The sequence below is a fragment of the Pseudarthrobacter sp. PH31-O2 genome (genome assembly GCF_030063265.1).
Classification (GTDB): domain Bacteria; phylum Actinomycetota; class Actinomycetes; order Actinomycetales; family Micrococcaceae; genus Arthrobacter.
On sequence record NZ_JASIST010000001.1, the window covers coordinates 1 to 115,343 of the forward strand.

Below are 115,343 nucleotides of genomic sequence, written 5' to 3' on the forward strand. Positions count from 1 at the left end.
CCGCTAGGCTGGAGTGATGAAAGCGGAGTATGTGGAGGCGGTGCTGGATGTGGTGGCGCTGATCCCCGCAGGCGCCGCGGTGGCCTACGGCGACATCGCGGAACTCCTCGGTTCCGGCGGCCCCCGCCAGATTGGCGCCGTGATGAGCCACCACGGCAGCGCGGTTCCCTGGTGGCGGGTCCTGAAGTCCAGCGGCGAGGCGCCTCCCGGACACGAACGCGAGGCCCTTGCCCGGTACCTCCGGGAAGGCACCCCGCTGCTGGGCGAGTACAAAAAGTACCTGCACTCCGGTGAGGGGCGTTTCCGGGTGGACCTGATGGCTGCCCGCTGGGCGCCGACGGGCAGTGATTTCGACGCCATCGACGCCGCCGCAGAGCGGCTGGAACGATCCTTGCGCAAACTGTCGGTCCCTGATGATGAAATGACTGTGTGAGCAACCCCAGCAAGAACGCCGAGTCCCGCCCGCCCGTCACACGGCCCGCAACATCTCCACCGGCTTCCCTGGCTCAGGCACCAGGAGGGTCCGAAGCCGGGACGCGCCGAGCTGCCAGGCCGGGCGGCTCCGGTTCCGCGCTCCGACTGCTGCCGCCAAAAAAACTGCACAACGCTGTGCCTGTGTTGTCGGCAGACCAGCTCGCCGCCGTCGACGTCCCACACGGCTCCGGCCCCGTTCTGATCCCGGGAGCGCCGGGAACCGGCAAGTCCACTGTGCTCGTTGAGGCCGCCGTCCGGCGGGCCCGGCGCGATGGACTCGATCCGGAACGGATCCTCATCCTCGCCCCCGGACGCCTTGCCGCCGATTCGCTCAGGGACCGCTTTACGGCCCGGCTGGACCGCAGTTTAAGTACGACGCCGGCACGCACCTGGGCTTCATACGCCTTCGATCTGATCCGGCGCGCCAAAGCGGAAGGGATCCTGCCGCTACCGCGTCCGCCGAAACTCCTCTCCGGCCCGGAACAGGACCTGATCATCAAGGAACTGCTGGAGGGCCACGCGGAGCCCGGACTTGAGCTGCCCTGGCCCGAGGACCTGGCGGCCGCACTGCTGACGCGGGGCTTCCGCCAGGAAGTCCGCCAGCTCTTTGACCGGATCATCGAATCCGGCCGGACGGCCGAGGACCTTGTGGTCCTGGCGCGACGTTGCCACCGGCCGGACTGGGTTGCCGCAGCCGGACTCTATGCGGAGTACCGCGACGTCCTGGACCTGCGGATGCCGGAATCCTTCGACCCGGCCGGCATCATCACCGCGGCCCGGCAGATCTTCCAGGACGAGCCGGACTTTCTGGCCGCTGAACGCGACCGGCTCCAGCTGATCCTGGTGGACGACATGCAGGAAGCCAACCCCGCCGTATTCGAGCTGCTCGCGGACATCGCCGCCGGCAAGGAAGCGCTCATTACCGCATCGCCGGACACCGTAGTCCAGGGTTTTCGCGGCGCCCGCCCGGACCTTGTCGCGGAGCTCCCCTGGTTGCTGGCCCCCGTCGACGGTGTTGTGATCGAACGGCCGCTCCGGACCGCGCACCGCCACAGCCCGGCGGTTGCTGAGGCCTGGCTTTCGGTTGCCGGACGGATCTCCAGCAGGGCCGGCGGGCAGTCCGCTCGCCAGCTCGAGCAGCCGCCCGCACCGGATCCGGACCCGGGAACCGCCGCCGGAGCCGTTGAAGCGCACCTGCTGCCGTCGCCGGTGCACGAACTGCGCTACGTGGCACAACGGATCCTGGAAGCCCAGCTCACCGACGGCCGCGACCTCGGTGACATCGCCGTGGTCGTGCGCAACGGCGGCCAGCTCAGCCAACTGCAGCGCTACCTCGCGGGTCAGGGGATCCCGGTCCGGATCCCGGTGGCGGAATCCGCTGTCCGCGACGAAGTCGCCGTCCGGCCCCTGCTCAATGCCTATGCCGTTGTGTTGGACCCTGCCGTACTCAGCCCCGAAGCGGCAGTGGCGCTGCTGACCTCGCGGATCGGCGGGGCCACCGCGATCGAGCTGCGGCGCCTCCGCCAGTCCCTGCGCCGGGAGGAGCTCCTGGGCGGCGGCGGCCGCACCAGCGATGTGCTCCTCGTCGAGGCCCTGCTGGAACCGGGCGCGCTCGGGACCCTCGGCATTGAGGGCACCTCTGCACGACGGATTGCACGGATGATCCAGGCTGGCCGGGTTGCCGCCCAGGCTCCGGGCGGCAACGCCGAAACGGTGCTCTGGGCACTCTGGAACTCCACCGGTCTTGCCGCGCGTTGGACCGAGGCGGCGCTGGCCGGCGGATCGGCGGGTGCCCGTGCTGACCGGGACCTCGATGCCATGATGGCCCTTTTCCACACGGCGGAGCGCTTTGTGGACCAGCTGCCCGGGTCCGGACCCGAGCAGTTCCTCGAGTACCTGCTCAGCCAGGAACTCCCGATGGACACCCTCGCGGCACGGGCCCAGCTGGAGGACGCCGTTGAACTTATGACCCCGGCCAGCGCTGCCGGCCGGGAATGGCCCGTCGTCATCGTCCCCGGCCTGCAGGAAGGCGTATGGCCAAACACCAGGCTCCGCGGCGAACTGCTCGGCAGCACACTCTTCGCGGACGCCGTCGAGCACGGCGTGGAATACGCCCTGCAACTGGATCCCCTCAGCAGGCTGCGCGAAATCCGCTACGACGAGCTGCGCAGCTTCTCCACTGCTGTGTCGCGGGCCAAGGAGCAACTGATCTGCACGGCCGTGTCTTCCGAGGATGAACAGCCGTCGTCGTTCCTGGACTACGTGGTGCCGCTCCGCCCCGGCCAGGACCGGCGCGCTTTCACCCAGGTTGAGCGCCCTCTTACCCTGCGCGCCCTCGTCGCCGAGCTGCGCCAGTACGCCCAGCTCGACGCCGGAACTCCGGAAGCCCTGGAAGCCTCCGACGTTCTTGGCACATTGGCCGCGGCTGAGCCCGCCGTACCCGGCGCGCATCCCGCGAGCTGGTGGGGGCTGGCCCCGCTGTCCACGGACGATCCCGTTGTTCCCCCAGGCGGCACTGTCTACGTATCGCCTTCGAAGGTGGAGGCGGTGCAGAAGTCGCCGCTGGACTGGTTCGTCCAGGCTGCCGGCGGCGAAGCCGCTACCGACTTTGCCCGCAGCCTGGGCACCCTGGTCCACGCCATCGCGCAGGACCTGCCCGATGCTTCGGGCGGTGAATACGTGGCTGAGCTCATCCGCCGCTGGCCGGCGTTGGGGATGAAGGACAACTGGGAAGGCAAACTGGACTTCCAGCGCGCCGAAACGATGGTTCGTAAACTTGCCCAGTACGTGCTGGTGATGCGCAGCGAGGGACGGTCCCTGGTCGGCGTCGAGCTGGACTTCGAAGTCAAGCTCCCGGACCTTGGGGCCGGGGACGGAGCGGCCGGCGCTGACCCGGGCGCCGACGGGGGCCCTTGGCCTGCCCGCCCGGCCGTGCTGCGCGGCCAGGTCGACCGGCTGGAGATCGACGCCGAGGGCCGGCTCGTTGTGGTGGACCTCAAGACCGGCAAACGGCAGCCGGGCAAAGCCGAGCTGGCGCGGCATCCGCAGCTGGGAGCGTACCAGGCTGCGGTGCTGGCCGGAGGTTTCGCCGGTTCCGACGACGGCCCGCCCCCGCTGCCCGGCGGTGCCGTCCTGGCCCAGCTGGGAACCGGCACCAAAAGCCCTGGCATCCAGTCCCAGGCAGCGCTGGACCCCGCGGAAAACTGGGCACTGGACATGGTTGGCGACGCTGCCCGGGTGATGTCCGGGAGCGCCTTCGAGGCCCGCCATGATCCGTCCAAAAGTGGCCACGGTGGCCACGGTTGCCGCCTTCCCGAAGTCTGCCCGCTGTGCCTGCGGGGAAAGCAGGTTACCGAATGAGCACCGAAACTGCCCGTCCCGCCGTTGCACCGGCAGCACTTCCAGTCCCCAGGTTCACCCCGGCGGAGCTCTCGGCCCTGCTGGGGGAGACCAACAGCCCTACAGCCGAACAGTCGCAGATCATTTCCTCACCCCTGTCACCGCGGCTCGTTATTGCCGGCGCCGGTTCGGGCAAGACCGCCACGATGGCAGACCGCGTGGTGTGGCTTGTCGCCAACGGCTGGGTCCGTCCGGAGGAAGTCCTCGGCGTAACCTTTACGCGCAAGGCGGCCGGCGAACTGGCCAGCCGGATCCGCGCCAAGCTGGCGGCGCTGCAGCGTATCGCCGCGTCCGACACGCAGAACCAGGTGTTCCCCGCCGGGCTGCTCAGTACCGATGCACTTGAACCCAAGGTCTCCACCTACCACTCCTACGCCAGCGGCATTGTGTCGGACTACGGGCTGCGGCTCGGCGTCGAACGCGACGTTGTGCTCCTCGGCGGCGCCCAGGCCTTCCAGCTCGCCAGCGAAGTCGTGGAAGCCTACGACGGCGACTACGAACACTTCCGATCCGCAAAATCCACCCTGGTCAAGGCAGTCATCCAACTGGCGGGCGAGTGCGCTGAGCATCTCCAGGAACCCGCTGGCGTCCGCCGCTGGCTGCTGGAGCGGGTGGCCGAGTTTGAGCAGCTGCCCTACCTCGCAACCGCCACAAAGAATCCCAGCCAGGCCGTCGCCGAGCTCAGCGGACTGCTGCGCACCCGGGCCAGCGTCGCGGACATGGTGGGGCGCTATACGGACGCCAAGCGTGCCCGCGGTGCCCTCGACTTCGGGGACCTCGTGGCCCTCGCCGCCCGTGTGGCCAACGAGATTCCGCTCGCCGCGGAAACCGAACGCCAGCGCTATAAGGTGGTGCTGCTCGACGAATTCCAAGACACCTCACACGCCCAGCTTGTCCTTTTCTCCCGGTTGTTCAGCGACGGCCATGCGGTCACCGCGGTGGGCGATCCCAATCAGTCGATCTACGGCTTCCGCGGAGCCTCCGCCGGCCAGCTCTTTCATTTCGTCCGCGAATTCCCGGCGCGGCTCGGAGCCGGCGAAAGACCAGCCGGCGTCGGTACCGGTGCCGACGCGGCAGACAGCACGGCGGGCTTTGCCCTCGCGCCGACGTCCTACCTCACCACGGCATGGCGCAACGGCCGGACCATCCTCTCGGCCGCCAACGTCATTTCCGCGCCGCTCAGCGCCGCCGCGGCCCGGACCGGCCCGGCCGGTGAACGGGACAAGGCCGGGGGTGTCGAGGTGCCGCCGCTGCAGCCCAGCCCCGCCGCGGTCCAGGGCCGCGTGGTGATGGGCCGGTTTGGCACCGATGAGGATGAGGCCGCGGCGATCGCGGGCGACGTGTTGAAATTCAGGGTGACAGACTTCAGCGGGACGGCAGGGGAGCCTGAACCGCCCGCCATGGCGGTTCTGTGCCGCCGGCGCGCCCAGATGGAATGCATTCGCCGCGAATTCGAAGTGCGCGGGATCCCCTATGAAATCGTCGGGCTCGGCGGTCTGCTGGACACCCCCGAAATCGTGGACCTGGTTGCGACCCTCCGGGTACTGGCCGACCCCGGACGGTCCGATTCGCTGATGCGCCTGCTGGCCGGGGCACGCTGGCGGATCGGGCCCGCGGACCTGATGGCCCTGCGCGACTGGTCCAGCTTCCTGGCCCGGCGCCGCGGCCGCCCCGGCGCCGCTGACGACGACGTTACCGTTGACGACGGCGCGGAGGCGGTGGTGATCGAGGGCGACCTCACGGACGCCGCGAGCCTGATCGAGGCACTCGACTGGCTCCCGCGTGCGGGCTGGACCTCCGTGCACGGCCGCCAGCTCGGTGCCGAGGCGCTGGAGCGTCTCCTCCGGCTTTCGGCGGAGCTCCGGCAGTTGCGCGGCTATATGGGTGACGACCTGACCACCCTGCTTGGTGAGGTGGAGCGGGCGATGCTCCTGGATATCGAGGTCGCCGCACGGCCGGGGATCAGCATTCACCAGGCCCGCCGCAACCTGGACGCCTTCCAGGACGCTGCTGCCGGCTTCCTGCACACGTCCCAGCGGGTGGATGTGCTGGCGTTCCTGGCCTGGTTGGAGGCCGCGGCCGCCGAAGAGAATGGCCTGGATGCCGCGGCGCCCGAAGTGAACCATGAAGCCGTGCAGCTACTGACGGTACACGCTTCCAAAGGCCTGGAATGGGATGTGGTATTTGTGCCCGGGCTCAATGCCGGGGCCTTCCCGAGCAGCCGGGACTCGCGCTGGAGCAGCGGCAGCGCCGCACTGCCCTGGCCGCTGCGCGGGGACCGCTCGGACCTTCCGCAATGGGACCTCGACCACCCTGACCAAAAAGGCTGGCTCGACGCCGAAAAGGACTTCAAGTCCGCCGTGCAGGTTCACGGCGAGGCCGAGGAACGTCGGCTCGCGTATGTGGCCTACACACGCGCCAAACATGTGCTCTGGGTTTCCAGCGCCGCCTGGGTCGGCTCGCGGGCCGGGATGGCGGACATGTCGCCGTTCCTGGCCGAACTTGAGGTGCTCGCCGCCGGCGGCGCCGCCGTGATCCACCCGTTGTCCGTCAGCGAGGAGTCATTGCCGCAGGAGAGTCCGTTGACCTCGGAACTGGAGGTCGCGGGGTGGCCGTATGATCCGCTGGAGGGGCCCGTTGATCCTCGCAGCGGCGCCCGGCTGCGCCTCATTCCCGGCCGGCGGACGGCCATGGAGTCCGCTGCCGGGCGGGTGTTGGGATCCATGGGTCCGAAAGTGCCGCCGGATGCCGGGCCGGATGCCGACGCCGGTGTCGCCGGAGCAGACACACGCCGGCAGCTGCGTGGCCCCGCGGCCGGGTGGGCGGACGAGGCAGCGACCCTGCTGGAGCGCCGTTCCCGTCGGAGCACGGTGCAGGACGTTCACCTGCCGGGGCACATCTCCGCGTCCACCCTGGTGGATCTCGAGGACGACGCAGGCTCCGTCGTCGCAAGGCTGCGCCGCCCGGTACCGCGGGAGCCGGGTATGTCGGCCCGCAAGGGCACCGCATTCCACGCCTGGGTCGAAGAGTACTTCGGCGCAGCCGGCATGCTGGACCTGGAGGAAGCTGCCGGTTCCGATGGCCACATCGATGCAGCCTACGGGCTGGACAGTATGGTCGAGACGTTCCGCCAGTCCGAGTGGGCCGATCGCGCCCCGGCGTACGTGGAGGTTCCGGTGGAGACCCGGGTCGGTGATGTGGTGGTCCGGGGCCGGATCGATGCGGTCTTCCGGGACTCCGACGGCGGGTGGGATCTGGTGGACTGGAAGACCGGCCGCCGGCCGTCGGCCGTCCAGTTGAAGACCAAATCTGTCCAGCTGGCCGTCTACCGGCTGGCCTGGGCCCGGCTCAAAGAAGTCCCGCTGGACCAGGTTCGGGCGGCGTTCTACTACGTGGCCGACGACGCAGTAGTCAGGCCGCACGATCTGGGTTCGGCCGAACGGCTCGAACAAATCGTCGCCGCTGCCCTCGGAACCGGCTAGCGGGTCTTCGGCTCGACGATCGCGAGCGAGGTCGTGGAGGTGTCGTCGGCCGGGTTCGCCGCCTCCGTCACCGGGGCGGCTTCGTCGGCGGGGGCGGTTTTGTCCCCGCCCACGACGGCGATCGACTGGGTTGAGGAGTCCTCGATTGCGCCCGCGGGGGCCGGTTCGTCGGGGATTGCAGTGACGGAGACGCTGGCTCCTGCGGTGCCAGCGGGCCGGTCGACGTCCGCGGCACTGTCGTTCGCTGCATCGTCCGCACCGGCGGTTCCGAGGGGGATCGGTGTGACCAGGACGGCGGGTGCGGCGCTGCCCGCCGGAACAGCGGCAAGCCTTGAATCCGGTTCCGGGGCCGGTACGGGCTGGGGGAGCGGTTCAACGCTGATCGGCTGCCCGCCGTGTTCCGCGACGTCCTCGGCGAGTGCGGTGAGCATGGATTCCGCCTCGTCGATCATGTCCTGGTTTGCGGCGGCGATGCCCTTAACGAGGTACTGCGCCAGGGCGAATTCGGCGGACAACGCCGCTCGCCGCAGCAGGTGCGCGTCCGGTACGTCGCGCCGGGAAGAGGTGTAGTGGGTTAGTACGGCTTCCACAAATTCATGGTCGTTGGACGCGACCAGCCAGGCCATGTCATCGGCCGGGTCGCCGATCCGCAAGTCTGTCCAACCGGTCACGGCGGTCACACGGTCGCCGTCCACCAGCAGGTTGTCCTCGTGCAGGTCGCCGTGGACAACACACGGATTGAAGCGCCACAGGGACACGTCTTCCAGGGCGTGTTCCCAGCGTCGCAGCAGCAGCGCGGGAATCATGCCGGTGGTCGCGGCCTGGTCCAGTTCGTTGAGGCGGCGCTGACGGAACTCGTTCGGGGTGTAGCTTGGCAGGTCGGCGTTGCTGACCAGTGAGTGGGGCAAGTCGTGGATGGCGGCGAGGGCCGCCCCGATTTCGCGGGCCACGGCCGATGATGCGGCGCCGAGTTCCTCGACTGATCGGGTGGATCCGGCCAAATGGGAATACACGAACGTGCTCAGCGGTCCCTGTCGGACGGTCCCGGCGACGGTTGGCATCAGGAAAGGAAGCTCTGCCCGGACGCCGGGGGTGAAAGCGCGCAGTATCAGGAATTCAGTTTCCAGGCGGGCGCTGGCCTCGGCATGGCGCGGCGAGCGGACGCGCCAGCGCTTGCCCTCGGAATCCAGCAGGAGTGCCGAATCGAAGTCTGCCGGATCGTCGGGCGCAGAGCTGACGGCGGTCGGTGTCAGCCCGGGCACTGCCGCGGTTGCCACAGCTGCCAGTTCGATTGGTTTTCTTCTCACGCTCCCACGGTAGATTGAGCGGCGCCCAAGACGGCGATGCAGCACGGCGAGTCTGAAAGATCGGGAATAATTTGCGGTGTGGTGCCGCGGTGCCGCGTGCGTCTCCGCGTGTGGCTGCCCACATACGGGGCGAACAAATGTCAATTGTCAGCGGGAGTCAGTACGGTAGGTACATGAGTCTTGCGGAGAATTCGGCACCAGAGAACCACCCCCGCGACGCCGCCTCAGCCTCCCCGCCTGCAGCCTTGGCCGCCAACCTGCTTCACGACGCAATTCTTCCGGTCCGCCCGGCGCTGATTGACCGCGGTTCCGCAGCACGGCTGAAGCCGGGAATGCTCGAGGAGCTCATCGCTGGCGGCGGCGCCCGGGCCATGGTGCTCTCCGGCCGGCAGGCCCTCATCGACGGCAGCAGCCTGGTGCTGCTGGACGCGGCAGAACTTGCCCGCCACCTGAAGGACACGGCGTACGCCCCGGAGCAGCTGATTTACCTGGGAATGGCACTGCCCGGATCGGACCTTGCGGCGGGCACCCAGTTGGTCCTCTTTATCCTGCCGCAGCAGTTCGAGGTTCAGGCCGAGGAATTCGAAGCCCACATCGCCGGCATCCCCCGGGGTGCGCAGTGGGCGGGATTCCGCGAAGTGGCCGCCGCCCTGAACCCCGCGGACACCGCCCTCTTCATCGAAGCCAGCGCCATCGCCAACTGGCATGCCACACATACCCACTGCCCGCGCTGCGGCACCGCTACAACGACGGAGAGCGGAGGCTGGGTCCGCCGTTGTCCCGCCGACGGATCGGAACACTATCCGCGCACCGATCCGGCCATCATCGTCACAGTGGTGGGTCCGGACGGCCGGCTGCTGCTCGGCGGCGGCGGCCCGCTCGATGCGAAGAACTATTCCACCCTGGCCGGCTTCGTCGAACCGGGGGAGTCGCTGGAGCAGGCAGTAGTGCGCGAGATCGGTGAGGAAGTGGGCGTGCGGGTCTCCGCCTGCCAGTACCTCGGTTCCCAGTCGTGGCCCTTCCCGGCCTCGCTGATGCTCGGTTTCACGGCCACCACCGCGGACGCAGAAGCCACACCCGACGGCGTCGAAGTGACCCGGGCACGCTGGTTCAGCCGAAGCGAACTGCAAGCGGCAGTACTCAGCGGAGAGATCGTCATCTCCAGCAGATTGTCCATCGCCCGTGCCCTGATCGAACACTGGTACGGCGGGCTCATCCAGGACCGTGCGGACAACGTATGAGGAGCCCCTCCTGACCACCTGCACCGGCATCCCCGCGCTGAGGGTCCCGCCGCGTATCCACCGCACACCCTCAAACGACTGAGCAGCAACAGTGAACAAAGATCTCTTCCAGTCCAGTGACTTCCCGGCAGTTCGGCCAGACGACCGCCCGGATGCCGAGCCTCCGGCGCCGGACAACCGTTCCCTTGAGGAACGCATCCTCGGCGGCCTGGACGCTGAACAGCGGGAAGTTGCCAGTACCCTGCAGGGCCCCATGTGCGTCCTCGCCGGGGCAGGCACCGGCAAGACCCGCGCCATCACCCACCGAATCGCCTACGGGGTGCACTCCGGCGTCTACAACCCGCAGCGGCTGCTGGCTGTCACCTTCACCTCGCGGGCCGCGGCGGAAATGCGCAGCCGACTCCGGGACCTCGGTGTCGGGAACGTTCAGGCCCGCACGTTCCACGCCGCCGCGCTGCGCCAACTCCAGTTCTTCTGGCCCCAGGCCGTTGGCGGCGTCCTGCCAAACCTGCTGGACCACAAGGCCCAGATGATTGCCGAAGCGGCACGGCGGTTGCGGCTCAGCACCGACCGCGCGTCCATCCGCGATTTGGCCTCGGAAATCGAGTGGGCCAAGGTCTCCATGCTGACGCCCGCCAACTACCTGGAGAAAGCCCAAGGCCGCGGCGCCCCGGGCGGCTTTGACCTGACCGCCGTCGCCCGTGTCTTTCAGTCCTACGAGGACGTCAAAACGGACCGGAACGTAATCGACTTTGAGGACGTCCTGTTGATCACTGTGGGCATCCTGCAGGAGGACCCGAAAGTCGCAGCCACCGTCCGGGAGCAGTACCGCCACTTCGTTGTTGACGAGTACCAGGATGTTTCGCCGCTGCAGCAGCGGCTGCTGGAGTTGTGGCTTGGCGGCCGGGACGAGCTCTGCGTCGTCGGGGACGCCAGCCAGACCATCTACTCCTTCACGGGCGCCTCGCCGAAGCAGCTGCTTGGTTTTAAGGCCCAGTACCCTCAGGCCGCAGTGGTCAAGCTGATCCGCGACTACCGCTCCACCCCGCAGGTGGTACGGCTCGCCAATGAGTTGTTGGCCGGCCGGCGAAGCGCCGGGCCAGCCGCCGACGCTGCCTGGGCCACGCCTCTGCAACTCGTGGCGCAGCGCCCGACCGGACCGGTGCCGCAATTCACCGAGTGTTCCGATGACGAAGCCGAAGCCGCAACCGTCGCCGTGAAGGTCCGTGAACTCCTTGACGCCGGCACTCCGGCCAGCCAGGTCGCCGTGCTGTTCCGCACCAACGGGCAGTCCGAGGCCTATGAGCAGGCACTGGCCTCGGCCGGTATCGGCTACCAGTTGCGCGGCGGTGAACGGTTCTTTGCCCGCAAGGAGGTCCGCGACGCCATCCTGCAGCTGCGGGCGGCTACCCGGGCCGTCTCCGAAACGGCCAGCCCCGAGCCACTGGGACAGTTAGTCCGCGACATCGTCGCCTCGCTCGGCTATACGGACTCGGCTCCGCACAGCGGCGGCGCGCTCCGGGAACGCTGGGAATCGCTCGCTGCGCTGGTTGCGCTGGCCGACGAACTCGTGATCAGCCGCGGCGGAGCGTTCACCCTGGCGGATTTCGTCAATGAACTTCAGGAACGCTCCCTGGCCCAGCACGCCCCCACCGTCCAAGGTGTCACGCTTGCCTCGCTGCACGCCGCCAAGGGCCTCGAATGGGACGCGGTGTTCCTCGTGGGGCTCAGCGAGGGTCTGATGCCGATCTCCTTCGCCGACAGCCCCGAATCCGTGGATGAGGAACGGCGCCTGCTGTACGTGGGGATCACCAGGGCCAGGGAACACCTGTTCCTGTCCTGGTCCACCGCGCGCACCCCGGGCGGCCGCGCCAACCGAAAGCCCTCGCGGTTCCTCGACGGCCTGCGGCCCGACTCTGTGGCCAGCTCCTCGGTCCGCGGCAAGGGGGCCGCGCCGCGGCGCAAGGCGGCCGTGCCCGCTACCTGCAGGGTCTGCGGCACCATGCTCTCCTCCGGTGCCGAACGCAAGGTGGGCCGGTGCAACCAGTGCCCGCCCAGCTACGAGGAGCAGACTTTCGACGCGCTCCGGCAGTGGCGCAAGGAAAAAGCGCTCGAAGCCGACGTCCCGGCTTTTGTGGTGTTCACCGACGCCACGCTGACTGCCATTGCCGAAGCACGGCCGGACTCCCTCGAACAGCTCGCCACTCTTCCCGGGGTGGGGCCGTCGAAGCTGGAGAAGTACGGCGAGGCAGTCCTGGCAGTGCTGGTCGAAAGCACCACACTCTAGTGGCCGGGAGCACCACGCGGGCAAGCGGCCCGGCAGCGTCCGCACCCACACCCCTCACCACCACCGACGGCTCGCCGGTGGAAGTGCGGCGCTCCGCGCGTCGACGCCGGACCGTTGCCGCCTTCTGGGAAAACGGCACCGCAGTTGTCGCCATACCGGCCAGCTTCAGCCGGGCCCAGGAACGCGAGTGGGTGCACCGGATGCTTGAGAAGCTGCGGCGCCAGGGGGAGCGCAGCGCCGGGCGACGCCGTCCGCGAAACGATGCCGCCCTCGGGGCGCACGCCGCCGCACTCTCCGCAAAGTACCTGGGCGGCCGGGCCGAACCGTCCTCGGTCCGGTGGGTGGGCAACCAGAACTCCCGTTGGGGGTCCGCGACGCCGTCGGAAGGGACCATCCGGCTCTCTGACAAGCTTCAGCCCATGCCGCAGTGGGTCATCGACTATGTGCTGTTGCACGAATTGGCGCACCTGCTGGTCGCCGGCCACAACGCGGCGTTCTGGCGTTTGCTCGAGGCCTACCCGGAGACTGCCCGGGCCAGGGCCTTCCTTGAGGGGGTTTCTTTCGCGACATCGCGCGGCCTGGCGCCCGGCAGCACAGACAATGGCACGGACGGCACAGCCGCAGGCGTTTCCTGCGGATAGCGCCTTGGCCCACCCCGGCCGGAAACGCAGCCGGGGGCGGGCGACTGGCTGTTTAGGACTTGGGCGTGTCGCCTGCGTCGGTTGCGTCGTCAGGGCCGGCACCGCCGGGTTCTTCCCCGGCCGGCCGGTCGCCGCCGGGTTCGTCGAAGCCGCCGCTCAGCAGCTTCTGGAGGGCGTCGTCAACCTCAGAGTCGCTGGCTTCGGCCAGCTTCCGGCGTTCGCTGAAGCCTTTGGGATCGTCCAGGTCTTCGGCGGTGGGCAACAAATCGGGGTGCTGCCAGATCGCGTCGCGGCCCTCGGTCCCGCGTTCCTCCTTGAGCGAGGCCCACAGTGCTGCGGCTTCCCGCAGCCGGCGCGGACGCAGCTCCAGACCTACCAGGGAGGAGAACGCGTGTTCAGCCGGTCCGCCCGAGGCGCGGCGGCGCCGCACGGTCTCCCGGAGCGCCGCGGCCGCGGGCAACAGCTTCTCTGTGGCCGCCCAGCTCAGTTCATCAACCCATCCCTCCACGAGTGCCAGGGCGGTCTCAAGTTTTTCGAGCGCCTGGTCCTGGGCGGGGGTTCGCTGGGGCATAAAGACGCCTTGGGACAGGGCCTCCTGGATACCCTCCGGATTGGCCGGATCCAGATCGCGGGCGAGTTCGTCGATTTTCGAGGTGTCGATGTGGATGCCGCGTGCATAGGCCTCGATCGCGCCGAGCAGGTGACCTCGCAACCAGGGGACCTGCACAAAGAGCCTGGCATGGGCCGCCTCCCGGACCGCAAGGAACAGCAGGATGTCGTGTTCCGGCAGGCTGAGGCCCTCGCCGAATTTGGCCACGTTGGCCGGCAGCAGTGCCATTTCGAGATCGGCCAGCGGCACACCGATATCCGTCGAGCTGACCACCTCGGCGGACAGTGCACCGATGGCCTGGCCCAGCTGCATGCCGAAGATCGCCCCGCCCATGTTCTGCAGCATGGAGGAGGCACCGCCCATCATGGACTTCATTTCCTCCGGCATCTGCTCCGTCATGGCTGTGGAGAGTGCCTTGGCGACGCTGTCGGCCACCGGTTCGGTCAGCCGTTTCCAGGTTCCGAGAGTTTCCTCGACCCACTCGGCCCGGGACCACGCCCGGCCGATCAGTCCGGTGGCCGGCAGGTCCGTGACCTGGTCAAGCCATAGTTCCGCGAGCCGCAGCGCCTCATCGACCTCGCGGGACTGCTGTGCCGTGATGGACGGGTCGGCGCCGCTGGCGGCCACCCGGCGGGCGTTTTCATGGGCCAGCTCCCAGTTCACGGGGCCCTCGGAGGATGAGCTCATCATGGCCTGAACCTGGGAGAACATCTGGGCCAAAAGCTTGGGATCGTCCGGAAGGCCCGCGGCTTTTGCTAATTCCGCGGGGTCGATGTTCCCCATTCCCTGCCCGCCCATCAGGTTCTTCAGCATTTCGGCCAGCGGATCCTTGGGTTCCTCGTCGCCGTTGGACGGATTAAGTGGGTTGGAGGTCATGATCCCGCCGATCGTCGGTGTGGCTGCTTCTGAGGTTCACGCTACCCCGCAGCCAGCAGGCTGTCTGCTGAAACGACTGCGCGTTCGCTGTCGGCAAAGAGCCAGGCCGGCCGCCGAGCGCGTAGTGTTGGGAACTGGAATATTGGCAGGCGCAAGCCGCGGCGCATTCTGCGGACGCAGTGCGCCAATCGGGGGTCCGCGGGGCTCCCGCGCGGCGGCACGGGGAGGTCCATCAGTGACAACTACGCAGGGTGAGCAGGCCGGCAGCCAGGTCGGGGGCCGACGGGCACTCCTCGCGAGGCCAGGCCGGAGCCAGCGTCGTGACAAGCGGTCCTCGGCGATGTTCGTCTCGGGCCTGCTGGCGCTGGCGCTCGGCGTCACCGCCGTGAGCCTGCCTGTCCCGTACGTCGTGGAATCACCGGGACCGACGTTTAATACTTTGGGCACGGACAACGGCACACCGGTCATCAGCGTCACCGGCCACGAAGCGTTTCCCGCCAAGGGAAACCTGGACCTGACCACTGTTTATGTTGATGGCGGGCCCAACGGACCGGTGTCGGTCTTCGAGGCGTTCTCCGCCTGGCTCAACGGTTCCAAAGCCGTATATCCCGAGGAACTGATCTTCCCTAAAGGGGTAACGAAAGAACAGTCCCAGCAGGAAAGCGCCGTCGCCATGACCACTTCCCAAGAGAACGCTGTGGCTGCGGCGTTGGTTGAGCTGGGAATCGCGTTCGAGCAGAAATTGCAGGTTGCAGGTGTCCCGGAGGGCTCCGCTTCCGCCGGGAAGCTCCAGAACAACGACATACTCGTGTCGGTCAACGGAAAGCCGGCGTCGGCGCTGAGTGCCATCCAGGCTGAACTTGCCGCCGGCGACGGCGCCCCGGTGAATGTCGTCGTCGACCGTGGCGGCAGCAATGTGACGGCCAGCATCACGCCGTCGAAGACCTCATCCGGCCGGTTCATCCTTGGGATCATGCTGCAGTACAAATTCACTTTTCCCTTCGACGTCAAAATCTCCCTGGACCAGGTCGGCGGACCCAGCGCCGGGATGATGTTCGCCCTCGGCATCGTGGACACGGTGACCCCGGGAGACCTGACCGGCGGCAAGCACATCGCTGGCACCGGAACAATCACTCCCGACGGCGCCGTTGGCCCGATCGGCGGCATCAGCCAAAAAATGCACGGTGCACGGTCCGGCGGCGCCACTTTGTTCCTTGCACCGGCGGCGAACTGCGACGAGGTTGTTGGGCATATTCCCGCCGGGCTGCAGGTCGTGCGGGTCGAAACTCTGGCGGATGCACGGCACGCAGTCGACGTTGCCGCGTCCGGAACCGACATGTCGGGCCTGCCGGGTTGCGCCAGCAACTAGACTGGCCGCGGAACTAAGATCAGCTGCCACTCGTGGCACTTGATGACGGCGTCGGCGATCTGTTGGCACGATGCCGGCGGTGGCTAGAATTCAGCAACGCCCGATTCCTGGATCGACGTGCCGCACCGATAACTAAAAACCAGTAACTGTCTACCAGCTATGAGGTACCGAGTTTGTCCCGTCCTGCCAGCACCGTCCCGCCCGGAAGACCCCTGCGACGACGAGGCGCGCTGACGCCGACGTTGATTGTTGTGGCACTGATCGTCGTCGGATTCATCTTCTTCGCCAATGTCTGGACGGACGTCCTCTGGTACCAGCAACTGGGGTACTTCGAAGTGTTCCTGACCGAGAACCTTGCGCGCATCGCCATCTTCGTGGCCGGCTTCGCGCTGATGTTCGCCGCTGTCTTTTTCGCCATCCGGATCGCTTACAACTCCCGTCCGGTCTACGCGCCGGACTCGGAGATCCGGGACAACCTGAACCGCTACCAGGTCCAGCTTGAACCGATCCGCCGCCTCGTTATGATCGGCCTGCCCGTACTCTTCGGCCTGTTCGCCGGGAGCGCCGCGGCCAGCCAGTGGCAGAAGGTGCTGCTGTTCTTCAACCAGGAATCCTTCGGCGAGACCGATCCCCAGTTCGGGCTCGACATCAGCTTCTACCTGATGACCCTGCCCTTCCTGGGCTTCATCACCGGCTTCCTGATCAGTGTCATCATCGTTGCCGGAGTTGCCGGAATTATGACGCATTACCTCTACGGCAGCATCCGCATTATGGAACGCGGCATCTTTACCAGCCGGGCAGCGCAGATCCATCTCGCCGTCTCCGGCGCAGCGTTCCTGCTGCTGCTGGGCGTCAACTTCTGGCTGGACCGGTTCACCTCCGTGCAGAACAGCGGCGGCCGGTGGGCCGGGGCGCTGTACACGGACGTCAACGCCGTGATCCCCACCAAAGCCATTCTGGCCGTCGCCGCTGCCCTGGTTGCGGTGCTGTTTATCGTCGCCGCGGTGATCGGCAAATGGCGCCTGCCGGTGATTGGTACCGCGATGCTCATCATCACCTCTATCCTGGCCGGCGGGGTCTACCCGTGGGTGATCCAGCAGTTCCAGGTCAGGCCCTCGGAGCAGACCCTCGAGAAGAAGTACATTGAGCGCAACATTGCCTTGACCCGCTCGGCATACGGCCTGGACAAGATCCAGGAGACGCGTTACAACGCCACCACCAACGCCACCACAGGGGCCCTGGCGCCGGACGCCCAGACCACAGCCAACATCCGTCTGCTGGACCCCAACCTGATCTCGGACGCATTCTCGCAACTCGAACAGTACCGCCCCTATTACCAGTTCCCGAGCGCGCTTAATGTTGACCGCTACGAGATCGACGGAAAAGTTCAGGACACCGTTATTGCCGTCCGTGAACTGAACCCGGACGGACTGAGCGCCAACCAGCAGTCGTGGCTGAACCGCCACGTCGTCTACACCCACGGCTACGGCGTCGTCGCCGCGAAAGGCAACAAGTTCACGGTTGACGGCAAGCCGGAGTTCCTGCAGTCAGGGATCCCGTCCACGGGCGTGCTAGGTGATGACTCCAGCTATCAGCCGCGGGTCTACTTCGGAGAAAAGTCGCCCGACTACTCCGTAGTGGGGGCACCGGACGGCTCCCAGCACCGCGAGCAGGATCGGCCCGCCAGCAAGGAGGGCGACGGGGAAACGCAGTACACCTTCACCGGCGACGGCGGCCCGAATGTAGGGAGCTTCTTTAATAAGGTCCTGTACGCGATCAAGTTCCAGTCCTCGGACCTTTTGCTCTCCGACGGAGTCAATCCCGAATCGCAGATCCTCTACGACCGCAATCCGCGGGAGCGGGTCCAGAAGGTCGCTCCGTACCTGACCGTGGACGGCAACGCTTACCCCGCAGTTGTGGACGGGCGGGTGAAATGGATTGTGGACGGGTACACCACCAGCCAGTACTACCCGTACTCCCAGCAGGAACAGCTTTCCGCAGCCACCGCCGACTCGCAGACGACCTCCGGGCGGACGGCGTCCTTGCCCAACACCTCGGTCAACTACATCCGGAACTCCGTCAAGGCGACGGTGGATGCGTACGACGGAAAAGTCACACTTTATGCCTGGGACGATCAGGACCCGGTACTGAAGTCCTGGCAGAAAGTCTTCCCGACGTCGTTGAAGCCGTTTTCGGAAATGTCCGGAGCCCTGATGAGCCACGTCCGCTATCCGGAGGACCTCTTTAAGGTCCAGCGGGAGTTGCTGGGCCGCTATCACGTCACCCAGGCCGATAGCTTCTACACCAACAACGATGCCTGGAGCGTCCCGAACGATCCGACAGCCAAGGACGACGTTAATCAGCCGCCCTATTACATGTCGCTGAAGATGCCCAACCAGGACAAGCCAGCCTTCCAGCTGACGTCGTCCTTCATTCCCCAGGTTGTTAACGGGAACGCCCGCAACGTGTTGTATGGGTTCTTGGCGGCCGACTCCGACGCCGGCAGCGAGAAGGGCGTTAAGGCCGAGAGTTATGGCCAGCTCCGCCTCCTGCAGATTCCGCCGGAGGCAAACATCCCTGGTCCGGGGCAGGCGCAGAACAAGTTCAACTCCGACCCCACCGTCTCGCAGGCGCTGAACCTGCTCCGTCAGGGTGCGTCGGCTGTCCTTAATGGCAACCTGCTGACGCTGCCGGCAGGCGGGGGCATGTTGTACGTCCAGCCTGTGTATCTTAAGTCCACTGGCGAAACCTCGTACCCGACGCTGCAGCGCGTCCTGGTGGCGTTTGGTGACAAGATCGGGTTTGCCCCGACGCTCGATGAGGCGTTGAACCAGTTGTTCGGCGGTAAGTCCGGGGCCAGCGCCGGCGATTCGGCCAATAACGGGCAGACGCCCACCGCGCCGACCGCGCCGGACGGCACACCCGCTCCCGGCTCCGTGGATGCGAAAGCAGAGCTGAAAGCGGCTTTGGACGATGCCAACGCAGCCATCAAAGCAGGCCAGGACGCCCTCGCAAAGGGTGACTTCGCTGCTTATGGCGAGCAGCAGAGGATCCTTTCCGCGGCGCTGCAGCGGGCGATCACTGCTGAGGCCAAGATCGCGACGCCGGTTCCGGCTCCGGCAGCCACCCCGGCGCCGACTCCGAGCAGCTGAGCACGGTCAGCTAACAACGGCCGTCCGCATCACGGGCCGAGGCCGGGTTCGCGCTCCTTGTGAGCGCGGACCCGGCCTTTCGCCTTCTCCTGAGGGTTCGCCGCGTCCAGCGCTGCCGCCCGGGAGACGCACATCACGCCGCCTCGATTTGGCCCCACGTTCACCTGCCGGTAGAGTTAACAGTGCGACGCGGGGTGGAGCAGTTCGGTAGCTCGCTGGGCTCATAACCCAGAGGTCACAGGTTCAAATCCTGTCCCCGCAACTGAAGAGAAAGTCCGGAACACTGTTAACAGTGTTCCGGACTTTCTGTTTTGAGCCGTTGACGGCGTCCACGGACAGCTGTCAACGGCGGCGGTCCGGCCGGCCACAAAACTAGGGTAGTGTTGATCTAGCGACGCGGGGTGGAGCAGTTCGGTAGCTCGCTGGGCTCATAACCCAGAGGTCACAGGTTCAAATCCTGTCCCCGCAACTGAAGAAGAAAAGGAAAGGCCCGGATCTGTTGATCCGGGCCTTTTGTTTTGGGTCGGTGGCGAAGCCCTAGCCGTCTTTGAGCCGCTGATAGGTCTCCAGCGCCCGGGCCCGGGACTCCGGCAGCCCAACGACCGGTTCCGGATATCCTGTGGCCGGAGTCCCGGCCCTCCACGGTTCGTGGATTGCCTTATCGTCCAAACCGGACAGTTCCGGGAGGTATTTGCGCAGGTAGCGGGCGCTGGCGTCGAACTTCTTGCTTTGGGTGACCGGGTTGAAGATCCGGAAGTACGGCGAGGCGTCGGCGCCGGAGCCAGCCACCCACTGCCAGTTCGCCGGATTGCTGGCGGCATCGGCGTCCACCAGGGTGTCCCAGAACCAGGCCTCGCCGAGCCGCCAGTCGGCCAGCAGGTTCTTGACCAGGAAACTTGCGGCCGCCATCCGGACGCGGTTGTGCATCCAGCCGGTCTGCCAGAGCTGGCGCATCCCGGCGTCGACCAGGGGATAGCCGGTGTTGCCCTGCTGCCAGGCCGCCAGCTCGGCGTCGGAGGGCTTCTGCCAGTCGAAACGGTCAAACTCGGGCCGGAAGTTCCGGGTGGCCAGTTCCGGGTTCTCGTAGAGCAGCTGCCAGCAGAATTCCCGCCAGCCGAGTTCGGAGCGGAAGACGGCTACATCGCCCGGAGCCGCGGGGCCAAAGCGTTCGCGCAGTGCGTGCCAGACCCGGAAAGGGCTGATTTCGCCGAACCGCAGATGCGCGGAGAGCCGGCTGGTGCCCTCGACACCGGGGACGTTGCGGCCGGTGCCGTAGTCCTCCACAGGACCGTCGAGGAAGTCCTCAAGCCGTTCGTGGGCCCCGGCTTCCCCGGGCTGCCAGCTGCCGGCGAGTCCGACGCTCCAGTCCGGCCTCCGGGGGAGCAGCCCCCAGCTGTCGAGCGTGTCGCTGTCCGGAAGCGTTCCCTCCGCGCCCACTGCCGGGGCAGGGAGGCGCCCCGGAGGGTCCAAGGGCAGCCGGGGCTCCGGTGCCTCCAGGCAGGCCCGCCAGAAGGGCGTGAAGACTTTGTAAGGCCCGCCGGCACCGGTCCGGACCGTCCACGGTTCAAACATCAAGTTCGCCTGGAAGCTGGCGGCTGTGAGACCCTGCTCCTTGGCCCAACCCTTGATGCCGGCGTCCACCTCGCGTTCCGGGCCGCCGTAGCGGCGGTTCCAGAGCAATGTCACGGCTCCGGTTTCGTCCGCGAGCTCCCGGATCACCTCAGCGGCCAGACCGCGGCGCAGCAGCAGTCGGGAGCCTTTGCCCTCAAGCCCGGCAGCAAGATTTGCCAAGGAGTGGTGCAGCCACCACTTCGTGGCGCCGCCGAGGGGCCGCACCCCGGGGGAGGCCTCATCGAGGACATAGACCACGGTCAGCGGCTGACCCAGCGAGGCCGCTTCACTCAAGGCCGGATTGTCGTCCAGCCGGAGGTCGTCGCGGAGCCAGACAATTGTCGAAGAACGGGATCCCAAAGACATGGATCCACGGTACACGCCCTGCCGCGCCGCAGGCACAACAACAAGGGCCGGACCCCTTGGGCCGTCCGGAGACGGTCCAAGGGATCCGGCCCTGGCCGAACGCGCTGCGAAGACCCGGCGGAAACCCGGCCGGGCTTACAGCTTGTCGAAGTCTGCTTCCTCGACGGTGGAGCCTGCGGGGCGGCTCTCACCGGCGGCAAGGGCGGCCGGCGAGCCGCCGGACTTCAGCGCAGCGAGCCTGGCTTCGATCTCGGTCTGCTCGCCAAGGTCCTCAAGTGAGTTGAACTGTGCGTCCAGGCTCGAAGCGGCGAGTTCCTGCTGGCCGCGGACTTTGGCTTCCTCGCGCCGGATCTTCTCTTCGAAACGGCCAACCTCGGAGGTGGGATCCATAAAGTCGATGCTCTTCAACGCATCGTGGACCTGGGTCTGAGCCGCCGCCGTCTTGGAGCGCGCCACGAGTTCGTTGCGCTTGCTGGTGAGCTCGTTGAGCTTTCCCTTCATCTGGTCCAGGCCGTGCTTGAGCTTGTCAACAACCTCGGTTTGAGAGGCGATGCTCGGCTCGGCGGACTTCGCCTCGTTTTCAGCGGACATCTGGCGCTGCAGGGCCACCTTGGCCAGGTTGTCGAACTTCTCTGCGTCGACGGTGTCGCCCCCGGCGCGGTATTCGTCAGCCTTGCGGGAGGCGGCGAGGGCCTTTTTACCCCAGTCCTGGGCGTTTTTGATGTCCTCGTTGTAGTCGTCCTGGAGCATCCGCAGGTTGCCGATGGTCTGGGCGACGGCGGACTCGGCCTCGGCGATGTTGTTGGTGTAATCCCGGACCATCTGGTCGAGCATCTTCTGTGGGTCCTCAGCCTGGTCCAGCAGGGAATTGATGTTGGCCTTCGCCAGCTGCGCCATGCGGCCGAAAATGGACTGCTTCATGGTGTTACCTTTCGTCCTGCTCAGTGGTGCCCACTGAATATCGGTGAACAGTGAAATGTACCGCTTCTACCCGCCAGCCGGAGCGTCCCCGCCGGCGCCTAGTTTCGTGTGGCCAGCGGGCCGGCTAAAAGCTGCCCGAGTCGCCGCCGCCAAAGTCTCCGCCGCCGCCAAAGTCTCCACCGCCGCCCCAGCCGCCGCCGGAGTCTCCGCCGCCGCCCCAACCGCCGCCGCCGCCTCCGCCGTGCAGGATGGAGTTGATGAGGATGCCGCCTAGGATGGCGCCGCCGAGGCCGCCACCGCCGCCGCCGCCGAACATCCCGCCGCGGCCATAGCCCTGGTTGGCGTAGCCGCCGAATTGGTCCACGTCGGACTGTGCCTGCTGCGCTGCCTGGGCAGCGAGATTGTGGGCCTGCTGGGCGTACTGCAGCGCGGTGACGGGGTCCGTGCGGGAAATGGAAAGGGCGTAGTCCAGGTTGCGCTGGGCCTCTGCAAGCCGGGTGCGGGCCTCAGTTCCGACGCCGCCGCGGCGGGCGGTGATGTAGTCCGACGTCGCGCTGATCTGTGCCTGGGCGGACATGATGCTCTGCTGCAGCGAGGCCTGGGCCCGCCGGGCCTGCTCCTGCTGGTCACGAATCCCGGCGAGGGCCGAATCCAACGTCTGGTGCGCCGTTTCGACGCGTTCCAGGGTGGCAATCGGATCAATCTTGCCGCCTTGGATTTCGGCTTTGACCCGGGCCAGTGCCGCTTCGACGGCGGCTACGGGTCCGGCCAGCTCGGGGTGCTCCCCGGACTGGATCATGGCCCTGGCCTGGGCCAGGTCCTGGGAGGTGTCGACGACTGCAGACTCCAGCCCGCTATGTGCCTCCTCGAGGTTGCCGGCGACCTTGGTGATCGCGTCGATGAGCACATTGGTCTGATGAAGGCTTTCTTCAGCTGCCCGGACGGCGACGGCGGCGAGGCTTCCTTCGCCGGCACTGAGCTTCTCCCGGGCCGTTACCGAAGCATTCTGCACAAAGGCGAGCCGCTCCTTGGCTTGGCTGATGTTGTCCGCAACCTGGGCCAGGGCGCTCTCGGCGTACTTGGCGCGCAGCCCGGTGAGGGACTGCTCGGCGCTGGCGATCCTCGCTTCTGCCTCCCCGGCGCCGGAGGCAACGGTGGCCAAGGCCTGCGGGGCGTTCTTTTCAAGCTCACGCAGGGAATCAAAGTCCGCCTTCTGCTCCTGCAGCGAGGAAAGGGCTGACTCGGAGCGGCGGATGATCTCGCCGAGCCAGGTGCGCTGTTGCTCCTCGGTGTCCGGGATGTGGTCGTCGAGCTGTTGCTGCAGCTTGAAGGACTCGGACATGTGGCCCTTGGCGTCCTGCAGGGCCCTTGTGAAGTTGCCGACGGCGGCATCGCCGTACTGCGCCTGGGCAAAGCCAAGCTCCTGCTCGCTGGACTTGATCGCGTCGTCGGCGGCAATCAGCAGCGAGCCGCTCTTGCGGCGCAGTTCCGCTGCGGTGAGCCCGGCAAGCGGGTCCAGATCGGCGCCCTGCTGGTCAGGGTCCGTAGCGGCCCCCCGGGTGGCCCTTTTCCGCCGATTCCGGAAGTACAAGTAGGCGCCGGCCCCGCCAGCTGCTACGACTCCCACACCGACCAGCACGGCGCTGCCGGCGCCGGCGCCCGAGGACACCGAGCCGCTGCCGCCGCCGGCCGCATCGCCGACGGCAACGGCAGTATCAATGGCCGCCTGGGCAAAGTCGCGCTTGCCGCCGTCCAGATTCGCGACGATCGCATTTTGGCTGATGGTGCTGGTCTTGGAGTAGATGGCGCTGGCCGAATTCGGCGAAAAATAGTACTTGCCGTCGTCGGACATGGCTAGGATGACATCGGCCCGCCCCATGCCCTTTTTCGTTGCCACGGCCTGCGCCCATGCCTTGGGTTCAGCGGGGTTCTCGAACGTCTTTACGGTCACGACGTAGAGGTTGTACTTGTGCTCTTTCAGGAGCTTCTGAACTGCGTCCTGGACCTCGCCCTTGCGGCTGCCGAGTACATTTCCGCTGTCAAGGACATTCTGTCCGGAGGGTATCGTTACCGGGTCCTCGGCCAAGACTGGAGCGGCCGGAATCGCCAGCAGTCCGGCAACGCCCACGATGGCGAGGAAACGAGTCAAAGCAGACCGCATGGCAACCCTTCAGCACTTCTGCGTCCAGTTCGGGCCGAACCGGTCGTCAAGATCGCCGCAGTACCTGCCGCACTGATGTATAGCCGCAGGTCGCTGTGGCAATTCCATTTGATTCTATGGTGCCCCCAAGTGGCCGTCCATCGATGGGAATATGCCACCAGCGAAAAGCGCGGAATGGGTAACTGGAAGCTGTGTCACGGCACGCGGAACCATTCAGCAACCTCCCAGCAAACGTGCGCTTTAGTATCAGTGTGATCGTCCATAGTTAATGCAGACGAGGATGAAAGGAAGTCTTATGACTGAGAACCCAGCGCAGGGCGCGTCAGCAGAGAACCGGGAGCCAGCCGCGCCGCACGAGGGCACTTCAGGGCACCCCCAGGGCGACTCCGCGCCGGACTCAGCGCACGAGAACCCGACACTCCGGCTGGAGCCAACGGCGGACAACGCTCCGCAGCCGGTCTATCCCCAGCATCAGCCGGCGTACGGTGGTCCGCCGGCACCGGTGACGCAACAGTTCGGCGAGGCCCCCGCCCCCGTCCAGCAGGGCCACACCCCGGGCCAGCCCGACCCGCAGCACAGCCCTGCCTTTGGACCGGCGGCCGGCAGCTCCGCCTTTGGCCAGTCCCAGCCCCCGCACAGCCAGTACTCCAGCGGCCAGTCCGCTTCCGGCCAGCCGCAATATGGCGGCTACGGCGGTGCCGTTCCCGGGTCGGCCTACGCGTCCAATCCCGCCCACGCCCCTAAGCGCAAGGCGGCGTTCGGTGTCCCCACCCTCATTGCCAGCATCCTCGCGGCCGGCCTTGTCGGCGGCGGTGTGGTAGCCGGGACCACCCAGTTGCTCGGGGGCGGCGGAGGCGTCACCTCCACCGGAACCAGCAACAGCAGCAGCCAGGCCGGTCCTGTCATTGTGAACAACCGGGATGATGTTAATGCCATCACCGCGGCTGCCGTGAAGGCCACGCCAAGCGTCGTGACCATCAAGGCATCAAGCGGCAGCGGCGGTGGCACCGGCTCCGGCATAATTTTGGACACTGACGGCCACGTCCTGACGAACACGCACGTTGTCACCCTCGACGGCACGGCGGCCAACGCCGCGATCGAAGTCCGCCTGAGTGACGGCAAGGTCTACAGTGCAAAGGTCGTCGGCACCGACCCGCTCTCCGATCTTGCGGTGGTGCAGATCCAGGACGCCTCCGGGCTGGTACCGGCTGTCCTGGGCGATTCCGGCAAGCTGAACGTCGGCGACACCGCCGTCGCGATCGGCTCGCCCCTCGGCCTGACGGGAACCGTGACGGATGGCATTGTGTCGACGCTGAACCGCACCATCAGCGTCGCCTCGTCGGCAGTACCGAAGCAAGGGGCGGACAGCTCCCAAGGCGGCGGACAGGGCTTCCAGTTTGCCCCGCCGGACGGCGGGCAGGGGCAAAGCACCACTAACCAAGGCAGCATCGCGATCAACGTGATCCAGACCGATGCGGCCATCAACCCGGGAAACTCCGGCGGCGCCCTGATCAACACCAAGGGTGAGGTCATCGGCGTGAACGTCGCTATCGCCTCGGCCGGCGGCGACACCGCGAGCAGCGGAAACATCGGTGTGGGCTTCAGCATTCCGATCAACAACGCCAAGCGGATTGCGCAGGAGATCATCAGCGGCGGCAAGGCGACCCACGGCCAATTTGGTGTCAGTGTCAAGCAGAAGGCTGCCGGCAGCGCAGCGTCCGGATTCTCCGTCGGAGCCGAGGTTGCCACCGTTGAACCAGGTTCCGCAGCAGACAAGGCTGGCCTCAAAGTCGGCGACGTCGTGACGAAGTTCCAGGACCTCACCATCAGCGATCCGAACCAGCTCACTGCCGCCGTGCGCGAGCAGGCCGCCGGGGCCGCGGTGAAGGTCACCGTCCTGCGCGGCGGCAAGGAGCAGCAACTCGATGTGACCCTCGGGGCGGCCGCCGAGCAGTAGGAACAGTTCGCTCGCCCAGGTAGAAGGCCGGGAGGCGCCGTCAGGTGCCGCCCGGCCTTCTGCTGTGCACGGCACTGCCGCGGGGACGCCCGCAGCCCTGACACAGGCGTTAACCCGGCGGCGCCCGTGCTCGCCGATATGGTTAGCTAGGAGAAACCCGGCTCCCCGGGCGTTCCGTGGCCACGACCCCACCCGACTGGCTGTCCACCCGCATGGAAGGCTGCTGTAAACACAGTGGAAGAGACATTGAAGATCATCGTGCTCGTCAAGCACGTCCCGGACGCACAGTTCGACCGGCACCTCACCGGAGCGGGCAACACAACAGACCGCTCCGAGAGCATCCTGTCCGAACTTGATGAGTACGCCCTCGAAGCCGCACTCCAGCTGATCGAGGCCCGCGGCGGGGAAGCGGCCGGCAACAGGGTCATCGCACTGAGTATGGGCCCTGCCGGTGCCGTCAACGCGGTGAAGAAGTCCCTGCAGATTGGTGCCAGCGAAGGCGTCCACCTCAGCGACGACGCACTGGCCGGTTCCGACGCCGCGGCCACCTCGCTTGCGCTGGCCGCCGCCATCCGCCACCTCGGCGCGGACACCCCGGCGGACCTTATCCTCACTGGCATGGCCTCCACCGACGGCGAGACCTCTCTGGTCCCGGCCCAGCTCGCGGAACGCCTGGACCTGCCGCAGGTCACCTTCGCGTCCTCGCTGGAACTCGACGGCGCCACGCTCACCGCCCGCCGCGACGGCGATGCCCACGCCGACACCGTCGAGGCAACGCTGCCCGCCCTCGTCTCGGTCACGGACCAGATCAATGACCCCCGGTACCCGAATTTCAAGGGCATTATGGCCGCCAAGAAGAAGACCATCACCACGCTGAGCCTTGCCGACATCGGCGTCGACCCGGCGCACGTGGGACGGTCAGGTTCCTGGACCGCCGTCGAATCCGCCGAGGCACGCCCGGCGCGCACCGCCGGCACCATCATCACCGACGAGGGCGATGCCGGCATCAAGCTGGTCGAGTTCCTGGCCGCCCAGAAGCTGCTCTAAGGGGATTCCCAGACATGGCAAAAGTACTCGTATTCATTGACAACCCCGGCCAGGCCCTGAAGAAGGCCAGCCTGGAGCTGCTCACCATTGCCCGGTCCCTTGGGGAGCCGGCGGTCGCCCTCAACGGGGAACTTCACGACGACGTCGCAGCAACCCTGGGCGCCTATGGCGCCCAAACGCTGTACCGGCCGTCCGCAGCAGACCTCGACGACTACCTCGTCGGCCCCAAGGCCTCCTACCTGGCAGCCGCGGTGCACACCGCCGATGCCACCGTCGTCTTGACCGAGAACTCGGCGGAAGCCAGGGAAATCGCTGCGAGGCTCGGCATCAAGCTAGGCGCCGGAGTCATCACCGACGTCGTCGCCGTGGACGCTGACGGAACCGCGCACAAGTCCGTGCTGGCCGGTTCCTACGTCACCACAGCGAAGGCCACGACGCCGGTCGCTGTCCTGACCGTCAAAGCCAACAGCATCACGCCGGAGCCTGCCGTCACCGGCACAGCGCCGGCCACCGTCACCGTCGATGTGCCGGAGACTGCCACCGCGGCGTCGGCCAGGATTACGGCCCGCAACGAGAGGGCCGCCAGCGGCCGTCCGGAGCTCACCGAGGCGCGGATCGTTGTGGCCGGCGGCCGCGGCGTCGACGGCAACTTTGGCCCGGTCGAAGACCTCGCCGATGCCCTCGGTGCTGCCATCGGCGCTTCCCGCGCCGCAACTGACGCAGGCTGGATCGGCCACGACGCGCAGATCGGCCAGACCGGCAAGACCGTTTCGCCCCGGCTGTACATCTCCGCAGGCATCTCCGGAGCCATCCAGCAGAAGGCCGGCATGCAGACTGCCACAGTGATCGTGGCCGTGAACAAGGACGCGGAATCGCCCATCTTCGAGATCGCCGACTTCGGCATCGTGGGGGACCTCTTTACAGTCCTGCCGCAGGCCACCGAAGAAATCAAGAAGCGCCGGGGCTGACCCGTTGGACACCCTTAGCCCCTCGGCGCCAAGCCCGTTTGATCCGGAGCACGAACGGATCGAACGGGTGCTGTGCTTCGCCGCCCACCCGGACGACATCGATTTCGGTGCCGCCGGCACCGTCGCGGCCTGGACCGCGGCCGGCATAGAGGTCAGCTACTGCATCATGACCGACGGCGACGCGGGCGGCTTTGACCCCGGAGAGAGGGACGAGATCGTCCGGCTGCGGAATGAGGAACAACGCCGTGCCGCTGCCCTGGTCGGGGTGAGCGACATTTACTATCTGCACGAGCGCGACGGGTACCTCGAGCCCACCCACGACGTGATCCGCGAGGTGGTACGGCTGATCCGCCAGATCCGGCCCGACGTTGTGCTCTCGATGCATCCGGAACGGAACTGGACCAGGATCCAGAAGAGCCACCCCGACCACCTGGCGGTGGGGGAGGCGGTGACCCGGGCGGTGTATCCGGCGTTGGAGAACCCGTTTGCGTATCCGGAGCTGGCCGAGGCCGGACTTCCGGCCTATAAGTTGCCGTGGCTGTGGCTTTTCGCCGGGCCTGCGGAACGTGAAAACCACGTTGTGGATGTGACGGAACAGGTGGAGGACAAACTCGCCGCCATCCATATCCACGTCAGTCAGCACCCCGACATCGAGGCCATGGACCGCACCGTCCGTGGGCTCATGCTCCGGACAGCGGAACGCGGCGGGTTCCCGGCCGGCCGCAGCGCGGAGGCGTTCCACGTCGTTGCAATCAACGGGCCAGGGACCATCGCCGGGTTCTAGTCTGACCTGAGCTGCGCGAACAAAAAGCCGCCCAGGCCTTGATCCCTGTCTAAAGGGACAAGGCCTGCGCGGCTTTGTGGTATCTGGTCCTGACGCTATGCTCCCAGCGGGGCGGCCGCCACGGTGGGCATAGTCGGTTTAGACGAGCCACCGGCCGGTTCCACGGTGATGCCGAGAGCTGCGGCGGTGCTGATGCCCTTGACCACTGCAGGCTTGGACAGGGCTTCGGCATTCATCAAGCCCTGGGATACCGGAGCCGATCCGTCCTTGGGGATCAGCCACATCTGGTAGACCTTGCCCGCCGGCGGTGCCGGGACGTCGTTCATCTTCACGACGATCGCATCCTTCGAACTGGAGACCGACACCGTGGCCGTGCCGCCGCCAACGACATCGATTGTCGCCTGACGGACATCGCCGGCCTGAAGGACCTGATTCATTGGATCGTTCTGGTTCGCGACGTAAGCCCCGACACCGACTCCGCCCATGGCGATTAGGGCTGCGGCAGCGACGCCGACGAGCCAGTTGCGCATCCCTTGCGGACGGCGCTTCTCGTCCCGGCGCTTGCGGGCGGCGCCGAGCTCGTCGCCGATGGCGGGCGCCGCGGAGTCGCGGACTGGCCGGCCCACCACGGGAGGCACAGCAGACGGCCCGCGCCTCTGGTGCGGATCCGGCGGCGCACCGATTTCCTGGCCCGGCAGGTTGGCCATGATGCGGTCCAGCAGGCCCGCCGGAGGTTCTTCCTCCGCGGCAAAGCTGACGGCAAGTGTCTCCCGTGCCTGCCGGACGCGTTCGTCAAAGGCGGCCCGCTCGGGCTGTGGAGCCGAGGCGAGGTGAGTCTCGATGGCGGCACGTTCGGCATCGGTTATGGCGTCCAAGGCGTACACCTCGGCGAGGTCAGCCGCACGCCCCGAAGCAAGATCGGTGGCGATATCGGCGGCAAAGCCGCCAGTGACGCGGCCGTTGTGGTGTGGATTTATGTCGGTCATCTCAACTCACCCCCAGACAGGTTTTCAGTCGGAGTAGTCCGTCGCGGATGCGGGACTTGATGGTAGGCACCGCAGCATTGAGCTTCTCTGCGACTTCCCGGTACGTTAGCCCGCCATAGTAGGCAAGCCGTACGGACTCCTGTTGTGTGTCGGTCAGCGTCTCCAGGCATCTGACCACTGCCTCGGCCTCAAGCCGGCTGCCGACCTCGTCAGAGACCGAATCATGATCGATATCCTGGCTGCTGGCGCCGTATTTGGCTTCCCGGTCAGTTGAGGACTGGGACGATCGGACCTTATCCACGGCCCGTCGGTGTGAAATCGTCATCAGCCAGGCCAGCGGGGTGCCCGCCGAAGGATTAAACTTAGAGGCGTTCTGCCAGACCTGGAGGAAAACTTCCTGGGTGGTGTCCTCGCTGAGTTCAACATCGATCAGTACGCGCCGGGCCATGCCAAAGACACGCCGGGACGTGAGCTGGTAGAACTCGGCGAAGGCTGCCTGGTCACCGTGTGCAACCTGCGCCAAGAGTGCGCCGAGCCGGCGGTTCACGTCGGCCGGAGTGCCAGAAGGAGCAGCAGCTTCGGGGTTCGGGGCGTTGGGAGTTTCCATCACCTTCAAGCATAAGGTGCCTGCCGCCAATCGCGGGCCAGGCCGGGATCTTTCCGGGGCGTGGTCTCTCACAGCGCGCCGGGCGGGATGTCTGTCTACCTGCAAAGTAGTTGTCACCTGCCGTTCCTCGCTCCTTTCCACGCTTCCTGCGCCTCTTGGTTTAACCGGGCTTCAGAAGTGATTCGGGGCCGCTGGCCGGCCGGATGGGCGGGCGTCGGAATAAGTTGCGTCGCTACAGCCTGGCGCCGGCGAACCCGTTTTGGCGCCAGGCTTCATAGACCGCGATCGAGGCTGCGTTCGCGAGGTTGAGCGAACGCAGCGCCGGCAGCATCGGCAGCCGGACACGTGACGTTACATGGTGGTCGCGTTTGAGGTCCTCGGGCAGACCCACGGATTCCGGGCCGAAAAGCAGGACATCCCCGGGCCGGTAGCTGACGTCCGTGTAGGAAGCCTCGCCGTCGGAGGTGAAGGCATAGACCCGCTTCGGTGCAAGGGCCGCCCATGCGGCCTCCATGTCCGGGTGGACGGTCACGACCGCCAGGTCGTGGTAGTCGAGGCCGGCCCGGCGCAGCTTCGCGTCGGAAAAATCAAAGCCGAGGGGCTCGACCAGGTGCAGCTCGGCACCGGTAATGGCGGCCAGCCGGATGGCATTGCCCGTATTGCCGGGGATTTCTGGGGCATAAAAGAGGATGCGGAACACCCTTCCATCCTAGCGAGCCGGCTAGTGCATGCCGCGCAGCAGCCGGGCAAGGACCGGAACGATGACGGTATTGGGAGCCGGCCCTGAACTCAAGAACTGCTTGAGCCCCCGTGCCAGCCCGGCCGCATTGACCACCTGCACCGTCTCATGCGCTTCGGAGCGGCGGTGCCGGTCGATGACCGGCTCGTGCAGGTTGCCGTCAGTGCTGTGGATAACGGTCCAGCCGGTGACGTTCAGTTCCGGGAAGATGTCCTGCATCCGGCGGACCACGTGGGCCAACTGGGGTGGTGCGATGGAACGGCCGCCATGGGTGAGGGCGCTGCCGTTCCAGGCATAGGCCCCGGGCGGCAGCAGCATCGAGCCGATGATCGCCATGCGGTAGCCGGAGAGCACCACGTGGTCGATGTGGCTGTTGTCAGCCGGGGACTGCAAACCGTTAATCAGCCGTGCAGCCGGGATAGCGGGGAGGATCTGCCTGCTGATGAGCTGAACCGTCCGCATTTCCCGCTGAATTCTGGCCTCAGCCCCAAAGATGCCCCGTTTGCGGGGCAGACCATGGACCTGCTGGCGGGCCACGCTCGGCGGAATCAGCGGGACCTCGCCGGACCCGGCGTACTGCTCGAACGGCGGCACGAAGACCGGGGCATCGGACGCTGTGTTTCGGGGAGTATTGGGGCGCCGAACATTGGCCGAAGTCCGGCTCCCGGCGGCCGGGGCGTCAAAGTGGGCTCCTTCATCAGGGGACGGCCCCGCGAAGGCGCCGCCGCCGTACGACCGGTCATAGTCGGCCCGGCTTTTCGCATCGATCAGCGTCTCGAAGGCAAGGGTAACGCGCCGGAATGCTGCCGGGTCGCCGCCGTGGTCTGGGTGAGCGGTGCGGGCGGCCCGGCGGTAGGCCACCTTGATTTCCTTAGCGGTCGCCGTGACCGGAATCCGGAGCACCTGGTAATGCGAGCTGTTGCCCTGCGTCAAGCAAAGATCCTTTTGGTCGATGGTGCCAGCCCATCCTGGACGTCCGGCCTGGCCAGTTTAACCGGCAAGGGGAACAACGAGCGCAGGGGCACGGAAGGTTCCCGACGGCTGGCATAATTCAGCGCATGATGATCGCAGTCGCCGTTAACCCCGCGGCCTCCTTCGGCCGCGGGGTTAACGCCGGCAACGAGGCGGCCGCGTGCTTCCGGTCGGCCGGGGCCGACGTCGTGGTCCTCTCCGGGGACAGCTACCAAGAACTCGCACGGATGGTAGACGGGGCACTGGCCGCAGGGGTGGACGCCCTGGTGATGGTTGGCGGCGACGGAATGGTCCACCTCGGCATCAATGCGCTCGCAGGATCGGACCTGCCCTTTGGTACTGTCCCGCTGGGGATCGTCCCGACCGGCACCGGGAATGACATGGCCCGGACCCTCGGCCTGCCGGCACACAACATCCCCGGCGCCTGCGAGCGGGTGCTCGCGGCCCTGGCCGCCGGCGGGCGGCTGATTGACGCCGGACGCGTTTGGTCCGACGGCAAGTCCAGCTGGTTTGCCGGGGTGTTGTCCGCGGGCTTCGATGCTGCCGTCAACGAACGGGCCAATGCCTGGCGTTGGCCGCGGGGCAAGGCCCGCTATAACCTTGCCATGCTCCGCGAACTGGCCTCCTTCCGCCCGATCAACTACACAGTGACGGCCGACGGCGCTCGTTGGCGGCAGTCGGCGATGCTGATTTCGGTCGCCAACGGCCAGTCGATTGGCGGCGGCATGAAGGTCACGCCCGACGCCGTGCTCGACGACGGCTTGCTGGACCTCTTTATCGTCGGCCCGCTGTCCAGGGCCGGCCTGCTCAGGGTATTTCCGAAGGTTTTCTCCGGTGGCCATCTCGGGCATCCGGCCGTGCACATCCGCCGGGTCCGCTCGGTGGAGCTGTCAGCGGACGGCGTGGTGGCCTACGCGGACGGCGAGCGGATCGGGCCGCTGCCGCTCACCATCGAGGTGGTTCCTGGAGCCATCCGGGTCCTCGCCTAGGCTGTAGGCGGCAAGCTGCGGGCCCGTGAATGCGGTGCGGCGCGGGAACGGCGGAACGCCACGGAGCGGCGCTTGGCAAATGTTCCGGCGGCACCCGGCGCCGCCTCCGGTCCGGGAGCCCAGTGCGAGAGTCTAGAATCATGCGGAGGCCCAGCAGGAAGCGAACGGGCACAGCGACACGGAGGCGAGGCATGGGCAGTAAGGGCGAAACGGGGCCCTTGCCGGCGGCGGGCGGGAACCTCGATCTCCGTCGCGCGCACCGGGGACGGCGGGGGAGTCTCGCGTTCCTGGCGCTCGCAGTCACGGCCGCCCTGGCGGGCTGCAGCGTCGGTGTGCCCGATCCCGCCGCTGCCAAGCCGACGCCGCTTGCCCCCACGGTTGACGCCCCCACCGTAACCCCCGGCCACGACTCCGCCGCGGTTGCGGCGAAGGACATGCCCTTCGCCGCCGGGGAGAGCCTCGCTGCCGGCGTGCCGGTCCGGCTCTCCGACGCGCTTGGCGAAGCCCCCGGCTGGAAGCCCGGCAAACAGGAGGTGGCCGGCGGCAGCGAATACCTTAAGGCGGACGGCTGCCTGGTCTCGGCCAAGACCCGGGTGAACCAGGGCGCACTGGCCGTTGCCGGGAGTGACAAGGCCTCCACCGAAGCGCTCTTCAGGTATCTGGATCCGAGTATCCTGCCGTCCTATCTCACGACAGACACCCTGCGATGGGGCGCAGACCCGGATAAGCCCGCCCCCGGTGTTGAGATGCTCGTGCTGGAAAGCGGGGCCAAGGCCGGAGCCCGGGCAAGCGCCGTCTACGCCAGACTGTTCAGCAAGGCCGGCAACTCCGTCTATATCTCCGTCTCCTGCCCGGACGCCGGCACCCTCACGGCCGCACGCGCCAACGTCGCGGAATACCTGGGTGTGATTCCACCGTCTGACTAATCCGCCCGCGCACCTCACGGGTGGCCGTCGTCGGTCCGTCCGGTGTCTGGCCAGGTTCTGCTGGTTTTCCTCGGCGATTGCCTGTCTGGTGCGAGCGAGCTGATCAGCAGGCCGAACGGGCGCCAGTTACCTGGTCCAGTAGGGCAGCAGAAGTGAAACCAGTTAAGCAATGAATCTTGTTTTTAGAGATAGCATAAATCCATGATCCGATCCCCGTGGACCCGCAGGCTTGCTGCGGTGGCCTCCCTGGGTGACGAGACACGCCGGAGATTGTTTGATTTTGTGGCCTCTGCAGGGCATGCGGCCAGCCGGGACGAGGCAGCCGCGGCCCTTGGCCTGCCGCGGAGCACGGCCTCCTTCCAACTGGACCGGCTGGTGCAGGAAGGCGTGCTGGCGGTGGAGTTCCAGAAGCTCGGGGGCAGGGGAGGCCCCGGTTCGGGCCGGCCGGCCAAGCTGTACCGGGCCGCAGTCCAGGAAGTGGCAGCTTCGGTGCCGGACCGCAACTACGACCTCGCCGCGGAGCTGTTGGTCTCCGCCATCGAGGAATCGGCGACCGACGGCGGCTCCGCCCGGGAGGCGCTGGTTCGGGCGGCCTACGCGCGCGGGCAGGCATCAGCCCGGGCGGAGACCGGCATGGCCGGCTTCGCGGAGTTCCTCACGGCCGAGGGATATCTCCCCACGAGCGACGGCGAGGGGGGCTTTGTGCTGTTGAACTGCCCCTTCCACCGGATCGCCGACGGCCACAGCGCGGTGGTCTGCGCCATGAACGGTGCGTTCCTGGCCGGCGCCGCGGCGGGCTGCGGAATTGACCCGACCCAGGTTGGGGCACTGGATATTGCAGGTCTCAGGGCACGGGGCGCGGCACTGCCGGCGCAATGCTGCGCCCGGGTTGGGCCCCTCCCGGCAGGCTCCTGAACGGCCCTCACGGGCTCCTCGCGGACACTGCTTTCGGACACTCCGCCGGCTCTCCTCGGCCCCGGTCGACTGATTTATACTCCCGGGCAGCGGGTCACGCCAGCTTAAGCTTCGCGGACCCCTGGCTGCCGGTCAGCAGCACACCGGCGATCACCAGCAGGCCACCGAGGACTTGCACGAGTGTGAGCGGAGTCCCGAGGAGCACTGTGATGATGGCAGTGAAGACCACTATCAGGTTGAGGTAGTTCCCGGCGGCGCCCGGCGGGGTGTCCTTTAATGCCAGGTTCCAGAACAGGTAAGAGCCGAGGGACGGGAAGACCGTGATGTAGGCCAGTGACCAGCCCTCGGCCGGGGTGTCCGGGAACTGCACTCCCAGGGCGAGGGCGAACGGCGACAGCGTCACGGCCGCGATGACCACCTGAACGGCGGTGGCAGCTACCGGCGGAACCCCGAGCCGGCGGGCGATAATCGTGTATAAACCCCAGACCACTATCGCGCCGATCATCAGTAGTTCGCCGGTGTTGATGGAGAGGCTGAGGATCCGTCCCGGCTCGCCCCTGGTCAGCACCAGCAGCACGCCGAGCAGGCCGAGGCAGATGCCGAGCCAGCCCAGGCGTGTGGTCCGCTCGCCCAGCAACACGATGGCCAGCACCACGATCAGGGCCGGGTTGGCCGCCGTGATCAGGGAAGCGTTCATCGCCGAGGTATACCCGAGTGCACCGTAGAGCAGCAGCGTGTACCCGCTCATGCCCAGCACACTCAGGAGCAGGAGCGCCGGCCAGCGGCGCAACACGGCGGGCCAGTCCGGCTTTTCGATGATCTGGGCCAGGACCAGCAACGGCACCGCGGCAAGGGTCCAGCGCCAGAAAGTCAGCTCCAGCGGGGTCATCGAGGCGACGGCTGCCTGGCCGACGACGAAATTTCCGGACCAGAACAAGGTGGCCAGGACAAGGTACAGGGACGCTTTCACCGCTTGAATGTACACCAGGCCGGACCGGCACCCGCGGGTAGAATTGACCTGTGCCCGTATACCTGGATCATGCCGCAACTACCACCCTCGCCCCGGAAGCCCTGGCCGCGCTGACGCGCGAACTGTCCCGGACAGGCAACCCGTCCTCGCTGCACGGATCCGGCCGGCGCGCGCGCCGCGCCGTGGAGGACGCCCGCGAGATGCTGGCCGCCGCAGCCGGCGCACACCCCTCGGAAGTCATCTTCACCTCCGGCGGTACCGAAGCGGACAACCTCGCGGTCAAGGGCCTGTACTGGTCCCGGCGCGCCGCAGACCCTGCCCGTACGCGTATCCTGTGCTCCGCCGTCGAGCACCATGCCGTGCTGGACACCGTCGAGTGGCTTGAACGGCACGAGGGTGCCGAGGTCTGCTGGCTGCCGGTCGATGCCGACGGCGTCGTGGATCTTACGGTGCTGGCCGCAGAACTGTCCCGCGATCCGGCGTCGATCGCCCTGGTCACCGTGATGTGGGCCAACAACGAAGTGGGAAGCGTCCAGCCGGTCGCCGACATTGTCCGGCTGGCGCACACTGCCGGTGTGCCGGTGCATTCCGACGCCGTACAGGCCTTCGGGTCCGTCCCCGTGGACTTCCGCGGCACCGGACTGGACGCAATGTCCATCTCCGGACACAAGATCGGCGGCCCGGTTGGCGTCGGTGCCCTGCTTCTGGGCCGCGCAGTAACGCTCATTCCCGTGCAGCACGGCGGGGGACAGGAGCGTGATGTCCGCTCCGGGACCCTTGACACGGCATCCATCGCCGCGTTCGCCGCTGCAGCCGAATCAGTTACCGCCAACCTCGCGGCGGAGGCCGGGCGCATCGCAGCGCTCCGGGACCGGCTGATCGACGGCGTGCTGGCAGCGGTGCCGGAGGCCCGGCTTCGGGGTGCCGCCGGGGCCGGGAGACTGCCGGGCAATGCGCACTTCACCTTCCCCGGCTGCGAAGGCGATTCGCTGCTTTTCCTGCTGGATCTGGCGGGGGTTGAATCGTCCACGGGCTCGGCGTGCACGGCAGGCGTGCCCCGGCCGTCACACGTACTGCTGGCCATGGGACTGGACGAGGACACGGCCCGGGGTGCCCAGCGGTTCAGCCTGGGGCACTCCTCGACCGGAAACGACGTCGACGCCCTGTTGGCGGCCTTGCCCGGTGCCTACACACGCGCCCGCCAGGCCGGAATGGCCGGACATGAATCCACGATCCAGACCGCCGGCACCCTGGCGCGCCAGGCCGCCGGAGATGCTGCCCGTCAGGCCGACGGCGGGAGCTGATCCAGCGGGACGGCGGGATCGGCCAGGACCCCGGGCGGCAGGGCTGACCTTGAGGCGATGAGCGCCTTGATAATCTTCTGCGGTTTGTCAGAGCGCGGCCAGTTCACGCTCATTCCCGCGACTACCGTTCCGCCGTGCTGCCAGAAGGCCAGGAATTTGCCCGCCGCCAGGGAGCCACGGATTATAGGTGGCCCCGAGCTGAGCGCCGGGAAGCCGGAGTACTCCATGCTGACGTTGAACTGGTCGGTGTAGAAGTACGGGATTGTGTCCAGGACGGCGGCCTGGCCCAGCATGGACATGGCCGCGACCTTGCCGCCGTTGAGGGCATTGGACCAGTGCTCGCTGCGCTGATGTTCCCCGGTGAAGGGGTGCAGGGCATTGGCGACGTCGCCGGCCGCGAAGATCCCGGCGACCGAGGTCCGCAGCGAGGCATCCGTGAGGATACCGTTCCGCACTGCGATGCCGGCCGCTTCGGCGAGTGAGACCTCGGGGGCCACGCCCACGGCCATAACCACCACGTCCGCCGGCAGGACCTCGCCAGAGTCGGTCACCACAGCCGTGACACGGCCCGCGTGGCCGGATACCGCTGCGGCCGAGGCGGGGAGCCTGAATCGGATGCCGTTGGCTTCGTGCAGCGAGCGGAAGAAGCCCCCCAGTTCCGGCCCGATCGCGGCGCCCAGCGGCACTTCCTCCAGGCCCAGCAGCGTGACGGTATTTCCATAGGCGCACGCGGCAGCGGCTAGCTCCATGCCGATCCAGCCTGAGCCGATCATCACCACGTTGAGGCCGCCGGCGGACAGGCGGCTGCGCAGCCGGCGGCTGTCCCCTACTGTCCTGAAAGTATGGACCCCGTCGAGCCCGCTGCCGGGCAGGGGCAGTGTTCGGGGTCGTGCGCCGGTGGCAAGCAGCAGCGAGCCGTACTCCAGCCGGGCGCCGTCCCGGAGGATTACGGCACGGGCTTCCGGGTCGATTTGTGCGGCCGGCGTCCCCAGCCGCAGGTCGACGCCGTTCTCCCGGTACCAGGCTTCGGGCAGCACCGGCAGGGTGTCCTCGCCGGCCGTGCCCAGTAGGTATTCCTTGGACAGCGGTGGGCGCAGGTAAGGGTGGTGGCTCTCTTCTGCGAACAGGATGAGCCGTCCGGTGAAACCTTCCGCCCGCAATGTCTTGGCGGCCGTGGCGCCGGCCAGGCCGCCGCCCACGATGACGATGTCCGCAACAGCCATGTCCGCCCGCTTCCCGTGTGTGCAAACCTTCTAAAACCGGTAAGTCAAATTTTAGAAGTGGTGCGGGGAGCAGTCAAGTGATTTTGGGGGAGGAATCGGCGTGGCGATAGAATGGGGCGGCAGGCATTGTGTTATTCCTGCGCACCCCGGACCCTAAAGAAAGCCAGTATGCGAGTTCTAGCAGCCATGAGCGGCGGCGTCGATTCCGCCGTTGCCGCAGCCCGCGCCGTCGAGGCGGGCCACGACGTCGTCGGCGTCCACCTGGCCTTGTCCCGAATGCCGGGGACCTTGCGCACCGGCAGCCGCGGCTGCTGCACCATCGAGGACTCCCGGGATGCCTGGCGTGCCTGCGACGTGCTCGGTATCCCGTACTACGTTTGGGATTTCTCGGAGCGCTTCAAGGAAGACGTGGTCCAAGACTTCATCGACGAATACGCCGCGGGCCGCACTCCCAACCCCTGCATGCGCTGCAACGAACGGATCAAGTTCGCCGCGCTGCTGGAGAAGGCGATCGCCCTGGGTTTCGACGCAGTCTGCACCGGCCACTACGCCAAGGTGATCAACGACGCCGAAGGCAACCCCGAGCTGCACCGGGCCGCGGACTGGGCCAAGGACCAGAGTTACGTCCTCGGCGTCCTCACGCATGAGCAGCTCAAACACTCCATGTTCCCGCTCGCTGATACTCCGTCCAAGGCCGAAGTCCGCGCCGAGGCCGAGCGCCGCGGACTCTCCGTCGCCAACAAGCCCGATAGCCACGACATCTGCTTCATCCCCGACGGCGACACTGCCGGCTGGCTGGCCGAAAAGATCGAGATGACCACCGGCGACATCGTGGACGAGTCCGGCGCGAAGGTCGGCGAGCACCCGGGTGCCAACGCCTTCACCGTCGGCCAGCGTCGTGGCCTGAAGCTGGGTACGCCCGCCGCTGATGGCAAGCCACGCTTTGTACTTGAAATCCGGCCGAAGGAAAACAGGGTGGTGGTGGGCCCAGAGGCGCTGCTGGCCATCGACGAGATCCGAGGCATTAAGGTCTCCTGGGCAGGGCTGCCAATCGCCGAGGTCCACACCGGTGAAGAATTCGACTGCCACGCCCAGGTCCGCGCGCACGGCGACCCCGTACCCGCGACGGCGCGGGTGGAGCACCCCGACGCCGGCGACGGCCGCACGGGCGCTACGGGTAACCTCGTTGTGACCTTAACGGAACCCCTGCGGGGTGTGGCTCCGGGCCAGACCGTGGTGCTCTATCAGGGCAGCCGGGTACTGGGGCAGGCCACTATCGATGCAGCCCGATCGCTGCAGCGGGCTGCTCTCTAAGCGGGCTGCTCTCCAAACGGGCTGCTCTCCAAACGGGCTGGCGGCAGGCTGGACCCTGTTGCCGCCGGAAGGCCGCACACCTTGGGTGTGCGGCCTTTTTGCGAGCTGACCGCTGTGGCGGTTTGCGCCACTGCGGCACCTCGGGCGCTATCGGACGCTGCCGGTTTTCAGCCGGGATTCCTGCAGATAACGTCGAGTTCTTTGCATTCGTGTAAATTTTGTGTCTCATCTCACAGAATGCAACGATTCACCTGTTGATCTTCTGGTTGAATCAAGGCATCAGGACAGGGTGCTGACCCCGGGGCCACCATTAACCTTGGCCGGCACACTAGTACTCATCGAACAGAAAGTTCACAGATGGCAATGAACAAAAAGGCCCTGCAAAGCGCCATCGCGCTCGCCGGGGTATCCGCCTTCGCACTGACTGCCTGCACCGGCCCCTCCGGCGGCGGCGGGACCTCGACCGGCAGCGCGGCCGGCACAGGCACTATTACGTACGGCACCACCGATAAGGTAGTCACTCTCGACCCGGCCGGGTCCTACGACGCCGGCTCCTTTATGGTGATGAACCAGATCTACCCGTTCCTGCTCAACTCGAAACCGGGCACTGCAGACTCCACTCCCGACATTGCCGAGTCGGCTTCCTTCACGAGCCCCACGGAGTACACCGTCAAGCTCAAGCCCGGCCTCAAGTTCGCCAACGGGCACGCACTGACGTCCTCCGACGTGAAGTTCTCGATCGACCGCGTCGTCAAGATCGCCGACGACAACGGTCCCGCGTCACTTCTCGGGAACCTCGATTCGGTCGCAGTCAAGGACGACTCCACGGTGGTCTTCACGCTCAAGGCCGGCAACGACCAGGTCTTCCCGGGCGTCCTGGCAGCCAACGCGGGTCCGATCATCGACGAAGAGGTCTTCCCGGCTGACAAGCTGCTGACCGACGACGAAATCGTCAAGGGCCGCCCGTTCGCCGGTCCCTACACAATCGAGAGCTACAAGAAGAACGAGCTCGTGGGCCTGAAGGTCAACCCGGACTACCAGGGCCTGCTCGGAAAGCCCGCCAACGGCGGCGCGACCATCAAGTACTACGCTGATTCCAACAACCTCAAGCTGGATGTCCAGCAGGGCAACATCGACGTAGCCGGCCGCAGCCTGACAGCCACCGATGCCGCGGACCTTGAGAAGGATTCCAAGGTCAAGGTCTACAAGGGCCCGGGCGGCGAGTTGCGCTACATCGTGTTCAACTTCGACACCATGCCGTTTGGTGCCAAGGCAGCCGACGCCGATCCCGCGAAGGCGCTTGCCGTGCGGCAGGCGATGGCTAACGTCGTCGACCGCGACGCGATCGCCAGCCAGGTCTACAAGGGCACGTATCTGCCGGCGTACTCCGTCGTTCCTGACGGTTTCGTCGGAGCCATCCAGCCGCTCAAGGAAATGTACGGCGACGGCAGCGGCAAGCCCAGCCTCGACAAGGCCAAAAAGGCCTTCGCCGATGCGGGCGTCACGGCACCGGTTACCATCAAGCTCCAGTACAACCCGGACCACTATGGCAAGTCCTCGGGCGATGAGTACGCCATGATCAAGGAGCAGCTGGAGAAGTCGGGCCTGTTCAAGGTTGACCTGCAGTCCACCGAGTGGGTCACCTACTCGAAGGACCGTACCTCCGATGCCTACCCGGTTTACCAGCTCGGCTGGTTCCCGGATTACTCCGACGCGGACAATTACCTCACTCCGTTCTTCGTCCCCGGCAACTTCCTGAAGAACCACTACGAAAACCCGGCTGTCACGGACCTGATCAGCAAGCAGCTGACCACCGTCGACAAGACCGAGCGCGAAAAGGTGCTTGGCGAGGCCCAGACGGCCGTCGCAAAGGACCTGTCCACGCTGCCGTTGCTGCAGGGTGCCCAGCTGATGGTCGCCGGCAAGGACGTTAAGGGTGTTGAGAAGACCCTGGATGCTTCCTTCAAGACCCGTCTTGGTGTCATTTCCAAGTAAGTCCCATCCCATCCGGTTCTGACCAGCCAACGAGGCGGGGCGCCCACACGGCGTCCCGCCTTTGGTGCTGTTACAAGGACAACAGATTCCGGAGCCCGCGTGGCTCCCGGAACACACACTGAGGTACCAATGACAACACTTATCGAGGCGCCGCCGACCGACGGCGAAGGCCTCCTGCCGACAAAGAAGAAATCGACCGGTGGGGGACTGGGCCGATACATCCTGATCAGGTTCTTCCTGATCTTCCCGACGATCCTCATCCTTGTCACCATGGTGTTCTTCCTGATGCGCACCACCGGCGACCCTATTACCGCTGCCCTGGGCGGCCGGCTCCCGCCGGAACAGCTCCAGGAACGGATCACAGCGGCCGGGTACGACCGGCCCATCTTTGTGCAGTACTTCGAGTACCTGGCGCAGCTCATCACCGGCAACTTCGGCACCACCCTCTCGGATAACCGCCCGGTCTCGGAGATGCTTGCCACCTATGGCTCGGCCACCCTGGAACTGACAATTAACGCCCTTCTGGTGGCCCTGGCCGTCGGTATTCCGCTGGGCCTGGTCGCGGCGCACCGCCGCGACAAAGGCCCCGACGCGGCGCTGCGGGTCTTTGCGATCCTTTGTTATGCCACGCCGGTCTTCTTCTCCGGGCTTCTCTTCAAACTGACATTCGCCGTCTGGCTGGGCTGGCTCCCGGTAGCCGGGCGCGCGAAGCCCGGCACCGAGCTCGCCCTGACCGCGCTCGAGGCGCCGACGGGCATCTATTGGCTGGACGCCATCCGCAGCGGCAATACCGCAGCATTGGCCGACGTTATGGCCCACGCCGTCCTGCCTGCACTAGCCTTGGGCCTGCTGACCGCCGGCATCTTCCTGCGGCTGGTCAGGACCAATGTCATCGGCACCCTCGGCAAGGACTACGTCGAGGCCGGCCGTTCCCGCGGGGTGAGCGAATTCCGGCTGGTCACCAAACACGCCTACAAACCTGCACTGATCCCCATTATCACCGTGATGGGACTGCAGATCGCCGTGCTGCTGGGCGGCGCGGTGCTGACCGAGACCACGTTCGAATGGAAGGGCCTGGGCTTCCAGCTCGCGACCTACCTGACGGCCCGCGACTTCGTAGCAGTCCAAGGCATCGTGGTCCTCCTCGCAGTGATCGTGGCTGTGACCAACTTCTTCGTGGACATTGTCGCCGCGCTGATCGACCCCCGCGTGAGGTACTGATATGAGCACCACTGCCGTTACTGAACCTGCCAAAGATCCCCGGGGACCCTGGGTCCGGCGACTGCCGGTCATATCCCACTTCAACAAAAGCGTTGGCCTGCAGCGCGGAATGCTGGTGGCAGGGCTTGTACTCACAGCAGTCTTCCTGCTGACCGCGATTTTTGCGCCGCTGGTCGCGCCCTTTGGTTTCTCCCAGATTTCCGACGCCGACGGCGGCTTCCCGGCCCAGCAAGCGCCGGGCGGGAAGCACCTGATGGGAACAACCGTCGGCGGTTACGATGTTTTCTCCCGGGTGGTCTGGGGAGCCCAAACGGCCGTTCTGGTCATCATTGTGGCGGTGATCATGTCGATTTTCATCGGTGTGATCCTGGGCCTGGTCAGCGGCTACATCGGCGGCTGGCTGGACCGGACGCTCGTGGTGATCGCCGATGCGGTCTACGCCTTCCCGCCGCTGCTGGTGGCCATCGTGATGGCGATCGCCATCAGCGGCGGCAGGTCCAGCCTCTGGGGCGGTATCCTCGCTGCGGCGATTTCCATCACGGTCGTTTTTATTCCGCAGTACTTCCGTGTGATCCGGGCCGAAACCATCCGGCTCAAGGCGGAACCCTTTGTGGAGTCGGCCAAGGTGGTGGGTGCCTCAAACATCCGCATTATGCGCCTCCACGTGTTCAAGAACGCCACCCGCACGCTGCCCCTGATCTTTACCCTCAACGCCTCCGAAGCCATCCTGACCCTTGCAGGCCTGGGTTTTTTGGGCTTCGGCATTGAGCCGACGTCGGCCGCCGAGTGGGGCTTCGACCTGAACAAGGCGCTGGCGGACACCACGTCAGGTATCTGGTGGACAGGTGTCTTCCCCGGGCTCGCTATCGTCCTCACCGTCCTTGGACTGACTCTTGTCGGCGAGAGCATCAATGACCTTAACGACCCCCGCCTGCGGGGCCGCAGGAAGGCTGCCGCCGGCAAGGGCGGGCCGGATTCCAGCACCGGTGCCCCGGCTGCACTCGACGCAGAAGTGAGAAGTTCATGACTACCAACATCGACAAAAAGGGCACGGGCCCGGTCCTCGACATCGAGCACCTCAAGGTCACCTTCGCCACAGATGCCGGCGACGTTTACGCCGTCAAGGACGTCAGTCTCCAGGTCAACCCCGGCGAAGTCGTGGCGATCGTGGGCGAATCCGGCTCCGGCAAAACCGTGACGGCCAAGACCATCCTGGGCCTGCTGCCGGAGACCGCTATCAGCTCCGGCGCGGTGCTGATCAACGGCAACAACGTGCTCAGCGTCAGTCCCGCGAAGTTGCGGGAGATCCGTGGCCGCGACGTCGCCATGGTCTTCCAGGAACCGTCCACGGCGCTGAACCCCGTCTTCACTGTCGGCTGGCAGATTGCCGAAGGCATTCGCGCCCACGCCCGCCACGGGGGAACCGGGCGGGTCAACGCCAAGGAAGCCAAAAACCGCGCCGTTGACGCGCTCCGCAAGGTGGGCATTCCGGACCCCGAAACGCGGGTCAACTTCTATCCGCACCAGTTCTCCGGCGGGCAGAAGCAGCGTGTAGTCATCGCCGCGGCGCTGGCCCTGAACCCGGGCCTCATCGTGGCGGACGAGCCGACGACCGCGCTGGACGTTACGGTACAGGCGGAGATCCTCGAGCTCCTGCGGGACCTCCGGGACCAGTACGGAACCTCGATCGTGCTGATCACCCACAACATGGGGGTGGTGGCCGACCTCGCCGACCGCGTCGTTGTGATGTACCAGGGTGATGTCGTCGAAGAGGCGGCCGCACGCGTGCTGTTCGCCGAACCGAAGCAGGACTACACAAAGAAGCTCCTGGCCGCCGTCCCGCACCTGGGCCGGAACTCTGCTTCCGAAGGCATGACCCAGCGGGCACACCAGGGCGGCAAAGTGCTCGTCGAGGCCAGGAACCTGACCATCGAGTATCCCGGACGGCTGGGCAGCCCCGCTTTTAAGGCCGTGGACGGGGTGAATTTCACACTCTCCGAGGGTGAGGTCTTTGGCCTCGTGGGGGAGTCAGGCTCCGGGAAAACGACGATCGGGCGTGCGATCGCCGGCCTGAACCGGACCACCGGCGGCAGCCTGAAGGTGCTGGGTTACGAAATGCTCAACCTGAAGGAGCGCACCTTCAAGCCGCTGCGCAAGGAGATCGGGTTCGTTTTCCAGGACCCTGCGGCGTCTTTCAATCCGCAGTTGACGATCGGTGACTGCATCGCCGAACCCCTGATCATCCACTCCAATCCCGGCCCGGCGCAGGCCAGGCAACGGACCCGGGAGCTGCTCGAAGCCGTGCAGTTGCCGGCCGCCTATGCCGACAGGTTTCCGCATGAGCTCTCCGGCGGGCAGCGTCAGCGCGCGTCACTCGCGCGGGCACTGATCCTGAACCCGAAGCTGCTCATCGCCGACGAGCCGACGTCGGCGCTGGACGTGTCAGTCCAGGCCGTGGTGCTGGAGCTGTTCAAGGACATCCAGGCCGAATTCGGCTTTGCCGCCCTGTTCATCAGCCACGACCTCGCGGTGGTAGATATCCTCTCCCACTGGGTTGGTGTTCTGTACAAGGGCAAGATGGTGGAACAGGGGCTCGGTAACCAGGTGATGGGGCATCCGCAGCACGAGTACACCAAAAAGCTCATTGCTTCGCTGCCGGTTCCGGATCCGGACGAGCAGGCCAGGCGCCGGGAGGAATTCCGCGCCGTGCTGCACGGCTAAGCCGATTCCTCGGCACACCAGGGGACATGCCCGCCGTTCTGAATGAACGGCGGGCATGTCCCTGGTGTGGTGGTGGAAAACAGTGCTGTGGTGGAAAACAGTGCGGTGGCGGAAAACGCAGGTTACGGCCCGCGGCGCCGTAGGAACCGTCCGAGCTTAACAGCCGAAGTGATTCGGGCGGTGGCCCTAGAATGGGTCAATGACCGAGCAGAACCAGACACCTCCCGACGCCGAATCCTATGACCCGGGAGCCAGCTCGCTGGCCGGTCAGGTGGATCCGGCGGTGATGGCTGAGCTGTTGTCGATCCGTTCCAGCATCGATAATATCGATGCCACGCTCGTTTACCTTCTCGCTGAGCGCTTCAAAGCCACCCAGAAGGTCGGATTCCTGAAGGCCACCCACAAGCTTCCCGCCGGGGATCCTGGCCGGGAGACCGCTCAGATCTCGCGACTGCGCCGCCTCGCCGCGGAGGCCCACCTGGACCCGGCGTTTGCCGAAAAATTCCTCAACTTCATCATCGGCGAAGTCATCCGGCACCACGAGGCCATTGCCGAGGACCACCTGGCTTCCCTGGCCGCTGACAGCCTCGCCGCCGGCACCCAAGCCCCGCTCATGGGCCGATCCGTAGGCACTGCCGGCGCCTCCGAGACCGCCTAAGCGTGGCCGCTCCACTGGCCGCGGGGCCGCAACAGGTCACCGCCACCGCTCTGGGCGCCTGGCCCGGCGAGGACCCGGTCGAGTCCGCACGCATCATCCGCGGTGAGCTCGGCGGCCCGCACCTGCCGTTCCTGGCCGAGCTTCCGGACCGGGGTGTCGGTTCGGACGCGCTCGGGCGGACGGCTTCCCTGCTGGTGGACCTTTCCGTAGACGTCCAGCCCTACGGCTGGCGGATCGTGGACCGGCCCGGCAAGGACTTCAAACGGGCGCGCTCGGCGCTCTCAACCGACATTAACATTCTTGCCGACGTCATCGGCGCCGAGGACAGCCCGGCCACAGACCTCAAGGTTCAGCTGCGGGGACCGCTCAGCCTCGCCGCCGGACTGCACCTGCACAACGGGGAGCGTGCCCTGATTGACTACGGCGCCAGGCGGGACCTTGCCGCGTCCCTGGCAGCGGGTGCCGGCAGCTACCTCAGCCGGATAGCCGCCGCGGCTCCCGGAGCCCGGATCGTGGTGGAGATCGACGAACCGGAGATAGCGTCCGTCCTGGCCGGCACCATTCCCACCTCCAGCGGCTACCGGACGCTGCGCTCGGTAGCCGGCCAGGAGGCCACCGATTCCTGGGAGTTGCTCATCAACGCGCTGCGGGAGGCCGGCGCCGTCGAGGTCGTTGTCTGTGTCCCGGAAGTCGAGGCGCCCTTCGACCGGATCCTGGCTGCCGGAGCCGACGGGATCGCGGTGCCCCTCCGGGCGCTGACATCGCGCCAGTGGGAACAGCTCGCCGGCGCAGTGGAAGGCGGCAAACGGCTGTGGGCGGGAGCGCTGGATGTCTCCAATCCCGCCGCCGCGCTGCCCCGGGTCGCCGACGTCGTGGAAACGCTCTGGCGGCCGTGGCGCCAGCTGGGCCTGGCCGCCGCGACTCTCGGTGGTGTACGGGTCACGCCCTCAGACGGGCTGGCCAGGCATTCGCCGGCATCGGCGACGGCGGTCCTGACCCGGCTGGTGCAGGTGTCCGACGGCCTCAACCAGCTGGCGCTCGGCTAGCGCGGGCCCGATCCTCAGCTGCGGCTTTCCCACCGGTCAGGCCGGGCGCGGTCCGGCAAATACCCCGGCACTGACACTCCGCCGGGGTAAGGGTCCAGCCGATAGTCGAAGTGCCCGGCATAGACCAGGATCAGCCCGAGCTGCGGCTGGATCACCTTGACCTGGATCCGGTGCCTTCCGGCGGTGCCTTCCTCAGGCGCCCACCACTGTTCGGCGTAGGCCTTGGCGTCCAGCGCGGCCGGCAGGGGAATCCGCAGCGGCCCCAGAAAGAGCCGCGACGCCTCCGATACGCCGCGCAGCCTGCCACCGGCGGTGACACTGAGGTTGAGGTCCGTGACCAGCCGCCGGTACCGTCCGACGTAATCCAGCAGGCCGGACCGGCTGCCGGAGTCATCGAAGCTTGTGGTGTCGTGGAAGAGCCTGGTGGTGCCCGGGAAGAAGATCTCGCGCCGGGCCGTCAGGCTGGACCGGCCGAAAGGGTCCAGATGGGCGTGGTTTTCGATCCGGAACGGGATGCCTTCCCCGTACTCCGGGAAAAAGGCCTCCTCGCCGCCGGCGGGACGCAGCAGGGGGCGCAGCCAGCTTTGCCGGCAGCCGACCACCTCAAACACACCCTCGCCGACGCCGAAATGGCCTGAGCCGGGAGTGAGGGAAAAATACTCCTGCAGCTCCGGCTGCAGCCGGCCGAAGTCGGCGCCGAGGGCCAGTTGGTAGATCGGGGTGCTCACAAGTCCTCCTGGGATGCTTGGCTTGTTGACGTCTTCCTGTCCACAGCATGCGGGACGGCGGCGCATTTGTCACAGCGGGCCCCGCTTATGGCCCTCCGTGCGGTGCCCGGGCAGGCCGCCGCCATGCCCGGGCACCGCTGAATACGACAAAGCCATTGCAATAAGGGAATATATACATATGAAGGCACGCATTCTGATAGTGGACGATGACGAGGCGCTGGCCGAGATGATCGGTATTGTTCTGCGCAATGACGGGTTCGAACCCGTCTTCTGCGCCGACGGCGGGCAGGCGCTCGAAGTCTTCCGCTCGTCCAAGCCCGACCTTGTGCTGCTGGACCTTATGCTTCCGGGCATCGACGGCATTGAAGTCTGCCGGCAGATCCGTGCCGAATCCGATGTTCCAATCGTGATGCTTACTGCCAAGGCGGACACGTCCGATGTGGTCCGCGGTCTTGAGTCCGGTGCCGACGACTATGTCCCGAAGCCCTTCAAGCCGGCCGAGCTGGTCGCCCGGGTCCGGGCACGGCTCCGGCCCGGCGACCAGAAGGCGCCGGAGACGCTGCACATCGCCGACGTCACTATCGACGTCGCAGGCCACCTCGTGAGCCGCGGGGCCGAGCGCATCTCGCTGACACCGCTGGAATTTGACCTGCTGGTCGCGCTGGCGCGCAAACCCTGGCAGGTTTTCACCCGGGAACTGCTCCTGGAACAGGTCTGGGGCTACCGGCATGCTGCGGACACGCGTCTGGTCAACGTCCACGTCCAGCGGCTCAGGTCAAAAATTGAACGTGACCCGGAAGCCCCCGAAGTTGTATTGACGGTCCGTGGTGTCGGCTACAAAGCAGGTTCCTGAGCCACCGGAGGGCCTCGCCGGAGCAGCTCCGGTGAGCACCTCGCCGGAGCCGTCCGGCGTCGTGGGACCAGGTACTGCGGGTCCCGCGGCCCCGGCCGCCGCGCATGCGGACGGTCCCGCGGTCCGCCGGCAGGCCCTGCGGTTCCGGACCCGGCTTTGGATGAAGCGGTCCCGGATCGTGGGCGTGCGGGTGGCCAGGCTGGTTGGCACCGGCTCTTCCCGCCTGCTTCCGGGTATCCGCTATCTGCTCCGGTCCCTGCACCGCAAATGGCGTCGTTCCATGCAGTTCCGGACCGTCCTGACGACACTGATGCTCGCAGTCGCATCATTTGCAGTCGTCGGGGCCTATTTGTCCAACCAGATCGCCAATAATCTCTTCCAGGAACGGCTGGCCCAGGCCGAGTCGGAGACACGATACAACGTCAAGCAGGTCCAGGACACCTTCGACGGCGCCCAGGTCACCGACCAGTCCAGTGTTATCACCCTCGTTTATGACACTTTGAACGCCGTCGAGGGACGCGGTTCCGTGATCCAGCGGCGCTACGTCTTCGAAGCCATGCCGGAGCAGACCAAACCGCGCAACCGCTGGGTCGAATCGAGGGCCTCGGACCAGCTCACCATCAGCGTCATTCCAACCGAGCTGCGCAAGGCGGTGCAGGATTCCGGCAAGGAGCAGTTCTGGGCTTCCACGGAATTCCCGGTGGGTACCGAGGACCGGCCCGGAATTGCAGTGGGCAACAAGGTCACTTTCAACGGCACGGTCTACGAGCTGTACCTGATTTATGACCTCAATACGGCACAAAAGACCCTTGACGAGATCCAAAACGTACTGCTGGCCGGCGGTGCCGTGCTGGCGCTGCTGATTGGTGCCGTCGCCTGGTATGTGACCCGGAACGTCGTCAGCCCGGTCAGCCATGCCGCACTGGTGTCCGAGAAACTCGCGGCCGGGCAGTTGCAGGAGCGGATGATAGTCAAGGGCGAGGATGAGGTGGCCCGGCTTGGCGCGTCCTTTAACCACATGGCCGCCAGCCTCCAGGAGCAGATCACCCAGCTCGCCACGCTGTCGCAGATGCAGCAGCGATTCGTCTCGGATGTTTCCCACGAACTACGCACCCCGCTGACCACGGTGCGGATGGCCGCCGAGGTGCTCTATGACGCACGCGACGACTTCGACCCCGTCAACAAGCGCTCGGCGGAACTGCTTTATAACCAGGTGGAGCGCTTCCAGTCCCTGCTTGCCGACCTGCTGGAGATCTCACGCTTCGACGCGGGCGTCGCCACACTCGATGCCGAACCGGGCGACATTGTGCAGCTGGTAGCGCATGTGATGGAAGGTGTAGCGCCGGTGGCCGCCGAGTACGGCTCCGCGGTCACCCTCAACGCGCCTGCGGGCAGCATCATCGTGGACATGGATGACCGTCGGATTGACCGGATCCTGCGCAATCTTGTGCTGAATGCCCTGGAACACAGCGAAGGCCGGCCGGTGAACATCTCGGTGGCGGCCAACGACACCGCCGTCGCTGTCGCCGTCAGGGACCACGGCATCGGTCTGTCACCGGCGGACGCGGCCCGCGTTTTTGACAGGTTCTGGCGCGCCGATCCGGCGCGGGCGCGCACCACTGGGGGCAGCGGCCTCGGGTTGTCCATTGCGGCCGAAGACGCCAAACTCCACAACGGCTGGCTGCAGGCGTGGGGACGGAAAGGGGTCGGAGCCAACTTTCGCCTCACCCTGGCCCTTCGCCAGGGCGAAGCCATTGCGAAGTCACCCCTCCAACTGGAGCCTGTCGACGTCGGGCTCCGTGGCGTGGGGAGCGAGCGGACCATGCTGCTGCTGGATCCGGTGCCCGTCACACGCGCCGATGCTCCTGCCCCGGCGGCCGGGGACGTCCCCGACGTCGGCACACCGCACGCCCGCTCAGCCGTCACCCGAATCGCGGACCCGGGAACCGCAGTCACCGGAATGAAGGAGGGGCCATGAACGGAGCCGCATGGAAAGGCCACCGAGCGGCGGCCGTGCTGCTGGCGCTCCTGCTGTTCCTGCTGACATCGTGTGCCCAGATCCCGCGCTCGGGCCCGGTGGGAAAGAGCACCGACGAAAGCGCTGGGAACCCCAATAATGCCCCTGTGTTCTTCCCTTCGGCCCCGCGTGAGGGGGCCGGGCCGGAGGCCGTGATCGAAGACTTCTACCTCGCCGGCAGCGGCTACGAAGACGACTACGCGGTGGCGCGCCAATACTTGACCCAGGCGTCCTCAGTGACTTGGAAGCCGGACCAGCGGGTGCTTGTGTTCCGTTCCGCCCGTGTCGTCCCGACAGCTGTCGAGAACGTCTTTAACTACGAACTTGACGTGTCCTACTCCGTCGACGCTGACGGAGTCGCGACCCGGCTGCCGGAGGGAACCAAGGAGAATATTCCCGCTACCCTGACCAAGGTTGACGGTGAATGGCGGATTGCCGAGCTCCCGGACGGTACGGCAATTCCGGAAGAGACGTTCAAAGTAATCTATGGCGCCTATCCGATCTATTTCTATGACCCGACGTTCACCTACGCGGTGCCGGATGTCCGGTGGTTCATCCGGAAGAAGACCGTCAAGGCCATGACAAGTGCCCTCCTCGCGGGTCCGGCCCCGTATCTCAAGGGGGCCGTGGTCAGCGCCTTCCCGTCCGGCATCAAGCTGGCCCGCGAGTCCGTGCCGGTCGTCTCCGGTGCCGCCCAGGTGGACCTTTCGGCGAAGGACCTTGTGGAGGCTTCCAACGAGGACCGCCTGCGGATGCAGACCCAGCTTTCGCTGACGTTCCGCAGCCAGCCCGATGTGATCAACGTCGAGCTCCGAGCCAACCAGGACCTGGTGCGCGTAGATGACAACGGTTCGGTTGTCCCGCCGATCCGGGACAAGAACGTACCGGGCCGCCAGATCGCCGTGAGCGAGAACGACCTGGTCCGGTACGAGAACAACAGGATCTCGCCGCTTCCCGGCATCCAGTCTGTATCGGCGCTGGCGCCGCGGGTCCCGGCGGAGTCGCCCGTGTCGCAGACCGCGGCTTTCCTCAACGCGGGGCGCGGGACGCTGTACTCCATCGTGCCGGGACAGCCCGCCAGGGCGCTCGCTACCCGCGCTACGCTGACCCGCCCGTCCTTTGACCGGTACGACTGGGTCTGGACGGCCGGGCCGGGGGCCAACGGCGACACCGAAATGGTCGCCCACCGGCCAGTCGGCGTTGCCGAGGGGGCCAGCGTCCCCGCGGTCACCCTGGCGCCGGCATGGCTCGCCGGGCGGTCCGTCAAGGAGTTCAGGGTTTCCCGCGAGGGCACCCGCGCCCTCATTCTCACGCAGCAGAACGGCAAGACCAAAGTCCAGATCACCGGTATCGTCCGGGCCGCGGACGGTACCCCAAAGGAACTGACCGTGCCGACCACCCTGCTGTCGACGAATGATCCGGACCAGGGAGTGTGGGTGGATGACACGACGGTCGCCGTGATGAAGGGCTCCACCAGCGGATCCGTCACCCCCGAGCTGCTCCCACTCACCGCGTCCGAGCCGCAGCCGCTCGCGCCGTGGCCCGGGCTCACCGCACTCAGCGCCGGGAATGGCGGCGAGGAAATCTATGCCCAGTCCGGGGAAGGGATCTTCCAGCGGCTCGGTAACGGCTGGGCCCCGCAGCTGAAGGGGCCGATCGATCCGTCCTATCCGGGTTAGCGGCCGCACCTGACTGGACCCCCAGCGGTTCCGCACATAGCTGAGTCAAGGACTGCCAACGGGCGCTGCGGGGGCGCACAGTGGGGGGATGGGCACAGCCAGGGAAGCCCGCGGCCGCCGCGGGGCCAGGGCGGCAGTTGGGCACGACGGCAGCGCCGGCGCTGAGCCGCACACAGGTGCACGCAGCGCAACCGGCGCCGCACGGCGGACCCAACGCGCAGTCGACCCCGATCTGGTTACTGCCGCAGCTTCTGCGGCGAGACACCGGGGCGCCTACCGCCTGCCGCTGGCACGGCTGGCGGCGGCTGCCGCCGCCGCTGCCGCCGAAGTCCTGGCACTCGTGGCCCCGGTGGAGTGTGTCTGTTGCGGGGCCGAAGACATGCCGCTCTGCGGCGGCTGCGAACGGCAGGTCCGGCTATTGATGCGCCAACCATTCCGGGCAGAAGCGCAGGCCCCGGCACTGATGGACGTCGACGGCGCCGTGATCCTTCCGGTGGTGGCTGCCGGAGCCTACCGCGCGGAGTTGGCGCAGACCGTGCTGTCGTTCAAGAGCCACGGGCAGCGTCAGCTCGCCGAGGTGTTGTCCAAAGGCCTGGCCCGGGCCATCCGCGACGCCGCCGGGGAGTCCCGGGGACTGCTCCTTGTACCCGTCCCGACGAGCAGCAGCGCCTACCGGAAGCGCGGCTTCAGCCCGATCCACGTGCTGCTCGGCAGGGCGGGAAGGCCAAGGGGGCCGGGAGCCGGGCAGCAGCCGGGATTCACCATCGTCCACGCACTCCGGAAGACGAGGCCGCCGTTCCCGGCGTGCGGGCCGTCATCAGGTGGGCAGGGTGGCCAGAAGGGACTGGGGCGCCGGGACAGGGTGCAGCGCGTGCAGGGAACCATGCGGGTTCGCCGCTGGCCGTTCAATCCCGGGGTGGACGGCCGGGCGTGCATCATCGTTGACGACGTGCTCACCACCGGGGCCACGTTGGCCGAGGCCAGCCGGGCGTTGCATGCGGCCGGCGCGGTGGTGCGGGGTGCCGTAGTCCTCGCCGCGACACGCCCGCCGGTCACATTGGGCTTCCCCGGTCCGGACGGTGCGATAGCAGGGAAACGGCCCGTCAACGAAAAAAATAAACCAAAAAAGGATGAATAAGAGGGGTGTATGAACTAACGTCGAAGATGGGTACCAAGAACAGATGTACCTGTCGATGGCGGCTCGGAAAGGGGCTCGACTGTCAGTCAGATCAGCCCCGGGAAGTGCCGTCGTCGTGTCACCGAAGTCATTTGGAGGGCACCATGGAGTTCATGATCAGCGGACGTAATTTGACGGTCTCGGACCGGTTCCGCGAATACGCTGACGAGAAGATCTCGAAGATCGCGTCGCTCGGGGACAAGGTCCAGAGGGTGGACGCGAAGGTTTCCAAGGAGACCAAGGCCCGGCAGACGGACGAGATGCTCACGGTTGAGCTGACCGTCCTGGGCCGTGGGCCCGTGATTCGTGCCGAAGCCAGCGCCGCCGACAAATTCGCCGCGTTCGATCTCGCTTACAACAAGCTTCTGGAGCGCCTGCGCCGGGCGAAGGACCGCAAGAAGGTCCACCACGGCCGGCACACCCCCAAGTCCGTGACCGAGGCGACGGCGTCGCTTGAGCCCGCTAGTACCAGCGAGCCCCTCTACGAAGAGGCGAGCCACTGGCAGGAGTCGAAGACGGCCCCCGATGAGAAATCGCCGTACGAGGTCGAGAACGATATCCCCGCCGGAGACTCACCCGTGCTGATCCGTCGGAAGGTCTTTCCCGCGGCGTCCCTCACACTCGACGACGCCGTCGACAACATGGAACTTGTCGGTCACGACTTCTACCTCTTCGTGGACAAGGAGACCAAGGCTCCGTCCGTCGTCTACCGCCGTGAGGGCTGGACCTACGGCGTGATCTCCCTTGACCAGACCTGCGAGCCGGGGCAAGCCCCGCTGGAAGAAAAGATCATCGCCTACCGCTCCGAGGATGAGCCGGCCAGCGCATAAGCTGAAGCTGACCGTTCAACGAAGGGACTGACGTGCCGGAAGCGCTGAGCCTCACGCAGGCGCGGCGGATCGCACTGGCAGCCCAGGGATTGGACAAGGTACGGCCCGCCGGACCCGTGAGTTCACGGGCGGTGGGCCGTACTTTTGCCCGCCTCCAGCTTGTCCAGATCGACTCCGTGAATGTGTTGTCCCGGAGCCACTACCTGCCGTTCTTCTCCCGTCTGGGGAACTACGACCGCGCCATCCTTCAGCGAATGGCGGGGTCCCATCCGCGCCGGATGATGGAGTACTGGGCCCACGAGGCAAGTTTCATCCGGCCCGACCATTTCCAGGACCTGGTCCTGTGGCAAAGCCGGAAATGGGTGGGGGCGCATTCCATGGACCCCCAGCTGCGCAGCGGCGTCGCGTCCCGGGTGCTGGAGGCGCTGGCGGACGGCAGGCCGATGACCGCCGCCGAACTCACCGCACGCCTGGGCCATGTGGAGGCCCGGCAGCGGGACAACTGGGGCTGGAACTGGAACGCCGTCAAAATGGTCCTCGAACACCTGTTTGAGGCGGGGATCATTTCGGCCGCGTCACGCACGGAATCGTTCGAGCGGCGCTACACCCTTACCGCCAGGGTCCTGCCTGAGCGGCCCGCACCGCCGTCGGGCCTCCCGACCACCGACTCATCCCGGGCCGCAGCGCTGGTGCGTCTGATCGATGCGGCCGCCCGTGCCCACGGGATCGGCACACTGCGATGCTTTGCCGATTACTTCCGGACGCCCCTGCGTGCATCGGCCCTGGCCGTGGACCACCTGGTCCGCGCCGGCAGCTTGTTGCCTGTCACCGTGACCGGCTGGAATAGGCCCGTCTACAGGCATATCGAGGCAAAACTGCCCCGCACGGCCACCGGCCGTGCGCTGCTGAGCCCTTTCGACTCACTGGTCTTTGAGCGGCGCCGGCTGGAGGCCCTGTTCGGCTTCCACTACCGCATCGAGATCTACACTCCGGAACCGAAGCGCCGCTACGGCTACTATGTGCTGCCGTTCCTGCTGCGGGACGGGATCGTGGCCCGCGTCGACCTCAAAGCCGATCGATCCAACCGCATCCTGCTGGCGAGGGCGGCCCATGCCGAACCCGACGCTCCGTCCGACACCGCCGCCGAACTCGCCGCTGAACTGCGGCTCATGGCAGAGTGGTTGGAACTGGACCGGATAGTTGTTTCCCAGCAAGGGGACCTGGCAGCGGCGCTGGCAGCAGCAGTGTCCGAGGCAGGGAGCGGGCTATCCGCTAAGAGGGGACAGGCGTAATCGGCCCTGCGTCTCTCCCGTAGACTAAATACGCCAGAATTCGGCAGCTTGAGACTGGGAGCAACTTCACGTGGCATCACTTATCGAAAAACTTCTCCGCACGGGTGACAAAAAAACCCTGAGGCAACTGCGGAACTATGCCGATTCCATCAATGCCCTGGAAAGCTCCTTCCAGACCTTCAGCGACGCTGAATTGCGCGAAGAGACGGACCGTCTGCGCGCGCGCCACGGTGATGGCGAGATACTGGACGATCTGCTGCCCGAGGCTTTCGCTGCCGTGCGCGAAGCCTCCTCCCGAACCCTTGGCATGCGCCATTTCGACGTCCAGCTGATGGGTGGCGCCGCCCTGCACCTGGGCAACATTGCCGAAATGAAAACCGGTGAAGGCAAGACCCTCGTGGCCACCGCTCCGGCCTACCTGAACGCCCTCACCGGCAACGGTGTGCACGTCATTACGGTGAACGACTACCTGGCTGAGTACCAGTCGGATCTGATGGGCCGGGTGTTTCGGTTCCTTGGCCTGAGCAGCGGCTGCATCCTGTCAAACCAGGATCCTGCGGTACGCCGCCAGCAATACTCTGCGGATATCACCTACGGCACCAACAACGAATTCGGGTTCGACTACTTGCGCGACAACATGGCGTGGGACCAATCCGAACTGGTCCAGCGCGGCCACCACTTTGCCATAGTCGATGAGGTGGACTCCATCCTCATCGATGAGGCCCGGACCCCGCTCATCATCTCCGGGCCGGCCCAGGGTGACACCAACCGCTGGTACAGCGAGTTCGCTAAGGTCGTCACCCGGCTTCAGTCCGAGGAGGACTACGAAGTTGACGAGAAGAAGCGCACCGTCGGTGTGCTCGAGGCCGGCATTGAGAAGGTCGAGGACTACCTCGGTATACACAACCTGTACGAGTCCGCCAACACCCCGCTGATCGGCTTCCTGAACAACGCCATCAAGGCCAAGGAACTGTTCAAGCGGGACAAGGACTACGTCATCCTGGACGGTGAAGTGCTGATCGTGGACGAGCACACCGGCCGCATCCTCGCCGGCCGCCGTTACAACGAGGGTATGCACCAGGCGATTGAGGCCAAAGAAGGCGTCGAGATTAAGGCCGAGAACCAGACTCTCGCCACGGTTACCCTGCAGAACTATTTCCGCATGTACAACAAGCTCGCGGGCATGACCGGCACCGCCGAAACTGAAGCCGCCGAGTTTATGAGCACCTACAAGCTCGGCGTTGTTGCGATCCCCACCAACCGGGACATGCAGCGCATCGACCAGGCGGACCTGGTCTACAAGAACGAGGCGGTCAAGTTCGACGCCGTCGTCAAGGACATCGCTGAACGACACGAGCAGGGCCAGCCGGTCCTCGTTGGCACCACAAGCGTCGAGAAGAGTGAATACCTCTCCCGGCTCCTTGCCAAGGAGGGTGTCCGCCATGAGGTCCTGAACGCCAAGAACCACGCCCGGGAGGCCGCGATCGTCGCCCAGGCAGGCCGCAAGGGGGCCGTCACGGTTGCGACCAACATGGCCGGCCGAGGTACCGACATCATGCTCGGCGGCAACGCCGAGTTCACCGCCGTCGCCGAACTGGCTCAGCGCGGGCTCGACCCGGAGGAGAACTCCGAAGAATACGAGGCCGCCTGGCCGGCCGCTTTCGAGGCTGCCAAACAGGCCGTCAAGGACGAGCACGCAGAAGTCCTCAGCTTTGGCGGCCTTTATGTGCTGGGCACCGAACGGCACGAATCGCGCCGGATCGACAACCAGCTCCGCGGCCGTTCCGGCCGCCAGGGCGACCCGGGCGAATCCCGGTTTTACCTGTCGCTGACCGATGACCTGATGCGTCTGTTCAACTCCGGCGCCGCGGAACGCCTGATGAGCAGCTCAGTGCCTGACGACGTGGCACTCGAATCCAAGCTCGTCTCTCGTGCGATCGCCTCCGCCCAGGGTCAGGTGGAGGGCCGCAACGCCGAACAGCGAAAGAACGTCCTGAAGTACGACGACGTGCTGAACCGCCAGCGTGAGGCCATCTATGGTGATCGCCGGCGCATTCTCGAGGGGGACGACCTCCACGAGAAGGTCCAGTTCTTCCTGGAAGATACGATCAATGCTTTCATCGAGCAAGCCACGGCAGAGGGTACCGGCGACGACTGGGACTTCAACCTTCTCTGGTCCAACCTCAAAACCCTGTACCCGGTCAGTGTTACGCCGCGCGAGGTCATTGACGAGGCCGGTGGAAAGCCGCGGATCACGGTGGAGTTCCTGAAGGAGGAGATCCTCTCCGACGCACGTCTGGTTTACCAGGCACGCGAAGAGGCTATCGGCCAGACGAGCATGCGCGAACTTGAGCGCCGGGTCGTCCTTTCGGTGATCGGCCGAAAATGGCAGGAGCACCTGTACGAGATGGACTACCTCAAGGAGGGCATCGGGCTGCGCGCCATGGCCCAACGCGATCCTCTGGTGGAGTACCAGCGCGAGGGCTTTATTATGTTCCAGGCCATGATGGAGGCCATTCGCGAGGAAAGCGTGGGGTTCCTGTTCAACCTTGAGGTTGAGGTGACCCCTGCCGAGGACGTCGTAGTTGCGGACGACGCCGGGCAGCACACCGAACATCACGAGCCGCAGATTCGTGCTGCCGGGCTGGAAGCCCCTGAAAAGCCGGCGCAGCTGCAGTACACGGCCCCGGGTGAGGACGGTTCGGCCCAGACCCGGGTGGAGGCCAAGTCCTCCGGCCGCTCGGGGAACCCGGCCAAGGCTGCCCAGGATGCCCAGCGTCGCGCCAACAAGAAGAGGAAGCGCTAGCTGAACGGCTGCGGCTTAGCCGGCCGCAGCTAGGTTCTCCTCCTTCCGCCGGGTCCATTGGGAAGCTTGGCCGGTGGTAACTGGCCTTGTGCCTTGGCAATCAGCCGATTTCCAGCACAGTGACCCGCCAGGCGAGCCTGCTGCGCTCCAGCCTCAGCGCGACCGCGCGCACCCGCGATTCCTCGACCACAACGGCGCTGGCTTCGTAGATGTCCGCGGTCACCCGGCAGGCCCGGACGGAGTGGACGGACGGATTACGGTGCAGCCGTCCGGCGGTTGGCGACGCCCCGCACGGCATCCGCCGCGTCAACGCGGCCCGGTGTTGCAGGGCCGCCAGACAGCGGTCGTCGAGCCGCCTTGCCAACTGCTGCACCGCACGGGCACCGGCCAGCACCTCGATGGCGGCCTGAACCGTGCTGCGTGAAATAGCACAGATCTGCTGGTCCTCGTCGGGCATTGGCAGCCGCGGTGCTGCCGGAATGCAGGGCCCGGCCGGCAGGGGCGCCGGGGCCGCACCGTCGGGAACCAGTCGAAGTGGCGGGGCTAGGGATCGGTTGGGTTCCGCTGCGGCACGGAGGCTGCTGGTGGCGTTCATTGTGCTTCCTTTCTGAGGGTTTTCAATTGGCGCAATGCGATGCCGGGGATGTTCCCAGCCGGGATCTCTATGGGCCGTAGACCGGAAGGATCGGGGACTGGGCTCGGGCACACTCAGAATCCGGGGGGCAGCCTGAGCACCTGGCCAGGCCGCAACAGATCCGGGTTACCCCCGATGATGCCTCTGTTGACCTGATAGATCCTTGGCCATTCCAGGGCAATGTCGACGTCGGAGGCGCAGGCTCCCAGACGGCCGGCCGCTACGGTCCACAGCGAATCACCGGGCCTGATTGTCACTTCAGTCGTGTGGTCCGCTGCTTGCTGCCGACGCAGCGGGCGCTCCGCCAGCGGTCCCGGGTCGACAACCGGACTCAACGGTTGCCATTGCGGAATCTCGACAGCAGGGGTTTGCGACGGATCTACGGGTGTTGCCGCCGGCGCTGGCCGCGCCGTGTACGTTCCAGGCGGAGCTCCTGTCGCGTCCGCAACCGCCGTCGGGATCCACGCTGCGGATGCCGCTGGTGTGGCCGCGGGTGAGGCCGCGGGGTCGGGGAATGCCGGTGGGACGGCTGCTGTGGCCAGCGGTGCGGTGAGCAGCTGGAGTCCGACGGCGGCCAAGGCGAGGCGGCGCATAAAGCCCGGGGCAAATCTGCCGGTGGCTGAGGCGGCGCGGACCTTTCCGCCGCGTTCGAGGAGGGCTGCCGCCACAGCAATGCCAAGCGACATTGCCCACCAGAGAATCACCACCAGGCCTGCCGTGTTCGCAGCGGCACCAAGCTGGTCTTCAAACCCTAAGGACGCGTGATGTGCGGAGGAGACCCGCCAGCGCTGGACCATGGCGCCTCCTGTTGCGGCGAGGAGGAAGCCCAGCAGCAAAATGGCTGCCGCCATCACCACGTCGGCGCGCAGCGCAGGGTGCGGGCTGGATGTCGGAACGTCTGCTGCGGCCATGGTCTGCTGCCTGTCTTTCTTTGATGCCGTTTGATGCTTTTAGAACTAATTTGATGCTGTTTAACTAAGTTTGGATTCGTATAGTGACGTTTGTCTAGGGCCAATTTTCCGGAGTGTGGTTGACCGCTGGCGTGGGCCGTGCGTACCCTGACGCCATGCGCTGGGATTCCCTCTTTGAGGATCTGGAGACCCAAATGGCCGCGGGCGTGCGGCTGGATCTCGACGCGGAAATTATGGAGCGGACGAGGGCGGAAGCGGCAGCCGTGGAGCTCGGTGACCGGCTTCGGGGCTCGGTGGGGCTACAAATACGGGTTCAGCTCGCCTCCGGAACAACGTTCGAGGGAACGTTGATCCACTCGGGAAGTCAGGCGCTCGTGCTGGCTGAACCACAGCATCAAGTGCTGATTCCCTATGACTCGGCGCTTAGCTACCTCGGGCTTGCGCGGTTCGCAGTGCCTGAGCCGTCCAGGGTCCGGCAAAGACTTGGACTGGCCAGCGCCCTGCGCGGCCTGGCGCGGGACCGCGCAGCTCTTGCTGTCCTGCTGACCGGAGGGTCAGCAGGCGAAACGACTCTCCACGGTGTGATCGACAGGGTCGGCCGCGACCACTTCGACCTGGCGGTGACCGGGGAAGGCGAGGACCGCCGGGCGGCCAATGTCCGGCAGTTGGCGACGATTCCCTTCGGCGCCCTCGCCGGAATCAGGTCCGCCCGGTCTCCGGATGACGATCCGCGCGGCTACCCGGCAGCTCGGTGAATCCGGCGTGGCTGCGACGCCGGGTTTCCCCGGCTCAGCGGTTCTTGGACTTTGCTTGTTCGATCATCCGGCCAGCTTCCGCGTAGCGCTCCTCGATGTACTGCTCGAGCATCTTCTCCTCAACACGCCACTGGCCCCTTCCGCCCACCTGAATGGCCTTGAGCTCCCCGCTGCGCACGAGCGAGTACGCAGCCGTGGCGTTGATCTGGAGCTGCTCTGCGACGTCGGCAAGGGTCAGGAATCGGGGCATGATCCCATTTTGCCATCGATGGCCCGTTCCAGGGCCGTTATCCACAGTTTGCACTTCTTTGCTTCTGCATCTTCCCGTGAGCGCACCAAGGGGCAACAATAATGATGGCCGGGCCGTCACCGGCGGCAATGACGGGGGGAGCGGGCGCATGAGTGCAAGCACGGCAGCCGGCGGTGCGCGGCTGAAGAAGCCGTCCTGGAAAGACCCCAGGCTGATTATTGGCATCCTGCTGGTGCTTGCCTCAGTGGCGGGTGTGATAGCAGTGGTGGGAGCCGCGGACCAAACCGCCGAGGCCTACACCGCGCGGGAAGCGATCGCCGTCGGCGAAACTCTGAGCGCTGACAAGCTGGACCGCGTCAAGGTCCGCCTGGGCGAGGTCGAACAGCACTATCTCACGCCGGCGACCGGCGTGCCGGACGGGCTGGTCGCCGTGCAGAGGATCGGCAAGGACCAATTGCTGCCGCGCGGCAGTTTCGGGAGGCCCGACGAACTGGACCGGAAACCGGTGGCCGTCACTGTCGAGGAGGCCCTGCCGGAGCAAGCGGTTGCAGGTTCCCGGGTCGATGTCTGGGTTGCGCTGCCGGATACCAGGAATGGATTCGGCCAGCCGGCCTTGCTGTTGCCGGGCGCAGAAATCGCCCGGATTACGCCGGGAAGCACCGCACTGGGGTCCGCGCGGTCCACAGTGGTGATGGTGCTGGTGACCGACGGGCAGATGCCGAACCTGCTGGGGGCGCAGGCCAACAAGGCGAAAATATCAGTCGTTTGGAACCCTGGGGGAGGCAAGCGATGAGTATCCCCGTTGTTACTGTCGGGGACTCGCGGGAAGACCTGGTCGGCAAGCTGGAACGCCTCCACGGCCCGGTGTCGGTGGTCCGGCGGTGTACCGAGTTGGCCGAACTGCTGGCCGCCTGCCAGAGCGGACTTGCCCGTGCCGCAGTCGTGGCGCAGGGCAGCGAGGAGCTGACGGCATCGCTTGTCGACCGGCTGTCCGCCGTGGGGGTGGCCGTCGTGGCCCTGACCGACAGCACGGAAGAGATGGCCCGGTTGCAGGGGATCGGGGTGGCCGCCGAACTATCGGGGGTCGGCGCCGCGGCCCTTGCCGGCCGTATCCAGTCCGCTGTCAGCCAACTCACCGGGCGGGACCCGCTGCTCCGGCAAGGTGACAGCTCTGGTCCGCCCGACGCCGGCCGGGCCCCCGAAAGCTCCGGCGGGGGCGCCGTGGACGGCGCCGAAAGATCCGGTGCCGGTAAGGTCATCGCGGTGTGGGGGCCCGCAGGATCGCCGGGCCGGACCATGCTCGCGGTCAATATGGCCGCCGAACTCGCCGCCGCCGGGAAATCCGTGCTGTTGGTGGACGCCGATAGCTATGGCGCCAGTGTCGCGGCCATGCTGGGGCTGCTGGACGAAGCCGCCGGGCTCGCGCAGGCGTGCCGCCTCGCAGACCAAGGCCTGCTGAACCAGGAAGCGCTGCTCCGGATCGCGGCTCCGGTCGTAACGAAGACGGGTAGTTTCCGGGTGCTGACCGGAATCACCCGGGCCGACCGCTGGACCGAACTCCGCCCCGCGGCACTTTCCCTGGTGCTGTCCCGGGCCCGGCAGCTTGCAGAAGTCGTAGTCATCGATACCGGGTTCTGCCTGGAGAGCGACGAGGAATTGAGTTTCGATACGATGGCACCTCGCCGCAACGCCGCGACCTTGAGGAGCCTCGAACTTGCGGACATGGTGTTCGCCGTGGGAGCGGCCGACTCGATAGGTGTTCCAAGGCTGGTCCGGGGTTTGGCCGAACTGGAATCCGCCGTCCCGGGTGTGTCCCCGCGCGTGGTGTTGAACAAGGTCCGGCAGTCCGCTGTGGGACGCTTCCCGGAACGGCAACTGCGCGATGCCTGGGAGCGTTTCGGTCCCACGGTCCCGCTGAGTGCCTTTCTGCCAGCTGACCCGGTCGCTACTGATGCGGCGCTGCTGGCGGGATCGCTCCTGCTCGAGGCCGCCCCCGATTCTCCGCTGCGAAGGGGGATCGCCGACCTTGTTTGTGCACCTGTCCAGCGAATTAGCCGATCCTCTGTATTTTCTTCCACAGCGAAGCGGCGACTAAAAGGCTAGGCTCACCATGAGGGCCGCAACGAAGCGGCCATGAACTTTTCTGATGGAGGCGTTTGTCGATGTCGTCTGGGTCCAGCGTGGAGGATCAACCCGTTTCGATCGGTGCCGGGGCAGGCTACCTGAGGGACTACTACGAGCACCTAGCCGAAGAAGATGCCTTGGCTTATCCTGAGGCATTGCTCTCGGAACGGGCGGCGATGCACCGCCAGACGGCGGCCAAACGGCTCCCGGGCACCGCTAACATCACCATCGCCGATGAAGCTGACCGCAGTGTTGTCTACATCGTCACCGACGATATGCCGTTCCTGGTTGATTCGGTGAACGCCGAACTCGTCCGGCAGAACGCCCCCATCCGACTCGTGATTCATCCGCTGTTCGTTGTGACCCGCAACCGGGAAAGCGGCGAACTCGTCAAAGTCTCACGCGTCCCCTCGCACCTGGGCATTTCCAGCGGCGACACCGCCGCGATGCCCAACCTTTCGCACCTGATCGCCCAGGGGGATAACGCCTCCCACATGGAATCATGGATCGCCGTCGAAATTGACCCCGTGGACGAGGAAAAGCGCGCAGCGCTGACAGCGGGAATCGGACGGGTACTCGCCGATGTCCGCGCCGCCGTCGAGGACTGGCCGAAGATGCGGAACCGGGCCCTTCAGATCGCCGACGACCTGGATACGCTCCCCGGTGACGCGCAGATCGCCGAACTCCGCCAGGCCCAGGCGCTGCTCCGCTGGCTGGATGACGGCAATTTCACCTTCCTCGGGTACCGCGAATACGACCTCACGAATGAATCCGGAGAGGACGTCCTGGAACCCCGGGAAGAAAGCGGTCTTGGGCTGCTGCGCAGCGGGGCAGAGACCCCGCACCAGATTCAGCACCTCACGGAGACGGGCCGGAAGAAGGCCCGCGAAAAGCGCGCACTTGTTATCACCAAGGCCAACTCGCGCTCCACGGTCCACCGCTCCGCCTACCTGGACTACATCGGCGTCAAGAGCTTCGATGCTGCCGGCAACGTCAACGGTGAACGCCGCTTCATCGGGCTCTTTGCCACCACTGCCTATGCGGGGTCCGTGCGTGATATCCCGGTGGTGCGCGAGAAGGTCGCCGCAGTACTGAGCGATGCCGGCTTCCCGCCGGATTCACACTCCGGCAAGGACCTCCTGGGCATCCTCGAAACGTACCCCCGCGACGAGCTTTTCCAGATCGAAATACCCGACCTGGCTGCCATTGCCACGGGCATCCAGCGATTGCAGGAACGACGCCGCACCCGGCTGTTCCTGCGGCCGGACCTCTACGGTCGCTTTATGTCCGCTCTTGTGTACCTTCCGCGCGACCGTTACACCACGAACGTCCGCCTGCGCATCGAGAAGGAGCTGCGCGACACTTTCGATGCGGTCTCCATCGATTTCGAGGCGCGGATGACTGAGTCCGCGCTGGCGCGGCTCTTCTTCCGGATCAGGCTCCCGAAGAACTCTGATGTCAGCACCGTCAATAGCGAAGATCTCGAAAAGAGGCTGGTCCGCGCGGCCCGTTCGTGGAGCGAAGGCATCTCCGAGGTCCTGCACACCCGCGCCGACGGGGGCCTCAAGGAGGACGGTGCCAAGGAGCTCGCCGCTGTGTGGGCCGAGGCTTTCCCGGCGAGTTACCGGGTCGACTACGAGGTGGAGGATGCCCTGGAGGACATCGCCCGCTTCGAGAAGTACGGAGCCGGAGCCCAGGACAGCGCGCACGAAGTCCAAGAACAGTCCGGCGTCCACGTCTATCTCCCCGATGGTGCCGGAGCGACCCTTGAAGAGGACGCCCGCGTCAAGCTCTACATGCTCGAGCCCAAAAGCCTGAGCCAAATCCTGCCGTATTTCCACAACCTGGGCTTGGAGGTCCTGGACGAGCGTCCGTTCGAAATCGAGACCGCGGACCACCGTGACTTCTTCCTGTATGACTTGGGCCTGAAGTACCCCGCCGGGGTTGACCCCCTGGAAACGGGGGAGTTGCTCGCGGAGGCCTTCTCTGCTGCCGTGTCCGGTGCCGTGGAATCGGACAGCTTCGACCGGCTGGTGCTTCGCGAAGGGATGCGCTGGCGCCAGGTGGTCGTCCTGCGCGCGTACGCCAAGTACATGCGGCAGATGGGCAACACCAACTCTTACGGATTCCTGGCAGATACGCTGCTGGCTAACCCCGACGTCAACCGCGGGCTCAGTGCACTGTTCGAAGCCCGCTTCGATCCTTCGTTGGGTGAGGACGAACGCCGCAGCCGGCAGGACGAGGTCATCGTCGGATTGGATGCTGCGATCGAGCGGGTCGCAACCCTCGACGCCGACCGCGTGCTGCGGACCTTCAAGAACCTGATCCAGGCGACCCTGCGGACCAACTACTACCAGAACAAGGCCCACCTGAGTTTCAAGCTGAACCCGTCAGCAATTGAAGGCCTGCCGTTCCCGACTCCCATGTTCGAGATCTGGGTCTACTCGCCCCGGGTAGAGGGCGTCCACCTGCGATTCGGCAAGGTGGCCCGCGGCGGCCTGCGCTGGTCGGACCGCCGGGAGGATTTCCGCACCGAGATCCTTGGACTGGTCAAGGCCCAAACGGTCAAAAACGCAGTGATCGTGCCCACCGGCGCCAAAGGCGGGTTCTACGCTAAACAGCTCCCCGACCCCGCGGCGGACCGCAGCGCGTGGATGGCGGAGGGCATCGCAAGCTACAAGACGTTTATCCGCGGTCTCTTGGACATCACGGACAACCTCGTGACAACAACAGCCGGCGAGCAGCTGGTGCCGCCGGCCGACGTCGTACGCCATGACGACGACGATTCCTACCTTGTTGTTGCAGCTGACAAGGGAACTGCGTCATTCTCCGACATCGCCAACGGCCTCGCCGCGGAGTACGGGTACTGGCTTGGTGACGCTTTCGCCTCCGGCGGATCGGTCGGCTACGACCACAAGGCGATGGGCATCACCGCCCGGGGTGCCTGGGAATCCGTTAAGCGGCACTTCAGCGAGCTGGACCTGGACACCCAGTCCGAGCCGTTCACGGTCGTCGGTGTCGGCGACATGTCAGGGGACGTGTTCGGCAACGGTATGCTCTTGTCGAAGCATATCCGGCTGCTCGCGGCCTTTGACCACCGGCACATTTTCCTCGATCCGACCCCGGACGAGGCCGTCTCCTTCGCCGAGCGCCAGCGTCTCTTTGAGCTGCCCCGTTCATCCTGGGACGACTACAACAAAACGCTGATCAGCGAAGGTGGCGGAGTTTTTGCCCGCCAGGCAAAGTCGATCGCGGTCTCGGCCCAGGTCCGTTCCGCACTGGGGCTTCCCGACGGGACGACCAGGCTCAGCCCGCCCGAACTGCTGCGAGCGATCCTGCTCGCCCCGGCCGACCTGCTCTATAACGGCGGGATCGGCACCTATGTCAAGGCCGCTACGGAAACCAATGCCGAGGTCGGTGACAAAGCCAACGACTCCATCCGCGTCGATGGCCGTGAACTGCGCGTGAAGGTGGTCGGTGAGGGCGGCAACCTGGGCATGACCCAGCGCGGCCGCATCGAGGCCGCCCTGCAGGGCGTCATCCTGAACAGCGATGCGATCGACAACTCTGCCGGGGTGGACTGCTCCGACCACGAGGTGAACATCAAGATCTTCGTGGACCGGATGGTTGCCGCCGGGAAGCTGGATCCTGCGGAGCGATCGGAGTTCCTGGCCTCGATGACCGACGAAGTCGGCCGGCTCGTCCTTGAGGACAATATCGACCAGAACATCCTGCTGCTCAATGACCGGATGCGGGTCTCCGAATGGAGCCCCAGCTACGAACGCCTGATGGACTGGCTGGAGAAGTCGGCCGACCTCAAGCGTGATCTGGAGGCGCTGCCGACAACGGAGACGTTGCGCGAGCGGCTCGAACAGGGCCAGGGACTGACCTCACCGGAGCTGTCCGTCCTGGCGGCCTACGCCAAAATCGAGCTTGCCTCGGCGCTCCGGGACAGCGACCTCTCCGAGGACCCGTGGTTCCGGTCAACCCTGCGTGCTTATTTCCCGAAGCAGTTGCGTGAGAGGTTCGATGCGGAGCTGGACACCCATCCGCTGCGCCGGGAAATCATCGCGACAGTGGTGGCGAACGACATGATTAACATGGGCGGCATCACCTTTGCCTTCCGTGCCATGGAAGAAACCTCCGCGTCCGAGGCCGCTGTTGCCAAGGCCTTCCTGGCCCTCCGTGAAGTCTATGAACTGGACGTTATGGTCGGGGAGCTCAATGCGTTGCCCGCTTCTTTCCCGACGGAGCACTGGAGCACCGTCCATTTGGATATCCGCAGGCTTCTGGACCGGGCCGTGCGGTGGGTCCTGAGCCAAAGCAACGGCTCCCGGCCAATTGCCGAGACCGTGGCCGAGTTCAAGCCGCTGATGGATCCGATGCGTGCGCGCCTGCTGGACTACCTGCGCGGCGGTGACCGTGACCGGGTGGCCGAATGGCTGGAGACGGCCCGCGCGTGGGGCCTGCCGGAGCAACTGGCCCATCGGTGGGCCGAACTGTTCGAAAGCTTTGTGCTGCTCGACATCGCCAAGATCGTCCACGCCAGCCCGGAACCGGTAGAGGACATCGCGCATGTCTACTACGCCCTGTTCAACCACTTCCACGCCGATTCCCTGCTTGAGCGAATCACCAAGCTGCCCCGGCGGGACCGCTGGCAGGCTCTGGCCCGGGCGGCCCTGCGCGACGACCTGTACTCGACCGTTTCGGATATGACGACGGCCGTGCTGGAGGCAACGCCGCGGGGTGTACCGGCAGAGGAGCGGCTTGTGGCCTGGGAGAACCAGAATGCGGAGCAGCTGAGCCGGGCGAAGAGCATGTTTGATGAAGTGAACGCGCTTGAGGCCGATGACATGGCTTCACTGTCGGTAGCATTGAGGCTCTTGAGGTCAATCGTTCGACGCTAGGCAGCCGCCGGCGTTCGACTATGGAGGTGCTGTGGCAATCTTTACGGACCCTATCAGGGAGCATGCTGATTTCGGGCCGGGGGATGCCGAGTGGCTCCACCTGCTCGTCGGGGACTGGCAGATGGTCGCCGACTTGGCGTTCGCTGACCTGGCGCTGTGGTTTCCGCATCCCGAGTTCGGCTACGTGGCACTGGCGCACGTCCGCCCCTCCACCACGCATACGGTGTTCCACGCCGATTTCGTGGGGGAGGGGATCCGTTCGGACCTGTTGCCCCTCGTTGAGAAGGCGTGGGAGAGCCGGACTATCGAGCGCTCCAACGAGACCAACTGGAGCAGCGACACGGCTCTTCGGGTCGAGGCCGTGCCAATGGTCCGCAACGGCCGGACCCTTGCCATCGTCACCACCCACATGGATCTCTCCAGCTCCCGCATGCCGTCGCGGCTGGAGTTGACTTACCGGCAATGCGCTTACGATCTGTTGCGGATGGGAACACTGGGGCTGTGGCCCGATTTCGCCTCGCCCACCGGTTCGCGCCGCGGGGCGCCGCGCGTTGGGGACGGTCTGATCAGGCTCGACGCCGAGGGCATCGTCCAGTACGCGAGCCCCAACGGGGTGTCCGCATTCCGACGGCTGGGAGACGGCGAGTCACTTGAGGGCAGGAGCCTGGCCGAGGTAACCGCAGGTTTGCTGAAGGACCGTCGTCTGGTGGATGAAACCCTTCCGCTGGTCGTCACAGGGCGTATGCCGTGGCGCAGTGAAATCGAGTCCCGCGGGGTCAGTCTGTCCTTGCGGGCGATTCCGCTGCGGGATGAACAGCGGCGCTTCGGCGCCCTCGTGCTCTGCCGCGACGTCAGCGAACTGCGGCGCCGCGAGATGGAGCTCGTGACGAAAGACGCCACGATTCGGGAGATCCACCACCGGGTGAAGAACAACCTGCAGACCGTTGCCGCGCTGCTGCGGATGCAGTCGCGGCGCATGGTCAGCGATGAGGCAAAGCAGGGGCTTGAGCAGGCGATGCGGCGAGTGGCCACGATCGCCCTCGTGCATGAGACGCTGTCCCAGGGCCTGACCCAGAGCGTCGACTTCGACGAACTTATCGGACGCCAGTTCAGGCTCTCGGCTGAGGTGGCGTCGCCGTCGCAGCAGGTGAAGACAGCACGCTCGGGACTGTTTGGTGAGCTGCCGAGCGACTTTGCGACGCCGCTGGCCTTAGTGATCAACGAGTTGGTGACCAACGCCGTTGAACATGGGCTGGAGGGCAGGACCGGAACGGTCTGGCTAATGGCGGACCGCTCCGAGGGCGAGGACGGCGAGGAGCTGCTCACCGTCACGGTAGCGGACGACGGCGTCGGCATCCCCGCTACACCCTATGTGGAGGGCCTCGGTCTGCAGATCGTCCGTACCCTGGTGACGAGCGAACTGGGCGGCAGTATCCAGTGGAAGGCCCGTGACAGCGGCGGGACGGCAGTCGAGATCGTCTTGAGTCTGGCCACGTCCTAGCCCGTCCTAGCCCGTCGGCCAGGGCGGACGCCGGGGGCGGGACCATGGCGGTTAACGAGCAATGGCCGCAGACGTGAGTCTGCGGCCATTTCTTGTTCCTGCCTGTAAAGGCTGGGTGCCGGTTCTACCGGCGGCCAGCAGCTGGTGTCAGGAGGCGCGGCGGGCACGAGCCGCGCGCCGCTTGAGGGCACGTCGCTCGTCTTCGCTCATGCCGCCCCAGACGCCGGCGTCCTGCCCGGATTCGAGGGCCCACTGAAGGCACGTGTCAACGACGGGGCATCGACGGCAAACACTTTTGGCTTCCTCGATCTGCAGGAGGGCAGGGCCGGTGTTTCCTACGGGGAAGAAAAGCTCCGGGTCCTTGTCAAGGCACGCTGCGCGGTTACGCCAATCCATGCTGATCAGTCACTCCATTTCCTGGGCAGTCAGTTTTGCCTTTGTGAAATTATTCACTAGAGGCTTCATAAGAAAGGGGCCCGGTGGGGCCCCCTCAATCATCTGAATTAAGCGTGTCATGTTAACGCTGCGTAAACAAGGGGTACTAGCATGCAAAATGCCGCGCCCTCGTGAGCGATGCATCACAATGTGCGGCCGGGCCCTCACGTCCAGTCGACTATGTCCGGTACTGTGCCAGTGTGTCAAGAGCCTCTGAAAACCCCTCCGAACCTGCCGCTGACCGCGGGAACGGCCCTGCGGGAAGCCCTTCCGGCGGGCCCGCCGGCAGCGTTCGCGGCCGGCCGGCAGGAATCCTGGTCATTGCTGTCATCGTGGCGCTGGAAGCGACCGCGCTGCTGGTTGCCGCCATCTGGTACGGAAGCCAGTTAGTTACCGGAGCCCCGGTGCTCTCCTTCTGGGGTGCAGTCTTCACGCTGGGGCTGCTGTTGGTCTTCGCTGCCTGGCTTGTGGCCGTGTCCACGTTCCTGTTCCGCGGGTACCGGTGGCCGCGATCTGGTGCGCTGGTGGCCCAGCTTTTTGCGCTCACCATCGGCTTTCCCACGATGTCCGGCGGCTATCCCCTGGCGGGCTTGGCCCTGCTGGTGCCTGCGGTTACCGCCATTATTTTGCTGTTTGACAAGCGAGTCATCGTGTTCGCATCACGGGCAGGCGGGGCTCCGCCGGCCCTCTAGCCAGGTCCCGTCTGATCCCTGCTGCTGTCTGCTGCAGGATCGAACGCCAACTGCACCGCCCGGGCCCGACCTTCCGAAATCAGGACCGCGCGGCCCGGGGGAGGGCTGGGCTCCAGATCGAACCTGACTCCGAACAAGTCTCCGTCCAGCACCGACCGCGGGGCGAGCAGGACGCCCCTTCCGTAGCCCGCGGCATTCTGGGCCAGTGGTACCCGTTGCCGAATGGCGGGGTTAAAGCCTGCCGTCAGGACCACGCGCCAGCCCAGGTTGTTCAACAGGACCAGCCGGCGATTGGTTTCAGCTGACTGCAGGTCGAGGTCGTCCGCCAGCAGGACCGCCGCAGGGTCCAGCACCCCGGCGAGCGCGGCGTCGTACGTGCCTGCCCAGTACTCCTCCAGATCCGTCGCTGACGGGGGCCGGAGCCAAGTGGCTGCCGGGTTGAGCCCGGGAAGGGCCGATAGAAGCGAGCTCTTCCCCGACAGGTGCCCACCGAGGACCGCTAGGACTGCGCCCGGAGGTAACGGGATTCCCACAGCGCAGAGTTCGTCGCCCTGGACGCCGAGGCAAAGCTGCCCGTTCGAGGCAGGCGGGCCCGGGCGGGGCGTTGCCTCGCTGCTGCCCGCACTTACTGGACCGGACCGCGCGTGGACTTCGCTGACCGTGACCCGTGATGGAAGGGGCTCGATGCGGAACGGCCGGATTCGCGAGAGACAGGCCTCGCCGCCGACTGCCGGCGGGCGGGGCCCGAAGAGTTGTCCCACGTGCCCGCAAGGAGAAGGGGAGACAGACATTGGTCCAAAAACGACCACTCGATCTCCGGCCGTCCCGCCGGCGGGCAGCCGGGGCCAACCGAGCCGCGCTTCCTCGGTCGAACCGGCAGGCAGGAAAATCCGGTTGGGCACGGCGGCGAAGAACCGTGCGGTCACGAGCTCGCGTTCCCCCGCCGCGAGCACCGCAATCCCGGCGCGGGCACCATCCCGGACGATGTTGTGGACCAGGTCTTCGGCCCAGGCCAGGGGTCCGGCCCGAAACGCCGACACCCAGGACCCCCAACCGCACAGGACGAGGACGAGGACAGGCAGGTCCGCCGGCTGGGCAAGGCCCAGCCTTCGTGTCATTTCTTCCGAGACGCGTTCGAGGACCCGCGCGGCCCGCCGGAGTTCGTGCAGCCCGACAACTGCGCCCACTCTAGCGGCGGTGGACATGGCGCTGAATGAACCTGTGGCATCCAGGAGATACATGTGGGATTCGTCATCGCAGCCAAGCAGCTGATTCACAATGAGCTCCAGGACGGTGTCGGCACCTCCATTGAGTCCCGGGATCAGTCCGAGGTGGCCGTGGGTGCCCGGATGCCAGTCGAACTCTGCCACTCGTTGTTCCCTGGGAAGGTCCAACAACCCCAGCCGGATCCGGCCGCGGCTGCCATCCGTCGGAAACGGCACTTTACCGGGGAGCGGTGTTGCCACCGGACGGCGCGGCTCCCCACCGCCGATTGCCGCCCAGGCAGCCCGGACTGTTTCCGTCAGGTGGGTTATGGCCAGGGACGGTGGCGATGCGGCGCGGGCGGCGCACGGTTCGACCGCCGGGCGGTTGAGGAATTCACTGACCTCCATCACACTTGGCCAGCCGGCAGCCTCGGACGGGAGCGGCGTGGTCGTGGCGGTCTGAAACTCTTCCGGCGCTTCGCTGCCGCGGACCAGGTAGGCGCGTCCCGGCCGCGCAATCGGGATGGCTGCCGCCAGCCGTGAATTGATGATGTCGAGGGACTCCAGTTCGGATTGGACCCGCAGGGCGACACGGCTGGTCACGTTCGCACGGATGTCTGCGGAAACGGCGCCCTGGGGTCGCTGGGTGGCCATGATGAGATGAATCCCAAGCGAGCGGCCGATTGCAGCTACCCGCAGGAGCTCGGCCAGCGCTTCCGGGGCTTCCTCTACCAGCATTCTGAATTCGTCGATGATAAGCACCAGATGGGGCAGCGGCGGCGCCGCGGGTTGAAGCGATTCATAGGCAATGAGGTCGGCAGCCCGGTACGAGTCAAGGAGCTCTTCCCTGCGGCGTACTTCCGCCCGCAGTGATACGAGCGTGCGCTCCACTTCACCCTGGTCGAGATCCGTGAGCAGTCCGACGCAGTGTGTCAGGGCTGCCAACGGTCGCAGGCCGGAGCCGCCTTTGAAATCAATAAACAGCAGGTTGACGCGATCGGGCGGGTAATGGCCCACCAACCCGACCGCCATGGTCCGCAACAATTCGGATTTGCCCGAGCCGGTGGTCCCCGCCACCAGGAAATGGGGGCCGTCGGCCTGGAGGTCCAGCCACAGTGGGCCGGACGTTCCGACGCCGACCAGCACTGGAAGTCCGGGGGCGTGTGCTGAGGCGGCCCAGCGTGCGGAGATTTCCGCCGCTGAGGCTGGCATCAGCTCCGCCATGAAGCAGGCATCCGGAAGGCCTTTTGGCGGAGCCTGCTCAGGGTTCTGTCCGCCGATCCGGCGGCAGGCCCGGTCGAAGACGCCGGCTGGAACAAGATCGGGAATGAACTCCACCGCGGAGTGACCGGACGAAAGCACAGCGGTTCGCTCGGTGAGCTCGAGGACCGAACCAGCGGCGGCAGCAGCAGGACCTTCGGAGCAGTGGAAAACCTGCCAGCCGTGGCCTGCCGCAGCCGAACACAGCCTGTCCCGCCCCATTGTCGTGACGATCACCAGCACCCCGCGCTCGTAGCCCGGGCCCGGGCCGGTTGCGAGGATTTCCAGCGTGGATGTCTCCTGTGCGGAGAGCACGACTGACGGCAGGAAGCGTGCGGCATAAAGGGCGGCGGTTGGGCCGTGGATGAGGATTTTGGTTCGCCCGGCTGCGGGGTAGCTGGCAAGTTGCAGCAGGCAGGATCTGACCAGTCCGGACACGGCGGTTTCGGGGCCACGCACACTGGTCAGCCTGGTCGCTGGATTGAGTGTCACAGGCACCAGGCCGAGCAACGGTGGCTGGAATCCGGAATCCGGTGGTTCCAGACCGATATTCGCGCGTTGCGGTGCCTGGCCGAGCCGCAACCAGACAGGTCCTGTGGCAATTGCGGATGACACCCCGCGATCCGCTGCAAGGAAACGAGCCCCCAGCGACAGTTCGCCGGCGGAGGGCGCGGCTCGCCGCCGTCGTTCGCGGTCCTGGCGCGCCGCGGCGGCCACGGCGGCCCGCAGTTCTCGGCGCTGCCTTCGGCCCGAAAACACGGGCACCAGAATGGACACGGCTGACAGGGCAGTAAAAGCGAGGAACACCCACATTCCGGTGAGGACGGCCAGGCCCACTCCGAGGCAGAGGGGCAGGCCCGCTGACAGCAGCAGGGCCGCCCTGTTGCTGTGGGCCGCGGGGTTGCTGAGCACCAACGGTGCTGAGATGTCGGACCCGGCAAAGGCCGGAATGCCGGCGTCGAGGGAATCGCCGAAAACCAGGGACATCGACGAACCGCCGCACCGGATCGCCGACTCCGTGGAGACGGGCGCCGACTGTACTTTCCGTCCGTCGACGCGGACCCCGTTGGCGCTGCCGAGATCGACGAGGCTGACGGCGGAGTCAGTCACGTCCAGCCGGGCATGTTCCCGGGACAGCTCGGCGTCCGGAATGACGATCTCGGTGCCGCTGCGACCGATTCGGAACCGCCCCCGCCGCAACGGAAAGATCAGGCCCGCACCCGGGCCACTGTGCACGGTCAGCACGAGCGTTGGCGGGTCCACAATCGTGGGCGGCGCAGCGCCGTCCACCAGGATGGCACCGGCAACGAGGGGGACTTTCCCGGGCGTCAAAGCGGCCACGGGCACCCGGTCCACGGTCAGCGCCCCGGTCCCGTAACGTCTGGAGATAGCCGCTTCGAGGTCCGCGCCGGGGCAGGTAGCCGGCAGTTCGATGGCCAGTTCCGCAGGTCCGGAGGTCAGTGCCGACCCCGGGGCGGGAACCAGTGTGCAATGCAGCAGCATCGGGTTGGGTCCTTTCCCGGGGTGTCGTTTGATCCCACGGTAGGCGGCGATGCGGCGTTGCGGCACGCGGGAATCCGGCTATGTGGAAAGCGGTGCCGACGGAGGGAAAACTGCCCCGCGACAGGACGGTCCGCGGGCCTGGACGCGGGCCGCGATTCGCGGGTTCACACCGTGTCTCGGGTAGGCTGGACCAGCAGACAATGCGCAAGATTGCGCTGCCCGCATTCGAACCAGGAGAGTTTGTGACCGCTGACCTCGTCATCGTAGGGTCGGGCTTCTTTGGCCTGACAATCGCAGAACAGGCCGCCACAGAGCTGGGCTTGAAGGTCGTTGTTATCGACCGCCGGCACCACATTGGCGGAAATGCCTACAGCGAAAGAGAAGAGCAGACCGGCATCGAGGTGCACCGCTACGGCGCGCACCTCTTCCACACCTCCAACGAGCGTGTCTGGGAGTACGTGAACCGCTTCACCACCTTCACCAACTACGTTCACAAGGTGTACGGCGTTCACAAGGGCGAGGTCTACTCCCTGCCGATCAACCTGGCGACCATCAACCAGTTCTTCCGCGCCAACCTGACCCCGGGCGAGGCCCAGGAACTGATCAAGGAACAGGCCGGGGAACTTGCCGGCACGGATCCGCAGAACCTGAACGACAAGGGCATCCAGCTGATCGGCCGTCCGCTGTACGAGGCCTTCATCAAGCACTACACCGGCAAGCAATGGCAGACGGACCCCAAGGACCTGCCCGCGGGCATCATTTCCCGGCTCCCGGTTCGCTACAACTACGACAACCGGTACTTCAACGACAAGTACGAAGGTCTCCCGACCAACGGCTACACCGCGTGGATCGAGAAGATGGCGGAGCACCCGAATATCGAGGTCCGGCTCAACACCGACTTCTTTGACGAGTCGCACGAGTACAGCAAAAACAATGTTGTCGGCAACATCCCGGTCATCTACACCGGCCCGGTCGACCGCTACTTTGACTTCGCCGAGGGCGACCTCTCCTGGCGCACCATCGACTTCGAAGAAGAAATCCTCGACGTCGGAGACTTCCAGGGAACGTCAGTGGTCAACTACAACGACGCCGACGTGGCCTACACCCGCATCATTGAGCCACGGCACTTCCACCCGGAGCGCGACTACCAGACGGAAAAGACCGTTATTATGCGCGAGTTCTCGCGGGCAGCAGAAAAGGGCGACGAACCCTACTACCCGATCAACACCGCAGCGGACCGCGAACGGCTGCTCAAGTACCGCGATCTCGCCGCCGCCGAGCAGGATGTCCTGTTCGGGGGTCGTCTGGGCACATACAAGTATCTGGACATGCACATGGCCATCGGGTCGGCACTGACCATGTTCGATAATAAGATCCGCCCGCATTTCGATGGTGGCGCCAAAATTGAAAGCGGAGGGGTCGACGCATGAGCGCCGCGGACGAAACTACTGATTGGGCACGGATCCAACGGGTAATCCTTCCGTCGGGTGACCAGACCGACACTATCCCGCTGTACGTGGACGCCGGGCCCGCCAGCGGCATCCGGCTGCGGGAGAACGACGAACTTGCCCGCTCGCCGAAGCTGCCCGAGGACAAACTGCAGATGTTCAGCTCCGGGGGGAGCGAGGCGCACTTCGAGGACTTGCTCTCGCGTGAGTCCATGCGGGTGCGGTCCGGCGAGCAAATATCGTTCGGCACCTATTTCAACGCATTTCCGGCAAGCTACTGGCGACGGTGGACCTCGGTCCGTGACATCCGGCTGGTCGTTCGGACAACCGGCAGCGGAGCGGTCACCGTTTACAAGTCCAATGCCCGCGGGTCGGTTCAGCGGGTCGATGGGCGCCACGTTGACGGCGAGTCCACTTCGGTTTTCGAGTTATCGCTCAAGCCGTTCGGCGACGGCGGCTGGTACTGGTTTGATCTGGCAGCGAGTTCCACGGACCTCGTGCTTGAGGCCGGCCAGTGGGAGTCTCACGATCTCACCGGCAGCCGCGGCCAGGTGACCCTCGAAATCACGACAATGAACAAGCCCGATTACTGCCTCAACAACGCCCGCATCCTCGCAGCTAACCTCGACGTCCTGGCCAACGTCAAGGAAATCCTGATCGTGGACCAGGGCACGCAAAAGGTGGAAGACCAAGAGGGGTTCGCCGAGGTCCAGGCCTCACTCGGGGGCAAGCTACGGGTCATTAATCAGGCGAACTTGGGCGGGTCCGGCGGTTTTGCCCGTGGAATGTACGAGGCGGTGGAGAACGGCAGCGATTACGTGTTGCTGCTCGACGACGACATCGTCGTCGAGCCGGAAAGTATCGTTCGGCTCTTGACCTTTGCCGACCACTGCCGGAAGCCCACCATCATCGGGGGGCACATGTTTGACCTGTATAACCGCAGCGTCCTGCACACCTTTGGCGAGGTGGTCGACCCTTACCGGATTGTGCCGGCGCAGCCACATGCGGACATGGAGCTTCGCCATGACTTTAGCGTCGCGAACCTCCGCCAGACCGCCTGGCTGCATCGCAGGGTGGACGTCGACTACAACGGCTGGTGGATGTGTCTGGTCCCCACGAAGGTGATCAAGGAAATCGGGCTGGCCCTCCCGCTGTTCATCAAATGGGACGACGCCGAATACGGTCTCCGGGCTAGGGAAGCCGGGTTCGCGACCGTGTCACTGCCGGGCGCAGCGGTGTGGCATGTGTCGTGGGCGGATAAGGACGACATGGTCGGCTGGCAGTCGTACTTCCACGAACGCAACCGGCTGATAACCACGCTCGTTCACAGCCCCTATCCCAAGGGCGGACGGGTCCTCAGGGAATCGGTCCAGGCCGACGTCAAGCATCTTGTGTCGATGCAGTATTTCACCGAGCACGGCCGCATCGAGGCACTGAAAGACATCTTCAGAGGACCCGACGCTCTGCATCAGGTCCTGGCGTCCAGGCTTCCGGAGATCAACGCCCTCAAGTCCCAGTACACGGACGCCCAGCTGAAGGATGACGTGGACGACTTCCCGGCTCCGAAATTGGGCCGCGGCCCAATGGGTGGTGCGCCGATCGGAATGCCGCGCAAAAAGGACCTGGTTCCCTGGGGCATCAAGACAGTCTCGCGTCAGCTCGTCAAGGCTCCCGCGCCGGAGAGCGCCGAACGTCCGCAGGGATTCCTGGCCCACCGGGACAACCGCTGGTTCAGGCTTGCCCACTACGACAGTGTTGTGGTGTCCAACGCCGAGGGAACAGGTGCCTCCTGGTACCGGCGTGACCCCAAGAAGCTCAAGTCGATGCTGGCCGAGGCCACCCGTTTGCACCTTCGGCTGTACCGGGAGTGGGACAAGTTGGCCGAGCAGTACCGGGAGGCCGTTCCACGAATTACCTCGATGGAAGCCTGGAAAAGGACGTTCGACGCCGACACCAAGGGTGGGCAATAGATGGCCGGCCCTGTGGACCAGTTGGTCAAGCCCGGACGTGGCCGCGGACTGCTCGATGTCTACGGTGATCGCTTCCTGTTGAAGCTGCTGGTACGCAAAGAGATAAAGATCCGCTATCGCGGTTCGGTGCTTGGTCTGATGTGGTCCTATGTCAAACCGCTGATGCAGTTCATGATCTACTTCATCGCGCTGGGTATTTTCCTGAATCTTGAGCGGGGGACGCCCAACTACGCGATCTATCTCTTTTCGGGCATTGTGCTGGTTAACTTCTTTACGGAGTCATTGTCCAACGCCACCCGGTCGATAGTGGACAACCGCGACCTCATTCGGAAGATCTACCTGCCGCGGGAGCTGTTTCCAGTCGCAACCGTGTGGGTGTCAGCCGCCCATTTCCTGCCTCAGTTGTTGGTACTTATTGCTGCCTGCCTGGTTGTCGGGTGGACACCGTCAATCGTGCAGATATTGGCGGCGGTCCTGATCTTTGTGATGGTGGCGATCCTGGCTACCGGCTTGGGCCTGATGTTCGGTGCTGTCAACGTCTACTTCCGCGACTCCGAAAACATCGTGGACATGATCGTTATGGTTGTCACGTGGGCTTCGCCGGTTCTTTACGTGTGGACCATGGTCCAACAGGTTATGGGACCGTGGTTTTGGGTTTATCAGCTCAACCCGATGACAACTGCCGTCGAAGTTTTCCACTGGGCTTTTTGGGAGCCGACCCTGAAGGCGAACCAGCTCGTGGGGGATACCATGCCCCCGGATCTCTTGAGCTTCTGGCTTCCGGTTTCCCTGGTCATGTCTGTGGCAATCCTGTTCCTTGGCCAGCTGATGTTCCGCCGGCTTTCCGTCCACTTCGCACAGGAGCTCTGAAATGACGTCCCACGGCCACGTTGCCATCAGCTGTATTGGCGTCCGCAAGCAGTTCGTCCTGCGGCACACGCGCTCCCTGAAGGAGGCCTTGGTCTGGCTTGTCAGGGGCCGCAAGGGAGATCTGTCGAAGAAGTTCCAGGCGTTGAACCACGTCTCCCTTGAGGTCAAGCAAGGCGAAACGGTTGCCCTGCTGGGCCTGAACGGTTCCGGTAAATCCACCCTCCTGAAGTTGATTTCCGGTGTGCTGCAGCCTGACGCCGGCACGGTGCGGACCCGGGGGCGGGTAGCCGGGCTGATCGAGGTCGGCGCGGGCTTCCACCATGACCTCAGCGGACGTGACAACGTTTATCTCAACGGTGCGATTCTGGGCATGTCGGAAAAGCAGATCGATGAGATGTTTGATTCCATCGTGGAGTTCTCGGAAATCGGTGAATTCATTGACACCGAAGTGAAGTTCTACTCGTCGGGTATGTACCTGCGTTTGGCATTTTCCATCGCGGTGCACACCGACCCGGAGGTCTTCCTCATTGATGAGATCCTTGCCGTCGGCGATGAGCCGTTTCAGCGTAAGTGCATCGCGAAGATCCAGGAGTTGGCCGAGAAGGGCAAGACGCTCTTTGTGGTGAGCCACGACCTGGATTTGGTGGCGACGGTCTGTGAACGCGGGGTGCTGCTCGAACACGGCGAGGTCGTGATGGACGCAGAGGTGCACGACGTCGTTGCGGAGCTCCGGCGGAGATCAGCCGTGGCCTAGCGGCCGTGTGGCATTCCACCTCGGGCCGGCGTCGAATAGGATGGGGCGGAAACGGGGAACGTGCCCCGTACTGGGGGATACGGGAGCGCGATCGATGACAATGTTGGGACCAGAAAAACAACGGGACCGATGGGCCGGGAGCCGACGCCGCACTGCAGTGGCGAAGGTCCGCAAGACCGTGGCGGTAGCTGTGGCCGGCGGCCTTTGCCTCGTTGGTATGGCCCAAGGGCCGGCAGTGGCGGATACCGCCACGGAAACCGTTACTGTGACGCCCACAGCCAGCCCCTCGGCCACAAAGCCGGGCCCGTCTGCATCGGGTACGGCACCGGCGCCGACACCGCCGGCTGACCCCCCACCCGCCGCTCCGTCGCCTACTTCGACAGCAGCACCAGCCCCGCCAACAGCCTCGCCGGAGCCGACGGCGACCCCGGCCCCCGTGGCTCCGAGCCTGGAAGTTTCCGATCCGGCCGCAGCGGCCGCCGCAGTGTTTACAGTGCCCGGGCCCATCGGTGCCGAGCATCAGAGGCTCGGTGGTGACTCCGGGGCGGTTGGCCCAGCCACCGCAGCGCAGCTTTGTGGCTTGGCCAACGGCGGCTGCCTGCAGACATTCGCCCACGGCACGATCGCGTGGAGTCCGGCAACCGGCGCCCACCTGATGGCCGGGCCAATCGAGGCGGCGTGGGTAAAATACGGCGGCGTCAACAGCTACCTGGCGTATCCGACCGCAGATGCCACTTGCGTGGGCACGAGCGCACTTTGCCAGCAGGCATTTCAACGGGGGAAGCTCATCTCGGTCCCGGACCGCGGCACCTTCCCGGTCTGGGGTGGCATAAACGCGACTTATGATGCACTTGGAGGACAGAACGGATACCTCGGCTATCCCGTGGAGGCTGAGAAGTGTGGTCAGCCTGCAGGCTCTTGCGTGCAGCATTTCCAGCGCGGCCTGATATACTTCGGTCCGTCCGGAACTTGGCAGATCTGGGGTGCCGTGGCAGCTGCCTACGACGCTTGGGGCGGCTCATGGGGCTACCTTGGATATCCGAAGGGGGCAGAACAGTGCGGCCTGCCGGGTGGGGCTTGCGTGCAGAATTTTCAGCGGGGATCGATGTATTTCGCACCCGGAGTCGGAACTGTGCCTGTATGGGGCGCCATTAACGCCCGGTACCAGGAGCTAGGCGCGCACGGCAGCTACTTGGGATATCCGTTGGCAGGCGAGAAGTGCGGACTGCGAGACGGCGGTTGCTCACAGGCGTTCCAGCGCGGACGTATCTACTACGCCGCGGGAGCCGGCACACAGGCTGTCTGGGGCGGCATAGGCTATTTCTACGCAGCCCGTAAGGCTCAGGACGGCGCTCTCGGCTATCCGGTGACTGCAGAGGCGTGCGCCGCCGGCGGGTTTTGTAGCCAGTCATTCCAGTACGGTGTGCTGGAATGGATCCCCGGCAGCGGTGTGCGCTACCGGCTCTCAGCGGGCGCCTACTGCCCGGCCCTGAACTCGGGCGCGGTCCAGTACCCAACTAACGGCGCCGAACGGGTCACTTTCTCTATCGCTGATGACTATGGCTCCACCCGAATCACCTTGATCACCTGTGTGCGGCAGGCCGACGGCAGCTATGCCAAAGAATGGGGCGCGTTCGGTCATGCCGGGGAATCCGGCTTTGGAGCCCCCGGCTGGCCGACCGGCCCGACATGGCAGAAGTACTCGCCCACAGGCAGCTTCACAGTGACGGAGGGCTTCGGTCTGGGCAATCCTGGAACCGCCTTGTACTACCGAACATTGAATCCATTCTCCCGCTGGGGCGGTCAGCTTAACGCAAACTACAACAACTACTTTGAGTCCAGCTCGGACGTATTCCCGGATGAGAACATGTGGTATTACGCCACGCGTGCGTCACATGATTACCGGCAGGGCGTAGTTATCAATTACAACCGGCCGCCGGATACGCCGATCACGATGAACGCAGGATTTGCCATCTTCCTTCACGGAAACAACGTCCCGACTTGGGGCTGCATCTCACTGAACGACGGAGACCTGCTGCAGTTCATGAGGACTGCGCACGCAGGCGACCGCTTCGTTATGGGAGTCGCATATGACATTTTCAACTGACACAAAACGCCGTCCCCGCCGTGGGTTGATGTTTAGCGCAGCGGCGGCAAGTCTTTTGTTGACCGCGTGCACCGGGACCATGTCCTCCGACCCCACCCAATCCAACGTCGCGGCCGTGCCGGCGCCTTCGCCGACAGGAACTTCGGACACCTCGCCCGGGGACGACGCGACGACACATGACGGGCGTACGGTGATGCCTGTGCGCCCCGGGGATTGCTCCACCCCCGCGTTGGACGGCATCCGGAGGGTTCTGGGCCCGGTGGCCTCTGGCCTCCAGCCGCCCGAGGCGAAATCCTCCTCGAAGCTTGGGGTTGTGGAGATCACCTGCACCTACGGGCTGTCGGCACCACCCGCCGGCCAAGGGTCGGACCCCGCAAAGTCGCTTTTGATCTCGACGACGATAGTGCCGGACCAAGCGGCCCTTGACAGTCTCGGGTTACCACGGCTGATGATGTCCCCGGAGCCGGTCGCGGGGATGGGCAAAGCGTGGTATTCGACCAATCTCTTATCCGGCACCACAGAGTACGTGCTCGAAATCCAGGACGGCCTACGGGTTACCCGGCTCACCCTGGCCGCACCGGCGGCGGCGACGCCGGGTCCGGATGTGAAGACCAAGCTTGCCGAGTTAGCGCGCCTGCCCTGAACCTTCGGCGGCCCCGCGCAGACTGTCGTGCCGGTTGCCCTTCAGCTGCCGCCGCAGGCCGTTACTTTGTACAGGCTTGCGTTACCTTGGCGGAACACCGGCTGCACAGAGGTGGATGCGTCCAGGTCCGCGAGCCCGGGAAATGCATGGTTCCCGCCGTGCACTTCCTTAGTCCCGAAATCTAGAACGTAGTGCACCCCCGTGCGTAGGATAGCCTCGCAGATGGAAGGGTCGGTCCCAGCGTCCCGCAGCCGCGCGTTCAGGAGTTCAACGTCTTTCGAATTTGCCGTGAGGACATGTTTGGCGGTCGTATCGCGGTCCGCCAGCGCATAGGCAAGCGCGGCGCCCGTCCACGGATTGACGGCGATCACGGAGCCTTGGGGAACTAGCTCCGGGAGTTGGTCGATGACCGCCTGCTCGTCTGTGGATACGAGGGGGGAGTCGGGAGTCTCTTGGTAGTTGACGCGGGCTGAGCGCACTGCTGCCGCCGTCGAGGGCAGCTGGGAGGCCACCGCCGCGGCGGCCACGAGCACAGCGCCGCAGGCGAGCATGACGGCACGCACGCCTGTCAGCCTGCCGCTGCGACCGCGTGCAGTTGCGGACGTCCTCGCGCCGTACAAGAAGCTGCGCAGGCGGGCGGCTATCGCGTCTACGCCGAGTGCGGCAAACGGGACCGCAGTCAACGGCAGTAGCGCGGCTAGCCGGTAGCTGTCGTTGTACCAGACGCCTGTCACCCGGCTCCGGAAGTCGCTGATAGGCGTACCCGAGACAATCACGAATAGTATGGCCGTAATCCCGAAGCAGGCGAGGAGCCAGAAGTTGCGCTGGCGGCGCACAGACAGGGCGAGCCCGACGAGCATCAGGATACTGACTGCCGGCGCAACGGGCCGGTTCATCGCAGAGTTGGCCACCACCTCAAACGCAGCGCCCAGCGCAGACTGCATCGGACCCCAGAAGGCAGCGTCCTGCGGAGGACGGATGAATTTCCACAGCACGATGAGCAGGCCCGCGAAACCCACAAGGCCGACGGTGGCCAGCGCCCGGCCCCGCGTCCGGTGTCTTCCGACGTAGCGCTGCCAGTAGGACTGTGCGACCACGGGCACGGACAGAACCAGCAAGGACATGAAGCCGTTGGGGTGGGCCAGGGCCACGCCCGGGATCAGCACAAGAGGCAGGCCGAAGCGTGCCCACGGGGAGACAGGCAATTCGCGTCCGAGACCGAAGAACACAGCCACCGCGCCCAGCGATGCCGGCAACATGCTGACGGACAGAAAGTTTGGATACAGCACCCCGAAGTCCAGCAACATGAGGGGGAACGCCGAAAAAACCCCCGAGAGAACGGCGGCGGACGCGACGGCGACCGGTCTGTTACCAGCCACGATCCGGGTCAACATCATGCAGCCGAGCGGCCACATGACGGCGGCGACGGCCATGTTCAAGAGGTTGACGCCAACGGGCAGTGCCACGCCAGTGAGCTGTATGAGGGCCGCGGCGAGGCCGTGCCACGCCGCAGGATAGAAGTACGGTGCTGCGCCTCCACTGGCCATCGATGACATCGTCAGGGAGGACGCACTGCCGGTTTCCAGAATGTAGCGCACGCCGTTGAGGTGGAAGACGTTATCGAAGGTCTGCGAGAAGCTGGCCGGGGTACCGAAGGCAATGGCGAGCTGCACGAGGATGAGACTGGCGCCGACCACGAACGATGCTGCCAGCCAGCCGGATTCGCGAGCGAACCGAAGCCTGGGTGCCAGCTGTGATGCCAGTGTGCTATCGCGGCTGGCCCAGCGGACGCCCGCCAGAGCCAGGCCAAGGACGACGCCACCCAGCAGGATGGCGACCGACGACCAAGCGATGCCGAGAAAGGGCAGGGCGACGGCGAGCACCGCGGCGATCGTTACGGTGATCGGCGGCGCCGCGGCGACTGCCATGAGGCCACGAAGGCCCAGTCCAACCGCGGCTAGACCACCCGGGAGGACCAGGAAGACAGCGGCGGCCAAGATGAAGGGGATGGTTTCAGCCCAGCTCATTCAACAACCGCACGTCGATATACTCGCGATATAGGCCTGCTGGGGCATTTCAGATGGACTGGTCCAGCAGCCCCAGCAGGTAGCTGCCGTACCCGCTCTTGATGAGGGGCTCGGCCCGTGCACGCAGTTCGTCGTCGCTGAGGAAGCCGTTGCGCCACGCGATCTCTTCGGGGGCGCCGATCTTGAGCCCTTGGCGGTTCTCGACCGTCCGGATAAAGTTCGAGGCGTCGCTGAGGTCGTTGAACGTGCCGGTGTCCAGCCATGCAGTGCCCCGGGGAAGGATTTCCACCTTCAGCTTGCCGCGCTCCAGATAGGTGCGGTTGACGTCGGTGATTTCAAGCTCCCCGCGGGGGGAGGGCTGAAGATTCTTGGCGATATCGATGACATCGTTGTCGTAGAAGTAGAGGCCGGGCACGGCGTAGTGGCTGCGCGGCTTAGCCGGCTTCTCTTCGAGTGAGAGTGCCTTCCCATCGTCGTCGAACTCCACCACGCCGTAGGCCTTAGGGTCCTTGACCCAGTAGCCAAATACGGCGCCGCCGTCGATGTTGGCATGCCGACGCAGCTGCGTACCCATGCCCTGGCCATAGAAGATGTTGTCCCCGAGGACGAGAGCCACGGTGTCGTTTCCGATGTGGTCGGCACCGAGGACAAACGCCTGCGCCAGGCCGTCGGGGGAAGGCTGCTGGACGTACGTGAGGTTCACACCGTACTGGGACCCATCGCCCAGGAGCCGCCGGAACTGCTCCGCGTCGTGGGGCGTGGTGATGATGAGGATGTCCCGGATGCCCGCGAGAATGAGGGTCGACAAGGGATAGTAGATCATTGGCTTGTCGTACACGGGCACGAGCTGCTTGCTGATGCCTAGGGTGATCGGGTGCAGCCGGGATCCGGTTCCGCCGGCCAAGATTATTCCACGCATGCCTCCAATCCTCTCGTAATGGCGGCGCCACAGCAAACTAGGCGCGGGTGAAGCTTGCACGATGCCTGGAATGCCTGTGAAATGCTCGCGGCATCCTGCTTGATACCATCGACTGACCATGCGAACCGAGATGAGCGGAACACACATGCCTGCAGCAACGGCGATACGTGCCAAATCCGAGGCGCCCCCGAGCGCACCGGTGCACGCTCGTCGGCTGGACATTGAGGGACTTCGGGCCGTTGCCGTAGTTGCCGTCGTTTTGGATCACCTCTTTCACTGGCCGCACGGTGGCTTCGTTGGCGTAGATATCTTCTTCGTTATCTCCGGCTACTTGATTTCGGGGATTTTGCTTCGAGAAGCGACGTCGACCGGCCGGATATCTTTCCGGCAGTTCTACATCAGGCGAATAAAGCGAATCCTGCCAGCTGCGGCCGTGGTGTTGTCGGCGACCGTTACGGCCGGGTACGTGATCTATTACGGCGGGAAAGCGACATCAATCGCCTGGGACGCGGTGTGGGCGCTCCTTTTCTCGGCAAACTGGCGCTTCGCAATTCTCGGAACCGACTATATGAACTCGGGCGCCAGCGTTTCGCCGCTACAGCATTACTGGTCGTTGGGAGTCGAGGAACAGTTCTATATCTTCTGGCCTTGGATCATTCTCGCCGCCATGTTTGTGGCCCGTAGGGTGCGAAGCAACCAGCGAGGAACGGTTCTCATTCTCGGTACTGCGGTTGCCCTGCCAATCCTGCTGTCATTTGTCTTCGCCCTTTGGGAGACGAGTGGAAATCATACGGTTGCCTACTTCTCGACGCTTTCACGAGCATGGGAGTTGGGTGCTGGCGCCCTCCTCGCCGTCCTGACAGTGAGTTTCAAGGGCTTCACCCATGCACTCCGGGTTTTGCTACTCTGGATGGGTCTTGCGCTGCTTCTGAGCTCTATCCTGTTCATTACGCCCGCGACACCATTCCCAGCCCCATATGCCGTGATCCCCGTCCTTGGGTCCTGTCTCGTGATCCTGGCAGGTATCGGAACCGCTGATCAGAGGTACGAACGCCAGGCGTGGATCCTTACGAATCGCCTGAGCCGCTACCTCGGCAAGATCTCGTACTCTTTGTATCTTTGGCATTTTCCCGTCATCATCCTGCTGGCGTCCGTTGTGTCCCCGGATTCGAAGTGGTTCTCCGTCGTGGCAATCTCGCTCATGGCTGTTCTGTCCGTGGCCTCATTCCATTTCGTTGAGGATCCCATCCGGCGAAGTAAACTCGGACGGCCAGCCAAGGTGATCGGCACGCACTCCGTCCGTGGCCCGGTGACCCGTATTAGTGCGACAGTTCCCATCGTGGCCCTCGTCGTCGCGGTGGTTTCCGCCCCGCTCGTTGCAGCGGCGGTCAGCCAGCAACAGGCGACGGCGCCAGCTGCAGCGAGTGTCGCGCCCGTGTCTGATGTGGCAACCGTCCCTGCCCGGCAGCAAGTCCTGCGGTCTGCGTTGGCCGCAACCGATTGGCCCGCGTTGCAACCAAATCCGGCCGAAATGGGACCAGATGGAGCCTTGGCCAAGCCGGATGAATGGATCAAGGACGGCTGTCTCGGCGGCGAACTTTCCCCCTTGGCCCACAGCAAGGATGTCGTGCAGAACGCCGCCGGGTGTGTTTATGGGACAGAAAACGCTACCCGTGCTCTCGTTGTATTCGGCGATTCAACGACGATGAGTTACGTCCCGGGGATTCGCAAGGCCGTGGATGAAAAGGGCTGGAAGATATATATCTACACAGTCGCAGCCTGTTCACCGACATTGGTCCCCGTGGGCGAAGATGGATCCGCGAAGGAGTGCATCCGCTTCAAATCGTGGGTCCAGGACGAGATCCAGCGCATTCATCCGGATCTCGTGGTTTCATCGTTCCTGCGCAACGATGGCCAGCTCGCCAGCAAAGCGACCGGGAGCAAAGCCGACGCAGAGTGGCAGCGGAACATCGCGGACATGGCCAAGTTCGTGACGTCCAATGGTGCCCGTTACGTGCTCCTGGAGGCGCCGACACCGGCCAAAGCTGAACCCAGCCAATGCATCACGCGCTTCAGCAAACCTGTCGATTGCATTACCGATAGGCGCGCCGAATTCGACAGCCAGGCTCGGGTCAGTCGTGAGGCGCTTTCGTCCCTTGGGGACAGGGGCGCCTTTGTGCCCACGAAGGAATGGTTCTGCGTTGACGCCCAATGCCCGGCCTTCCTCGGCGGGACAGCCTTGTATGCGGACATCAATCACATCAGTGCCCGCGCTTCGGAAGAACTCGCTCCGCTCTTGAGAGATGCCCTTCAACTGCCACCCACTGCCTAGATCTTGATCGGGGTCAACCGAAGGGGCCGACATCGGCGATGGCCCCGGACGACCCTTCTTTGGTGGCAAGTCAAGCCATGAGTGTTTGGAGTTGACGGAAGATCTGTCTGCTGATGGGACGCTTGTCGCAGCGGTGAATTCGTGGGCTGTTGCCCTCCGCCGTGCGACGCTCGATGTAGGCGCGAGCGACGGGGTCCGTGAGGTCCGGGGCCGGCCGACGACGTCCAGTGCGGGGTTCAGTTGCTGGCCCCGTAGCAGTTTGCCGACGCAGGCTCGTGTTGCCCGACCCTGGGTTCTGCCCAGGTGGTGGACTTCGCTATCTCCTACCGACTAGACGACCCTTCTATGGTGGCAAGTCAAGCGATGAGTGTCTGGAGTTGGCGGAAGATCTGCCTGGCGATGAATCGCTTGAGGCAGCGGCGGATTTCCCGTGGGCTCCTGCCTTCCGCGGTGCGTCGCTCGATGTAGGCACGGGTGGCGGGGTCTGTGAGGCTTCTGGTCCGGGCGACGACGTCCAGTGCGCGGTTGAGCTGCCGGTCACCGTAGCGGGTGGTGCGTTCCACCAGCGTTGCGATCGCCGACTGGTTGTAGGCTCCGGTTATTGAATCCCCCTCCCAATGGCCCGGGACGGCGCGGTCTTCGATCTCGGCGGGGCGTTCGGAAATGTTGATCATCGGGTCCGGGAACGGATGGTGCGTTCTTCGGGATTCCTGTGCTGCTTGCAGCGGGTCCGGCCGCTGCGCAGGGCCTCTTTCACCTCGCGTTTGAGTCCGCCGCGGGCCTGGAAGTAGAGGGCCTGGTAGATCGTTTCGTGGCTCACGCGCATCTGCTCGTCATCGGGAAATTCCTTGATCAGCAGCTTCGAAATCTGTTGTGGGGACCAGCGGGTGAGGAGCTTGGTCTTTACGTAGTCGTGCAGGTCCCCGGGTTCTGACAGCTTACTGTCCTTCGGCCGTGCCCGGGCCGCCGTGGCGGCCCGGTGAGCACCGTAAGGCCGGTACCCCAGCACCGGGTGGCTGTTACGTGTGATCTCCTGGCTGATGGTGCCCACGGACCGGCCCAGCGCCCTGCCGATCGCCTGCATTGAGGTTCCGTGGGACCGCAAGTCTGCGATTCTCTCCCGCTCTGACAGGGACAGGTAGCGGGTGCTGATGGGCTGTTCGAGGGCTGCCAGGGCCACTGGGGCGGGTGCTGGTGCCGCCAGCGCTGCCGGCATTTCAGGGGACGCCGGAGGGGCTGAAGGTGCCGCAAAAGTAGTTGTCACTTCCTGTTTATATGGCGGATCCGCGACATGGCCTTCGGCCGCGGCCGTGTCCGTTGCAGCCTGTTGCCGGTCCCACACGTAGGAGCTCTGTTTGCTGGCGCCGACGGCGAGAGCGGCGTCCCTCCGGCCGGCTCCTTCTTGGCGCAAGCGCAGGTAGTGAAGCTGTTTCGCCGATGGGCGTCGCAGGCAGGTGGAGGCCCGGCCGGCCTCGATCGCCCAGTTCGAGCAGGTGGAGCGGTTCAGACCCAACTGCTTCGCTGCCGCGCTGACGCTGCCGATTTCGCGCAGCACGCTGAGGAACTCCTCAGTCACCGCCGGTGAGTAGCGTTGCGGCGGATCACGGTCCCCGTGGCCCGTGGTTTTCGCCCGGCAGGGTTGAGCCTGCCGGCCCAGGTGTGCGCGGTGCCGATATTCAGCCCCAGTTCCCTCGCTGTCGCCGCGATGCTGCCGGTCCGGTCAAGGACGGCATGGAACTGTTCCTTCTCGGCCTGGGTGTACTGGGGCTTGCGCCTGGTCCCGGCAGCGTTCGCCCACTTCGGGCAGGTACTCCTGTTGATGCCGAGCTCCTGAGCCGCCTCGGCGACAGTTCCCAGGCGCGCCACGGCTGAAAGAAAATCCTGTCGCTGGGCACGGGTATGCGACTGCTGCAGACGCTTCACCGTAGCCCCCGCCAAAGGCTCGGATCTCTCCGTTGAAGCTGATTTTTTCTTTAAGGAAGGACTAATTCTTGATGGTGATTCCATGGGTGTTGCAACTCCGGATTTTCGGAGGTGTTGCAACGATCGCTTGAACTCGCCCAGCGGGTATTTCTGCTGGCCGCCAGTGGGCACAAACTATTGGCCATTGACATACTTGGCGGACAGGTAGAGCCACATTTGAAATTTGGAGGTTCCAGCTACGCCTCCCGGCCACTCAAAAGGAAGCGGTCCGGGATTGTACTTTCAACGGTGTAACTCTGATCCAGGAGGTACATGATGAGCGTGCAGGTTGAAGCGGCCGCCGAGGTGGTCGCGGTGGATGGTGGTGAGCGGGTGTCGGTGGCTGAGAAATCGCCGGTCGTGGACAGGGCGTTGATCGCGCGGTTGGTCGGTGACGCGCAGGCGCAGGGATTGTCCATTGACGGCGAGGGCGGGCTGCTGGCGCAGTTGACCAAGCTCGTGCTCGAGTCCGCGCTGGAGGGTGAGATTACCGTTCATCTGGGCTATGAAAAGCACGAACGCGCCGAGGAGCCCGCCGGGAACAGCAGGAATGGGACCCGGTCCAAGACGGTGCTGACGAAGGCCGGCCCGGTATCGATAGAGGTTCCCCGGGACCGTGCGGGGACGTTTGAACCGGCCGTGGTGGCCAAGCGGCAGCGCCGGCTCGGCTCGATCGAGGACGTCGTGCTGTCCCTGTCGGCCCGTGGGATGACGCATGGGGACATTGCTGCGCACCTGGCCGATGTGTATGGCTCGGAGGTATCCAAGACGACGATCTCCACGATCACCGACAAAGTCCTGGAGGGGATGGCTGAGTGGCAGAACCGGCCTTTGGACCCGGTCTCCCCGGTGGTGTTCATCGACTGCATCCACGTGAAAGTCCGGGACGGGCAGGTCGCTAACCGACCGGTCTACGTGGCGTTGGCCGTCACGACCGAGGGGAACCGGGACATCCTGGGTCGGTGGGTCGGGGACGGCGGTGAGGGTGCGAAGTACTGGCTCCAGGTCCTGACCGAGATCAAGAACCGCGGCGTCGAGGACGTCCTCATGCTCGTCTGTGACGAACTCAAGCACCTGCCGGACTCCGTCGGGGCCGTCTGGCCGGAGACTGTCGTGCAGACCTGCATCGTGCATCTGATGCGCAACAGCTTCCGCTACGCGGCCCGGCAGGACTGGGACAAGATCTCCCGGGCGCTCAAACCGGTCTACCAGGCCGCCACGGTTTCCGAAGCCGAGGAACGGTTCCTGGAGTTCGGCGAGGAATGGGGCAGGAAGTACCCCGCGATAGTGCGGTTGTGGGAGAACGCCTGGGCCGAGTTCGTGCCGTTCCTGCAGTTCGACCGCGAGATCCGCCGAATCGTGTGCGCCACGAACGCGATCGGGTCCGTCAATGCCCGGATCCGCAAAGCCGTCAGAGCCCGCGGACACTTCCCCAACGAGCAAGCCGCGCTCAAGTGCGTCTACCTCGCAGTCATGGCCTTGGACCCGACCGGCAAGGGCCGGGCCAGATGGACCCAACGATGGAAAGGCGCCCTCAACGCCTTCGAAATCGCCTTCAACGGCCGGCTCTCCGCAGCCCGCAAATAACCCAAAAACTACAACCCAGTCACACCGTTAAATTGACAGACCCAGCGGTCCCGGGCAACCCAGCCCGGGACCGCTTCACCATGCCCTTGACAGACGATCACCACATATCAGGGCTGCAACAGGATGAGTCTCGGATCGAGGCCTAGCGGCACCAGGTGCTCCCGTACGGAAGAATAGATCTCCGGGTCTACCAAGGCGGACATTCGGGGGTTGTCTGTCAGCATTTGGGCAACTAGTGCGGGGGCGCGATTGTAGTCCTTTGCTATTCCCGCCAATGGCCAACTGAGGGCGGTTGTTGTCGACGTCGAATTCCCCCTCATGCCCCACTGCCATCGCGCGGCAAGGATCGGGTCTATGGTGTTGGGCGCTGGGATGTAGACCGTGGACGCCGGCTGAGGCTGGTTTGCGCTTTTTAGCATCCGTGCCACGTACGGGGGAGTCGACTCGATTCGAGCTTCTTGGCGGGCCATCTCTGCGAGGGGACGAGCTGAGGATGGAAGGCCTATAGCCTTGAGATCTGGCAGGGAGAATCCGAAACCCTGGGTAGCCGCGATGGAGAGCACGCAGAGGGCCGATATGAAGCCGCGGTTCCCCACAGCATGTTCCTGTCGCTGTGGGGGCGGGAGGAGGGCCGCGGTCGCCGCGACAACCATCGGCCACGCCAGCAGCAGAATTGCAATCAGGTATTTGTAGAAATAGTAGGAAATCGCGCCGTTTTGAATGCTCTGCGAGACTGCGAGCCACAGGCCCACACCAATCGGAACGAATAGCCCCATCGACGCACGGGAGACATCGAGGCGTTCGGCGCGCAGTTGCGGCGAACTGATCCGGTACCCAGCAGAGCGATTGGCGAAACCGAGGGCTACAGCCAACGCGACAGTGAGAAGGGCCAGCCCGAAGTCGGGGAAGGCGATGCCGCCCTGCGCCTCAAGTATGTGCTGACTCTGGACGAGGAGGGGGGATATTTGGATGAGCGGCAACACTATACCGAGGATCGTGAGGGTTACGCTGCCGCCGGCGAGTGTCCACCAGGACCGGTTGTAGCTGCGTCGAAAGCGCACTATCGCCCACAGTTTCGTAGCTACAATCACTACAACCAGTGATACCAGCAATAGCCAGTTGTTGCAGATGCTGACGAGGCCGGCACCCACCACTGCCACGCCTATCGCAGGCACCCGACGCCGAAAAGTCAGTAGGGTCAACACGGTAGCTGTGGCCATTCCGCATGCCATATAGAAGTTCCCGAAGCCCTCGTACACAGGGATCGAACCTGGACCATAAATCCAGGCGGCCGACGCAAGGGCGATCCCGGGCGCCATCACAGCAGGCCTACGTCGGACCGAGGGCAAGGCGCAAAGCCCCGCCACAACAATCAGCAACGTCATGACGCACGCGGCTGCCTGTAGGGTCACGAAGGAAACGAGCTCGGCGTCGAGGCTCGTGATGGATGGCTGGACCACGTTGGACAGGGTGGCTAGCAGCGCATGGAACCCCTGGGGGTATTCGCCGAAGCCCCACGCGGCACCGTCAGTACCTGTGGGGATAGTCGGGATGACTTCTCCATGGCTGCGGATCATGTAATAGATGCTGAAGTGGGATTGATAGTCCCAGCGGCTGGTCATTAGCGAGAGTGCGTCCAGCGGGGATCTGATGGCCAGCATGGTGCCCAAAGACAAAGCCGACAGGGTCGCCGCCAGGAACGGCACAAAGTCGATCACTTGCACGCGCGGTAGCAAGCGCTGTGCCCTCCGCGCGTATGACTTGCCGGAGACGATCCACCAAGCGAGGAAAGCGGAGACAACTGCGAGCAGAAGGGTTCCATGATCAGTGCCGAGGATCCGTTGTGGCAACCACCAAGAGAGGGGAATGAAGCCGACTGCGATCAACCCACCATAGAGAATACGGTGTGAAACGGTGCGGGCAGTCGGGAGCAGGAGGAGGAGTGCGGCCATAAGGATAAGTGCCGGGAGCCCCTGGAGCATTCCCGCAGCCCGGAGCCCCACCACGAGCGCCGCAATGATGGCAAACGCCAAGACACCGCGGAGCTGCCGCATGAGGTTGATAGTTCCCGGCTTCTTCTGGGGTCGCTGTGCGGCTCGCCGAGCACGAAGGTGGTGCGGTTCTTGTACGGCTGTGCTCACGAAAATGTTCCCCCAGTATTGATTTGCTTTGAATGTCTCTAGACGTGGAGTCCTGGGCCTCGTGGCCTAAGAACGAACGCAACGCGCTAACGCAAGGCCGGCCCTGACCTCTATGGGGTTCTTCGCCGTCCAGACAAGCCTCCGACGCCGTCCGCGACGCCAGCCAGTGCGTTCGCCAGCCTCGACCATCTGCCAGGAGCAAGAATCGTGACAATGATCAAGTGGCGGTTGTCAGCCAAGAAACCCTTGATTGCCCAAAGTGGGAACTTGCGCCCATACTGCCTGGTCAAGAGGATACGGTTCCTGAAAATGTAATAATAACGCCATGGGGCCGCGGTGCGGATATCAAGTCGGCGGCCGCCAAGGGACAGTTTCCTGCCGAAAACCTGGGCGGGGACCTTGCTCCCCAGGGCATGCCCCAGGGAAGCGCCGGGAGCAAGTGCGACCTCCAGGCCATGGGCGCGGCACCGGAGATAAAACTCGCTGTCTACTCCATCGATGAAGAGACTGGCCTGCAGGAGGCCCAGGCGTTCGATGACAGGGACCGGGACGAGGAGTCCGGACTGGATCGGTTCACCGCCGAGCTGGACACCGTGCCGGACAGGTCCACGCCGAACCGGCAGACCGCGTACCGAGCCCGGAGCAACCATTCCCACCGGCACACCCGAGGCCGAGGCGGCGGCGGCGGTCGTGAGCAGTTCCTGCACGTAGCCCGGGTCCAAAAGGGAGTCCTGGTCCATGGTGAGGATGAAGTCCGGTCTCGGTGTGGCCGCGAGCGCCGTCGAAATTCCTGCGTTGAGCGCTGCCGCAATGCCTGAATTCTCGCTCAGCCGAACCGCGACGCAACCCATCGCCTCCAGCTCCGTAAGGAGCCTGGCCGGGTCCTCTGGACTCCCGTCGTCAACCACAACAACCCGCTCAACTTGGGGGAGCAATGCTGCTGCGTTGGCCAGGACCGCCTCGGTTGGGTTGAACAAGGAGATCACGGCGGTGGTTGTGCGCACAGGTACGCCGTCCACCTCAGGCAGGTTTAACGTCGGGCTGCGCATCGATCCAGGTCGCCAGCTGGTCGATGCCCTGCGCGAGGTTGAACTTCGGCGACCAGCCGAGCACTTCTTGCGCTGCGGAGATATCAGCCCAGGCATGTCGAACGTCGCCCTGCCGGTATTGGCCCGTGACGTGTGGCTCCGGCGCGTTGTAGTGCTCAGCTATCAGCTTCGCCGCGGTGCCAATTGTTTGGAATTCTCCCGACCCGATGTCCATCGGTTCGCCTTGGACCGTGGCTGAGAAGGCACCCGCCACTATGGCCGAGGCAACGTCGTCAATCAGCACGAAGTCGCGCCGGACCTCCCCGTCCTCATAAAGCGGAATTGATTTTCCGCCCATTGCCATCCGGCAAAAGAGGCTCATGATGCCGGTGTACGGGTTGATCAGCGACTGTCCTGGTCCGTACACATTCTGCAGCCGCAGGATGACTGTTTCGACACCATAGGACTTGGACCAGGCTTGGAGGATATGCTCCTGGGCCAGTTTCGTCGCTCCGTACACGCTGACCGGTGCAGGGAAGGTCTCGGATGCCTTCATGGCCAGGGGAGTGGCGCCGGGGAAATCCCACTGGGACTGATCCAGGGTGGCGCTCATGCGCTGTCCCGGGTAGAAGGGCTTTCCTTCCGCGTCCTGCCAGGCTCCTTCTCCATAGACTGCGCGGCTGGAAGAGAGGACGATGCGGCGGGGCAGTTTGTGGTGCCTGTTGAGGCCGTCCAGCATCTGGGAGGTGCCCACTACGTTTACATGGGTGTGGCGGGTGGACTCCTCAAGGGATTGGCCGGTTCCGGTCTCCGCTGCGAGATGGATGATTACGTCCGGAGTCACATCCTGCAGGACTTGGTCCCAAGTGGCTGCTTCAGCGACATCAGCCACAACAAGTTCGGCGCGCAGGTCCAGTTGTTCGGGACGCAGGCCGGATTCGTGGATCTGGGGATGCAGGTTATCAACGACGACGACGCGGTCGAAGGCCTCGGCCAATGACGGGGAGATCGCTGAGCCGATAAAACCAGCTCCGCCGGTCACTAGGACGGTACCGCCCGGACGGACGGAAGTTGAGGCAGAAGTCACTGGGGACCTTTCTTTGCGGGCAGGTTATTTGCCGAAGGCATGGCGGGCAAGGGCCTTGATTGCAGGGGTGTTCCGCGTGATTGCGGCTTTGGGAATCAGGTAAACGGCGTGGGCCCGGGACGTGACGCGCAGCCGTGCAGACCGCGCCGCCCGGTGCCAGCCGAGTTCTTCGGCCTGGATGGCCGCTACTTCGAAGTATTCACGCTCGCCGGCGAACCTCGAACCGTCGACCAGCTTCGTTGCGGAAGCGCTGTTGGAATGACGGCGGTACCGGAAGCACAGCGTCGGTTCGATCAGCAGCTGATGCCCTTGGAAAATCATGTCCATGACCAACGCGAGATCCTGGATAATCGGGAAGCCTTCGCGGAATTCCACCTCCCGGATCTTGTCGGTCCGGAATGCCAGCGACGGCCAGTAGAGCCAGTCGCCGTGCATCAGGTTGCGTGCCATGGCCTCGCCCGAAACGACCTTGCAGCCACGTCCCCTTGGCTTGACGAGCTGTTGTTTGACGGTATCGGCCAAAGTGGTCACAACACGGCTGTTCTCGTCGATAATCTCCACTCCGGGCTGGATCACCGCGGCGTGCGGATAGCGTTTGTGGGCCTTCATTATGACGTCAACGTAGTTCGGGAGGAGGACGTCGTCGCAGCCCAGAATGACCATCACGTCTTGGCTCGCGAGTCCGACGCAGGCACGGTAGTTCTCCGTGATTCCCTCGTTGTGTTCCTTGCGGATGTACTTGACCCTGGGATCATCGATATCAGCCATGTAGTCCCTGATCTCCAGGGTGGGGTAGGCGTCATCGATCACGGTCAAGAGCCAATCTGGGTTCTCCTGCGCCAGCACGCTCTCGAGGGTTTCAATCATGTAGGCGGGCTCGCCCCAATAGGGGATGAAGATGTCCAGTGGCATTTTAGGAATCGGAGCTTTCAGTTGAGGGTTCGCCAGCAGGGACCGGCGATGTTCGGGAGTCGTCCAGTGGACTGGCGTCGCGGTGTGGGGGCGGGCCCGGCTCTAGCGCGGACAGCGCCTCAACTTGGGACCGCAGGATGGCGACTTCTTCCGCCAAGGTACGGGTTTCGTCCTCGACAACCGAGATCTCCCAGGACAGGTGCAGGCAGACTCCAAGGAGCATCAGGATGCTCATGGTGAAGAGCAGGTTGGAGGGAAGCTGGACCCCTACAAACTCGGCGACGACGTTGAGGAGCCTCGGGAAGGCAGCCAGGACCAGTGTGGCAACTCCGACCACCAGCCAAAGGACGGCGTACTTCTCCCGAAGCTTCTTGCGGCGAAGCATTTCGACGACCAGTGCGACGATTGCCAGAGACAAGAGAAAGGCAGCTATGTTGCCCAAGGCTAGGTTCCTTTCACACCGTGCGTCGGCACGGTTACATTGGATCGCTTGCGCGTCAACGCAAAGAGCAGTGCAAAAACAGACCGCCCCAAATAGACCGCAGCCTGGGCCGGATTATGGCTGGGCTTCCCGCCTTGCCGGGCGCGCATTTCCACCGGGACTTGGGTGACCCTGCACCCGGAGCGTACGGCGACGACGAGGGAATCAATGGTGTCGCCAAGATATTCAGCCGGATAATGATCAAGGTACTGGCTGATGGCGCGTTCGTTGCCGGCACGGAAACCGCTGGTGACATCCGTCAGCCGGGTATTTGCGAGGGACGAAATAACGCGGGCAAGAAATACCATCGCCCACTTGCGCGGGCCGCTGACAGTGTAGTTTCCCTTGTCCGCAAAGCGGGCTCCGATGGAAATATCTGCGTGCTCGAGGCCGGCAAGTACTTCTTCGATGTTTTTTGGATCGTGCTGGCCGTCTGAGTCGACCTGGATGACTTGGTGGTAGCCATAGCGGCGCGCGTATTTGAAACCGGCTCGCATGGCTCCCCCCACACCGAGGTTGAAGGGCAGATGCAGCACTGTAGCGCCAGCTGCCGCGGCCAACGCCGCGGTGTTGTCTGTCGAGCCATCGTCGACTACGACGACGTCGTAGCGGTTGCTGGTAGTCAATACCTCGCGAACGGTTTGGCCGATTGCCTCGGCTTCGTTCCAAGCGGGCATGATGACCAGAACGCGTGGGGGGACAGTGGGTTCCATGGTGTCCAAACTATATCAATGTCGGGCGGACTCTATAGCCGGGGCGCTGGCAGGGCCGGCCGCCCCGCGCCGCGCGGTTCAGCGGATCCGGCGCTCAAGTTCTACCGGAATGCGGCCCGAGACACCTTTGGCGCCGTCCCAGAACCCGCGTGCCGCAGCGCGCAGAAGGGTGAGTCTGACAGGGCTGAAAGCGAAACGAAGCAGGTGCGCTTTGAGTTCTTCGACAAGCCTGCGGGCCACCCATTTGGGTGCTTTCAGCGCATAACGCTTGGTGAGGATCGTGCCGTTGCGGCAGATGTAGTAGACCCGCCCCGGCGAGTGGTAGTTGTATGAGAGCATCGTTCCGCCGATCCGCACCTGACGTCCGAAGAGAGTGCCGGGACGCCGCTGGCCGAGGTCGTGGTCGATGTCACAGCCGGCACCCACAAGCACGTCCAGTCCGGCGGTGCGCGAGCGCACTGTGAACTCGGAATCGACGCCGTCGATAAAGAGGCCCTCGTCGAACGCGCCGACCCGGTCGATCGTCGAGCGCGGGATCACGAATCCCGATTGCATGGGGTCGAATGCATGCAAAAAGCCATCGTGGCTCGGGATGGTGGGTACCGCATGGCCGCTGTAAGAGGCCGCGCAAACGAAGGCAACGTCAAGGCCTTTTGCCTTCGCGTCGGCGTAGGTTCTGTGGGCGAGCTCCACGTATCGATCGGTGACCAGCGAGTCCTGGTCCAGCGTCAGGAAAAACTCCGGCGCCCACTTCTCCGAGGCGGTCCGGATCCCCGTGTTGAGGGCAACTGCAATACCTTGGTTCGTCCCCTGGTGCAGCACCGTGGCACCCTGCTCGGCAAGGCGGGCGAATACTGGTGCCGAATCCGCAGGAGACCCGTCGTCGACGACGACAATGTGGTCCAGCTGGCCTCGAAGCCGCCGGATGGCTTCGACCAAGGACTCGGGCGGTGAGTAGGCGGCGATCACGGCAGCCGTGCGGCCTGGTTGGTCATTCGAAGGCATGGTCGGATGCCCTTTCTCTACGTAGTAGCTTGAGGCCCGGGATTAGCAGGGCAACGAACAGCACCGCTTCACTCAGGGCCATGCCAAGTGCGATACCAGGCGCATTTCCGTTCGCGCCGGCATAGATCATGGTGGCGACCCCAACGACGGCTGAAATCAGGGTCCAGCGCAGGACCTGTGACTGGCGGCCGGCCGGAATCAGCAGATTGCGGATGAACGGGGTGCTGGCGCTGAGGAACACGAACGCCAGTCCGTAGTATGCGCAGAGCTCGGTGCTCGCCTGCAGCTTGCCGGCGAAGAGCAGGCTGCTCGCGAATGGGCCCAACACCGTAAGGATGAGCGCTCCGAGGACCCCGAGTCCGGCGTGCGCCCAAATGGCAGCAAGGTGACGGCGGGCAGGGTTCGTTGCACCCCTTTCAATGGTCCAGCCTTGAAAGGCATTTCCCAGTGCCACGACCGTAAAGAGCCCGAACCGGTAGAGCGTGTCTGCGGTCGCCAGGCTGCCCGAGGCCTGCGGGGCGGTGGTGGCGGTGGCGATGGGGGCCGGAGTCGACGCATAGGCGTTGCCTGCCAGGCTGATGCCCGCTGTTTTCGCCTGGGTCTTGAGTTGGCCGAAGGATTCGCGCAGGTCCGCTGGCAACCACTGGCCACCTGCAGAGTAGCGCCGGTGGAAGCCGACGAGGGCCAGGACCGTCGCTACCGCGAGGAGAATGGTGTAGTACCAGAGCTGGTGGGTCAATAGCAGAACCGGCGCGGCCGCCGCGGTGGCGACGAAGCGTGGCACCGTGTCATAGAGGGCCAGTAGCCGGGGTTGCCCGACGCCGATGCAGAACCACGCAGGCGACAACCCGGCCAGGGCGACAGCCCACGACATTGCCACCGCTTCGTAGCGGAAGCCGGGTACGGCGACCGCCGCCGCCACGATTCCGGCGCTCGGCATAACGAGGATCATCAGAAGGAGCCGCGTGCGCATGCTCCGCAAGTAGATTTCACTGCGCTCGTGGCTGCCTGCGGCGCGGGCTATGGCGACCGGTCCGTCAACATTCCAGCCCCACAGCAGGATGGTGGCGGCGAACGTGCCGATGGCTTGACCAGAGATGACACTGGATATGCCCTCGGCGCCCACGACGCTTGCTATCACCGGAAGGAGCAGCAGGGGAGTGACTAAGGACAGAAGGGGGAGGATCGCAAACCCGGTCAGGCGCAGCAGTACGGTCTTCATGCGTGGGCGGGTCCTTGTCGGTCTGGAAGTCTGCCTCGATCTTACGGGACTTCCCTCACGGGACGGCGCCTGCACCAGCCCCGGCAGATCGAGGTCGCTTAGGATGAATTGACGGGGTTGCCGTGGTTTCCCTTCGGCATTGTGCCCAACCGAGCGAAGCGAGTCCATGAGTTCTTTACAGCCAAACAATGTGGCCGCCGTCCGCGCGAGCGTGTGCATGGCCAGCTACAACGGCTCGGCGTACATCACCGAGCAGTTGGCTTCCATCCTGGAGCAGCTGGGACCGACGGACGAGGTTGTCATCGTTGACGACGCGTCTACTGACGGAACCCGGGACGCCGTGCGGGCTTTCGGTGACGACCGCATTCGGCTCCTTGAGGCGGCGTCAAACCAGGGATACGTCAGGTCCTTTGAGCAGGCGGTCCTGGCCAGCCGCGGGTCACGTATCTTCCTGGCGGACCAGGATGACATCTGGATCGAAGGCCGTCTTGAGCTGATGCTGGCGGCGTTGGACAAGTATGCGGTTGTTGCGAGCAATTTCGACGTGCTTGGCGGTGGTCCGCGCCCGGCTATTGCCCGACTGCGAAGTGCCGACTCCAACCGCCGCGTCCCCAACCTGGCCGGCATCCTGATCGGCTACCGGGCTTACTACGGCTGCGGCATGGCCTTCCGTCGGGAGGTCCTAGGACTATTTGCTCCCGTTCCACGGTATTTGAAAGAGTCCCATGACCTGTGGCTTGCGATCGGCGGAAACGTCCTTGGCTCGATCGGCCACCTGGACGAGTCGACGCTGCTGCGTCGAATCCACGGCGCGAACGCGACTCCGGAAGGCTGGCGCTCCCTCCGGGTCATCGCGTCCGCGAGGCTGGTCCTTTTACGGCTGCTGGGGGAGGCCCTGCGGCGCACTGCGGGGCAAAATCGCGCACCGAAGTAGCGCGCTCCAATGCCCTGATCGCTGGAGCTTTTCGGTTGACGGTAAGCTGACTGAATGCAAAAACTCCTTGTCACCGGCGGCGCCGGCTTCATTGGTTCCAATTTTGTCCACTATGTAGTTGAGAACACAGACGATCACGTGACCGTCCTGGACAAGCTCACCTACGCCGGCAACCTGGATTCGTTGAAGGGCCTTCCGGCGGGGCGTTTGGAGTTCGTCAAGGGTGACATCTGCGACGCGGACCTGGTCGACGGGCTCGTGGCCGAGGCCGACGTTGTGGTTCATTACGCGGCGGAGTCGCACAATGATAATTCGCTGCATGATCCGCGCCCGTTCCTGGACACGAACATCATCGGCACGTATACGCTGATCGAGGCCGCGCGGAAGCACGGCAAGCGTTTTCACCACATCTCCACGGACGAGGTCTACGGCGACCTTGAACTCGATGATCCGGAGCGCTTCACCGAGAGCACCCCGTACAACCCTTCCAGTCCTTATTCCTCGACCAAAGCGGGCTCGGACCTGCTGGTCCGGGCCTGGGTGCGGTCTTTCGGGCTGCAGGCAACGATCAGCAACTGCTCGAACAACTACGGCCCGTACCAGCACGTGGAGAAATTCATCCCGCGCCAGATCACCAACGTGATCGACGGGATCCGTCCCAAGCTTTACGGCAAGGGCGAGAATGTCCGGGACTGGATCCACGCCAATGATCATTCCTCCGCTGTCCTGGCGATCATCGCCGGGGGCCGGATCGGGGAGACCTACCTGATCGGCGCGGACGGGGAGCAGAACAACAAGGACGTCGTCGAACTGATCCTCAAGCACATGGGCCAGTCCCCGGAGGCCTACGACCATGTGGTGGACCGTCCCGGCCACGACATGCGCTACGCCATCGACTCCGCGAAGCTGCGCGATGAGCTCGGCTGGAAGCCGCGCTTTTCCAACTTCGACGCCGGGATCGAGGACACCATTGCCTGGTACCGGGACAACGAGGACTGGTGGCGTCCGCAGAAGGCGGCCACGGAAGCTAAGTACACGGAACAGGGCCAGTAGATTATGTCGATCGAGTTCTCGAAAAAGCTCACCGCGCACGAAACCCCGATTCCCGGCGTCGTCCTCTACGACCTTCCGGTCCACGGCGACAACCGGGGCTGGTTCAAGGAGAACTGGCAGCGGGAAAAAATGGTGGCCCTGGGCCTGCCGGACTTCCGGCCGGTGCAGAACAACATCTCGTTCAACGAAAAGGCCGGAACCACCCGCGGGATCCATGCCGAACCGTGGGATAAGTTCATTTCGGTCGCCACCGGCCGGATATTCGGTGCCTGGGTTGACCTGCGCGAGGGTGCCTCATTCGGTGCTGTGTTCACGGCCGAACTCGATGCCAGCCAGGCCATTTTTATCCCCCGCGGTGTCGGCAATGCCTTCCAGACCCTGGCGGACAACACCGCCTACACGTACCTGGTCAACGACCACTGGTCCGCCGACGCCCAGGGCCAGTACACGTTCCTGAACCTCGCCGACGAGAGCGCCGCGATCGCCTGGCCCATGCCGCTGGAGGAGGCCGAACTCTCCGACAAGGACAAGGCCCACCCGCGGCTAGGGGATGTCGTCCCGATGCCGCCGAAGAAGACCCTCGTCCTCGGCGCCGACGGCCAGCTCGGCAAGGCGCTGCGGGAACTCTACGACGGCGATACTTCCGTTGAGTTCGCCGGCCGCACCGAGTTTGACCTCGGCAGCGCGGACGCGTTTGCGGCCCGGAACTGGAAAAATTACTCCACGATCATCAACGCCGCCGCGTATACCGCAGTCGACGCGGCCGAGTCGGGCCAGGGCCGGGCCGCGGCTTGGGCGGCAAACGTCAGTGCCGTCGCACGGCTGGCTCGAACCGCCGTCGAGCACGACCTGGTTCTGGTCCACGTCTCTTCCGACTACGTCTTCGACGGCACCCACGAGCTCCACACCGAGGACGAGCCGTTGTCCCCGCTGGGGGTGTACGGGCAGACCAAAGCCGCAGGCGACGCCGTCGTTTCCGTGGTGCCGCGGCACTACATCGTGCGCACCAGCTGGGTGATCGGGGAGGGCAACAACTTCGTCCGGACCATGGCATCGCTCGCCGGGCGCGGAATTGAGCCGTCCGTCGTGAACGACCAGATCGGCCGGCTGAGCTTTACCGAGGACATTGCCGCCGGCATCCGGCACCTGCTCGAAACGGGCGCGCCCTTCGGGACCTACAACCTCAGCAACGAAGGTGCTCCGCAGTCGTGGGCGGACATCGCGGCCGACGTTTTCGAACTCTCCGGCAAGTCACGGGACGCCGTCACCGGGGTCAGCACGGAAGAATACTTCCGCGGAAAATCCGTTGCGCTCCGTCCGGCAAACAGCACGCTGGATCTGGCAAAAATAGCAGCCGCAGGCTTCGTGCCGGCATCGGCGGCCGATCGCCTGCAGGGGTATTTGACGCGGCGATAGTCGCGATGATTGCGAATAGCACTTGACGGCAAGAAGTCCCGTAGACCGCCGACTTTGGCAGCCTGCGGGGCTTCTTGCCTGTTGGCCGAACCCAGGTTGGGGCCGCTGCGGCGGCGTCCCGATTCCTAGCGGGGGGCGGTCGGTTCCTGTCCGTCGCGCGTGGTCCTTTGGACGGCCTTCTGTGTGGGAGGCACTACTGCGACTGGAGTCTCGAGGGGTTCAGCCGAAACGGGGAAAGCTGCTGAGCCCACCGCGGAGTGCGTACGCCGCGGCGACATCAGATAACGGTTAAGGACGGCGGCGCCGGCCACCAAGACTGCCAGATAGAGGAGCGTTAAGGTAATCCAGCCAAGCGGCGGCTGCCATAGCGGCGCCCGGAACATGTCGCTCCAATTCGATCTGTCCTCGATGCCGATAACGTAGCGTCGCATGCCGTACACAAAGCTGTATAGGTGGCCGAAGACCATGAGCCCCAGTATGATCTTGATCGCCCTGCGCGTTGCCGGACCTTCGCCAAATTCGACACCGCGAAGTGCAACTCCACAGGCGGCGATCATCACGGCCACAAGCGCCAGGATGTAGCGTCCTTGCCAGATGTATCCGACGTCCTTCACCAGCGGGATCTGCAACAAGGGCGGCAGAACGATCACGCACACCAGAAGGAAGGCGACGGCCACACGTCCGGCGCGGTCGGCAGCCGATAGGGCTGTGACCAGACTGACAACAATCAAGGCCGACCAGACAACGAGCACACCGGCCGGACCAAGGGTGTCCAGCCAGCCCAAATAGGAAACGTAGCCGGCGGAAAAATCAAAGGTCCTATCCAACATGACAATGACGACTTGAAGGGGCGTTGCGTCGACTCCCTGGCCCATCAGGTTCTGCAGACTGTTAGCCGATTTGAGCCACAGAACGGAGAGTGCGCAGCCGATGCCAACCACGAGGATCATGGCCCAAAGGAAGCGCTGCCGCAGAATCGACAGCAGGGGCCGGAAGCCGAAGATCAGGAGGGAGCCGACCACGGCTAGGGCCAGCCAGAGCAGCGACGCCGCCCGTGTATTGGCCAGGGCGGCCGCCGAGAATGCAGCCATGCCGAGTGATGTCTTCCATGCTCCTTCCGTGCTAATGCGCTCCCAGCTCAAGCAGAGGCAACTGAAGACCGCCAAGGAAGTCGCAATTTCCAATGCGTTGGGATTCACGGCGCCGGAGAGGAAGAAAACCATGGGGGTCAGGGCGATCGAGCCTGCAATGAGCGGCAGCCGTGGGCGCCGGAGGCCGCCTAGGGCGCTGATGGTCAGGGCAAGGAAGGCCGCACTCAGTAGTCCGCTAATGACTCGCATGGCGTAGATCGCCTTGGCGCCAGAGAAGTACAAACTGGGAAGGCCCGTGACCGCGTAGTACATGGGGTTGTAATTGCCCGCACTTGTCAGGGCTTTGACCGGGTCAGGGTTCTGCAATAGTTGCGGACTGCAATTGGCCGCAACGGTTTCTTTCCATGCGAAGCATCCCGGGAGCCCGTCGACGGCCGCGATGAATGCCGGAACAACCACTTGCGAGCGCTCGCCCTGAGAGATACCAGACTCGCCTTGCAGTTGCCCTCGTACCACGGCGGCGGCCTTGATCGTGTGAGCTTGCTCGTCGGGGACGGCCATCAACGGACTGGCCAGGGCCCAGATCGTGGTGAGCGCCGCCAGCAAACCAAACGCTGTCAGGAAACGCACGAGCCCGGGGGGTATGTTACCGAGTTTCACGGGAGGCGAAGTTCTCTCTATAGGGGACATTTGGGACTCGATCAACAATACTTGGTACCAGGCAATGCATCCTCTGTCCGGATCGCCTGCGGCGCCGAACACGCTGACTCCGGTCCGCCAACAGCGCTGCCCAAGTAGACATAGGCTCTGACTCGTCTAGACTGTCTTGGTGTCACTGCGCTAGAACGGTGCCGGGCATTCCAACGATCACAGGCGGTAAATTCTTATAATGCGGGATAGTGACATCAGTCTGACTCGCCGTCTCCAAGTGTTGGTCCGGAATGGTTACTTGGTCAAGTTCCTGGTGGTTGGGGTGGCGTCGTTCACCATTGATCTGGGGCTCTTGGCCCTGCTGCATGAGGGTTTCGGTGTCGGACTCTGGATCGCCACGCCGATCGCTTTCTTGACCAGCCTTGTATTCAACTTCTTCGTCCAGCGAAAATTCACATTTCAATCCGGGACCCGTGCCCACGTTAGCTTCGTCAAGTATGGCGCACTCGTTGCGTTCAACGTCGTCGCTACCGACGTCATCGTGAACGTCGTCGCAGGGGCTGGCCAGTCGTACGCGATCGGCAAGGTTATCGCCACGGTCGCCACAACCGGTTGGAACTTCCTCCTCTACAAGCACTGGATCTTCCGACCGGACGCTTCGAAGCCTGGTGAGTCAATCGATTTGGTTGAGGACGGAAGCCCCGCTTCGTCTCCCAAAGATTAGAAAAATCGGGTCCGTTGGCGCGGGAGGCGTCCAATGCTCTCCGCGCGGACCCGGCTAGAAGGGGCATGAAGCCCAACGAGGTACGTTGCCGAGGCGTTGGTTGCGGCTTGCAGCACCAAACGTCGAGCCGGTAGGGGTGAACTCCCTCGGGTGGCCTGGTCCCGGGCCGACAGGCTGGGGAACTAGAAGCGGTGGACAGGTTGTTTTGTCTCGTCCGAATTGCGGTTGGGTCCTGGTTCGGAGCACGAGCCCTTCGCCCAAAGGCAGTTGTGCCGCGGCTGGAGTGCGCGACGAGCGGCATAGCAACCACCCGGCTTGAGCTTCGATCGTCTAGGTCCACTACGCCGGCCTCCACGACTTGTGTCTCCCGCTGGCCCGCTCGCGAGTGCCGGAAACCAACAAGGCTCGGGATGGTGCGACTCTAGAAGTACATCGCTTGGGTTGCTTTGCCGGAGCGCTTCTCCACGTCGTGTCCTTTCAACAGCGTTGGTGTTTAGTCGCGGCGGTGTCTGATGAATTGTCCGATCCTGCTGTTTAGTCCCGTCTCAGTGCATGGTCAACGCAACGACGTTCGTTCTGGAAAAGTCGACCTGAGTTCGAAGCCGTCAGGGTCTTACGCGTGGCTGGGTTCCGACCTGGGAAGCCGGGGTAGAACGAAGCGTCGACACATGCTAGCTGGAATTCGCGAGCCGCGGCGCGTGTTGGGAGCGGCAAGTGACGCACGCTAGGAGCGGGGTGCTTCACTTCCCGTGGCCGCAGGTGAGCCGCTGAATCCCCGGAACTTATCAATAAGTTCATAGCTTGGAAAGAGGTAACGGTAAAGTCCCGCTGAGCCCAGATAGATCAGACCGGCATACAGTGCTGACAATCCGATCCAGCTCAACGGCGGTTGCCATTCGGGATGCGTGATCATGACCTGCCAGTTGCCGGTGTCATGCAGTCCAACCACATAGCGCCGCAGCAGATAGATGAAAGAATAGACGTGCGCCACCGCACCTGCGGCGATAATGACCCGGCCCACGTTTCGGAGTTCCGGAGTTGACTCGAAGGAGCGGTTCCTGACGGACATGCCTGCCGCGATGACTAGGATCATGAACAGCGGTAAATTGTAACGTCCCTGCCAAATATAGCCGACGGTGGTGATGAGGCCGGCTTGGATGATCGCGGGTAGGATTGCCAACGCCAGCAACGCAACCCAGAAACCCAAGGCGCGGCGGCTTTGCCGGCTCGTCAACGGTATGAGAAGCGCGAGCATGAGAAGCATGCTCCAGTACTGTACGACAGCCTGCGGAACGGGAGTGTCCAGCCAGCCCATCACGCCGATGTACTGGGGTACGAAATCGAACACGCGATCAAGCATGGTCAGGAAGGCCTGATGGGGCTTTACCCCTTCAACCAGATTGGTGATGCCGTCCGGCGCGGCCGCAGTGGAGCCTGGGGCGAAGATCATTAAGACGATCCACCACAGGCCCAGCCCGACCCCGACGGCCATTGCGCCCGACGTAACCAACACGGTCCGGTTGTGGAACAGCATTCCTACCCGGCGGAACCCGAAGAAGGTCACCGCGACGGTGACCGCAGCCAAGAGCCACACGAGGGAAACGTTTCGGGTATTGGCCAGGACGACAGCCGAGATGCCGACTGTCAGAATCGCCGGCTTGACGACGGCAAGGTTGCGGGAGTTCTCCAGACAGACTAGGAGGCCGCAAAATGCGGCCATCGTGGCGGTTATCTCGAGTGAGTTGGGATTTATGCCTGCCGCCAGGAAGAGGACCATGGGTGTTACGGCTACGGCAGCGGCCGCAACTGGCCACTTAGGCGCGCGGAGCCTGGTCAATGCGGTGAATCCCGCGGCAAGGAAGGCGGAGGAGAGCACGGCGCTCACTATCCGCATCGCAAACAACGCAGGTGCGCCCGAGAAGATCAGGCTGGGTAGGCCCACGATCCAGTAGTACATGGGGTTGTACATGCCCGCCGACGTCACACCGATGGTTAGGTAGTTGTCATCGAGGGGGATGGAGGGGGCACAGGAAGCAGCCATCTCGCGCTTGAATGCTGTGCAAGTTTGGTCGGAGAGATTAGCGATGTAGGACGGCACTTGAACATGGACCCCGTGACCGTAGGATTGCCCCGCCTGAACCACGAATTGCCCCCGGGCAACGGCTGCCGCCTTGATCGTATGCGAAACTTCATCCGGAAAGGCCATCAGCGGGGTTGCCAGTGACCACAGCGAGGTAAGAAGGCTCAGGAAGGCGAATGTCCGAAGGAATTGCCTAAGCACCATTCGATTGTCATGGGATGGAAACGCGGCCGGTCTCCCGGCTGTTGAATCCATGACTGGAGTCGGGTAACTTGGCAAGCTTGGACTAGTGGTTATCATCTTGCGAAGCCTTGATCGTTTCGACGGCCGAGCTGGATAGCTCAAGCGCTTTGGAGTTAGGTGACATGACCTGAGCGAAGTACGTTGAATTCGCCTGGCCGCCACCTCCGGTGACATAGCTCGCCCACGACTTCACCAAGCGAGCCAGCGCAGGGTTCTGATACGAATGACAGAACGCCTGATAGCCGACAAACGCGAGCGAGTATCCTGGGGACGCCCCGACTTGGAGCGACATATCTACGCCGCCGCCGACGGCCTCGCTCACTTTCGCGTTGGCGACAGCCGTGGTGAACGCGTCCTCTGTGAACTTTACGAATTCGTCTCCAAACCTGAGGGCCGCGGTGGAGAATCGGCTGCCAATGGACGACCTATCCATGAAAGTAATTGACCCGGCGGTGTCATCGACCTTCTTGGCAATGTCGGCGTACGTTGCGACGCTTTGGCCGGCCGAAGCGTTCGCCCAAGTTTGAGTGGCTATGCCTGCGGCTGCTCCGTCGTTGGGACTGAGGTACCTGCCGACGGCTTGCGCAAGCCCGGATTCCGCGCGTGCCCAGACCGGTACGATTTTCATGTCGGGCAACTTCGTGTCTGGATTCAATTCCGATATCCGCTTGTCATTCCACCGGGTAATGTCACCGTGGAAGATTGCGGAGAGCGTGGACGCGTCCAAGTTGACGTTGCGAAGGCTGGAAACGTTGTATGCAACGCCAATAGGAGTCACCGACGTCGGTACCGCGAATGCGCCTTCGGGACCACAGGCAGTCTTCGAACTTTCCCAGTCCTCTCGGGTCAGTTGCGAGTCGAGGCTGGCAAAATGCGCCATTCCACGGACCATGGCGTCTCGTCCGACAGCGTCGCCGTCGGGGGAGAACCGGAGGGAAGTCGGAGGGTTTTCCTTGGCCCAGCCCTTGAGCCATGCTGCGATGGGGCCGTTTTGGCTCGCGCTGCCGATGGCCGTCAACGACCCAGTGGTTCCATTTCCGTAGTCGGCAGTGGCGCAGGATGACAGCCCGAGCGCGCAGACGGCTGCCAAAATGGCTCCGCCGTGCCGTCGATTCTTGGGTGCCATCGTGTGCGTCTCCTTCATGCAGAACTCAGTGGACGCTTTCGCGGCCAGTGTCCACTTTAGCCGCAGCAATGGGTTCGACCCACTTGTGGCACCGGGGTGCGCGCGTTTTTCTGGACAGCCAAGTCCTCGGAAGTGGCGGCGCGTGAGGTCGAATACGTCCAGGAACAGAGCTCCCCCGGGCGAGTCCCAATAGGCACAGTTGCCGGCTGCCTTAGAGGCTGCCTGCGAACGTCCTGCCCAAATATCCCTGGCTTGGCTTCATGCCGGTCCCGGAATAGCTCCATAGTGAGCCGTCCGGCCGCCGGGCAACAAGGTCCGGGTTCGCGTCAGCATCCAGATTCCGTGCCGACCCGAAGTTGTCATAGACGTTCCAGCCCGTTCCTACCCGCAGCGACGGCGAAAGTTTTCCGGTCCCGTCTCCCGCATAGAACCACAACGTGCCGTCTGGCCTGCGAGCAAGGACGTCGTTCTTACGGTCGCTGTTGAAATCACCAACGCCGACGATTTCCGCGAAAACCTCCCAGCCGAAAGCTCCGATCTTAACGCCCGGCTGGTATCCGGTGTTAAAGGCGTCAATCTTGCTGGTGCCACGGTAGAGCCAAAGGGAGCCATCCTTACCGCGGGCAAGGACATCGTTCTTTCCATCGCGGTCAAGATCGCCGGTTCCGACAAGTGAATCGAACATGTCCCAGCCGAATTTGCCAATTTGCACTGCAGGAGCGTAGCCGCTGTTGCTGGCATCCACACGTCCGGTGCCGGCGTAGATCCACAGACTACCGTTCGGCTTGCGCGCCAGTAGGTCGCTCTTGCCGTCGCCGTTGAAGTCGCCGACGGCGGTCAGGGAGTCGAAGGCGTCCCAGCCGAAGTTTCCAATTTTCCGCGCAGTTCCGTAGGTTCCGGTTCCGGTTCCGGGGTAGAACCACAGGCTTCCGTCCGGCATGCGTGCCAGCAGGTCGGCCGTTCCGTCGCCGTTGAAGTCCGGGGTGCCGACGAGTGTGTCGAACGCACCCCAGCCGAAGTCGCCGATCTTTCGGGCGCTTTGATAGCCCTGGTCCCGCATGGCGGTTCCGGCATAGAAATAGAGGGAACCGTCGGTCTGGCTGCCTACAAAGTCAGCCAGCCGGTCCCCATTGCTGTCTCCGGTTCCCACAAGCTGGTCGTAGATGCCCCAACCGGTGCCGATCTGGCGGGGGTTGACCAAGACGGCTTTGCCGGTGTTGGAGTAGAACCACATGGTGCCATCCGGTTTCCTGCCGACAAGGTCGCTGGTGCCGTCGCCGTCGAAGTCCTGGATTGCCACTAGTTGGTTGAACACGTCCCAGCCAAAGTCGATCTTCCGGCCCGTTCCGGTTTGGCCGGTTCCGGTTCCGGAGTAAAGATACAGGGCGCCGTCCGCCGTGCGGGCCAGCAGATCAGCCTTCCCGTCGCCGTCGAAATCGCGGACGCCAAGGATTGCATTAAAGACGTCCCAGCCGAACGCGCCGATCTTGACCGCCCCGCGGTAGCCTTCGCTGCTGCCAGAAACGAAGCCGGTGCCGGCGTAAAACCATAGGGATCCATCCAACTTCCGCGCCAGCAGATCGTTCTTGCCGTCCCCGTTGTAGTCCCCGACGCCGACCACGCTGTCGTAGATCTGCCAGCCGGCGCCGATACGACGGCTTACCGGGTAGCGGCCGGTCCCGTCACCGGAATACAGCCAAAGCTCACCGTCGGCCCTGCGCTGAATGAGGTCAGACTTTCCGTCGCCATCGAAGTCCCCGGTGGAGATGACCTTCCGGGTGGCGTCGGTGGGCACCGGTGGCGGGCTCCCCGCGGCGAAGCGCTGAAGGCTGGCGTAGTCGCCGGCCCAGACATTGGAATCGCCGGCGAAGGGCCCCTTGTCGCTGTACTGCCAGATGCTGTAGGTCGACCAGCTGGCCGGGACCGGGCCGGCGTCGTTCGAGAAGGAGCTCGGGTAGGAAGCTAGCCATAGCGGGTTGTCGCCGAAGCCCAGGGGGTTCCCGACGCAGTCTTTCCACCAGTAATTGCCGGTGTAAATGACGGGCAGCCGTCCCGTCAGCGCATACATGGTGTTGCTGAAGTCACTGGCCCAGGCAGTAAGTGCGCCCGGCGACATGTCGTAGCAAGCGTTGCCTTGGTAGTAGCCGTTGATGGTCTGGCCTGCGTAGGGATTGCCTTCGAAATCGAGCACGGGCGGCATCGTATAGCCGTCGCCAGTCCAGCCGCCACCGCTCTGCACGAAAATTCTGGCCTGGTCGGCGCCGGAGGAAGCGGCCGGGTTCGCGTAGTGATAGGCGCCCCGCATCATCCCGACCGCCCGTGACCCGCTGTACTGTGAGTCAAAAATTTGATTGGTGTAATAGTTGCCCTCGGACGCCTTGATATAGGCGAACCTTGCGCCCATGTTCCACTGCTGTTGCCAGTTCACAGAGGGCTGGTATTGGCTGACATCGAGACCCTGAACGCCGAACGTTGGCATCCAGGTCCCCTGCGTGGTCAGCGTTTTTGCGGCTGCACCGGGGCTGGGCGCCAGCCCCTGGCCCATCTCTGCCCCGCCTCCGGCCGTCGCTGCTGCCATGGCTGCACGGTATCCCGCACTGGACCGATCCGGTGTTGTGGGGGGCACTGTGGCGGCAGTCGCAGTAGGGGCCGGTATGGCCGGGCCGGAAGCGGTCGGCTGGGCCTCGGCAATGGCCGGTGCCGGCGAGGTAGTGACCCCCGGGGCCGGAATTGCGGCCGGGGGAGTCGCGGTGACGCTCGGTGTCGGTTCAACGGCACCGGCGGGAACAGCCAAGCCCGGTCCGGCGACGAGGCAGAGGGCCAGTAGGGTGGCTCCGACCCGGCTGCCCAGGTGACTGGTAGGGGGAAGTAGGGTCCGCTTCATTTTTCGCTCCGGAACAACGACACGATTACGGCCGTGCCACGCTGGTCACGCGCCCGAGAATCAGCACATCAAGGCTGCCGGGTGGTGAGAATGTCTGACTTGTCGGGCTCACCCTATCTGGGGAAAGTAGTGAAACCAGAGTTTCTTGTGTTACCAATGTGAAAATTGTTGTAAAACTGCGGGTAGTTTTCCACATCCGCCGCACCGGACTCTTGTTCCGAAGCGCGGGGAGCCCTAGTTTTAACCCAATTGCAGCGCCCCCGGAGCAGGGCGAATAGGCAAACTGGGGGCCATTGTGGAGGCTGTTCGCATTGTCGAGGACGAAGTCCGCGAGCTGATTCGCCGCCGCGGACTGGACCCCATGCGGCAGGCCGGTGAGGTCCGACGCCTGGTCGAGGCCGCCGTCCTGGATTACGACGAGCGCGCATTGCTGGCCCCGCTCCCGCCCATCGGCCCGCTTGAATCGGCCCGGAGGTTTGTCTTCGACGCCGTGGCCGGTTTTGGGGCACTGCAACCCCTGCTCGACGATCCCGCCATTGAGGAGGTCTGGCTAAATGCGCCCAACGAGATCTACGTCGCCCGCAACGGTGAATCCGAGCTCACCTCGGTCTCGCTCACGGACCAGCAGGTACGGGACCTTGTGGAACGGATGCTGAAGAGCTCCGGGCGACGGCTCGACATGTCCTCTCCGTTCGTGGATGCAGCGCTGCCCGACGGTTCCCGCCTGCACGTCGTCATTCCTGACGTGACCAGAAAGCACTGGGCCATTAACATCCGCAAGTTCGTTGTAAAAGCCAGTCGGCTTGAGCACCTGGTGGAGTTGGGCACCGTGACGCCCCAGGCCGCCCGGTTCCTCGGTGCGGCCGTGGCAAGCGGACTGAATATCCTGGTCTCCGGCGCCACCCAGGCGGGTAAGACCACCATGCTGAATTGTTTGGCCGCGAGCATCGGTACCCGCGAGCGCGTTATTACTGTCGAGGAGATCTTTGAGCTGCAGTTTCCGCTGCGGGACGTTGTGGGGCTGCAGTGCCGGCAACCCAACCTGGAAGGCGAAGGTGAAATCCCCATGCGCCGGCTGGTCAAGGAGGCACTGCGCATGCGCCCCGACCGCCTGGTGGTGGGCGAGGTGCGGGAGGCCGAGAGCCTGGACATGCTCATTGCCTTGAACTCCGGCCTTCCCGGCATGTGCACCGTCCACGCCAACTCCGCCCACGATGCCGTCACCAAGATCTGCACGCTGCCCTTGCTTGCAGGCGAGAACATCTCGAGCGCCTTCGTGGTGCCTACGGTCGCATCCTGCATCGACCTCGTGGTCCACTGCGCCCGGCACGCCAGCGGACGCCGCGAAGTTACGGAGATCCTGTCGTTGGGCCGGCGTGTGGAGAACGGCATTATCGAATCCTCCATGGTCTTTGCCCTCGCTGACGGCCAGTTGCAGCCCAGTGCCAATTCGATGCCGGCAGCGGAGAAGTTTGCCCGGGCAGGGTACGACGTCGCAGCCCTGCTGGAGCCGCGCTGATGGCTGCACTGATCGGCATGGTGGCGGGCGCCGGATTCCTGCTGATCTGGTGGTCCGCCTGGGAACAGCCCAAGCCAGCCAGCCCCGCACGGCGCAGCAGCCGGCTGGAGGATCTTCTGCGCACCGCCGGAATCGAGAAGGTCAGTGGCTCGGGCCTGGCGGCGACGTGCCTGGGTGTCGGTGGGTTCACAATGTTTGTTTTCTTCGCGGTGACCCGGTCATGGCCCATCGCGGGCTGTTTTGGCCTTTTTGGTGGCTGGCTGCCAATGGCCATCGTTTCGTGGCGCGCACGGAAGCGGACCGCCGTGCTGCGACAGTTGTGGCCCGACGTCGTTGACCACCTTCGCTCGGCGATTAGGGCCGGCCTGTCGTTGCCGGAGGCTTTGATCCAGCTGGGCGAAAAGGGGCCCGAGGAGCTCCGGCAGGTGTTCCGTGACTTTGGCTCCGACTACCGTGCCGGCGGGCAGTTCGGCCCCTCCCTGACCCGGCTGAAGGACCGTCTGGCGGACCCCGTCGCCGATCGGATTATCGAAGCGCTCCGTCTGACGAAGGAGGTGGGGGGCTCCGATCTGGGTCGGCTGTTGGGAACCCTGGCGGAATTCCTCCGGGAGAATGCCCGCACCAGAAGCGAACTGGAGGCCAGACAGTCCTGGACCGTCAACGCAGCACGGCTTGCGGTCGCCGCCCCCTGGCTTGTCCTGGTGCTGATGGCCAGCCGCCCCGAAGCGGTAGCTGCCTACAACACTGCCCTCGGTGCCGCTGTACTGCTCGGCGGACTGGCAGTTTCCCTGATCTCCTATACCACCATGCTCCGCATCGGTGCCCTCCCTGCGGACGAGCGGGTCCTTCGATGACCGGCCTGATGGCGGCAGCTGTTGTCTGCGGAGTCGTCCTGGGCATTGGCCTCTGGCTGTTGCTTGTCCGGCTGCCGTTTATGCGGCCGACAACGTTCGTGGAACGCATCAGCCCGCAGCTGAAGGCCCACAATCTGGAATCCCGGCTGCTGCGCACGGCGCCGGGGAACATCACACCGTTCGGGCCGCTGGAAAGAATTCTGCGCCCGGTCATCGGCGACGCCGTGAGGTCGCTGGGGCGGTTGAATCCGGTTTCCTTGACCTTGAACCGCCGTCTGTCCAGGGCAGGGAGTGCCGCGTCGCCAGCCGATTTCCGGGCAGAACAACTTCTCTGGGGAGCCGGCGGCTTTGCGGCCGCAGTCGGCGCCGTCGTGCTGTTCGGTGCGGCCGGGCGTTTCAGCCCGCTGGTCGCCGCTGTGCTGGTCCTCGGCAGCGCCGCCGGAGGGTTTCTGTTGCGGGACTATCTGCTGGGCGTCCGGATCAAAAAGCGCGAAGCGCGGATGATGGCGGAGTTCCCCAGCATCGCCGAACTGATGGCGCTGGCTGTCAGCGCCGGCGAGAGTGCCACAGGGGCACTGGACAGAGTGTGCCGCAGCGCCCGAGGCGAGCTCTCCCAAGAATTCGCCCTGGTCCTCGCCGAGACCCGGGCGGGGACGCCGCTCGTGGACGCCCTGCAGGAGTTCTCCGCTCGGACCGAACTCGGCCCTCTTCTCCGTTTTGTGGACGGGCTGATCGTGGCGGTCGAACGGGGAACCCCCCTGG

The 115,343-nt window shown here is 64.9% G+C and carries 83 protein-coding genes, 2 tRNA genes and 1 pseudogene (1 of these 86 running past the window's edge); 53 read left to right on the top strand and 33 right to left on the bottom strand.

Features of this window, described 5'->3' with window-relative positions; translation table 11 throughout:
- The first annotated feature begins 16 nt into the window (after nt 1-16).
- The 3 genes from QMG72_RS00005 to QMG72_RS00015 all read left to right on the top strand — a co-directional run bounded on the left by QMG72_RS00005 (nt 17) and on the right by QMG72_RS00015 (nt 7,355).
- Nucleotides 17-433 carry an MGMT family protein gene (locus tag QMG72_RS00005; protein ID WP_226773808.1) on the top strand — a complete coding sequence of 139 codons (417 nt, stop codon included), beginning with the start codon at nt 17-19 and terminating at the stop codon, nt 431-433.
- Between the two features lie 182 nt (nt 434-615).
- The gene (locus QMG72_RS00010; RefSeq protein WP_349358556.1) at nt 616-3,834 is read left to right on the top strand and encodes an ATP-dependent helicase; all 3,219 of its coding nucleotides are present in this window, start codon (nt 616-618) and stop codon (nt 3,832-3,834) included.
- A complete protein-coding gene (locus QMG72_RS00015; RefSeq protein ID WP_283479239.1) occupies nt 3,831-7,355 on the top strand; it encodes an ATP-dependent helicase in 3,525 nt (1,174 codons plus the stop codon). The genes QMG72_RS00010 and QMG72_RS00015 overlap by 4 nt, the downstream gene beginning before the upstream one ends.
- Here the strand turns inward: QMG72_RS00015 and QMG72_RS00020 are convergent.
- Entirely contained in the window at nt 7,352-8,662 is a 1,311-nt protein-coding gene (locus QMG72_RS00020; protein ID WP_283479240.1) for a macrolide 2'-phosphotransferase, read from the bottom strand. The genes QMG72_RS00015 and QMG72_RS00020 overlap by 4 nt on opposite strands.
- A gap of 173 nt (nt 8,663-8,835) precedes the next feature.
- On the opposite strand from QMG72_RS00020, the gene nudC reads away from it, so the two are divergent.
- From nudC to QMG72_RS00035, 3 genes are all read left to right on the top strand, one after another.
- The gene (gene nudC / locus QMG72_RS00025; RefSeq protein ID WP_282359632.1) at nt 8,836-9,903 is read left to right on the top strand and encodes an NAD(+) diphosphatase; all 1,068 of its coding nucleotides are present in this window, start codon (nt 8,836-8,838) and stop codon (nt 9,901-9,903) included.
- 196 nt (nt 9,904-10,099) lie between these two features.
- On the top strand, nt 10,100-12,190 hold the full coding sequence (locus QMG72_RS00030; protein ID WP_226773818.1) for an ATP-dependent DNA helicase UvrD2: 2,091 nt from the start codon (nt 10,100-10,102) through the stop codon (nt 12,188-12,190).
- Complete coding sequence (locus QMG72_RS00035; protein WP_282359631.1) at nt 12,190-12,831, top strand: M48 metallopeptidase family protein; 642 nt, start codon at nt 12,190-12,192, stop codon at nt 12,829-12,831. Before QMG72_RS00030 ends, QMG72_RS00035 begins: the two co-directional genes overlap by 1 nt.
- A gap of 52 nt (nt 12,832-12,883) precedes the next feature.
- Here the strand turns inward: QMG72_RS00035 and QMG72_RS00040 are convergent, their stop codons facing one another.
- Nucleotides 12,884-14,317: a zinc-dependent metalloprotease gene (locus QMG72_RS00040; protein ID WP_226773813.1), complete on the bottom strand. Its 1,434-nt coding sequence runs from the start codon at nt 14,315-14,317 to the stop codon at nt 12,884-12,886.
- Nucleotides 14,318-14,552: 235 nt separating this feature from the next.
- On the opposite strand from QMG72_RS00040, the gene QMG72_RS00045 reads away from it, so the two are divergent.
- The 4 genes from QMG72_RS00045 (at nt 14,553) to QMG72_RS00060 (ending at nt 19,307) form a co-directional block, all read left to right on the top strand.
- A complete protein-coding gene (locus tag QMG72_RS00045; RefSeq protein WP_502913772.1) occupies nt 14,553-15,686 on the top strand; it encodes a YlbL family protein in 1,134 nt (377 codons plus the stop codon).
- A 173-nt stretch (nt 15,687-15,859) separates the two neighbouring features.
- On the top strand, nt 15,860-18,838 hold the full coding sequence (locus QMG72_RS00050) for a UPF0182 family membrane protein (RefSeq protein ID WP_282359630.1): 2,979 nt from the start codon (nt 15,860-15,862) through the stop codon (nt 18,836-18,838).
- 188 nt (nt 18,839-19,026) lie between these two features.
- Nucleotides 19,027-19,100, top strand: a tRNA-Met gene (locus tag QMG72_RS00055).
- Nucleotides 19,101-19,233: 133 nt separating this feature from the next.
- Nucleotides 19,234-19,307: transfer RNA gene (locus QMG72_RS00060), tRNA-Met, on the top strand.
- Nucleotides 19,308-19,375: 68 nt separating this feature from the next.
- Here the strand turns inward: QMG72_RS00060 and QMG72_RS00065 are convergent.
- From QMG72_RS00065 to QMG72_RS00075, 3 genes are all read right to left on the bottom strand, one after another.
- Entirely contained in the window at nt 19,376-20,815 is a 1,440-nt protein-coding gene (locus tag QMG72_RS00065; RefSeq protein ID WP_282359629.1) for a cryptochrome/photolyase family protein, read from the bottom strand.
- A gap of 135 nt (nt 20,816-20,950) precedes the next feature.
- Complete coding sequence (locus QMG72_RS00070; RefSeq protein WP_226773816.1) at nt 20,951-21,736, bottom strand: PspA/IM30 family protein; 786 nt, start codon at nt 21,734-21,736, stop codon at nt 20,951-20,953.
- A gap of 124 nt (nt 21,737-21,860) precedes the next feature.
- Entirely contained in the window at nt 21,861-23,897 is a 2,037-nt protein-coding gene (locus QMG72_RS00075) for a TPM domain-containing protein (protein WP_282359628.1), read from the bottom strand.
- 295 nt (nt 23,898-24,192) lie between these two features.
- Here QMG72_RS00075 and QMG72_RS00080 point away from each other — a divergent pair, with 295 nt between their 5' ends.
- The 4 genes from QMG72_RS00080 to QMG72_RS00095 all read left to right on the top strand — a co-directional run bounded on the left by QMG72_RS00080 (nt 24,193) and on the right by QMG72_RS00095 (nt 28,653).
- Nucleotides 24,193-25,854 carry a S1C family serine protease gene (locus QMG72_RS00080; RefSeq protein WP_283479242.1) on the top strand — a complete coding sequence of 554 codons (1,662 nt, stop codon included), beginning with the start codon at nt 24,193-24,195 and terminating at the stop codon, nt 25,852-25,854.
- Nucleotides 25,855-26,088: 234 nt separating this feature from the next.
- Nucleotides 26,089-26,901 carry an electron transfer flavoprotein subunit beta/FixA family protein gene (locus tag QMG72_RS00085; protein WP_226773707.1) on the top strand — a complete coding sequence of 271 codons (813 nt, stop codon included), beginning with the start codon at nt 26,089-26,091 and terminating at the stop codon, nt 26,899-26,901.
- Between the two features lie 14 nt (nt 26,902-26,915).
- On the top strand, nt 26,916-27,869 hold the full coding sequence (locus QMG72_RS00090) for an electron transfer flavoprotein subunit alpha/FixB family protein (RefSeq protein ID WP_283479243.1): 954 nt from the start codon (nt 26,916-26,918) through the stop codon (nt 27,867-27,869).
- A 4-nt stretch (nt 27,870-27,873) separates the two neighbouring features.
- Entirely contained in the window at nt 27,874-28,653 is a 780-nt protein-coding gene (locus QMG72_RS00095) for a PIG-L deacetylase family protein (protein ID WP_283479244.1), read from the top strand.
- Nucleotides 28,654-28,748: 95 nt separating this feature from the next.
- Here QMG72_RS00095 and QMG72_RS00100 read toward each other — a convergent pair whose 3' ends face one another.
- The 4 genes from QMG72_RS00100 to QMG72_RS00115 all read right to left on the bottom strand — a co-directional run bounded on the left by QMG72_RS00100 (nt 28,749) and on the right by QMG72_RS00115 (nt 31,918).
- Entirely contained in the window at nt 28,749-29,639 is an 891-nt protein-coding gene (locus tag QMG72_RS00100) for an anti-sigma factor (RefSeq protein ID WP_283479245.1), read from the bottom strand.
- Between the two features lies 1 nt (nt 29,640).
- Nucleotides 29,641-30,246, bottom strand: a complete 606-nt coding sequence (gene sigK / locus QMG72_RS00105; protein WP_282359623.1) for an ECF RNA polymerase sigma factor SigK — start codon at nt 30,244-30,246, stop codon at nt 29,641-29,643.
- Between the two features lie 232 nt (nt 30,247-30,478).
- Nucleotides 30,479-30,946, bottom strand: coding sequence for a tRNA (cytidine(34)-2'-O)-methyltransferase (locus tag QMG72_RS00110; protein WP_226773712.1), 468 nt, complete (start codon nt 30,944-30,946; stop codon nt 30,479-30,481).
- A 21-nt stretch (nt 30,947-30,967) separates the two neighbouring features.
- Nucleotides 30,968-31,918: a J domain-containing protein gene (locus tag QMG72_RS00115; RefSeq protein WP_282359622.1), complete on the bottom strand. Its 951-nt coding sequence runs from the start codon at nt 31,916-31,918 to the stop codon at nt 30,968-30,970.
- A 125-nt stretch (nt 31,919-32,043) separates the two neighbouring features.
- On the opposite strand from QMG72_RS00115, the gene QMG72_RS00120 reads away from it, so the two are divergent.
- The 3 genes from QMG72_RS00120 (at nt 32,044) to QMG72_RS00130 (ending at nt 34,787) form a co-directional block, all read left to right on the top strand.
- The gene (locus QMG72_RS00120; RefSeq protein WP_282359621.1) at nt 32,044-32,946 is read left to right on the top strand and encodes a diacylglycerol/lipid kinase family protein; all 903 of its coding nucleotides are present in this window, start codon (nt 32,044-32,046) and stop codon (nt 32,944-32,946) included.
- Nucleotides 32,947-33,137: 191 nt separating this feature from the next.
- Nucleotides 33,138-33,872: a hypothetical protein gene (locus tag QMG72_RS00125; protein WP_282359620.1), complete on the top strand. Its 735-nt coding sequence runs from the start codon at nt 33,138-33,140 to the stop codon at nt 33,870-33,872.
- Nucleotides 33,873-34,073: 201 nt separating this feature from the next.
- The gene (locus tag QMG72_RS00130; protein ID WP_282359619.1) at nt 34,074-34,787 is read left to right on the top strand and encodes a helix-turn-helix domain-containing protein; all 714 of its coding nucleotides are present in this window, start codon (nt 34,074-34,076) and stop codon (nt 34,785-34,787) included.
- A gap of 94 nt (nt 34,788-34,881) precedes the next feature.
- On the opposite strand, the gene QMG72_RS00135 is transcribed toward QMG72_RS00130, so the two are convergent.
- Entirely contained in the window at nt 34,882-35,757 is an 876-nt protein-coding gene (locus QMG72_RS00135; protein WP_283479246.1) for a DMT family transporter, read from the bottom strand.
- Nucleotides 35,758-35,807: 50 nt separating this feature from the next.
- Between QMG72_RS00135 and QMG72_RS00140 the strand changes: the two genes are divergently transcribed.
- Nucleotides 35,808-37,061: a cysteine desulfurase family protein gene (locus QMG72_RS00140; RefSeq protein ID WP_283479248.1), complete on the top strand. Its 1,254-nt coding sequence runs from the start codon at nt 35,808-35,810 to the stop codon at nt 37,059-37,061.
- Here QMG72_RS00140 and QMG72_RS00145 read toward each other — a convergent pair.
- Nucleotides 37,040-38,284: an NAD(P)/FAD-dependent oxidoreductase gene (locus QMG72_RS00145; RefSeq protein WP_283479249.1), complete on the bottom strand. Its 1,245-nt coding sequence runs from the start codon at nt 38,282-38,284 to the stop codon at nt 37,040-37,042. The two genes, QMG72_RS00140 and QMG72_RS00145, sit on opposite strands and share 22 nt — an antisense overlap.
- A gap of 168 nt (nt 38,285-38,452) precedes the next feature.
- On the opposite strand from QMG72_RS00145, the gene mnmA reads away from it, so the two are divergent.
- From mnmA to QMG72_RS00180, 7 genes are all read left to right on the top strand, one after another.
- Nucleotides 38,453-39,598, top strand: coding sequence for a tRNA 2-thiouridine(34) synthase MnmA (mnmA, locus tag QMG72_RS00150; protein ID WP_282359615.1), 1,146 nt, complete (start codon nt 38,453-38,455; stop codon nt 39,596-39,598).
- Between the two features lie 357 nt (nt 39,599-39,955).
- On the top strand, nt 39,956-41,593 hold the full coding sequence (locus QMG72_RS00155; RefSeq protein WP_283479250.1) for an ABC transporter substrate-binding protein: 1,638 nt from the start codon (nt 39,956-39,958) through the stop codon (nt 41,591-41,593).
- A 129-nt stretch (nt 41,594-41,722) separates the two neighbouring features.
- Nucleotides 41,723-42,814, top strand: coding sequence for an ABC transporter permease (locus tag QMG72_RS00160; RefSeq protein ID WP_283479252.1), 1,092 nt, complete (start codon nt 41,723-41,725; stop codon nt 42,812-42,814).
- A 1-nt stretch (nt 42,815) separates the two neighbouring features.
- Complete coding sequence (locus QMG72_RS00165) at nt 42,816-43,841, top strand: ABC transporter permease (RefSeq protein WP_282359613.1); 1,026 nt, start codon at nt 42,816-42,818, stop codon at nt 43,839-43,841.
- A complete protein-coding gene (locus tag QMG72_RS00170; RefSeq protein WP_283479253.1) occupies nt 43,838-45,535 on the top strand; it encodes an ABC transporter ATP-binding protein in 1,698 nt (565 codons plus the stop codon). The genes QMG72_RS00165 and QMG72_RS00170 overlap by 4 nt, the downstream gene beginning before the upstream one ends.
- Before the next feature lie 199 nt (nt 45,536-45,734).
- Nucleotides 45,735-46,193 carry a chorismate mutase gene (locus tag QMG72_RS00175; RefSeq protein WP_282359611.1) on the top strand — a complete coding sequence of 153 codons (459 nt, stop codon included), beginning with the start codon at nt 45,735-45,737 and terminating at the stop codon, nt 46,191-46,193.
- A 2-nt stretch (nt 46,194-46,195) separates the two neighbouring features.
- Complete coding sequence (locus tag QMG72_RS00180; protein WP_226775761.1) at nt 46,196-47,239, top strand: uroporphyrinogen decarboxylase/cobalamine-independent methonine synthase family protein; 1,044 nt, start codon at nt 46,196-46,198, stop codon at nt 47,237-47,239.
- A gap of 14 nt (nt 47,240-47,253) precedes the next feature.
- Here QMG72_RS00180 and QMG72_RS00185 read toward each other — a convergent pair whose 3' ends face one another.
- A complete protein-coding gene (locus QMG72_RS00185) occupies nt 47,254-47,967 on the bottom strand; it encodes a DUF4166 domain-containing protein (RefSeq protein WP_282359610.1) in 714 nt (237 codons plus the stop codon).
- Between the two features lie 178 nt (nt 47,968-48,145).
- Here QMG72_RS00185 and mtrA point away from each other — a divergent pair, with 178 nt between their 5' ends.
- The 7 genes from mtrA (at nt 48,146) to secA (ending at nt 58,621) form a co-directional block, all read left to right on the top strand.
- A complete protein-coding gene (gene mtrA / locus QMG72_RS00190; protein WP_226775763.1) occupies nt 48,146-48,820 on the top strand; it encodes an MtrAB system response regulator MtrA in 675 nt (224 codons plus the stop codon).
- A gap of 160 nt (nt 48,821-48,980) precedes the next feature.
- The gene (mtrB, locus tag QMG72_RS00195; protein WP_282359791.1) at nt 48,981-50,798 is read left to right on the top strand and encodes an MtrAB system histidine kinase MtrB; all 1,818 of its coding nucleotides are present in this window, start codon (nt 48,981-48,983) and stop codon (nt 50,796-50,798) included.
- Complete coding sequence (locus QMG72_RS00200) at nt 50,795-52,516, top strand: LpqB family beta-propeller domain-containing protein (RefSeq protein ID WP_282359609.1); 1,722 nt, start codon at nt 50,795-50,797, stop codon at nt 52,514-52,516. The genes mtrB and QMG72_RS00200 overlap by 4 nt, the downstream gene beginning before the upstream one ends.
- Nucleotides 52,517-52,604: 88 nt before the next feature.
- Nucleotides 52,605-53,654, top strand: coding sequence for a ComF family protein (locus QMG72_RS00205; RefSeq protein WP_282359608.1), 1,050 nt, complete (start codon nt 52,605-52,607; stop codon nt 53,652-53,654).
- Nucleotides 53,655-53,797: 143 nt separating this feature from the next.
- Nucleotides 53,798-54,523 (top strand): ribosome hibernation-promoting factor, HPF/YfiA family, encoded by a 726-nt coding sequence (gene hpf, locus QMG72_RS00210; RefSeq protein WP_282359607.1) that lies wholly within the window; start codon nt 53,798-53,800, stop codon nt 54,521-54,523.
- Between the two features lie 32 nt (nt 54,524-54,555).
- Nucleotides 54,556-55,815, top strand: coding sequence for a winged helix-turn-helix domain-containing protein (locus QMG72_RS00215; RefSeq protein WP_282359606.1), 1,260 nt, complete (start codon nt 54,556-54,558; stop codon nt 55,813-55,815).
- 70 nt (nt 55,816-55,885) lie between these two features.
- On the top strand, nt 55,886-58,621 hold the full coding sequence (gene secA, locus QMG72_RS00220; RefSeq protein WP_282359605.1) for a preprotein translocase subunit SecA: 2,736 nt from the start codon (nt 55,886-55,888) through the stop codon (nt 58,619-58,621).
- 100 nt (nt 58,622-58,721) lie between these two features.
- Here the strand turns inward: secA and QMG72_RS00225 are convergent, their stop codons facing one another.
- Nucleotides 58,722-59,216 carry an Rv3235 family protein gene (locus QMG72_RS00225; RefSeq protein ID WP_283479256.1) on the bottom strand — a complete coding sequence of 165 codons (495 nt, stop codon included), beginning with the start codon at nt 59,214-59,216 and terminating at the stop codon, nt 58,722-58,724.
- A 113-nt stretch (nt 59,217-59,329) separates the two neighbouring features.
- On the bottom strand, nt 59,330-60,166 hold the full coding sequence (locus QMG72_RS00230) for a LysM peptidoglycan-binding domain-containing protein (protein WP_283479257.1): 837 nt from the start codon (nt 60,164-60,166) through the stop codon (nt 59,330-59,332).
- Nucleotides 60,167-60,321: 155 nt separating this feature from the next.
- On the opposite strand from QMG72_RS00230, the gene QMG72_RS00235 reads away from it, so the two are divergent.
- Nucleotides 60,322-60,921 carry a hypothetical protein gene (locus QMG72_RS00235; RefSeq protein WP_282359602.1) on the top strand — a complete coding sequence of 200 codons (600 nt, stop codon included), beginning with the start codon at nt 60,322-60,324 and terminating at the stop codon, nt 60,919-60,921.
- Between the two features lie 34 nt (nt 60,922-60,955).
- Here the strand turns inward: QMG72_RS00235 and QMG72_RS00240 are convergent, their stop codons facing one another.
- Nucleotides 60,956-61,171: a helix-turn-helix domain-containing protein gene (locus QMG72_RS00240; protein WP_282359601.1), complete on the bottom strand. Its 216-nt coding sequence runs from the start codon at nt 61,169-61,171 to the stop codon at nt 60,956-60,958.
- Nucleotides 61,172-61,319: 148 nt separating this feature from the next.
- Here QMG72_RS00240 and QMG72_RS00245 point away from each other — a divergent pair, with 148 nt between their 5' ends.
- The 4 genes from QMG72_RS00245 to QMG72_RS00260 are packed head-to-tail and all read left to right on the top strand — an operon-like array spanning nt 61,320 to nt 69,703.
- Nucleotides 61,320-61,964 carry a CpaB family protein gene (locus tag QMG72_RS00245; RefSeq protein ID WP_283479258.1) on the top strand — a complete coding sequence of 215 codons (645 nt, stop codon included), beginning with the start codon at nt 61,320-61,322 and terminating at the stop codon, nt 61,962-61,964.
- Nucleotides 61,961-63,274, top strand: coding sequence for a CpaE/TadZ family protein (locus QMG72_RS00250; RefSeq protein WP_283479259.1), 1,314 nt, complete (start codon nt 61,961-61,963; stop codon nt 63,272-63,274). The genes QMG72_RS00245 and QMG72_RS00250 overlap by 4 nt, the downstream gene beginning before the upstream one ends.
- Nucleotides 63,275-63,333: 59 nt before the next feature.
- On the top strand, nt 63,334-68,202 hold the full coding sequence (locus tag QMG72_RS00255; RefSeq protein WP_283479260.1) for an NAD-glutamate dehydrogenase: 4,869 nt from the start codon (nt 63,334-63,336) through the stop codon (nt 68,200-68,202).
- 31 nt (nt 68,203-68,233) lie between these two features.
- Nucleotides 68,234-69,703 (top strand): sensor histidine kinase, encoded by a 1,470-nt coding sequence (locus QMG72_RS00260; RefSeq protein WP_226775776.1) that lies wholly within the window; start codon nt 68,234-68,236, stop codon nt 69,701-69,703.
- Nucleotides 69,704-69,850: 147 nt separating this feature from the next.
- Here the strand turns inward: QMG72_RS00260 and QMG72_RS00265 are convergent, their stop codons facing one another.
- Complete coding sequence (locus QMG72_RS00265) at nt 69,851-70,099, bottom strand: WhiB family transcriptional regulator (RefSeq protein WP_003804966.1); 249 nt, start codon at nt 70,097-70,099, stop codon at nt 69,851-69,853.
- Nucleotides 70,100-70,338: 239 nt separating this feature from the next.
- On the opposite strand from QMG72_RS00265, the gene QMG72_RS00270 reads away from it, so the two are divergent.
- The gene (locus tag QMG72_RS00270; protein WP_396021306.1) at nt 70,339-70,830 is read left to right on the top strand and encodes a hypothetical protein; all 492 of its coding nucleotides are present in this window, start codon (nt 70,339-70,341) and stop codon (nt 70,828-70,830) included.
- Here QMG72_RS00270 and QMG72_RS00275 read toward each other — a convergent pair.
- Nucleotides 70,827-74,798: a type VII secretion EssC family protein gene (locus tag QMG72_RS00275; RefSeq protein WP_283479273.1), complete on the bottom strand. Its 3,972-nt coding sequence runs from the start codon at nt 74,796-74,798 to the stop codon at nt 70,827-70,829. The genes QMG72_RS00270 and QMG72_RS00275 overlap by 4 nt on opposite strands.
- Nucleotides 74,799-75,040: 242 nt before the next feature.
- Here QMG72_RS00275 and glf point away from each other — a divergent pair, with 242 nt between their 5' ends.
- From glf to QMG72_RS00305, 6 genes are all read left to right on the top strand, one after another.
- Nucleotides 75,041-76,228 (top strand): UDP-galactopyranose mutase, encoded by a 1,188-nt coding sequence (gene glf / locus QMG72_RS00280; RefSeq protein WP_282360493.1) that lies wholly within the window; start codon nt 75,041-75,043, stop codon nt 76,226-76,228.
- The gene (locus tag QMG72_RS00285) at nt 76,225-78,216 is read left to right on the top strand and encodes a glycosyltransferase (protein WP_282360492.1); all 1,992 of its coding nucleotides are present in this window, start codon (nt 76,225-76,227) and stop codon (nt 78,214-78,216) included. Before glf ends, QMG72_RS00285 begins: the two co-directional genes overlap by 4 nt.
- Complete coding sequence (locus QMG72_RS00290; protein ID WP_282365187.1) at nt 78,217-79,086, top strand: ABC transporter permease; 870 nt, start codon at nt 78,217-78,219, stop codon at nt 79,084-79,086.
- Between the two features lies 1 nt (nt 79,087).
- Nucleotides 79,088-79,840 carry an ABC transporter ATP-binding protein gene (locus QMG72_RS00295; protein ID WP_253032355.1) on the top strand — a complete coding sequence of 251 codons (753 nt, stop codon included), beginning with the start codon at nt 79,088-79,090 and terminating at the stop codon, nt 79,838-79,840.
- Nucleotides 79,841-80,057: 217 nt separating this feature from the next.
- Nucleotides 80,058-81,947, top strand: a complete 1,890-nt coding sequence (locus QMG72_RS00300) for a hypothetical protein (RefSeq protein ID WP_283479715.1) — start codon at nt 80,058-80,060, stop codon at nt 81,945-81,947.
- A gap of 313 nt (nt 81,948-82,260) precedes the next feature.
- A complete protein-coding gene (locus QMG72_RS00305) occupies nt 82,261-82,590 on the top strand; it encodes a hypothetical protein (RefSeq protein ID WP_283479275.1) in 330 nt (109 codons plus the stop codon).
- A 41-nt stretch (nt 82,591-82,631) separates the two neighbouring features.
- Here the strand turns inward: QMG72_RS00305 and QMG72_RS00310 are convergent, their stop codons facing one another.
- On the bottom strand, nt 82,632-84,617 hold the full coding sequence (locus QMG72_RS00310) for a DUF6541 family protein (protein ID WP_283479276.1): 1,986 nt from the start codon (nt 84,615-84,617) through the stop codon (nt 82,632-82,634).
- Nucleotides 84,618-84,666: 49 nt separating this feature from the next.
- Entirely contained in the window at nt 84,667-85,536 is an 870-nt protein-coding gene (gene rfbA / locus QMG72_RS00315; protein ID WP_283479277.1) for a glucose-1-phosphate thymidylyltransferase RfbA, read from the bottom strand.
- Between the two features lie 145 nt (nt 85,537-85,681).
- Here rfbA and QMG72_RS00320 point away from each other — a divergent pair, with 145 nt between their 5' ends.
- Nucleotides 85,682-87,868 (top strand): acyltransferase family protein, encoded by a 2,187-nt coding sequence (locus tag QMG72_RS00320; protein ID WP_283479278.1) that lies wholly within the window; start codon nt 85,682-85,684, stop codon nt 87,866-87,868.
- Nucleotides 87,869-88,224: 356 nt separating this feature from the next.
- Here QMG72_RS00320 and QMG72_RS17800 read toward each other — a convergent pair.
- Nucleotides 88,225-89,210: pseudogene (locus tag QMG72_RS17800) on the bottom strand (IS30 family transposase).
- A gap of 230 nt (nt 89,211-89,440) precedes the next feature.
- The gene (locus tag QMG72_RS00330; protein ID WP_283479279.1) at nt 89,441-89,734 is read right to left on the bottom strand and encodes a hypothetical protein; all 294 of its coding nucleotides are present in this window, start codon (nt 89,732-89,734) and stop codon (nt 89,441-89,443) included.
- Between the two features lie 372 nt (nt 89,735-90,106).
- Here QMG72_RS00330 and QMG72_RS00335 point away from each other — a divergent pair, with 372 nt between their 5' ends.
- Nucleotides 90,107-91,417, top strand: a complete 1,311-nt coding sequence (locus QMG72_RS00335) for an IS256 family transposase (protein ID WP_502934643.1) — start codon at nt 90,107-90,109, stop codon at nt 91,415-91,417.
- A 107-nt stretch (nt 91,418-91,524) separates the two neighbouring features.
- On the opposite strand, the gene QMG72_RS00340 is transcribed toward QMG72_RS00335, so the two are convergent.
- From QMG72_RS00340 to QMG72_RS00375, 8 genes are all read right to left on the bottom strand, one after another.
- Nucleotides 91,525-93,471, bottom strand: a complete 1,947-nt coding sequence (locus QMG72_RS00340) for a hypothetical protein (RefSeq protein ID WP_283479281.1) — start codon at nt 93,469-93,471, stop codon at nt 91,525-91,527.
- Nucleotides 93,472-93,668: 197 nt separating this feature from the next.
- Nucleotides 93,669-94,562 carry a glycosyltransferase gene (locus tag QMG72_RS00345; protein WP_283479282.1) on the bottom strand — a complete coding sequence of 298 codons (894 nt, stop codon included), beginning with the start codon at nt 94,560-94,562 and terminating at the stop codon, nt 93,669-93,671.
- Nucleotides 94,563-94,578: 16 nt separating this feature from the next.
- Nucleotides 94,579-95,673, bottom strand: coding sequence for an NAD-dependent epimerase/dehydratase family protein (locus QMG72_RS00350; protein WP_283479283.1), 1,095 nt, complete (start codon nt 95,671-95,673; stop codon nt 94,579-94,581).
- 24 nt (nt 95,674-95,697) lie between these two features.
- Nucleotides 95,698-96,585 carry a glycosyltransferase family 2 protein gene (locus tag QMG72_RS00355; RefSeq protein WP_283479284.1) on the bottom strand — a complete coding sequence of 296 codons (888 nt, stop codon included), beginning with the start codon at nt 96,583-96,585 and terminating at the stop codon, nt 95,698-95,700.
- A 1-nt stretch (nt 96,586) separates the two neighbouring features.
- Nucleotides 96,587-97,027, bottom strand: a complete 441-nt coding sequence (locus QMG72_RS00360) for a DUF2304 domain-containing protein (protein WP_283479285.1) — start codon at nt 97,025-97,027, stop codon at nt 96,587-96,589.
- Between the two features lie 2 nt (nt 97,028-97,029).
- Nucleotides 97,030-97,779 carry a glycosyltransferase family 2 protein gene (locus QMG72_RS00365; protein ID WP_253032366.1) on the bottom strand — a complete coding sequence of 250 codons (750 nt, stop codon included), beginning with the start codon at nt 97,777-97,779 and terminating at the stop codon, nt 97,030-97,032.
- Between the two features lie 78 nt (nt 97,780-97,857).
- Nucleotides 97,858-98,784: a glycosyltransferase gene (locus QMG72_RS00370; protein ID WP_283479287.1), complete on the bottom strand. Its 927-nt coding sequence runs from the start codon at nt 98,782-98,784 to the stop codon at nt 97,858-97,860.
- Nucleotides 98,771-100,006 carry a polysaccharide biosynthesis protein gene (locus tag QMG72_RS00375; RefSeq protein ID WP_282360477.1) on the bottom strand — a complete coding sequence of 412 codons (1,236 nt, stop codon included), beginning with the start codon at nt 100,004-100,006 and terminating at the stop codon, nt 98,771-98,773. The genes QMG72_RS00370 and QMG72_RS00375 overlap by 14 nt, the downstream gene beginning before the upstream one ends.
- A gap of 166 nt (nt 100,007-100,172) precedes the next feature.
- Between QMG72_RS00375 and QMG72_RS00380 the strand changes: the two genes are divergently transcribed.
- The 3 genes from QMG72_RS00380 to QMG72_RS00390 are packed head-to-tail and all read left to right on the top strand — an operon-like array spanning nt 100,173 to nt 103,409.
- A complete protein-coding gene (locus tag QMG72_RS00380) occupies nt 100,173-100,940 on the top strand; it encodes a glycosyltransferase (protein WP_283479289.1) in 768 nt (255 codons plus the stop codon).
- Between the two features lie 54 nt (nt 100,941-100,994).
- Nucleotides 100,995-101,993: a dTDP-glucose 4,6-dehydratase gene (rfbB, locus tag QMG72_RS00385; RefSeq protein WP_282360475.1), complete on the top strand. Its 999-nt coding sequence runs from the start codon at nt 100,995-100,997 to the stop codon at nt 101,991-101,993.
- A gap of 3 nt (nt 101,994-101,996) precedes the next feature.
- Complete coding sequence (locus QMG72_RS00390; RefSeq protein ID WP_283479290.1) at nt 101,997-103,409, top strand: sugar nucleotide-binding protein; 1,413 nt, start codon at nt 101,997-101,999, stop codon at nt 103,407-103,409.
- Between the two features lie 125 nt (nt 103,410-103,534).
- On the opposite strand, the gene QMG72_RS00395 is transcribed toward QMG72_RS00390, so the two are convergent.
- Nucleotides 103,535-105,130: a DUF2142 domain-containing protein gene (locus QMG72_RS00395; RefSeq protein WP_283479292.1), complete on the bottom strand. Its 1,596-nt coding sequence runs from the start codon at nt 105,128-105,130 to the stop codon at nt 103,535-103,537.
- 319 nt (nt 105,131-105,449) lie between these two features.
- Between QMG72_RS00395 and QMG72_RS00400 the strand changes: the two genes are divergently transcribed.
- A complete protein-coding gene (locus tag QMG72_RS00400; protein WP_283479294.1) occupies nt 105,450-105,875 on the top strand; it encodes a GtrA family protein in 426 nt (141 codons plus the stop codon).
- Between the two features lie 724 nt (nt 105,876-106,599).
- On the opposite strand, the gene QMG72_RS00405 is transcribed toward QMG72_RS00400, so the two are convergent.
- From QMG72_RS00405 to QMG72_RS00415, 3 genes are all read right to left on the bottom strand, one after another.
- Complete coding sequence (locus tag QMG72_RS00405; protein ID WP_283479295.1) at nt 106,600-108,210, bottom strand: DUF2142 domain-containing protein; 1,611 nt, start codon at nt 108,208-108,210, stop codon at nt 106,600-106,602.
- 31 nt (nt 108,211-108,241) lie between these two features.
- Nucleotides 108,242-109,324, bottom strand: coding sequence for a substrate-binding domain-containing protein (locus tag QMG72_RS00410; protein WP_283479296.1), 1,083 nt, complete (start codon nt 109,322-109,324; stop codon nt 108,242-108,244).
- Nucleotides 109,325-109,535: 211 nt separating this feature from the next.
- A complete protein-coding gene (locus QMG72_RS00415; protein ID WP_283479297.1) occupies nt 109,536-111,902 on the bottom strand; it encodes a GH25 family lysozyme in 2,367 nt (788 codons plus the stop codon).
- A 601-nt stretch (nt 111,903-112,503) separates the two neighbouring features.
- On the opposite strand from QMG72_RS00415, the gene QMG72_RS00420 reads away from it, so the two are divergent.
- The 3 genes in view from QMG72_RS00420 to QMG72_RS00430 are tightly spaced (each overlapping or abutting the next) and all read left to right on the top strand, a layout consistent with a single transcriptional unit that may run on beyond the window.
- Complete coding sequence (locus QMG72_RS00420) at nt 112,504-113,727, top strand: TadA family conjugal transfer-associated ATPase (protein WP_283479298.1); 1,224 nt, start codon at nt 112,504-112,506, stop codon at nt 113,725-113,727.
- Nucleotides 113,727-114,581 (top strand): type II secretion system F family protein, encoded by an 855-nt coding sequence (locus tag QMG72_RS00425; protein ID WP_283479299.1) that lies wholly within the window; start codon nt 113,727-113,729, stop codon nt 114,579-114,581. The genes QMG72_RS00420 and QMG72_RS00425 overlap by 1 nt, the downstream gene beginning before the upstream one ends.
- Nucleotides 114,578-115,343, top strand: partial view of a type II secretion system F family protein gene (locus tag QMG72_RS00430; protein ID WP_283479300.1) — the 5' portion only. The gene runs 176 nt beyond the window's last position; only the first 766 of its 942 coding nucleotides appear in the window; its start codon is at nt 114,578-114,580; its stop codon lies beyond the right edge, outside the window. The genes QMG72_RS00425 and QMG72_RS00430 overlap by 4 nt, the downstream gene beginning before the upstream one ends.

Coding starts and splice junctions, on each gene's coding strand:
- sigK (WP_282359623.1), bottom strand. CDS start 30,246: ATGGAAACTCCCAACGCCCCGAACCCCGAAGCTGCTGCTCCTTCTGGC.
- QMG72_RS00015 (WP_283479239.1), top strand. CDS start 3,831: ATGAGCACCGAAACTGCCCGTCCCGCCGTTGCACCGGCAGCACTTCCA.
- QMG72_RS00265 (WP_003804966.1), bottom strand. CDS start 70,099: ATGGATTGGCGTAACCGCGCAGCGTGCCTTGACAAGGACCCGGAGCTT.
- QMG72_RS00165 (WP_282359613.1), top strand. CDS start 42,816: ATGAGCACCACTGCCGTTACTGAACCTGCCAAAGATCCCCGGGGACCC.
- QMG72_RS00070 (WP_226773816.1), bottom strand. CDS start 21,736: ATGAAGCAGTCCATTTTCGGCCGCATGGCGCAGCTGGCGAAGGCCAAC.
- QMG72_RS00275 (WP_283479273.1), bottom strand. CDS start 74,798: ATGCTGCTGCATTGCACACTGGTTCCCGCCCCGGGGTCGGCACTGACC.
- rfbA (WP_283479277.1), bottom strand. CDS start 85,536: ATGCGTGGAATAATCTTGGCCGGCGGAACCGGATCCCGGCTGCACCCG.
- QMG72_RS00225 (WP_283479256.1), bottom strand. CDS start 59,216: ATGAACGCCACCAGCAGCCTCCGTGCCGCAGCGGAACCCAACCGATCC.
- QMG72_RS00240 (WP_282359601.1), bottom strand. CDS start 61,171: ATGCCCCGATTCCTGACCCTTGCCGACGTCGCAGAGCAGCTCCAGATC.
- QMG72_RS00065 (WP_282359629.1), bottom strand. CDS start 20,815: ATGTCTTTGGGATCCCGTTCTTCGACAATTGTCTGGCTCCGCGACGAC.
- QMG72_RS00365 (WP_253032366.1), bottom strand. CDS start 97,779: ATGGAACCCACTGTCCCCCCACGCGTTCTGGTCATCATGCCCGCTTGG.
- QMG72_RS00100 (WP_283479245.1), bottom strand. CDS start 29,639: ATGACCGACATAAATCCACACCACAACGGCCGCGTCACTGGCGGCTTT.
- QMG72_RS00340 (WP_283479281.1), bottom strand. CDS start 93,471: ATGCGGCAGCTCCGCGGTGTCTTGGCGTTTGCCATCATTGCGGCGCTC.
- QMG72_RS00405 (WP_283479295.1), bottom strand. CDS start 108,210: ATGGATTCAACAGCCGGGAGACCGGCCGCGTTTCCATCCCATGACAAT.
- QMG72_RS00160 (WP_283479252.1), top strand. CDS start 41,723: ATGACAACACTTATCGAGGCGCCGCCGACCGACGGCGAAGGCCTCCTG.
- QMG72_RS00255 (WP_283479260.1), top strand. CDS start 63,334: ATGTCGTCTGGGTCCAGCGTGGAGGATCAACCCGTTTCGATCGGTGCC.
- rfbB (WP_282360475.1), top strand. CDS start 100,995: ATGCAAAAACTCCTTGTCACCGGCGGCGCCGGCTTCATTGGTTCCAAT.
- QMG72_RS00285 (WP_282360492.1), top strand. CDS start 76,225: ATGAGCGCCGCGGACGAAACTACTGATTGGGCACGGATCCAACGGGTA.
- QMG72_RS00205 (WP_282359608.1), top strand. CDS start 52,605: ATGGGCACAGCCAGGGAAGCCCGCGGCCGCCGCGGGGCCAGGGCGGCA.
- QMG72_RS00380 (WP_283479289.1), top strand. CDS start 100,173: ATGAGTTCTTTACAGCCAAACAATGTGGCCGCCGTCCGCGCGAGCGTG.
- QMG72_RS00125 (WP_282359620.1), top strand. CDS start 33,138: ATGGGCAGTAAGGGCGAAACGGGGCCCTTGCCGGCGGCGGGCGGGAAC.
- QMG72_RS00375 (WP_282360477.1), bottom strand. CDS start 100,006: ATGAAGACCGTACTGCTGCGCCTGACCGGGTTTGCGATCCTCCCCCTT.
- QMG72_RS00245 (WP_283479258.1), top strand. CDS start 61,320: ATGAGTGCAAGCACGGCAGCCGGCGGTGCGCGGCTGAAGAAGCCGTCC.
- QMG72_RS00250 (WP_283479259.1), top strand. CDS start 61,961: ATGAGTATCCCCGTTGTTACTGTCGGGGACTCGCGGGAAGACCTGGTC.
- mnmA (WP_282359615.1), top strand. CDS start 38,453: ATGCGAGTTCTAGCAGCCATGAGCGGCGGCGTCGATTCCGCCGTTGCC.
- QMG72_RS00310 (WP_283479276.1), bottom strand. CDS start 84,617: ATGAGCTGGGCTGAAACCATCCCCTTCATCTTGGCCGCCGCTGTCTTC.
- hpf (WP_282359607.1), top strand. CDS start 53,798: ATGGAGTTCATGATCAGCGGACGTAATTTGACGGTCTCGGACCGGTTC.
- QMG72_RS00230 (WP_283479257.1), bottom strand. CDS start 60,166: ATGGCCGCAGCAGACGTTCCGACATCCAGCCCGCACCCTGCGCTGCGC.
- nudC (WP_282359632.1), top strand. CDS start 8,836: ATGAGTCTTGCGGAGAATTCGGCACCAGAGAACCACCCCCGCGACGCC.
- QMG72_RS00235 (WP_282359602.1), top strand. CDS start 60,322: ATGCGCTGGGATTCCCTCTTTGAGGATCTGGAGACCCAAATGGCCGCG.
- mtrA (WP_226775763.1), top strand. CDS start 48,146: ATGAAGGCACGCATTCTGATAGTGGACGATGACGAGGCGCTGGCCGAG.
- QMG72_RS00200 (WP_282359609.1), top strand. CDS start 50,795: ATGAACGGAGCCGCATGGAAAGGCCACCGAGCGGCGGCCGTGCTGCTG.
- QMG72_RS00005 (WP_226773808.1), top strand. CDS start 17: ATGAAAGCGGAGTATGTGGAGGCGGTGCTGGATGTGGTGGCGCTGATC.
- QMG72_RS00295 (WP_253032355.1), top strand. CDS start 79,088: ATGACGTCCCACGGCCACGTTGCCATCAGCTGTATTGGCGTCCGCAAG.
- QMG72_RS00410 (WP_283479296.1), bottom strand. CDS start 109,324: ATGGCACCCAAGAATCGACGGCACGGCGGAGCCATTTTGGCAGCCGTC.
- QMG72_RS00155 (WP_283479250.1), top strand. CDS start 39,956: ATGGCAATGAACAAAAAGGCCCTGCAAAGCGCCATCGCGCTCGCCGGG.
- QMG72_RS00090 (WP_283479243.1), top strand. CDS start 26,916: ATGGCAAAAGTACTCGTATTCATTGACAACCCCGGCCAGGCCCTGAAG.
- QMG72_RS00080 (WP_283479242.1), top strand. CDS start 24,193: ATGACTGAGAACCCAGCGCAGGGCGCGTCAGCAGAGAACCGGGAGCCA.
- QMG72_RS00320 (WP_283479278.1), top strand. CDS start 85,682: ATGCCTGCAGCAACGGCGATACGTGCCAAATCCGAGGCGCCCCCGAGC.
- QMG72_RS00170 (WP_283479253.1), top strand. CDS start 43,838: ATGACTACCAACATCGACAAAAAGGGCACGGGCCCGGTCCTCGACATC.
- QMG72_RS00130 (WP_282359619.1), top strand. CDS start 34,074: ATGATCCGATCCCCGTGGACCCGCAGGCTTGCTGCGGTGGCCTCCCTG.
- QMG72_RS00120 (WP_282359621.1), top strand. CDS start 32,044: ATGATGATCGCAGTCGCCGTTAACCCCGCGGCCTCCTTCGGCCGCGGG.
- QMG72_RS00370 (WP_283479287.1), bottom strand. CDS start 98,784: ATGCCTTCGAATGACCAACCAGGCCGCACGGCTGCCGTGATCGCCGCC.
- QMG72_RS00425 (WP_283479299.1), top strand. CDS start 113,727: ATGGCTGCACTGATCGGCATGGTGGCGGGCGCCGGATTCCTGCTGATC.
- QMG72_RS00290 (WP_282365187.1), top strand. CDS start 78,217: ATGGCCGGCCCTGTGGACCAGTTGGTCAAGCCCGGACGTGGCCGCGGA.
- QMG72_RS00175 (WP_282359611.1), top strand. CDS start 45,735: ATGACCGAGCAGAACCAGACACCTCCCGACGCCGAATCCTATGACCCG.
- QMG72_RS00335 (WP_502934643.1), top strand. CDS start 90,107: ATGAGCGTGCAGGTTGAAGCGGCCGCCGAGGTGGTCGCGGTGGATGGT.
- mtrB (WP_282359791.1), top strand. CDS start 48,981: ATGAAGCGGTCCCGGATCGTGGGCGTGCGGGTGGCCAGGCTGGTTGGC.
- QMG72_RS00390 (WP_283479290.1), top strand. CDS start 101,997: ATGTCGATCGAGTTCTCGAAAAAGCTCACCGCGCACGAAACCCCGATT.
- QMG72_RS00415 (WP_283479297.1), bottom strand. CDS start 111,902: ATGGCAGCAGCGACGGCCGGAGGCGGGGCAGAGATGGGCCAGGGGCTG.
- QMG72_RS00145 (WP_283479249.1), bottom strand. CDS start 38,284: ATGGCTGTTGCGGACATCGTCATCGTGGGCGGCGGCCTGGCCGGCGCC.
- QMG72_RS00355 (WP_283479284.1), bottom strand. CDS start 96,585: ATGCCACTGGACATCTTCATCCCCTATTGGGGCGAGCCCGCCTACATG.
- QMG72_RS00040 (WP_226773813.1), bottom strand. CDS start 14,317: ATGACCTCCAACCCACTTAATCCGTCCAACGGCGACGAGGAACCCAAG.
- QMG72_RS00300 (WP_283479715.1), top strand. CDS start 80,058: ATGGCCCAAGGGCCGGCAGTGGCGGATACCGCCACGGAAACCGTTACT.
- QMG72_RS00075 (WP_282359628.1), bottom strand. CDS start 23,897: ATGCGGTCTGCTTTGACTCGTTTCCTCGCCATCGTGGGCGTTGCCGGA.